Below are 115,343 nucleotides of genomic sequence, written 5' to 3' on the forward strand. Positions count from 1 at the left end.
CGGTTCTGATATCGAGAGTCTGAATTCGGCGGGTCGTGAGTTAATCCTCAATTTGCAGCAACAGAAGGGCTTGTTTGATATCTCGTCTTCCATCGATTCTGGTAGTCAGGAAGTGTTACTTTCGCTCGCACCAGTCGCATACGATCTAGGGTTAGATCTGTTCGATATCGCGACGCAGGTGGGTGGTAGTTTCTATGGTGGGGAAGCACAGCGAGTCTTACGCGATGGTGAAGAAATCAAAGTCATGGTTCGCTATCCGCAGTTAACCCGTGAGGCTTTCTCTTCATTGCGTTATGCAGTAATTACAACGCCTGAAGGCAAGAAAGTCATGTTAGGCGATGTGGTTGAGATTAACCAGAAACCAGGTGTGAGCAGTATTCGACGTGAAGGGGGCTATCGAAGTGTGTATGTCTATGGCTCGATTGATGAAGAACTTGTCGAACCGAACCAAATCGTCGAGCAAATCAATACCGAGGTGATCCCTGATATTTTGACTGCTTACCCAGGCGTTAAGAGCGAATTGGGCGGAACAATCGAAGAGCAGCAAGCTCAACAAGACGAGCAAATCATCCTCTTTATCGCAGGCATGATCATTGTGTACATACTGCTAGCCGTTCCACTAAAGAGTTACACTCAGCCATTAATCATCATGTCGGTGATTCCATTTAGCCTAACAGGTGCAATATGGGGTCACTATTGGTTTGGCTTAGATCTCAGCATGATGTCGACATTCGGCCTTATTGCGGCGGCAGGTGTTGTGGTTAACGACTCTTTGGTTATGACCGATTACGTCAACCAAGTAAGAGCGCGCGGTGTCGCAATTAAAGAGGCGGTCATCGAAGCAGGATGTGCTCGTTTCCGAGCGATTACGCTGACTTCAATCACTACCTTTGTTGGGGTACTGCCGATCATGTTTGAAACAAGTCTGCAGGCGAAGTTTGTTATCCCAATGGCAGTAGCACTTGGCTTTGCCGTCCTGTTTGCTACCTTGCTAACCCTGATACTAGTGCCATGTTTGTATCTCATGCTAGAGGATATCAAAGGGATATTTGCAAGACTAAAGAGGCTGATAACGCGAAACAAAAGCCAAGCTGAAATCTTGCCTTAATGTTAGAAGCGGGTCGAAGTGACCCGCTTTTTTGTACCTAAATTTCTTCGTGTTTATGAACCAATCCAAAATCTGCGAGGACGGCATAGGCGGCTGGAATCATAAACAGCACGAGTAAGGTTGAGGCGAAGATACCAAAGACAATCGAGATAACCAACGGCTGAATAACCTGAGCCTGCAAGCTAGTTTCCGTCAATAGCGGGAGCAAACCCGCAGCGGTTGTCATCGAGGTCAGGAAGACAGCTCTAAAACGTTCTCTACTCGCTTTAACCACAGAATCATGGACACTATCGCCCTCATCAACGTGATGGCGTATGTATTGAACGAGTAGAATAGAGTCGTTGACCACGATACCCGCCAAAGAGACAAAGCCCATCATACTTGGCATACTGAGTGAGTGACCTAAGAGAATATGCCCCCAAACCACGCCAATAAACGCTAGTGGTATGGCTAACATAACAACGACAGGTTCTAGGTAGCTACGGAACTGATAACTCAATATTGTGAATACACCAAATAGTCCCAATAGGAAGCCTTTACCCATTGATGCGCCTGTTTCGGCGGCATCTTTTGCTTCCCCTTCAAAGTCGAAACGTAGCCCCGGATACTTGGCTGTTAATTTAGGGGCTTCGTCACGTTGGAACTGAGCAATAATTGCCGTAGAGTTGGCTTTGGTATTGTCAACGTCACCAAACACGCTAATGGTTCTTAAACCGTCGATACGCTGAATTCGCACATAGTTACGCTGGAAGTCTAGTGTCGCGATGGTTGCAAGTGGGATTTGGCTACCATCAGACATAATAATTGGGAAATTAGCCAGTTGCTGGAGATCGCCGGCTTGCACTTTGTCTAAACGCACTTCGATAGAGATGTTTTCAACACCCACTTGAATCTCGTCTGCGGTTTGGCCAAAAAAGGCTGCGCGAAGTTGATTGGCGATCAGCTGTCCATTGATACCATAGGTTTCTGCACCCGGACGAAGCTTGACGAGTACTTCTTCTTTACCCATGCGCATATCATCGAGCACACCGTGTACACCATCAAACTCATTCAGGTACTGCTGAATATCAATGGAAGCGGCTTTCAATGCATCGAGGTCGTCGTGTTTAGCACGTATCTCAATCGCTCTTCCGCCCGGTCCCATTGTCGGTTGTTTAAAGACCAGAGAGATAGGATCTGCCAGTTCTCCGATATCTTGCCGCCAAGCCGCAATAAAGTCGTCAATTACTGTGTTTCGGCTTTCTGCACCGAGTAAATCGAGTCTTACCGTCGCAATGTGAGGGCCAGATTCGTTAGCATCCGCATTAGCATTGAACTGACTAGTAATGTGTTGAATGAGAGGAACCCCGTTTTCAACTTTCTCTGTCCATTCCTTATCTAGCTTTTGCGCAGATGCAACAATTCTATCCACCACGGCTTCGGTTTGAGCCAAAGATGAGCCGGGAGGAAGAATGATGCGAGCTTCTGCTATGTCTCCGTCTAACTCCGGGAAGGGTTGGAACTTAAGTAGTCCACCTGCAATTGTCGCGACCGAGACAAGAAGTAGTGCAACGACACCACCTAAGAAGGCAAATCTAAAATCAACAACTTTCTCTACCGCGTTAACTAGGGTGGTGTTTCTAAAGTTTTCAAATCTATCGAGCAGTTTCTTCTTAAACTTCGCTGGTGGCTTCTCTTTTTTCTCTTTGTGTAGAGAGTGGGAGAGGTGATTCGGTAGAATTAGGAAGGCTTCGACCAAGCTCAGCGTTAATACCAGAATTAGTACCTGAGGGACGGCTTTTAGCACGGCACCCATTTCGCCTTGCAAGAATAATAGACTGCCGAAGATACATACTGTGGTTAAGAAAGAAGAGATAACGCCCGGGAGCACTTTCTTAACGCCTTTAATCACCGCGTTGTCGACGTCTTCACCTCTGTCCAAGTGCGCTGCAATTGACTCCGCAATAACGATGGCATCATCCATCATAATACCGATTGCCATCAGCAGACCGACTAAAGACATGATATTGATGGAAAGACCTAACTGTGCCATCAGAAATAAGCCACCAAGGAAAGCGACAGGCAAGCCTGCAGCAACCCAGAAAGAGTAGCGCAAACTAAAGAATAGCCACATCGTTGCGAAGACAAGAATAATACCCTGCCAACCATTACTGACCATCATGGTTAAGCGATCCCAAAGCACAGAAGAGAGATCGTTGGTCAGCTCTAACTTGACACCATCCGGTGCGATAGCTTGTTGCTCTTCGACAAATTGAGCGACACGCTCTTTAATCCGTAACGCATCATCTTCTTTGTTTTTACTGACTTTAAGTAGGGCGGAAGGGTGCCCATCGAATAAGACTTTTTGTTCATCGAGCTCAAAACGGTCTGTGATGGTCGCAATATCTTTAAGGCGAATGAGCGAGCCGTTTGGACCAGAGCCAACGACAATACTTTCCAGTTGCTGCGGTGTAATGCGCCTTTCATCAAAGCGGATTAGAAAGTTCTTATCTGGCGTCTCAACATTACCGCTCGGTAGCTTGATGTTTTGGCGGCCTATTTGCGTCGCAATATCACCGACACTTAAGCCTAACTGACGCATTGCTTGAGAGTCTAACTCGACGCGAAATTGGTGATCAGAAAAACCAGCCACATCGACAAGAGATACGTCGTAGTCAAGCTTTAACGTTCGTTTAAGCTGTTCTGCATAGGCTTTAAGTTCAGGCCATGTGGTATCGGCTGTGATGGCGACATCTACAACAGGTTCATTCCAATCGAGTTCTTGGACAACTGGAGACTCGATTTCTTGTGGGAAGTCATTGATGGAGTTGATCTGCGTTTGTACATCAACCAGCATACGACCGATGTCTGCTTTCTCGTTCAGTTTAAGGATCAGTCTCGCAGAGCCTTCAATCGCCTCACATTGGGTCTCTTCAATATTGGCAAGACCATCTACCGCATCTTCCATTCGAACGCAGATGCTTTCTTCCACTTCTTGCGGTGAAGCGCCCGGGTAAACGACGCCCGCCATGATGTAGGGAGGATCAAACTCAGGGAAGGTTTCCCTTTTGATATTGGGCAGCGATGTAATACCCAAAACGAGCAAACCGAGCATCAGCAAGTTGGCTGCTGTGGGGTGTTTAGCGAAGAATCGAATCATTGTGCTGACTCCTCTTTAGTCACCGTTGCCTCTTTAAGCAGCATGCCGTTGATAGCAGGGAGTAGGTCATTGAGGATTAGCTTGTCACCTTGGCTCAGGTCTCCATCAATAATGACTTGATTGTCACGGCGATAAAGGACTGTTACAGGCTGGATTGTCAGCTTATTGGCTTCATCCATAAGGTAGATTTTGTCGCCATGAAGTGCACGCTCAGGAATCACCCAGCTTGGATTTGCTTGACCTTCGATAAACGCACGTACAAACATCCCATTCACGAGTGGGGGGACGCTGTTAGGGTTTAGATTGCGGTAGTCTTGCTGAATCTCCAATATAACCCCAGCCGTCGCTTGGTTAGGGTCGACGGTTTCACTGATTCGGCTAACCTTTGCAGGCCACGTTGCCTTCATATTACCGCTGCTCAGTTCAATACTGGCATTGATAAAGGTCATATCTGGTTGAGGAATACCAGACTCATCGCGATTGAACTCACCTAAGCTTGACGCAAGGGTGTGCATATCATGAATTGAAAGTTGGGCTTCTACTTCCATCACATCCATACCATGCGCTGTGACCATGGTTTGCTGTAGATTCACCACCTGATTTTGTTCAATATCAACGGCGGCAATGCGCAAGTCGTAAGGCAGCTTGATGATGGTTTTTTCTAATGAGCGGTGTGCCTCTTCAACCTTAGAGGTGTTGACCTTGACCAAGGCTTCAGCGACGCGCTTTTCATCGGGCATCAATCCGATTTGGTTTTCTATATCAAGCACCAGTTTACGTTGTGATAATGCACTTTGTTCTTGCTGATCAACATCAGATTGCGAAGTGAGCCCTTTTTTGCGCAGGTTCTGTTTACGCTCTAACTCTTTGTTCGCGATGACCAGACGATTGCTCTCAATTTTAAGCGTCTGTTTGAGGTTGTCTTCTTCTTGGTAAAGCTTAGCTAAAGAGGTTTGCGCAGATTTGAAGTCAGCTTGAGCTTGTACCAGTTTCAATTCGTAATCGAGTGGGTCGATACGCAGGATTTCTGTCCCTGCCTGAAGCACTTGTCCTTTCTCTAGCCTTGGGTGGCGATAAACGACTTTGCCCGTCACTTCTGCTATCGCTTTCCATTCGATTTTTGGTGCAACTTTACCAAAACCGATCGCTTTGGGTGCCATCGAACGCAACTCTAGAGGTGTTGTTTCGACTAAGCGCGCTCGGTCACCCGCAGGTTTAACTGGTAAATCCGGCTTCACTTTAATTGCCAAAACTAAAGCCATCACGCCAACGGCTAGCGCTGGAAAAAACAGTAGCTTCTTATTTATTTTCATCATTGTTGTTCCTGCTGGTCGTTGGAGGTAAGAAATCCATGTGTCATTAATTTGATATTGTGCTCAAACAGTTGGTTGAGAAACTCTTCATTTAACTCAATCCCGTGAACGGCGAGTAGGGCTGGGGGAGCAATAAAAGGAAAGACCATCAAGCTAATATAAGAGACTTTACATAGCTTGGGGTCTGCATCTGGCCTAAGCACCTTGCTATCTACAAGCTTTTCAAACATCACCAGTTGCATTGGCTGGCTGATGTCGAAAAAGACCTTTTCTAGTAGTTTCCTTTGTGTATCCGAGGCGTCCATATGCATAACTTGAGCAACTAAGCGGGGAAACTGAGGCACTTTGATCATTTCGCGATAATAGGTTCGCATAATATCGAGAAAGTTCTTTTGTGAGCTGTCTTTAACCAGAATGTCCATCTGCTGTTTCATTGGCGCGAGGGTTTCTCGCAACATGGTTTCGAACAGACCTTCTTTATTACCAAAGTAGTAACGGATCATTGCTACGTTAACGCCCGCTCGATTGGCAACAAGGCGCGTTGAAACCTTGTCATAAGGCATTACTGTGAAGAGTTCGCGAGCGTGATGAATCAAATTTTGCCGAGCGTCAATGCTGTCACTGGGACGACCCGCTTTTCTCGTTGTCGTAGCCACGCTTATTACCTCAAAAATTAAACATTCGATTAATTATAGAGTGCATGCTAAGTATTCGATATGACTTAAATTAATCAATATTTAAACAAGTGATTAATTAGTGGGCTTGTTGAGATAAGTAAAAATAGCGGACAGAAAAATGCCCGCATAGCAGCTACTAAGCGGGCGAAAAGTCAAAAATAGTTGTTGTATATTTGGAAGTTGTTGGTTCTATATCCATATCTGAGCTGTTATGAAGAATCTGTGGTTATTAGCAGTTCTTTATATCAGTGTAACCAATGCTGCTTAAGTTAACACTTTTGTCATGAACTGATAATTATTAAAAGTGCAAAGATAATTTTCAATTATGAAATGTACGGGCTACAGCTAGAAAGCCCCTTTTTGAAGTGATCTTCGTGCTATAGTGTTGGCAAATCAAGTAGTACAGGTATTGATGGCTATGCCTATTTTCAGAACCTTTTTTAAACGCAGAGCGCTACGGAAAATGATTGCTCAGATGACCCCAGCTTTAATTAAGGGGTATGGGTCGCGAGACTTTTACTCTGCTGGTCAAGTTTTACAGGCAGCAATTTCCGTTGGGACTTTCAAACGTTACTTTCACTATAACCTTGCGTTGTTTTGCAATGAGCTCACGAGCGAGCAAAGTGACAAGTTTGAACTTAGCCAATCTCAGCTAGACGCTTTACGTAAAGAACTAAGCCATAAAATCTTCGCTGGAGCGGAATATACGGCGATGGATGTACTCAAGCTAGCGAGCCCTTCTTCTTGGAAAGGAGGAAGCATAGAAGACAGTATGGCCAATCACTATGGAATGAATAGCCGTTACTAAGCAGTAAGCTTGACCGAAAAAGGATTAATACAGTGGTATTAATCCTTTTTTCGTTTTTATCTCGCTTCTAAAGGCTTCCACCTCATCGTTTTATTGCCTTCGAGCAAAGCCAATATAGACTGTGGCTCAAGCTTGTACTTTTCTAGTTCAACTTCTTTGTCTGAGAAGTTAGCGATTATCTTACTGCCATCAGAAAAGGTCGTTTGCTGTACCTTGCCATCTTCAGTTAACCACTCAAAACGGTTTAACTGCTTATCCCAAAGCGCCTGATGTAGAGGCTTAAAACCTGATTGGTAGTGTTTAAGCTGCACTAATCTCTTGCTGTTTGGTGACAAAACTTCGTCTCTACTGAGATGAACCATTGATGGAACATTGTAAAGCATAGCTGTTAGGTCACGCTCGATTTTTACATCGCTGAATTTTAAACTATCAGAGTGCCAATGGTGGCTGTTAATCACTTCATCGTGAAAGACGGCTTGGTAGAGCGGAATGCGATATTGAGGCGAAAAGAGTAAGGTTTTATAGGGCTCTTTAACTTTTGCAGACTTAAAAAAGAAATCCGGCTTGTGATCTGGATACCAACGACCCAGATAGTAGGGCGAGTGAGTATCGCGTTTCATCTCTTTATCACTCCAACCAAACCCAATCGTTTCTAAACCATGGGCAAAAGCAATGCCTGACGTGGTGAGTGCGTTACCATCTTCTGAACCGAGTACGACGTTGTTATTGTCGGCAATAGACCGCATTCGTGAATTAAAACCGCGTAGCATATCAGATTCGCTTGTCTTCAAGTTGTAGTCCTCACGTGCCATTGCAGTGGCATCGACATCAATGAACAAACTATCAAACTGACCAAAATGGAGTATGTCTGACACTCGTTTGATTACGTATTCTGTTTCACAAAGTGGGTTGAGGTAATAGCCGTTACCACGAAAGCCTTTCTTCTTTGAGCCGTCTGCAAGTTCGATAGCGCATGTGTTGCGAATTTGATCAGGGAGCTGCGCAGTAAGCCATCCATCATTGAGCCCAAGTGGTATCGCAGTATTGTATGAGTCATAAGTGCCAACCAAATACCCGGCTTGCTTGGCTTGTTTAATGACTTCTGGTTGGTAGAAGGCGGGCATCCAGTTATCAAAACCGAGCCATAAGTGGGTTAAACCTGACGCTTTAAGGTTTTTTACCATATCGGTTGAGATCGCTTGTCCCCATCGTTGTGGATCAATGAGGTATTGTCCAGCGTGATTGCTTAGCCATTGTTTCTTTTGCTGAGCGGCTTTAAATTGCGCTTCAATGGCATTGTCGACCATAGTTGGGGCTGGGGCGTTAAACTTTGTATTAAGGGCGAGGTTGATAGAGTCTACCAGCAACTGTTTGTGATAGTGACTCAGCCAATCCTTGCCTTTGACCAGACCTTGCAACTCTTTTCTGGGTGACTTTTCTATCGCAAGCTGAGCACGCTTAAACAACCACGAGTGTAAACCCCACCAATCAGTGACGTCTTGAACACTAATTCCATCAGAACCAAATAGATACACTTGGTTAGCGCCAATAAGCTTTTCGATGTTTGGGTTAGCTTGCTTTTTCTCGGCCAAAGTAGTGCTAAAGCCATTATTGACTCGCCACTGGCGATACTGCTTTGCTCCACTTAACCAATCACCACCAATGCTAACGGAGACAGTGAAAGGCAGTTTAGAATTGAGGGAGGTAAATTGATGCGCAGCTCTCATATCGAGTTTGTCATCGACTTGGTTAAAAGATAGCGAGTTATTGGTTGCTGTTACCATGTGCCAGCTAATGTATTGAGAGCCCTGCTGAGCTGTCCAAAAAGGCATTTTTAGGTCTTGAGTGGTGTTAGAACCATCACGGCTCTCAGATAGGTATTTGATCCATTCAGGGCTTGAGGTTGGAACCCGCATGCCTTCACTAAAAGGTAAATAGAGCTCCTGTGCATCTTCTTCCGCTAGGTTATACCAACTCAGGGTAATGGGTTCGTCACTTATCACTGTTTGATTTTCAGCAAGGCGGAAAGACAAGCTCAGAGTTGACGATAATTTTGCATCTACTCTGATGTTGCTCGGCTTTAAAGTCCATTGAAAGTGGGTGTTAGAAAGCTGATCTAGCTGCACGGCTTGCTGACTGACACCATCAATTTGTAGACCTGCTTGATTGATCGTTTGATTGTTCCACTTTATCGCCAGTGAGTTCGGGTTGATGTTCACTGATTGCGAGTCAGCTATGAGTGAGATGCTGCCAACTGACGTAGCCTGCGAAGCAGGAGATAACAATAGGCTAGCTATGGTTGATAGGATTAAGGTGGTTGGTTTATAAGGCATATTTTACGTCGTGTTGTTTTCAATATGCCTATTACACATTAGCGGGTGTTTAAATTTGTCACCTATTTGTCTCTATTAGAGAAGGGCAACGAGATTCGATGAATATACTCAACTTTTACTCCAGGCTGGTACTCAAAAATGAGTGTGGAGGCACTTAAGTGGCGAGCATTGGGTGGGGGTTGCAGTTGCTCTAGAGTTATCTTCGTGCTCGTGACTTCTAGTGCTTTTTTGTCCTTTACTTGATTGTACTCGGAATCAAACCATTGGAGATTCACAACGGGTTTCGCACAGCCGTTATTGAGTTGAGGAAGGCTCGCTTGAATCTGGGAACTATCCATTGTCGAACGATTAAGCCAGTGGTTGCTATCGTAACGAGAAACAACAACAGGCAACTCGTTGCGATTGTATTTTAAATAGTAGACTCCCGCCTCAGGAGAAGTAATGAGTTCGTCGGTTTCCCATTCCTGATAGTTCTTGTGAGGCTCAATCTCTCCAGACAATAGAGATATTCCTTGCGGAGTGATGAGCGAGAAATGACCACCTTGTTGTGTTTCTTCTGTCGATACCTTGATTTGGTAGCCGCTGCTAGAGAAACCGCTACGACTGATAAATGAGAGTGTTAACCGAGGAGGCATCGCAGACAAACTTGTATCAAGCTGATGACCGCAGTTTGATTGTGCCAATATGGCTTCTTTTACGGGTTGCCAATGTATGGGCTCAATTCGATTCTGACTCAGTGCTAGAGTAAGTTCTTGCCATGCTCGTCTCGGCTGCTTTTCGAGTAGAGCCTCCATGGTCGATTGCATTGGCGTATTGCGGAACCACGTAGCGTCGTTTGCCGAACAAAAAGGAGTAAAGAAAGCAATCAGCAGTGGTGTCACTATCCAAGTCTTATAACTCATGAGTTTTCCACCAATCTATATCCTACACCTCGATGTGTTTCTATCTCTAAACACGGTAAGGTATTACGTAGCTTTAAGATATGGTTGTCTACGGTTCGGGTTGTGGGAAAGGCTTGGTAACCCCAGATCTTATTAAGTAGCTCTTCACGATGGAAAACACGACCTTGATTTTGAATTAAGAGAACGAGAAGTTGAAACTCCTTCGGTTTCAGGGTGACTTGTTTATCTTGGTCGAGCACCTGTCGCATAGATACATCAATAGAAAGGGTTTTATAAGCGATCGTACTTGAGCCCAGAGGACGAAGTTGGGTAACGATACGGGCTAAGAGTTCTTCTTGTGCAAAGGGCTTAGTCATATAGTCTTTCGCACCACACATTAACCCTTCAACGCGTTGCTCTACCTCGATTTTGGCTGTTAGCACAATCACAGGCAGTGCTTTAGTTTGTAACCAAGTCGGTAAGTGATTAAGGCTATCGCCATCTTGAAGTTGGCGATCTAAAATCACGAGATCAGCTCTAAACCAATGTTTTTCGGCCTCTTTAGCGTTGGTAACCCAAGTACAATGATACCCATTAGATTGTAAGAAGGCTTGGACTCCTTGACCGAGTAGTTGATCATCCTCAACTAGCAGGATTGAATTCATAGAGGCAGCTCCAAAGTAATACGTGTTGGGTTTGTGTTGATGATGACTTTTCCACCGAGGTGTGACATCAGGTGGCGAACCAAACTCAGACCGATGCCCATATTGCTATCTTGATTGGTGTTTTGCTTCAGTCTTATACGGTTCCAATAGGAAGGAAATTGCCCAGCATCGGTAACGGTAATACAGAGCTTCTCATTGACAGAAACATGGATTTTAATCGGGGTCTTACCATGCTGTTTAGCATTCATTATCAGGTTGTTTAAACAGATGGTAAGCCAGTAGAAGGGAAGCGTGAGTTGCTTGTCTTCATCCAAATAGAAATCAACGTCCTGTCCAGAGCAAGTATGTTCTAACCATTCACTCAAATAGGCTTCCTGATTGGCATCGTTGTAGCTTTCTTTTGAACTCAAGTAACCTTTGCTGGCTTCGGTGAGTTGCGCTAGGCGTTGGTAGTCTTCCAATAAACGCCACATAGCCTGTTGTGAGTTATCATTCAGCGAATCAAACTCTTGGCGAAACAGGTCGACTGTCATGCCTAGGCTCGCAATGGGAGTACGTAGTTCATGCGTCAGTAGTTGTAATATAAAACGTTTGTTGCGATTTTGCTGACGTTTTAGATAAAGAGTGCGAGCTAATAATAAAGCCAATACTAAAGAGAAGATGGAAGCGAGTATCGCTGCAATATATCCATTGGATTGAGCTTTAGCGATACACAAGTTGCTGTAGCGAAAGTCACACTGGTTGCCATTAATCGTGATCGCTAACTGCTGTGCAACAGGCTGCCAATCTTTGTTTGGAATCTTTTTCCAACCTTGCTCTCCATTTAGCCATAGCGCATCGGGTTCTAGCCAAGCTCGGTAACCTTTTAGTAGTGCGTCTCTTCCAGAATCTGAAATCTGATTAAATACACTTCGTAGTGGGTGCGATGGATTATCACCGGATAACCACAGCACCAGTTGGTCGTTAACTGGCTTGATGCCTTCGAAGTAGCGATCGACAAAAGTGCCACCAGCAGGGTGGCGTTTCGGGTTTTCCTCAAACCACGAGTCAGGGATCGCTTTCTCGTTGCAAACATAAAGCTCAAACTCAACCGCGCTTTCTAGAGTTGGATTATAAGCAGAAGGTGTCTGGCACTGTTGTTTGATCGTTGAAAGCGTCTCAATGTCTGCCCACGAAAACTGGCTAAAATCAGGATATTGACTCTCTGATGTCAGTAGATCACTTGGATAACGCGATAGTTCTTCTTGCGGCAGAGTCAATTGAGCATTGGACCAACTACTTTGATAAAACTGCTGCCATGTTTGCTGCAAAGATGCCTTAGCATCGAAAGCAAACAAGACGAAGAAGAAAGTAGCGTATAAGCGTAGGGGCATTAAAAACCAGTAACCAAATGAAGGGGCTCCCACAAATGTTAGCGACTTTTTAGCGAGATTTGTAACCTCAGTGTCAACAAAATATACGCGGACTATAATTCAGCGTATTTTTCGGCTAATTGCGCAATAGGTATTGGCCTTTCGATTAGGTAACCTTGCAATACATCACATCCATAATCGATCAGTACCGTTTTTTGTGCTTCTGTCTCTACACCTTCGGCGACGACTCTCATACTTGCGGATTGCGCAATGGCGAGAATGGCTTTGACTAGGGAATCACTCTGCTCAGAGCTCAGCATCTTATCGACAAAGACACGGTCAATTTTGAGTTCGTCCAACGGTAGGTTACTCAAATAACTTAGCGATGAATAGCCGGTACCAAAGTCATCGAGAGAAATCGTAAAGCCAAGCTCTTTGATCTGGTTAATAATCGGTGTCACTTTTGGAAGGTCGCTAATCAAGACGTTTTCCGTTATCTCAAGTGTAATTCGGCTACTTGGTAAGTTGTTCTCTTCTATCGCTCTTTTCAGTTGGCTAATGAAAGCTTTATCCATCAACTGCATTGGGGAGATATTAATCGATAGGGTAGAGTTGTATTCGGGAGACGGAAAAACGCTGGCAAACTCTTCGCAGGCTTTATTGAGCACAAACTCTCCGATTTGACCGATGAGTCCAATCTCTTCGGCGAGGGAGATAAATTCCAATGGAGATACATTGCCTAGGTGAGGGTTGTGCCAACGTAGCAGACTTTCCACCCCATGCAGCTCACCTGTTTGGGCGGTGACTTGAGGTTGATAGCTTACAGTCAGCTCGTCACGTGCTATGGCGTCGCGTAATTCTCTCTCAAGCAAGAAATCGTACTGTACCTGTTTGTTGATTGAACTATCGAAGAATAGAACATCACCTTTTTGTCGCGCTTTAGATTTGTAGAGAACAATGTCGGCCTTTGATATTAACTCTTCAGGCTCGTCTCCATCAGACGGATACATGGAGACGCCAATAGAACAGCTCGCAAAAATAACCTTACCGTCGATAACAAATTGTTGTTTGAACACATTTTTTATCTTGTCGACTTTAGCTTCGGTCTCAGAAAGATTTTTTAGGTTGGAAAAACAAAAGATAAACTCATCACCACCAAAGCGAGCAACGAAATCATTTGGCCCTAAAAACTCATCAAATTTTTTACCGATCTCGCTGAGTAACTTGTCACCCGCACTGTGTCCGTATAAATCGTTTACTTTCTTAAAGTCATCGAGATCGACAAACATCACTGCCAATTGACAACACGCTGCTTCGGAAAGCTGGATTCCTTGTCGAATATTGTTGTGAAGCTGGGCTCGGTTAGGCAGTCCGGTTAGTTCGTCGTGACACGCCATGTATTCGAGTTTGTCCTTGGTATCTTGTAAATCATCAAAATCGCGGTTGATTCTTTTTTCAAATCGCTTGAATCGATTAGCGATAAGTCGGCTAAGCACTAAAGACAAAGCAGCGACAACGAATATCGTGAACCCACCAATTGCAAGCATCTGGTGTAGCGTCTCTTGTTGCTCTTGGTCTGCTTGTTGAGCACGGCTGGCTAAATATTGATTATTTAATTCGTTGTAGATGCCTGCGCCAATTGTCCACCCCCAGTTTTCATCTTTGACAACGTAACTGGTTTTAGAGTAGTTGGAGATATTAGAAGGCCCAACAGGCGCGATGTATTTCACAATGCCTTTGTTGGTTGCCATGATACGTTTCGCGCCTTCTTTGACTTCTTCACTACCAATATCAAAGATGCTTTTGCCAATTAACGACTGATCCAAATGAGAGAGAACTTGACCGCTCTCATCAACGACAAAGACATAGCCGTGGTCACCAAATCTTAAGTTTCTTAACCATTCGAGCGAAGTCGCTCTGATGTCATTTTCTACGTCGACAACATAGTCACCCGTGCCAATAAACCAATCATAGGGTGCAAAATATTTACCGAACCCAATTTTTTCAAACTCATGATTCTTGTTATTGGGTTTTACAAACCACCAGCGATAAAAGTCTTCGCCCTTAGCTTTAACTTGTTCGCCCATTTCACGGACAATGTAGCTACCGCGTACGTCTCTGAAATCCCATAAAGATGTCCCTTCAACTCTAGGGAGCAGAGGGTGCATCACATTGAGGCCTTCCGTTTTATAGATAAAGAAGTAACCGCGTCCGTTATTGAAGCGAATATCTCGCAAGGCGTCAGTGATGAGCTTGGTGACTTGTTTTTCTGGGAGTTGTTTGTTGTTTTCGTAAATACGAGTGGCGATAGCGTGCGCTTCGTAGATTCGTTCTTTAATCGTACTTTCTAGTTGTTGTTCTGTTTGGTCACGGGCGAACTCTATTTGTTCAAGGACATACTCTACACGGTTGGTCAATTCGACAAGCTGTCTTTGCTCGTAATCCTGTTGGAGTGAAGCGAGATCTTCTTGAGAGCTAAGGATGGTGTCTCTAACGGTAAACAAAACCCATAACAAGGTAAAAAAAGCAACGATAGTAGCGGGAGCATAGGTAATAAGATTGATCAGTTTTTTGTCCGTTAGCTTGCTCATATCACTCCTTGAAATGGTTCGCTCTGTTGAACAGTATAGCGTTAATGACTTTATAGTTTTATTTACATTTTGCAAAATTATTGATTGTTATCGAAATTTGAGAGTTAGCCATAACAAACTAGCTGCTTAAGATTAAGGCAATCTGGCGACTTTTACGTGATGTAGACCATACTTAATGAACCTTATCCTTTAGAGTGAGTCTCGGTGAAAAGAGCAGTTATTTGGTTTATCGTATTCATTCCAGCACTGGCTTGGGTGAGCCTGTCGTTCTATGAATCAACGTGGTGGATAGAAAACATCGTCGCATTCCCGGCGATTTTTCTGCTCGTCTATTGGGTGATGAGTATTGGCTTCTGTCTCGGAAAACACTGGCTGCAAGCGTGTGTTTGCTTGGTCGTTTCTGGCGTGTTCTTTTTGCTTACACCTAAGTCGAATCGTGTGCTCACTGCCAATTGCGTCAATCCAATCACTGTGACGCAATTTAATCTTTACTACGAGAACGACAATGTAAACGGGTTTATTAACTACTTGCTCGCCAACCCAAGTGATTTAGTGGTTCTACAAGAAGTTGCTCCGGAAATAGGCGAGAAACTTAAAACCCTTGATGACGTGTATCCCTATTACTACGGTGGTCAGGAGGGAATAGGGTATCCGTCAAGCCAAATGGTATTGAGCCGCTCACCATTGAAAGATATGTCGGTTTTTCTCACGCCCGATGAACAAGCGATTATCCGGGGTACATGGCATCCTAATAAACATGTTGATCTCACTCTGATGGTGGCTCATCCCACCTCACCGAGGACCAAAGAGCTATGGTATCGACGCAATGCCATTATTCGCACTATTGAGTCTTTAAATCAGCTCTATCCAAGTGATGAGGTGTTGGTTGTCGGAGACTTTAATCTCTCTTCGGCGAGCCTTCGGTTTGGTAAGATGTTTCCCAGTTTTCAAACTGCTCCTGTAGCGAGTTGGCCAAATTGGGTAATTCAGTTTCAAACTCCAGATTTTACGATGATTGCAATCGATCATTTATGGTTAAAGTCGAGTCAAACCGGCAGAAGAATTTGCGAGCGTAGAAGTGTCGAAAAGCCGAATGGCTCCGATCATAAGATGGTGTTGACGAAAATTGGTTATTGATATCGATTCTCACTTACAGACAGAGTATGCTTGCTCACCTAATTGTTTTTTGCCAAGGGAAAGGATGCTCACTATGAGTAATTTAGCCATCACAGAAATCAAGTCGTTTATTCCAAGTAAAGACTTCATTGAGTCACAACGATTTTATCAGGCTCTGGGCTTTGAGGTCGCCTCTGTCTTTGGTGATGTTGCTTACTTAAGGCGTGAAGGTCATGCTTTTCTGCTGCAAAACTACTATAACGTTGATCATGCAGAAAATACCATGATGCACTTACTGGTTGAAGATGCGAATAGTTGGTTTAACCATGTTAAAGATTCGCAGGTAGAGCAAAACTTTAGTTGTAAAGTGACTGAGTTGATTGAACAGCCGTGGGGAATGCTCGAGTTCTGCGTAATTGATCCATCTGGCGTGTTGTGGAGAATTGCGCAAAATATTCGCTAAATCTATATCAGTTGAAGTCGAGCAGAGCTAGCTATAGACTTGCCGCTCCTTTCACATCTCATTTGTTTGAGGACATATGAACAGTGCACAAGTTGCGGCGTCATTCTCGCAAGCAGCCGTTTCACCTAAGCGTGAAGTGATGCTAAGAGAGTTATTGGCGTTAGCAAAAATGGCATCGGCGATTGCCTTACCATTTTTGCTGTTGTCTCTGGCTTGGATATAGTCCAGAGCACACACAAGGATGTGTGCTTTCTGTTTTGACCGACCAAATACGCTATTCTGCGACACCACCTTTGGTCAACTTTGTTGGGTTCAACAAACGTTCTAGTGTTGCACGATCCAAATCGGTTTCACGTTCAGCAACATCAATAATCGCTTCACCTTCTTTATAGGCTTTCTTCGCAATGTCCGCTGCTTTCAGGTAGCCAATCACTGGGTTTAATGCTGTCACCAGAATTGGATTTTTTGCCAATGCGACTTCGAGGTTGTCTTCGCGGACTTTAAATGTGGCGATTGCCTTATCTGCTAATGCAGTCGCGCTGTTAGCAAGTAGCTCAATGCTTTCCAGTACGTTGTGAGCAATCACTGGCAGCATAACATTGAGCTGAAAGTTTCCTGACTGACCTGCAACCGTGATTGTCGTATCGTTACCTATCACTTGAGCTGCTGTCATTGCTGCCGCTTCTGGAATTACAGGGTTCACTTTTCCTGGCATGATAGATGAACCAGGCTGAAGACCTTGCAGTTCAATTTCACCCAAACCTGCTAGTGGGCCAGAGTTCATCCAGCGTAGATCGTTCGCGATCTTCATTGTTGCTACCGCGGCTGTTTTTAACTGACCGGAAAGTGCGACAATGGCATCTTGGCTGCTGAGGTTGTAAAAGAAATTCTCGCTAGAAGCAAAATCAATACGCGTTGCTTGGGCGAGATTGTCTGCAAATTTAGTCGCGAATCTAGGGTCAGCGTTAATGCCTGTGCCAACAGCCGTGCCACCTTGCGCTAAGGCTTTGACTGCAATCAGAGATTGTTCAATGCCAGTTTTCGCTTGTTCTATTTGGAACTGCCAGCCACCTAATTCTTGGTCAAATGTAATTGGCATCGCATCCATCAAATGCGTTCGGCCAGTTTTAACACTCTCGCCAACTTCAGCTCGCTTATCGCTTAGCACTTTAGATAGATGGTTTAACGCTGGGATAAGCTGCGTTTCTATCGCTAACACCGAGCTAATCTGTATTGCAGTAGGAACAACGTCGTTACTGCTTTGTCCCATGTTAACGTGGTCGTTAGGATTCACGTCGCCACCAAGTAATTGTGAGGCGAGCGTTGCTATCACTTCATTAGCATTCATGTTTGAACTGGTGCCAGACCCCGTCTGATAGACATCGATAGGGAAGTGCTCCATGTGCTCACCATCAATGATGGTTTGTGCTGCATCTGCGATAGCCTGTGCGATATCACCTTCTAGCAGTCCTAGTTGGGCATTGGTCAAAGCGGCGGTTTGCTTAATGTAGGCCAGCGCTTTAATAAAGCCTTCTGGCATCACATGTTTGCTGAAGTGAAAGTTATCGACAGCACGCTGAGTTTGAGCTTGGTATAGAGCATTAAGAGGTACTTTTACCTCTCCCATACTGTCTTTCTCGGTACGAAATTCTTGTGCAGTAGGGCGTTGAGTCATCATTGGGTCCTTTTGAATTAGTCTAATGGCGCTTGTATGCGCTGTAATTGTTGTTTTAGGTGTAAAAACTGAACGTCACCATCTTCCCATTGATAGTAGTAGCGCTTTAGGCACATCAATGGAGTATGGATAGAGTCTAGGCAGACTCGACGAAAAATTCGGCTGCGTATTGGATCTTGAATTGCATCAAGCAGGTGAAAATAGAGTTGGCGTAGGAAAAGCTCACACAGCAGTGGGTTTTCGTTGTTCGCTCCAGACTCGTATTGGGATGCCAACAACATACCCCAATGTATGTAGTCATGAATGACATCAGGTTCAAACCCACACTGAGTATAACGATCAAGAAATCGATCCTGAGATTTGTAGAATGCGTTATAAAGTAGCTGTTGATTATCCATATGCACCTCAACTTAATGTAATGATAATTATTATCAATTAAGTTTGTCGGATCAACCCTTAGTTTTTTGGTTGATTTCGATTGTGAGGGTTTGGGCTGAATAGTAAGGTCGCTATAAAATAAAAGCCCCGCTAAATATTTAGCAGGGCTTTATGGATTGTGTTGATTAGGGCTAAGGCTTTAGTGCCAGTACTTTATCAATATCTTCAGCACTGTGACGTTCAGGAACTTGTTCCCAATCTTCGCCCCAAGCTCGGTTAACAATGCGACCGCGCTGCACTGCTTCTCGGGCTTCAATTTGCTCTGCCCAGCGTTTCAAGTTTTTGTAGCTATCAACGTCTAGGAATTCTGCGGCATCATAGGTCTTACCTAACACTAGGTTGCCATACCAAGGCCAGATTGCGATATCTGCGATACTGTACTCTTCACCAGCAATAAAGGTGTTGTTTGCCAGTTGTTTATCAAGAACATCTAACTGACGTTTTGCTTCCATGGCAAAGCGATTGATCGGGTATTCGAACTTCTCTGGCGCGTAGGCATAGAAGTGACCAAATCCACCACCTAGATAAGGGGCAGAGCCTTGAAGCCAGAATAACCAGTTCATGACTTGAGTTTTAGCCGCAATATCAGTTGGCAGGAAGTGACCGAATTTCTCTGCGAGATAGAGCAAGATATTGCCTGATTCAAACACATTAATTGGTGCATCGCCCGATTGGTCAACTAATGCGGGAATTTTTGAGTTTGGGTTTATCTCTACAAAGCCAGAGCCAAACTGGTCGCCCTCGCCAATCTTAATTAAGTATGCATCGTACTCAGCCTCTGTCACGCCAAGTGCAAGCAACTCTTCGAGCATGATTGTGACTTTTTGACCATTCGGAGTACCCATAGAGTGGAGCTGGATAGGGTGCTGACCAACAGGTAACGCTTTCTCATGACGAGCACCAGAATCTGGACGGTTGATACTCGCCCATTGGCCGCCGTTCTCGTCATCCATTTTCCATACTTTTGGTGGTACGTATTGGTTTGTCATTGTTATTCCTTATTCAGATTGTTATCCGGCAATAATAAACATTGGGATACATAAATCGGATAAAAAGCCCTTAAGGAATTTTTTATTAGAACAACTGGTTATTGAAAATTGGGAAAGGATATAAGGAGTTCCTAATACACATGATTATACAGGCTTAGAAGGTCTAAGCCTGTATAGCGTTTAGTTGTTGGCGATTAGTGCTCTGCCTTTAAGTAAGCAAGGACATCGATTAAAGAAGGCAGAATATTATGACCTAATGCTTTGACCTCTTTACAAGGTTCAACAAGATCAGGAATTTGGAAAGTGGTCATATGAGCCGCAACAGCGCTTCGAACACCATTGTTAGAGTCTTCAAAAGCAAGGCAGTGTTCTGGCTGTACATTTAGGCGCTCTGCAGCAAGCAGGTAAATCTCTGGGTCAGGTTTGCCGTGCGTTACTTCGCAGCCGCAAGTAAGGCTATCAAAATATTTCGACAAGCCAGCAAGTTCGAGCTTAACCGTTGCAACTTCACGGTGAGTCGAAGTAGCCACTGCGGTTGGAATATGGTTGCTTTTCAGCCACTCCAATAATTCCACCACGCCCTCTTTTACCGGTATTGCCTGGTGTTTGACGATGGCATCATAGTTTGTGCGCCACTCGGCATGAAGCTTGTCTAAATCGTCACCATAGGCTTTTCGAAAGATGGTCTCTATCCCTGCCGAGTTCCTGCCAATAATCGACAGATAGACATCTTCATAGAAGGGTAGATTGACGTTTTCACATGCTTGCTTAAATACACGCATACAAACGCGCTCAGTGTCGAGTAATAGCCCATCCATATCAAAGATGGCTGCCTGAAATTTCATAGGTACGGCTTAATCCATAACAACGTGGTCGCACATTCTTGCATACAAATAATTATAGTAAAAGCCAAGGTTTAGGATAGTGAGTCTTAGGTGTCTAGAGGTTAAGTTCAAAGGCCTAAGCGATGCTAAGGCCTTTGAGATGATGTACTGCTACAGCTTCCACATCCTAGCGGTGCGTGCGGGAATAGTGAATTGGTGGTAACGTGAGTTAACGGTTATTGTATCTGAGCTTAGGACATCTTTATACGCAACGTGCCAGTTAAACTCATTGTGGTAGGTATCAACAGTGATTGTTTTACTTTCACCACATTTATTGATTCCGACAACTCCCTCTTTGCCACGCTTGAACAGCAAAGTACATTGATCACTGTGTAGCATTGTCATTGATTTTCCTTGCATTGCGTTGTGGAACTTCAACATATTGATCATGTTTGGGTTTTTCCAAACATCAGCCCAGCGACCATTATCTTTGTCTTCGCTGTCAGGTAGCTCATCACTGTAAACGAGAGGTGTACCGCCGTTCTTACCAAGGATGTACGCGTAAGCAAGTTTCTCGTCGGTAGGATCCATGATTTGGTAACGGAATCCGTCGTTGGTAGGAATGTCGTGGGTAATGGTGAAGGTAATAGCACGCGCATCTTCTAATGCTTGGCCGTAGGCTTGCGGATCATGCAGTTGGTTTAGCCCGCCACCAAAAGAGAAAGCACCTCGAATAGAAGCAAATAGTGGGAAATCGTATGCTGCGTGGTTGGTATTATTCAGGTAAGGTGCAAGGAAGGCTTCGTAGCCACTATTCCCTTTGCCGCCACTTGTAATGACTTCACCGAACACGTGCATACCCGATATGATGTCAGATGAGAAGATTTGATCGATCTGATATTGGCTCATATGCTTCACAGCATCAATACGGAAGCCTTTGATACCCATCGACTTTAGCGCTTTAAGGTAGCTCTTCTGTTGTGTTACAACCCAGTTGTTTGGATCTAGATCTGGAAGACCAGTATCACCATCTGCGCCGCATAGACGCCAGTACTGAACGTGACCTGGATCGTTCCAGTTAGTGATACATCCAGCCGGGTGAAAGTCTGAAGCCGAGAATAGGTTTTGGCTTAAATCACCAAACAGTTTTTGCTCAGCATAGTAGCTAGCACGAGAAGCGTAATCGTTTAGCACATCCGTTCCAGGATAGTTTAGGTCGCTACGTTTCCATGCTTCATTTGCCATGTGATTAAGAACGACGTCAGCATAGACATCAACCCCTTGAGCTTTAAGGGCTGCAATCATTGCCTCTAAGTCTTGCTTATTACCTAAAGGTGAGTCGATAACACGTAGATCTTGTGGTTGATAGCGTGCCCACCATTGAGTCCCACTTGACTTCATAGCCGGTGAAATCAACACTTTCTTATAACCATTGGCAGCAATTTGTTGTGCATTCTGCGTGACATCGGAGTATTTCCAATTGAATGCGTGAAGGATCGCATCTGCATGACTGAGTTGAGGTACAGATAGTGCAGCTGTGGCAGCGAGGATAGATGTTATTTTTTTCATAGGGTTTTCTCGTTATTTCTATTCATGGGGATGATATTTTGGCTGTTTCCTATGTGTAGTGAAGAAATGTCAACGCGGAATAGTGCTCACGCTATGTAGGGATCTAATTTATAAAATTAATGCAGAGCTAACATTTGGTTTGGTTGATTTGGATTCTTAGATTCATATTGCTTGCGACAAACCCATGTTGTTCGAGACAAACTTAGATTAGTGGTAAAACTTAGCGGCTTAGTTTAGTAGACTGTCTCCCTAACTATAAAATTCAAAAGGAGATAGGGATGAGTCAGCAGAAAGTAGCCTTTATTGGTTTAGGTGTGATGGGCTATCCAATAGCTGGGTTTTTAAGTAAAGCAGGCTATGAAACTAAGGTATTTAATCGTACTAAAACCAAAGCAGAGCAATGGGCTAATGATTACCAAGGCACTGCGTGTGAGACGCCAAAACAAGCCGCTCAGGATTGTGACATTGTATTCGTCTGCGTGGGTAACGATGATGACGTGCGCAGTGTTATCTACGGTGAAGATGGTGTACTTGCAGGGCTAAAGCAAGACGCAGTCTTAGTTGACCATACTACGACGTCCGCTGAATTAGCGGTGGAACTTGCCAAAGCGGCTCAAACCAATGGTAATCACTTTATAGATGCGCCAGTGTCGGGCGGCCAAGCAGGGGCTGAAAATGGGGTACTAACCATCATGTGTGGTGGTGCACAGGCTATATTTGATCAAGTTGCACCAGTCATGGATGTTTATGCCAAACAGATGACTTTGCTGGGTGAAAACGGTCAAGGCCAGCGTTGTAAAATGGTCAATCAGATTTGTATCGGTGGCATCTTGCAAGGTTTAAGTGAAGCGCTGTTACTTGCTCAGAAGTCAGACTTGGATATCGAGCAAGTCGTTGAAACATTAAAGCATGGTGCGGCAGGCTCGTGGCAGATGGAAAATCGAGCCGTGACAATGTCACAAGATAAGTTTGATTTTGGTTTTGCGATTGATTGGATGCGTAAAGACTTGGGCTTCTGTCTCAAAGAAGCAGAGCGCGTTGGGTTAGAGTTACCATTAACTAAAAAGGTGGACGAACAATACGCCGAACTGCAGCAAGATGGCTTCGGGCGTATGGATACGTCGGTACTGATGAAAGCGGTAGCGAAACATCAGTAATAGATGAATAGTTCTTTGGTATCAAACAATTTAAAGAAATCGAAGCCTTTCATAACCAACTCTCCTCACTGGTAACACTTACTTTATAGATTATGAGGCGTTATATGCGCCTCATTTCTTAATTTTGGTTACATCATTAAAACTAGTGCAACTTGGGCGATTTTTCCAAGCGATTAACCGCTTTCAATAGTTCGTTTATGCCTCCACTACTCGCTGAAGAGAGTGGAGGCGATTCAAGTTACTGTTTTAAATCGAAACGGTCTGCGTTCATGACCTTAGTCCAGACTTTGACAAAGTCTTGAACAAACTTCTCTTTGTTATCGTCTTGTGCGTAGACCTCCGCGTAAGCTCGCAGGATAGAGTTCGAACCAAATACCAAGTCAACGCGAGTTGCAGTCCACTTTTCTTCGCCGCTTGTACGTTCAATGATTGAGTACGAGTTGCGACCAGTCGGTTTCCACGTATAACGCATATCCGTCAAGTTGACGAAGAAGTCGTTGGTGAGGGCGCCAACGTTATCCGTGAACACACCATGTTGAGTGCCCGAATGGTTTGTGCCAAGTACTCGCATACCACCAATTAGCACAGTCATTTCAGGTGCGGTTAGGCCTAGCAATTGAGCATGGTCTAGCATCAGTTCTTCTGGGCTGACAGCATAGTGTTTCTTCTGCCAGTTTCTGAAGCCGTCAGCCACAGGCTCAAGAACCTCAAATGATTCGATATCGGTTTGTTCTGCTGTTGCGTCTCCACGACCCGCAGCGAATGGAACCGAAATATCTATGCCACCGGCTCTAGCCGCTTGCTCAATCCCGACATTGCCAGCTAAAACAATGGTATCTGCGACGCTAATACCGAACTCATTCGCGATACCTTCTACTATCGGTAACACTTTAGCCAACTTCTCCGGCTCGTTGCCTTGCCATTGGTTTTGAGGTGCGAGGCGAATACGTGCGCCGTTAGCACCGCCACGTTTATCCGAATTACGGAAGGTGCGAGCACTATCCCAAGCAGTAGAAACCATCTCGCTGATGCTTAAGCCACTTTGAGTGATTTTGGCTTTTACTGCCGCAACGTCATAGTCACTTTTTCCTACTGGAACAGGGTCTTGCCAGATTAACTCTTCAGCTGGAACGTCTGGGCCAAAGTAGCGAGATTTTGGTCCCATATCGCGGTGAGTCAACTTAAACCATGCACGGGCAAAGGTTTGTGAGAAGTACTCTGGATCCTTGTGGAAACGCTCGGAGATTTGACGATAGTCAGGATCAAATCGTAGAGCCATGTCCGCGTCAGTCATGATTGGGTTATGACGAATACTTGGATCTTCTACATCGACTGGCTTATCGTGCTCTTCAATATGGGTTGGTTCCCATTGCCAAGCGCCAGCAGGGCTCTTTTGTAGCCACCAATCGTAATTCAGCAGCAAGTGGAAGTAGCCATTGTCCCATTGTGTAGGATTGGTTGTCCAAGCGCCCTCGATACCGCTTGTCACCGTATCGCGACCAACACCGCGAGAAGTGTGGTTGTTCCAACCTAAGCCTTGTTCTTCAAGTTCTGCACGCTCAGGCTCCGCACCTAGTTTAGACGCATCGCCGTTACCGTGTGCTTTACCGACTGTATGTCCGCCCGCCGTAAGGGCAACGGTTTCTTCATCGTTCATTCCCATGCGTGCAAAGGTAACGCGCATGTCTTGGGCTGTTTTAAGTGGGTCTGGGTTGCCGTCGACACCTTCAGGATTGACATAGATAAGCCCCATCATCACTGCTGCTAGCGGATTCTCTAGATCGCGCTCACCAGAATAACGACTGTTATCTGATTCGCTGGTGGCTAGCCACTCTTGCTCTGCACCCCAGTAGATGTCCTTTTCTGGATGCCAGATATCTTCACGGCCGAAGGCAAAACCAAATGTCTCTAATCCCATTGATTCATAAGCCATGTTACCTGCAAGAATCATAAGATCAGCCCAGCTGATTTTGTTGCCATATTTTTGTTTGATTGGCCAAAGTAGGCGGCGAGCTTTATCAAGGTTACCGTTATCTGGCCAAGAGTTAAGAGGAGCAAAACGCTGATTACCTGTATCCGCGCCGCCGCGACCATCGCCAATGCGATAGGTACCTGCGGAGTGCCATGCCATACGAATCATCAAGCCGCCGTAGTGTCCCCAGTCTGCAGGCCACCAATCTTGGCTGTCCGTCATCAATGCTTTTAGATCGTTTTTAAGCGCATCTACATCGAGCTTTTTTAGTTGCTCTCGATAGTTAAAATCAGCGCCCAATGGGTTAGTTTTTTGGTCGTGTTGATGAAGGATGTCGAGGTTAAGCGCATTTGGCCACCAAGCGACATTGGATGAATTTGAAGAGGTTGCGCCGCCGTGCATTACTGGGCATTGACCACTATTGTTACCATTTTTGTGTTCCATGATTTTGCTCCTTAGTGTCGCGTACTTTCGGCTGTCTGGTTGATTCTTGTTTTGTCGGTGACAGTCGAATTGTTCATGTTTAACAAGTCTTGCAGGACCGTTTATCTACGACAGAGAATAGTAGGCAGGAGCTTAGATATAAAACTGATTGTAGCTATGTTATCGATAGATAATTTCTATCTTGAGGGATGCTAAGAGGATAGATAGAACATTAAAGGCTAGGTAATAAGCTGCCAAACTGAGTTTGGCAGCTTGAAAGCGAACAGGTTATGAGAACTTGAGTTCTAGTTGCTGCGCTATTTGCCATGTTTCATGGCTAGCGAGTTGCTCTGCATAGCGAGTGATATTGGAATAACGCTCTAGCAAACCAAAGTTGGTGAGAATATCGACGATGAAAGACATCATTATATCGGCACCAGTGAGCTTGTCAGCAACCAGATAGCGCTTGCCTTCAAGTCGTTGATCAACATAACTCATCACTTTATCCAGCTCGATTGCCGTGTAATCAGGCAAAAAGTTCATCGATGCGCCATCTTTTTCAACGAAAACCTTCAGTAACAACGGCAGAGCTGCGGAGCTCTCAGCAAAGTGAAGCCATTGTAAATAATCTAAGTGATCGTGGGTTCCTCTTGCTGGCGCCAGTGTGTCCGCCGCGTATTTGTCAATCAGATACTCGGTGATAGCACCCGACTCAGTGATCACGCTCCCTGCTTCTTCAATAACCGGAGATTTCCCTAGTGGGTGAATAGACTTGAGCTCAGGTGGTGCTAGAAATGTCACACTATCACGACGATAAGGAACGATCTCATAGTCTACGCCGAGCTCTTCAAGCAACCAGATAATACGCTTGGAACGAGATTGATTTAAATGGTGTAACTTAATCATGGTAGTTCCTTATAGTGCGTCGTTGGTCTTGATAACCAGTTTGCCAAAATTCTTACCTTCTAATAGGCCGATAAATGCTTCAGGAGCCTTATCAAAGCCTTCTACGAGGTGCTCGCGGTAATGAATTTTTCCTTCGGCGAGCCATTGACCCATATCTGCGGCAAACTCTCCGTAGCGGTGCCCATAGTCGTCAAAAATAATGAATCCCTGCATTTTGATTCGTTTGATCAAAAGCTGGGCCATCAGCATCGACATTCTGTCTGGACCTTCCGGTAAAGAAGTAGCGTTGTACTGAGAGATAAGGCCACAAAGAGGAACACGCGCTCCAGTGTTTAGTAAAGGCATAACAGCGTCGAACACCTTACCACCCACGTTCTCAAAATAGATATCGATGCCTTGATCACACGCTGCTGCTAATTGCTGTTCGAAGTCATCTGCTTTGTGATCGAGACAAAGATCAAAACCCAACTTTTCGACTGCGTAACGGCACTTTTCTTCACCGCCAGCCACACCAATAACGCGGCAGCCTTTTAGCTTACCAATTTGACCGACCATAGAGCCTACAGCCCCAGTTGCCGCAGCGACAACAAGAGTATCTTCGGCTTTAGGTTGGCCAATATCAAGCAGTCCCATGTAAGCGGTAAAACCAGGCATCCCCATCACGCCAAGCGCATAAGATGGGTGAGTCGGGTTCTTGCCCATTTTAATCAGCCCTTCACCGTCTGAGATACCGTAGTCTTGCCAACCAGTAAAGGCTAATACCCATTCACCAACTTCGTAATCTGGATGATTTGAAGCTTCAACTTGGCAAACGGTCCCTCCCACCATCACTTCATCTAGGGCAACAGGATCAGCGTAGGATTTAGCATCGCTCATACGACCACGCATATAAGGATCCAGAGATAGATAGACGCTACGAAGTAACATTTCGCCTTGCTGTGGCTGTGGCTTCTCTGACTCTTCTAGGCGGAAGTTTTCAGCTACAGGGGCACCTATAGGGCGAGAGGCGAGCACAATACGTCGGTTTATGTTATTAGTCATTGAGTGATTTTCCTATTATTAGACCAGTCGTCTAGTTATTGTTTCAAAAAATTCCCGTAGGACATTTCAACTACGGGAATTCTGTAATTAAGTGTTGAGTAATGCCTTGGTTGTTTCTAGGCTGTGCTCCAGATGGGTATGATCTTGAACCAGCTTGTTAAGTAAACTTGCGCCAAGCCACTGTTGATAAAGCTGTGTCGCTGTCGCATGAGGATTTACCGTCGATATCGAGCCATCTTTAATACCGGCTTGAATGCATTGAGCGATCGATTCAATGATTCGCTCTGCGCCAGCTGCTAAAACGACGCGCATAGTCTCAGACAAATCCGAAACCTCAGCACTGAGCTTTACGACTAAGCAGCGATTGGCATTACATACGCCGTTTTCCACTTCAAGCCAGCGTGAGAAATAACCCATCAATCGTTCGTTAGCATTACCTTCTTCAGAGTTAAAAAATGCGTTAAGTCGCGCAAGATAGGTTCTGAAGTAATCTTCGATTAAGGCTTCACCAAATTGCTCCTTAGACTTGAAGTAGTGATAAAAAGAGCCTTTGGGTACATCCGCGGCTTTTAATAGTTGCGACAAACCAACAGCCGTAAAGCCTTTGGTCACCACTAATTCGTAGCCCACATCGAGTATATGTTGGCGAGTATCGTTCGTTTTTTCGTTCATGGTCTGAACTATAAATGAAAATAGACCAGTCGTCTAGTGGGCGTCGATAGCTAATTTAAGCTGTAATTATAGGTGCAGGAGAGCGTGGTAAATAAATTGGTAAAGCATCGCTCATAATCTGAGCTAACAGACTACGAGCGATGAATGTGTGGTTAAGGTTTTCGAGGCAGTATATCTGTGATGGTTGCCGTAGGCGCTTTCTCGACATTGGCATGAGTGTGGATAGCCTGGCTACGTCCTTGCTCTTTAGCTTGATAAAGCGCGGTGTCCGCCGCTTTGACCAAGTCAGCGGTGGGTGCATTTAGCTCTGGGAATGTGGTCACACCGATGGAAACGCCGAGCTGCCCTAATGAGAGACCTTTCATGTCCAAGTGCAGTTCTCGCACTGATTCGACGATGAGGTTAGCTAGCTTAAGCGCTTCTTCTTTGCCCGTCTCAGGACAAATAATCGCAAGCTCTTCACCGCCAAGTCGACAAGCGACCTGATTCTCTTCGATAGAACGATTGAGCAGGGCTGATACCTCTTTTAGTACGTAATCTCCCGCATCGTGACCAAAGTTATCGTTAAAGCGTTTAAAATGATCAAGGTCGAGCATCAGCAGTGATAGTTCAGCATGATCTTGTTCCGCTTTGGACCATTCTTTGTCAAAAACTTCTTCAAAGTAGCGTCGATTGAACAAGCCAGTAAGTGGATCTCGCATTGCTTGCGAGCGCAACTTCTCCTGCAAGCTTAAGTTTGCTAATGCCAAGCCAAGGTGCTCAGCGAGCGTAAAGGCTAATTGTTTGGTCTCTTCGCTGACTTGCTCAGATTGAACACCGAAATAGAGGTGGAACATACCAACCGTATTACCATGCGCGGTTAGAGGGATGCATAGTGTTGTTCCATCTTCATCCAAGCCATTCATATGACTGCAGACTAAGTTGTGATGCTTTTCATGAGATAGATGAAATTTACCTTTTCTAAGCGCCCAGCAATCATTTGGCGCGTACACTTTACTTGCAGGCCATTCGCCACCCCAGTCAAGCTTTACTTCGAGTTGGTTACGTGACTCGCGCATGATCGACACGCAGCCATTAATGTCGCCGAGTAGCCTAGGGATGATATCTGCGACAACAACTTGCGCTTCTTTAATGCTATTACATGCTGCAAGCATATTGGCAAGTTGATGCAATAATTCAATCTCACGGGTACTCTTTGCAATCCGCATTTCCTGTTGCTGACGCTCGTGGTTGACCACGGCAAAGATTCTTCGATGACTAAACCAAGAAGAGGCGATGAGTACGATAAAGGAAGCGGCCATTAAAGCATCGACAATTAATTCGAGATCCACGGTCATTGCTGTAAGCGCAGTGAGTGGCATGGCGAGGCGGATAACATAGATTGTGTCATGGCCGTGATCATCGGGTGGAAGCTCAAGAGTTTTGGCGACATAAAGTAAATCTTGGTTGATTGATTCGCTGTACCTTTTGGATATTCCCAGTTTGCCAGCGAGTGCTTCAACGACTTCAGGGCGATCACTATGGTCATCCAGTGCGTTAATTTCTCGATTTGAAAGCTGCGAGTCGCCAAGTACCTTACCGCTGCTATGTATGATGGTAAAACGTTGTCCAAAACGTGATTGGGATAGATTATCGATAAAGACGTCGATTTCTGGCTGCTCCATATCATAGAGATCTAGTTTCTTTTCGTGGATTTGATGCGCCACGTCATCAAGCAAGCCAGACATGTAGCCACTTACGATACGTTTCGTCCAGTCGGCTAGCGTAGTATGGAAAAAGTAGCCACCCACAATCATGGAAATAGCGAGCGCTACGATGGGTAAATATTGAAATCTATGTAGAGAAGATACTGACATTGATACCACACACAATATAAGGTTATTGATTCAATTGAATATTTTGCCTATATATCAGTTTAGCTGCATATCTGAGAAACGTGTGGGAAGTAAAGGATTTGGAAGAAAGATCAAGTTTTTAAATACCCGCTGACGCAGAAAGTGTCTGCGGGTATTTGGTTTAAACTAGCTCGTAGCTAATTTCGAACAAGGTGTCCGTGTTAGGGTAGATTTCTCGAATTAACTTTTTCAGCTTAGGCAGCTCTATGTACTCTTGCTGCGCATGAAACTCGTTAATATCATCATAGTGCAGCGGTTTCACAGATAAGATTTTCACCTCACACACTTTTTCATCAGTCTCTAGGGTGAAAACTTCAACCGTGGTGCCTGGTACGTAGTGAGACTCTGATTCATCGCGAATCGTAATTGTCTTCTTACCGGAGGCGACTAGCGGAGTCAGAAACTCGAAGAAGGTGATTTTTGTTGGGGCAGTCATTTAATCTTCCTTTTGCTGACGCTTGTGCTTAGGTACATAATTCAAAATTGAAATGGGTACAGGTTTTCGTGGGGCGAATCCTTCAACTTCACGGCGTTCAATGAGATGGCCCAAGCGTGATTCGATCATGCAAAGGTTTTTGAAGTTGTCTTTGGATACGAAAGAAATCGCTTCACCTTGAGCATCTGCGCGACCGGTACGCCCGATGCGGTGTACATACTCATCGGCAGGGAACGGCAAATCATAGTTAATCACACGGGTTAGACCTTCAATGTCGATACCGCGAGCGCCAACCCCTGTTGCGATCATGTACTTAATCTTGCCTGCTTTAAAGTCTTCCAACAGTTGTGAGCGAACCGCTTGGCTACGACCACTGTGGAAAGCTTCGGCCATAATGCCACGTTTTTCGAGTTGAGAGGCGAGCTTAGCAGCACCATGTTTTGTTTCAATAAATATCAGGGCTTGGTCCCAATCATTCTCATTGATTAGATGACTCAGCAGGGCAGATTTCTTGTCTTTATCAACGGTAATCAACCATTGCTCGATGTTCTTTTTCGAGGCTTGGTTTGCTGCAATGGAGATCTCATAAGGGTCGTGTACGGCTGTTTTTGCTAGATCTCGAACCTTGTTTGAAAGTGTGGCAGAGAACAGAAGGTTCTGAATATCTGTTGGTAAGCGATCAAGGATTTTGTTGATGTCATCAATAAAGCCCATATCCAGCATACGGTCTGCTTCATCAAGCACCAAGACTTCGACTTCTTCAAAATGTACCGCGCGTTTGCCGTACATATCAATCAGACGCCCCGGCGTTGCAACGAGAATATCGACACCTTCGATTAAAGCTTGCTTCTGGGCTTGCTCATCAACACCACCGTACATAGCGAGAGAGGTCAGAGGCAGGTGCTGACTGTAATCTTGAATCTTCTGTTCAACTTGAACCGCTAGTTCACGAGTCGGGGTCAGAATGAGAGCTCGAATGCGCTTTTTACGTTGTGTTGCACCTTGGCTAAGCTTCTCCAAAATAGGTAACACAAAGCTTGCGGTTTTACCTGTACCAGTTTGTGCAGCGGCGATGAGATCTTCTCCGCGGAGAATGACAGGAATCGCTTTAGTTTGGATATTGGTGGGTTTTTGATAGCCAAGTTGAGAAATAGCATCAGTGATAGGTTGGCTTAAGCCGAGTTTCGAGAAAGACATGCTTACACTCTGAATCTAGATTAAATCAGGGGGAGAGCCCCATAGTTGCAGCAGAGTGTAGCATGAAGAGGGGGATGACAATTAGCTTTGTTTTTCCAGATACCAATTGCCTTTGCAGATGCCGTTTTTCAAATGCCACTCACCGGAGATTCGATAGCCGCTCGCCTTGCCAGTAAAACGGTAATCCCACTGATCATTGGTAGCGTAGAGAACAAGTCCACCTTCGCTTGATTCAATCCAACCTTTTAATGGTGTGCCATTGTACGTCAAGGTGAACTGAGCAAAACCGTCGGTAACGCTACCAGTGATGGTGGTCTTTGAGCACATATTGTTGCCGCTCACGTCGACTCTTCTACCTATCCATTGGCCATCAAATTCGTGTGACACAGTGAAATCTGGTTGTGAAGGTAATTTAGGGAAAGTATCAGGATTGTTTGAACCGAAAAGCTGTGACTGCTGACCAACTACAACAAAGATACCGAAGCCGACAAAGGTTGCGATAAGAAATAGTTTCTTCATTAGTAGCCCATTTGAATAATTTCGGTAGTAATATCTGTTTTGACAGAGTTCGCGATAAAGCAGTGTTGGTGCGCCAAATGGTGTAGCTTTTCAAGTTGTTCCAAGGAGGGTTGCTTTTCACCTTTGAATTCGATCTTTGGGCGAAGTATGACTCGTGTGACGGAACTTCTACCTGATGAGTCTTCATCAAGGAAGCCTACGGCCTCATCAGTATAGCTGTCTATGATGTAGCGGCGTTTCGCAGCAATGCCAAGAAAGGTCAGCATATGACAACTTGAAATGGAGGCAATAAAGGCTTCTTCCGGGTCGACGTTTTCTTCTACTGAGAGAGGGAGTGGAATGACATGGGGCGATGATGAAGCTGGAACAGTGATTCCACCATCAAAATACCATGTATGGGCGCGACTATATTGGTTGTCGTTAAAGGCTTCACTTGGGCCTCGTTGCCACTTTACCGCTGCGCTAAACTTGGACATCGCTATCATTCCTTTTGTTCGCTCGTTCGCTAATTGGTTTGTCTAACATGATTGAATGATTAGGTAGAAGCGTTGCGACTTAAAATTTAAGCGTGCCTCACAGGAATATGAGTCAAAACTAAACCTGTCTCGTTTCTCCAACCAATTCTTTAAACGTTTGACCGGAAAGAATGATATTTTTGGTAAAGGTTAGTTTCGCTTTGTGTAGATGTGCATGAAACGAGCGGGTGTTCTCTTGATGTACATAGGTATAAACAAAACGATACTTAGAGCTAACGTTGCTTAATGCATATTGATAGAGGTTTTCGAATACACCGCGTCCTCGACTATTTTGGTCGATACAAACAGGCCCCCAGAAGAACGAATTCTCTGTAGACAATGTTTCGTTGTTAAAAGGGACACTCTGCAAGTCATGCGACAGCTCAGTTAACACAGTTGAGCAGCGCCAAAACTGCCAAGAGGCGCAAACGGCTAACCCAATAATGGACTCTTCATGCTCGGCGACAAAGATTCCTTGTTCTGACTCGATGATTTGAGTGAGTTGCTCAGCAGTCAACATCGTATTTAGGAATCCATCTTTCTTATCTTTCTCAGTCAGAGAATCAATATGACATCGTTTTTGTAGAGCGACTAATTGCGCGACATCACTTATTTGGGCTGACCTAAATAACATGTTCACTCGTTATATATAGTTTGTCGTACTATAAATTAATTTATTGGCTAGAGTTATGTTATGTATTGATATTGTTTTAAAATTTAATCGATGAATCACGAAACTTATAACGCAGGAAAGGAATCAATGGGTAAGAGCCACAATCAGTTTTATCTAGAAGTGGTATGCAAACAGTTATTTGTTTTGGTCATAGCTGCACCATTAATGTATGAGCTGACGTTTGAAGCGATGCAGGAAATGGAAAAGGGTAATCAGTCTGCGATATTGGCTGTAATTGGTTTATTGATGGCGGCAGCGATTGTCGGGGTTTTTGAAGCAACCTACCAAAAGACTCAGTTGGCTTTTCCAGTTCATCGCTACTTGGTTCATTTGACTAAAGCGCTACTCTTTATCGGTATAACAGAGCTCATGTTGTTAGCCGTCGCTGCGATAGGAACCACTTTTCATGTTTTTGATGATCCACTGCTTTGGGCTCTTATTCCTATCTATCTCGCGTTGTATCTATATGACTGGTGGGACGCAATTGCGGCTCAATCTCGTGACAATGTTCGATAATCAGCAGCTAATGACGAGAAGCTCTAGATGATACTAGAGCTTCTCTTTTATTGGCGTAGGTGTTGATTACTGTTTGTATTTGCCTTCAATTGAAGCTTGTCTGTATTGCTCAAGTTTACCTTCGGCTTCTAATTTAGCTAATCCGCGATTAAAGGCGTCTAACATCTCTTGGCTTCGCGGTGAATTTTTTGAAATGATCACGAAGTAGTCACGCTCAGTAAGCATCTTTGCATTCGGCTCAATCGCGCCAGTAAGACCAAGCTTAGTCACTGTTTCCATACCGACATCCATATCTTCCAAAACCACATCTAAACGACCTGCCTTGAGCTTTTTGTAGTTGTTTTCGGCGCTTGCGATACGTTGGATATTAACAGTTCCAGCTTTTTCTAAATCTTCAATGCCATAGGCATAGCCAGTGACGCCCCCGATTTTTAGAGACGACAGGTCTTCTCGGTTACTCCAAGTGACAGGTTTGCTTGTTTGCTGAAATAGGGCGGTACTCAAAGTAATAACAGGATTGGAATAGAGGAAGTGTTGTTCACGGTCTGGGTTTTTACTCCAGATAAGAGAGCCGTCATAGTTACCCGCTTTTGCTTCTTCAAAACCACGTTTCCAAGGCATGTAGTCAAACTCTACGGTGTAACCTTCAGCCTCGAAAGCTTCGCGTACAATTTGAGTGATAAATCCCCCTTCTTTGAGAGATTTCGATTGATAAGGTGCCCACTCGCCATTAGCAAGCTTAACCGTATTTGCATAAGAGATGTGAGAGACAGAAAGGGCAAAGATTAAAGCGATGAGCTTGAAGCTTTGTTTGAGCATGGTGCAATCCTCTAGAGAATGTCAGTATCTAAAGAATAGTTGCTGATATTCATATCACCAACGTAAGGTTGATGATATGAATAAACGAAAGTTTAGAAGCTCTCTGGTGCTTCGAAGGTCATAGGTTGCTTCGAGTAAGGGTGTTCCAGCTCCAATCGCTCGGCATGTAAATGCAATCGGTCTGCTTTTTCGCCATATAAAGTATCGCCAACCATAGGCAGGTTAAGGCCTAAGTGGTGAGCGCAATGGACGCGAAGTTGATGAGTACGACCGGTTTTAGGGTACATGTAGAGTTTGCTTTTACCATTGACGGTAGAAATTTCTTCCCAGTAGGTTTGCGCGGGCTTTCCATGCTCAAAACAGACCAATTGGCGAGGACGATCGACCGGGTCTCCACGCATTGGTAGATTTATTTCACCGTTAGATTCAGAGACTTTACCCTCAAGTAGTGTAACGTAACGCTTTTGCACGCTGCGAGAAATAAACTGCTTTTGTAGACTCTTATTGGCACGCTTGGTTAAGGCAAACACCAATAAACCAGATGTTGCCATATCAAGTCTATGGATGACGAAAGGCCCTTCGACATCAGGGTAACGCTCTTGAAGTCGGGTGTAGGCCGAATCTGTGATGGTCTTTCCCGGTACAGATAGCAACCCAGAAGGCTTATTGACGACAACCATCGCGTCATCTTCAAATAAGATCTCTAGCTCTTTATCTTCTGCCCAATTTTCTTCGAGTGGATTGTCGTCAACCAACATCCCTTCAAGCATATGTCCAAGGATTGGTTGGCATTTACTGTTACACGAAGGATAGAACTTAGTGTGCTGACGAATTTCAGATTTGGGTGAAACGCCCCACCAAAACTCAGCCAGTGCTAGCGGCTTAAAGCCATGCTTAAAGGCGTAGTGGAGTAGCTTAGGCGCTGCACATTCACCTGCTCCTGCTGGTGGAACTGGAGAGGTAGTGGGTGCAAAGATTGATTTTAGGGACCGTTCTTCAGCGCGAATGTTTAAGAAGCGGTATTGCTCAAAAAGCTTGTTCTGCAAAGCATTAGAGAGTTGTTTACGTTTTTCTTTTAAGGCGTTGAGTGACGTTGTCAGTTCATTCAGTTGTAAGCTGACGCCAGCGATTTTCTCTTCCCACTCTAATTTTAAGTACTTAAGGACGTTTTTCTCAGCCACGCTTTGTTTACTCAATTCAACGAGCAGGGCATCAAGTTGTCTAGAGTCGAGGTTGGCTTCGCCTTGTTTTCTCTGTTCTTTTCGCTTAGCGCGCCCTTTAATAATCGCGTCACGTTGCTCTTGCTCTGCCTCTGCATAACCTTGTTCCAGCTGACTTAATGCCTCTTTAAGCTGCAAAAGTTCTGGATTGGATTGTTCTGTTTTAACTGCTTGATTGATCTGAGTAATCTCAGCGAGATCGGAACGAAAGAAGCTCTCTTCCGCTAGCATATCAAACACGGGTGGAACAAAGCTGGGCAATAAGTTTTGATCAGCGATTTTGCCAGAGAACGCAGAGAAATAGCCTATCTCACCTTCAGGAGACTGAACAAGAAGCACACCGAACATCTTACCTGTGCCATCTGGGCTACCATCAATACCAAAGTCATGATGCCAAGCCTGTTGCTCAGTAAGGTGGCGTTGCAGCTGCTGCGCAGCTAGGACACACAGTGGGTGAGGCTGGTAGTAAAAAGGAAAGGTAAACTTCTCGGGTAGTGGATACGATTGGATATCACTATCGAAACGAGTGAAAAGCTGGTCTGGGTGGTGCATTAAAGTATTCACTACAGGTAAAATCAATTGGGCGTGATTTTACCTGTTTGTGAGCATATTTCTAGTTTAGAAAACTAGCGAACGTAATTGATTTGTGCCGAAATAAACCAGTGCTGAACTGTGCCATCCGCTCTTTCAACCCAAAGGTCATTGTCTAACTGCTTCACACGGCCATTAATCGTGATTGAAAGCTTGTTCTCATCCGTTTGGTTTACTTTGATGAAAGGATCTGAAGTAATCAGGAACGGGGTCGCATCTTTTACCGAACTGTTTTCATCGATTAGAAAGAAGTGATTCAGTTTACCATCTTCGGGCTTGGTCGAGATTGCCTTGTGACCGATGAGCTTGAACCCTTCACCAACGGGTTGATTAAGAATTTCGCTACTGAGCCTGACATGGGTAGGGATAAAAACCCAAGCGAGAACAAGGGCAACAGTGACCAAAGCAGCGCCTAGAGAGATTTTGAATTTCGACATGCTGTGTTATTGAGATGTTTGGAACAGAGGCACATATTAGCACAGTTCTATACTGCAATTCGCGCTAGGCTTGACGATTTGCTAAGTGGTATTACTGTTACAGGTTTGCAATAATGACAGTAGTTTAATAAGACAATATTACAGAAATCACTATGGCAAATTGGGAAGGAGTGAGCGAGTTTGTCGCAGTCGCAGAAACTCAATCTTTCACCTCTGCAGCAAAGAAGCTCGATACATCGGTCGCGCAAATAAGCCGTAAAGTCGCTCTGTTAGAAGAAAGACTGGCCGTTAAGCTGTTCAATCGCACCACACGTAGAGTCTCGGTAACCGAAGCTGGGCAACTCTATTATCAGCAGTGTAAGCATCTCGTCGAAGGTCTAGAACTGGCTGAACTGGCAGTCACTCAAATGCAGTCGACACCTAAAGGTTTGCTAAAGGTGACCGCTCCCGTCACTTTCGGTGAACAAAACCTCGCGCCATTATTACACCAATTCTTAGAACTTTACCCACAAGTCGACTTAGAGCTCATGCTGACTAACCAAAAGCTTGATTTGATCGAGGTAGGCGTTGATGTCGCGATTCGTTTGGGAAAATTGCAGGATTCGAGCTTAATTGCCAAGCGATTATCGAGTCGGCAGCTGTATGTGTGTGCAAGTCCTAACTATCTAGAAAGGTATGGCGAGCCACATACTTTATCCGAACTCAACCATCATCAGTGTCTTGTTGGGTCAGTTGATTACTGGCGTTTTCGTGATTCTAAAAGTGAAAAATCGATACGGGTTTCGGGAAGAATACATTGTAACTCGGGCTACGCACTGCTTGATGCAGCAAAACGGGGGCTTGGATTAGTGCAGCTCCCGGATCACTATGTGAAAGAAGCGCTAGAGGCCGGAGAGTTAGTCGAGGTGCTTTCAGAGTATCGTGATGAGCGAGAGGGGATCTGGGCACTTTACCCGCAAAATCGAAATCTCTCACCAAAAGTACGCTTACTGATCGACTTCTTGGCGGAGAACTTTGATTAAGACCAAGAGAAGGCTCCTCTTGGTCTTATCGCACAGTAAAACTTGAGTTAAGCTTCTTGCTCTTCAGCGTCTTGGCGTTTAATCACCTTGTGACCGTCTTCTGAAACACCTTGTTTCCAGTAGCTGCTAATGTAGATGTTTTCGCGCTCGACTTCTTTCTCGTTGCGGAAGTACTGACGCAGCGCGCGCATTGAATCGAACTCACAAGCACACCAAACGGACGCTTTACCAGCTAGCCAAGGTAGAGCGCAAACCGCTTTTGCCAAGTCATCATTCTCAAAGATCCATTGGACTTCAAAATTTTCTGGGGCTTCGATGGGTTGAATATCTTGCTCAGAGATAACTTTAATCACAGCGTAGCCTTTTGCATCAGCCGGGAGGCGTCGAATCTTAGCCGATAGGGCAGGTAGGGCTGTCATGTCTGCGGTCATGAAGAACCAATCCGCGTCTGTGCTCATATCTTGTATCGTGCCAGGGCCGGCAATATGAATGGAATCACCAACCTGAGCCTTCATCGCCCAGCGCGCAGCAAAACCGCATTTAAGGTCATGAGTAATGTGTTTAACAAAGTCGACCTCGATGGTTCCCGCTTGCTCGTCAAACTTACGAATGGTGTAAGTACGCATCACTGGGCGCTCATCGCCCGATAACTGCTGTGGGTCAGTGTCACCAGAAGGCGTAAACAATAGCTTGATGTAGCCACCCTCACAGTTGTTTGGAAACTCTTTTAGCGCATCACTTTGAAAGGTAATGCGCTGCATGTTTGGCGTGACAGATTCGGTTGAAGATATGGTAACGTGCTTTGGTGATGGCTTTTTCATGTGCTAACCCGAGAATTGTTCTTGTTCTCATCTAGGTTAACAGCACACAACAGAGTTAGATAGTATCTTTAACCAAATTTACATTCCTGACATCTATATCATCGGCAGGGTGGAGCCAACTAATAAGACGGCCATCAGAATATTGAAGCTTCGGATACGTAAAGCGCTAGTTAGCCAACGTTGAAGCTCTCGACCTGCCAAAATCCAAAATGAACCTGATGGGAAGTTGACCAATAAAAAGGTCGCCGAAATGATCAGTAGTTCGATCCATCCGCCACCATTGCTATATAGAGTGACGGAACTTAGCGCCATAGACCAACCTTTTGGGTTTACCCACTGAAAACTGGCTGCCCCTAGGAATGTCATAGGGCGAAAATTATCGACGTCTTTTGCGCGTCCACTTAACGCGATTTTCACTGCTAAATAGGCAAGATAAGCCAAACTCACATACTTCAAGACAAGGTGGGCGATTGGGTAGGCTTCAAACACCGCTGACAAGCCAAGCCCAACAAGCAAAACCATAAATGCAAAACCAAATGCAATTCCGCACATGTGAGGTAACGTACGCATATAGCCAACATTGGCGCCTGAAGTCATCAGCATTAAGTTATTTGGCCCCGGTGTAAAGGTCGAGACAAAGGCAAATATCACAAGAGCAGTGAGTTGTTCGAATTCCATGAGATGTCCTATTTCTATCGTGAAAGCAATAATATTGCGTAGTAACGCTTGTCTTGACCGGTCAACCACTATATTAGGTGGAATAGTGCGCAATTATGTGTTTTTATTCGAATGACTAGGACTAATTGCGCAATAAAGGTAATAAATGGATAAGTTCGACGAAAGAATATTGCAAGAACTCAAAAGAGACGGAAGAATCTCCAATGTCGAGTTAGCAGAGCGTATAGGTTTATCAGCTTCAGCCACGCTTAGGCGCGTCCAAGATCTTGAAAAACGCGAGGTGATTAAAGGCTATCGAGTCATGCTTGATAATAGCCAACTTGGTGTCGGCTTTGTCGCCTATGTCTCTATCGGCCTTGCCAGTCATCGAAAACAAGCCCAGCTGGAGTTCGAAGAACACGTCAGATTTGTTGATGAAGTCGTTGAGTGTCACAACATCACAGGCGCCAACGAGTATTTACTTCGAGTTGAGACCAAAGACTTGCCAAGCTACAAGAAGTTTCATGCCGACGTATTAGGTGAGTGCGCTCAAGTACAGTCTATTACTACCATGGTGGTCATGGATTCACCCAAAGACGAGCGTTAAGTTTGTTACCATCACAATTCTATTGCGTCTGTATTAAAATTAACTGATTGATTTTGTTTATTTTACTGTCATCAATCATAAATATAATCGACATTTAATCGTAATAGATTAGCAATCGAAACGTCATCCTGCCCATCTAATTTATCTCGCATCAACAGTTCGAGCATAGAAGCTCATTCTATATGTAAAGGGTAAATAAGATGAAAAAAGCAGTGGCAGCGTCTGCAGTATTTGCAGCACTTGTATCGGGTTCTTCTCTTGCAGCGACAGTATACAAAGCTGATGGTACTGAGCTTAAAGTCGGTGGTCGCGTAGAGTTTCGTGGTGACTTTATTGGCACAAGCAAAGGTGCAGAGATTAAAGGCACGATGGACGATAGCACTCGTGCACGTCTAAACCTGAAAGGCAAATCTGAGATTACTGAGGGTATGTCAGCGTTTGGTGTCTATGAAGCTGAGCAAGATACAGGTAAAGATGAGTTTGAAAACCGTTACATGTATGCAGGTCTAGACTTTGATGGTCATGCACTGTCGTTTGGTCGTCAAGACATGGCTGCCGTTATCGTATCGGATCTGACAGATATCTCAGAGTTCTCTGGTGTTCAGCAGGTGATTAACTCCGCAAGCGACAAAGAAGACAGCGTGTTTGCTTACCGCGGTGCATTCGATGCGTTTCAACTTCAAGCCACTTACCAAGCAAATAGCGATGAAGACACTGACGGTTACAGCATCTCAGGTCTTTATTCAGCGCCGTTTGGCTTAGATGTTGGTCTAGCGTTCTCAGGGGCTGATTTAGGCAAAGGTAACGGTAGCCAAAATCAAATTCTTGGTGGTCTAGGTTATACACTAGACGGACTTTATCTAGGCGCGACTTACTCAGTAGGCGACCTAGATGACAAAGCAACAGGCACAAGCGACAAAGAGTTCAAAGCGCTTGAGGTTGCAGCGAAATACAAATTTACCAAACAACTATCAGCAGCAGTTGTTTACACTAATCAAGAAAACGAAGCGGCGAATGGCACTAAAGCGGATGCGACGGATGGTGTAGAAGTCGTGGGCTACTACAAATTCAACGGTAACTTCCGTACTTATGTTTCATACTTCTCCAACGGTATTAAGTCGACAGATGCTGACGCAGACGGCTTTAAAGACACGGGTGAAGATACACTTCGTTTAGGTGTACGTTACGATTTCTAAATACAGAGTTGCCTGAAATTCTGTCCCATTGGCCAAGCATTAGCTTGGCCTTTTTTGTTCTATATCAAAGAGGTTGCTATTCAGTTAATTTATAAATCAATTGCATATGGAAAATAAGTGTCTGTTGTAAAACAGAAACTTACACGATAATTCAACGCGAACTAAGCAGAAATCAAATGTGACTTTGATCACGCTCTGTGCTAGAGTTCGCGCACTTTATCTATGGGAATCTTCCCACTTCAAGGATGAGTCCAACGACTTGAATGAGAAAAATAATGCAATTGTCCCTTAAAAATTTGTCTATTCGAACACAGGTATTGGTACCTGTTATCTTCACAACGTTCGCGCTATTTATCGCATTGTGGATCACCAAAAGTAATCTAGAGGCAGAGCAAGAAATTATTAGCTCTAACACAGATTCTCTTGTGTATTACAAAGACACCTTGGCAAAAATTGATGATCAGGTTTATCCGTTACGTATTAGTGCGGTGTATGCTATCTACGATGATTCTCGCCGCCAAGTGTTTTTAAACGAACTTAAAACAGGCTTAAAAGAGATTCAAAAAGATCTCGATTTGATGGCTAGTCGCGACACATTCAGAGATGAAGTACGAGTGGTGCGCCGCGCTATTGAAGATTACGTACAATACTCTCACCGTGCAGTAGAGCTGTTTTCACAAAGAGACAGCGGCCAAGTGAGTCTGCAAGAGTACAACAGCTTTATCGCAAAATATCGTGACTCTGGCAATCAAATGGTAGGCGCCATCAATACCTTGTCTGCACAAGTTAATGAGTTCGCGACCGATGCCATGGAACATAGCGCTGAGCAGAATACAAAAGTTAAAAACATGGCAATGTACATGGTACTTACTGTTCTTGTTGCCTCTTTAGCTGTCGCTTGGGTACTTTCAGGCATGATTGTAAAACCAATCCTTCAACTGCAGAAAGTGATGCGTAAGCTAGCACATGGTGATCTTTCTGTTCGTGCCGAGGTCGATGGTGATAATGAAGTCTCTCAACTGAGTACTGATGTGAACCAAACCGCTGAGCAACTTCACAGCACGGTAGAAGAGTTAAGCCGCATTAGTGAGGAAGTCGCTTCCGCTTCTACTGAGTTAGCTGCCGTGATGACGCAAGCGCAAGCCAATGCCCAGCAAGAACTGGCTGAGATTGAGCAAGTCGCTTCTGCAGTCAACGAGCTTTCTAGCACCGCAGATAACGTCAGTGATAACGCTCAGATGGCAGATTCAACAGCACGTGAAGCCGATCAATTGGCTAAATCTGGCTTGGATATCTTTGAAGAGAGTAGTCAAGCAAGTGCTCAAATGGGTAATGCACTAAACGAAGCGGCGCAAGTTGTTCTAACTCTTAAAGAGCAGTCTGAACAAATCAATGATGTGATTGAAGTTATTCGCGGTGTTTCAGAGCAGACTAACCTTCTAGCACTAAACGCAGCCATTGAAGCAGCGCGTGCGGGCGAATCTGGTCGTGGTTTTGCAGTGGTTGCGGATGAAGTTCGAATGCTGGCAGCAAGAACTCAAGAATCAACGGGCGAAATCCAAGCCATCATTGAAGAGCTACAGAAGCAGTCTGGTCTTGCTAACGATAGCATGCAGCTCAGCCTCGAAATGCTGGAGAAAAACAATGAGCTATCATTGCAAGCTAACAGCGCGCTACAGGGTATTACAGAGTCTGTAACGAATATCAATGATGCCAATACCCAAGTTGCAACCGCAGCAGAGCAGCAATCTCAGGTAACGCAAGACATTAACCGCAACGTCGTGAACATGTCTGAGCTGGTTAATCAAAACGTATCTGGTATATGTCAGAGTGCAAGTGCGAGTAACGAGCTGTCTACATTAGCAGAAAAGCAGAAAGCTCAGCTTTCATTCTTTAAGCTATAAACCGAAGCAATAACCTCAAGAAGCAGCCATTTTCGGCTGCTTTTTTTGTATTTGCGTAAAATTTTTTGAAAACTTCAGTGCTTCAAAAGGGCAAAAATGAGAGTTCGAAGCTGATTATTGGTAGGTGAATTAGCCAATCGTTCAGAAGTTGGACAGTGCAAAGACGAAAAGGATTGCGCAAACGGTTAGCATGCTTTGAGTTAAGTGATTGTTTTTAAGGGAGAAGACCGAATAATTGCTGAGAAAGGAGTTACTTAGGTATGCAACTTAACCGAACTGTATCACAAAAAAATTGGAAATATCAGTCTTGCGGGAAATAAATCACGACCTATAATGCTGAAAACCGGAGCGTCTGCCAACGCTCCGGTTTTTTTGTGTCCGAAACTCAGTAAAGCGTCTGCCAACGTTTACCGAAAACGCACGACACGTAAATTTGCTTATAGGAAAATTTATCATGCGTATCGAACAAGAACTTAAGTTAGGCTTTAAAGATGTACTATTCCGCCCGAAGCGTTCTACTCTTAAAAGTCGTTCTCAAGTTGAATTAACCCGCGATTTTACATTCAAGCATAGTGGTCGTCAATGGTCTGGCACACCAGTAATTGCAGCAAACATGGATTCAGTCGGTAGCTTCGAAATGGCGAAGGCTCTAGCGGAACATGGCGTGATGACTGCAATTCACAAACATTACACCGTAGAGCAATGGGCTGACTTCGTGAAATCAGCGGATCAAAAAACACTAAACAACGTGTTTGTTTCTACGGGTACTTCAGATGCTGATTTCGAAAAAACAAAAGAAATCATGGCGCTATCTGAAGAACTTATCTTCATCTGTATTGATATCGCGAACGGTTACTCTGAGCATTTAGTCGAGTACGTAGAGAAGGTACGTGCCGCATTCCCTAACAAAGTTATCTCTGCGGGTAACGTTGTAACTGGCGATATGTGTGAAGAGCTTATTCTAGCAGGTGCAGACATCGTGAAAGTGGGTATCGGCCCAGGCTCTGTATGTACAACTCGCGTTAAGACAGGTGTTGGTTACCCTCAGCTTTCTGCAATCATCGAATGTGGTGATGCTGCGCACGGCCTTGGTGGCATGATCATCGGTGACGGTGGTTGTTCATGTGCAGGTGATGTAGCAAAAGCCTTCGGCGGCGGCGCTGATTTCGTTATGCTAGGCGGTATGCTAGCAGGTCACGAAGAGTCAGGCGGCGAAGTGATCGAGCAAGACGGCAAAACTTTCATGAAGTTCTACGGCATGTCTTCTCAGTCTGCTATGGATAAGCACTCAGGTGGTGTTGCTAAGTACCGCGCTGCTGAAGGAAAAACCGTACTATTGCCATACCGCGGCTCTGTTCACGGCACTATCTCTGACATCCTTGGTGGTGTACGTTCAACTTGTACCTACGTAGGCGCAGCAAAGCTTAAAGAGCTAACTAAGCGTACAACCTTCATCCGTGTACAAGAGCAAGAGAACAACGTGTTTGGTAAAGAGTAATTTTACGGATTACTAAAGACATAAATGATAAGAGCCGCGATTGCGGCTCTTTTTTTGGGGAATGTCCCTTTAAACACTTTTAGGTGTTAGCAGCGGCAGGACTGGCGCTTCCATCAAGGTTCAGCATAAAGTGGAATCTACGAACTGTTTTATTTATTGCACTGCAGCTGAAAATACAAATAACGTTATGCAAGAATTCGAAAGTGCAGATTTATGTGTTGAAATTACTGCACCGGATAAGTTTTATTTCTTCAAAACTGACAAACTTAAGGCAGGATAAAGTAGCACGAATAGAGTCATTGGTGTGGTTTGTAAGCACTCTGTAAGCTGGTAGCTCGTTCCTCAAGTTTTCTTAGAACTTTGCTCTGTTCACCTGCAAAAACATAATTTTCCCTCAAGTCTTTCAGTGCAAATGCCATATCTGCTAAACTACGGTGTATATTGTAAGAATCTGAAGATAGTAGGTTTTTCATTTTGTGCTCATTAGTGAAAAGGCTTACAAGGTACGAATAGCGTGTATCTATAGGTATTTCTGAAAGCGAACGATAGTAAGAAAGAGCAGTTTTTATATCATTTAGCAGATAGATAACACTCCCTTTACCATTGGTTTCAAATCTATACCCTCTTAGGTTTGTGTGTTTGAAAGCAAACTTCTGAATGATCTCAAATAGAAATGAAGTTTCCTTGTGCGAGAGTGTAACCACCTCACCTTGATTTCCTGTGAATGAACAAATGCGTTTGAGTACATTCTCTAGGATGACAGCGGTTCGCAATGGAGAAAAGACGTTAAGTAAAAAAAGACGATCTTTCTCTCCAAGATCAGCATACATACCACCGTATTTACTGTTTGGTTTAAAGCTTACGTGTAAAATCGATGATAAGGAAAGTAGGTTTCCCAAGTAACTATGTGCATGGTTGTAATATTGAACGCTAGACTTATGGCAGTCATCCAAGTTTTTATTGAGAAAAGTGTAGGCATCTAAGGCATCTTTCAGAGAGCCTGCACGGTTTTCTGATTCGGAACCAAGATAAATTTTTGGCTGGCAACACAGAAAACTGTTTGCTGGGAAAAGTTTTTCGTACAATCCGTCGATATCATAAAAAGAAAACTCACCTTCGAACTTTTTTTCTAGTTCTTTGAGCATCCCATTAAACATCGTTTTATGAGTTTGAAATTTTTCAAATGAAAGACGCTCTTTTTGCTCCACCCACATTTCTAGCTGTTTCTTTTCGTGAGCTTCTCGTTCTTCTCTCTCTTTTTTTTGCTCTTCACGAAGTTGAGAGTGTTGGTTTATCAAGAATCCAAGCGTACAAATAGTGCCAAAAGCAGCCGCCCACGTTGCCATATCTCCGGTTTCTAGCTCACCAGAATAGAACTTGTCCAGCATCAGTCCGAGGAAAAGCCCTCCGAACAAAACACCAACAATGCCAGTTAAGAAAAGCCAAACAGCCTGTGAAAACTTCATTTAGTGCCAATAAGTCTTTGTTTGAGGGTAACAATTCTACACCATATGCAGCGATATTAAATGTTAGACACCGATCTTCTACATCGTCAGCCTGGAGTGAATAGAGGGTCAGGTCTTCACTTTTGACTTTGTTGGTTCAACTGCTTTACAAAGTTGGAGCCGAGTACCTTGACCAGCCTCACACATGAACTATCAAGAAATTTGATATCCAAGCGCTTTGATTACGCGGTGCAGCTCACTCGCAACTTTCTTTAGCCGTTCTATGCTTTGATTGCTTTAAAATATAAGGAGCGTCAGATGGCTAATAAATTCGGAATACTCACTCTTCACGGGATGGGAAACCAAAAAGACACTTACCACGTGAAATTTATCTCTAGAGTAGCGAAAGAGCTAGGGGTAGATAAAGAATCAATCCCCGTTGAGTCAGTCTATTACCACACTCAGATGCAAGAGAACCAAGTAGCGATGTGGAAGCGAATGACTAAGGATCACGATTTAGATGTTCGAAAGACCCGTCAATTTATGTTGTTCTCATTTAGTGATGCGGCAAACATTCAAGACTATAGTACACCAGAAAGCCTCGGTTCTGTCGTGACCAGATGTGTTCATGACAAGTTCAATACTTTGCTAGAGGAGATTGACTCAGATGGTGTTGTTGTCATTGTGGCTCAGTCTTTAGGCAATCAGGTATTTTCGAACTATGTCTGGGATATTCAAAACAAGAAAGGCATCTTTAGCCCTGGTGGTGAAGATGCGGAGGCGGCACGCGAAAAGCTTAAACGCGTTCGTATTTGGTTTAGCACGGGTAATAACATGCCTTTGTTTGTGTCAGGATTGCACGAAGAGAGTATTAAGGCGATTGAAAAGCCAAGTGACGACTTTGAATGGTGGAATTTCTTCGATGTAGACGATGCGCTTGGTTGGCCTCTCAAGCCAATGGGGCGAGGGTATACGAATGCCCTTAATATCACGGACTTTGAAATCAATACGGGGATGACATTATTGTCTCACAAGTATTATTGGAAAGACCGAGATTTCATTGAGCCGCTTTGTGACAAGCTAAGAACGTTATAGGAAGCGCACTAGCGGAAGATGGTCGGGCTGACCATTTCTTTTTGCAACACCAAGAGCTGCAATCGCGGCTCTTTTTATATCCTTTCAAAGTGCCCTTAAGTTAGGATCTCTAGGCTAATCTCCCCCTCAATTGATGCAGCTCAAATCTTAACCTCTTTGGCTATGAAATAAGTCACATTAAAGTGGGGTTATTTGATGCATGCTAAAACCATCTTCATTGAAAGCTGAAGTTGGTCTTTATGCAGAGAGTGATCCGCAAAATGACATGGAAGACGAGTAGGCGGTAAGCCCGCCACTCTAGTGCTTACTACGCTCCGAAACTCATTTTGCAAGGAGGCTCTATGCCTATCAATAAGATTCGAAATATCGCATTTGTTGGTCAAACGGGTACTGGCAAAACCACTTTAATCGAAAAGCTTCTCCATACCTGTCAAGCAACAAGAACCCTAGGAAAGGTTGAAAAAGGCGATACCATTACCGACTTCGATGCCCAGTCGATTCAGTATCAACATAGTATCGAAGCCACCCCTGTGACTATGCGCTATGACAATCATCGACTGAACATCATTGACACTCCGGGGCAAAATGAATTGCTTGGTCGGGCGTTAAGTGTCTTTCCCGCGGTAGAAACCTCAGCGCTTATCATCGACCCTCAACAGCCTATCACTCAAACCTCTCAACGTTTATTTGCCTTTGCCCAAGAGCAGAAGAAATGCCAAATGATCATCATCAATAAGCTTGATGTTGCGGCGAGTCAGCTCTCTCAGCTACTGGATGAAATCAGCGCTAAATTTGGTGACTACTGCTTGCCGATTAACTTGCCTACCAGTGATGGAAAAGCGGTGGTTGATTGTTTCTTTGAACCAAACATGAATGCAGAAACGCTGATCAATGATGTTGAAGCGGCTCATGAAACACTTATCGATCAAGTCATTGAGGTTGATGAAGAGTTAATGGAACTCTATTTAGAGCAAGGTTCGGAGCTGACGCCGCAACAACTGCATGACCCGTTTGAAGAGGCGTTAAGAACCGGGCATATCATCCCAATTTGCTTTGTCTCAGCCGAGACAGGCGCAGGAGTGGATCTACTCCTAAAAACGCTATCTGAAATTATGCCAATGCCAAATGAAGGCAATCCACCTTTGCTAGAGAAAAACGGTAATAAAGTAAAAGTGAACTGCGAAACATTAGAGCACACCGTCGCGCACGTTTATAAGGTCAGCGTTGATCCTTATATGGGCAAACTTGCCTACGTTCGCGTTTTCCAAGGTGAGATCAATGCAGGCAGCCAGCTCTATGTCGGGGAGAGTAATAAAGCCTTTAAAGTGGGTCATTTATACCAGCTGCAAGGTAAAGAACGAACTGAGATCCACCAAGCATTAGCAGGCGACTTTTGCGTACTAGCGAAAGTGGATGAGCTAGAGTTTGACTCGATCTTGCATGACTCACACGACGAAGATGATGTCGAGCTTAAAACACTTAATTTCCCACAGCCGATGTATTCACTGTGTTTGAAGCCGATCAAACGCGGAGACGAACAAAAGCTTAGTGATGTGCTGAATAAGATCGCGAGTGAAGATCCTTCATTGAGAATTGAACACAGAGCGCGTACCAATGAAACCATCATCAGTGGGCAAGGGGAGTTCCACCTTAAGGTGGCGTTAGAGAAGATGCAATCGGTCTACAAACTTGAAGTTGAAACCAGTCAGCCTAGTGTCGAGTATTACGAAACCATTACTAAACCCGCTGAAGCTCAGTACCGTCACAAAAAGCAAAGCGGCGGCGCAGGGCAATTTGGAGAGGTACATTTAAAAGTTGCGCCACTAGAGCGAGGCTCAGGCTTTAAGTTCATTAACAAAGTCGTTGGTGGTGCGATTCCTACCGCGCTTATTCCAGCCGTTGAAAAGGGAATTAAGCAAGCGTTAGAAGAAGGTGCGATTTCAGGTAATCCGATCAAAGATATCGAGGTGACGGTGTTTGACGGCAAGTACCATTCGGTTGATTCAAAAGAAATCGCTTTTGTGATTGCAGGTAAGAAAGCCTTCTTGAAAGCAGTACAAGAAGCGGGGCCGATTGTACTAGAGCCGATTGTGCAGATGGAACTGGCGATCCCAACCCAATATGTCGGTGATGTCTCGGGAGATTTGTCGGGTAATCGCGGCTTAATTGAGGGCACAGAGCAGATTGACGCGAACTATACTTTGCTGCAAGCCATGTCTCCTATTAATGAACTGCAAGATTACGCAAGGCGATTACGCTCTATAACAGGAGGTGAGGGCAGCTTTAACATGAGCTTAAGCCACTATGAGCCAGCACCACCTAGTGTACAAAAGCAGGTTTGTGCAGAAGCTTAGCAAATAAGGATTAACAATCACCCATAAAGATAAAAAGCCGCATTTGCGGCTTTTTTGATCGTTAAGTAAGGCTCTATTGAACCGTATTAATCAAGCGATAATCTGGGCCTGCGGTTTCAGCCGTCACTACGGTGAGTTTGCTTGTATCTGCACCAACCCCTTTATACTGGGTAAACCCATTGACTTGTGTCGATGATGGCAGTTCGACGGAGTAAGAGGTGATTTGCTCTGCATTGGTTATTGCGCCAAGGTAGGTCTCGTTGTGGTAGGTGGCATTAACTAAAGGCAGCTCTGGTGTGGCGCGCACGCTGACGAACTTCTCGTGCTGGTGGTTATCGACCATATTGCTATCGAAATGTACGTCGACACCGGCAAAGATATTCTTCACTTCGCTATTGTTAAACAGGCTGACACGGTGAGTCTGGTTGCCATAAACAATTCCCCACTCGGTATCAACAAGGGTATTGTTGCGAATGGTAATGTTCTTTGGTGTCCATTGTTTATTCAGCTCTTTGCCTTTGACGGCTTGATCAAGGGTTTCTCCGTTAGCAACATCAATGATGCCCGTATTAATAACAATACCGCCGCGCAAGTCCGCATTGCCTTCTATTTTTCCATCACGGCCGCGTGTTCCTGCAATGTAATTGTTCTCGATAACATGGTCTTCGTCGTAGATACGCATACCACCTGTTAGCAGTTTTTCATTGCCGAGAATCACATTATCTTTAACTACGTTGGCCTTGCCGTGACGAAGAGAGATGAGTGAGGCACTTTCGAAAATCGTATTGCCCGAAATTTCATTGCCACCCGACTTAATCGAAATCAGTTCGCGTTCGCCATCCATGTCGATCAATAGGTTATTGGTGAATTTAGAGTTAGATGGCCATTGTGAAGATTTAGAATCGCCAATGCGGATCGCTTCCCAACTATTGCCGTTGTAGCGAATAGCTTCCTTGATGTCGAACTCATTAAACTGGTTTGGTTTTTGGTCTAAGAAAATATTATTGGCGATGAGATGGTTGTCTTGCGAGTCATCTTTTTGAACGCCAATTAAAGTGCCGCGTTTCTGTTTACCTTCAAAGCGGTTGTTAATGACTTTGCCATTTTTGCCCCAAAGGGAAACCCAAAGGTATTTAGGGTACTCAGAACGACGTTCATCTGGTTGGTATTTATAGGCATGGTTAAAGTAGTAGAAAGTAGAGTTTTGCAGCGTATTGTTGTTGCCCATCATACGCACGCCACCAAAACGCTCAGCAGGGCCACCTTGCGTAAAAACTAAGCCGTCAACGGTGATACCATCACCTTCAAGTCTTAGCTGAACTAGGCCTGTTAACCAAGTACCGCCAGCCTTTTCGGATTTAATCGTTACGTTATCAGCTTTTATCGTTACGATCCCAAGGTCCGCGTATTTGCCCAAAGGTATGGTTATGGTTGAGCCATCTTGAGCGTTTTCTAACTGCTGTTTGAGCGAGTCAACAGCGTCTGTAGATTGCGTCGTAATGTCAGTTCCGTCGACGGTCGCTAAGCGATCTGTATTAAGAAGAGCATCACGCGTGATTTCAGCTACCGTTGTTTCAGAAACGATAGGAGACAATTGAGTTTGAGGCTCGGTCGTGCTGCAACCTACGAGAGCCATTGTCGAAACTGACGTGGCGACAACGAGAGCGATAGTGGTTTTTTTCATAGTCATAGTTCTTATTAATTGGATTAGAAAGCGGCCGGGTTACGGCCGCTGCTTTAAAGGAAGAAATTAGCTTTCGGTGATAGGTTGTGAAGCCTTTTCGACTTTGTCATCAACGGCTTTGACAAGTAAAAGACCGACAGCCATGACGATGGCACCACATAGAATGAAGATCATACGTCCCCATAGTGGGTTAGGTAGAAGGAACATTGCCATAATGCCGACACCCGCGACTGCGATGAGTGTTCCGAGCATCTTACGTTGCTTATTATCAAGCTTCTTCTGTTCAGTAGATTCAGACACTAGTGGCGTATCTAGGTTGTTGAAGAACTTGTCTACGTCAGCTTGACGTTCATCAGATAGTGGTTTGTAGAACAATGTTGTTAGGCAGAAGAAACCTGCTGTAAACACTAGGTGACCGACTAGGCCGATAGCCACTTTAAGATCTGACCACTCTCGACCGGTTAGTGGCTCTAGGTTGAACCAATTCGCGACCATCTCGGCATTGATTACGAAACCTACGTAATATGAAACGATACCACCTACAACTAGTGTACCCCAGCCAGCCCAGTCAGGGGTTTTCTTAATAAAGAAACCACAGAAAGCAGGGATAGTCATTGGGAAACCAATCAAAGCACCCACGTACATCATGGTGTCGAAAAGGCTTAACCCTTTCAGTGAGTTAATGAACAGTGCAACCAAGATGATGGCAAGACCAAAGAAGGTTGATGTCAGTTTAGATACGACCACTAGCTCTTTCTCAGTGGCTTGCGGGCGAAGAATAGGTTCGTAAAAGTTCTTAACGAAAATACCAGAGTTACGGTTGAGGCCAGAATCCATTGAAGACATGGTTGCCGCAAACATGGCTGCGATCAATAGACCTACCATACCTGCTGGCATGTACTCTTGCACAAAGTATAGGTAAGCAAAGTCGCCCGCTTTAGAGCCTGCATCTGGGTATTGAGTCGCAAGGTCGACACCTTGACCTGCAATGAACCATGAAGGCATGAACCAGATTAGCGGCCCCATTGTCATTAAGATGCACGCGAGTAGAGCGGCTTTCTTAGCATTCTTTGAATCTTTAGCCGCTAAGTAACGGTATGAGTTCAACATGTTATTAGTAATACTGAACTGCTTAACGAAGATAAAGAATGCCCAAATGCCAAAGATACTTAGGTAATTGAGGTTGTTACCAGAGACAAACGAAGCGCCTTCTTGAGTCGGGAAGTTATTGACAATTTCACTCACGCCGCCACCTTGGATAATAGCGACCACAGCACAGGTCACCGTTACCGCCATGATGATGACCATCTGCATAAAGTCTGAGGCGATAACCGCCCAAGAGCCCCCCGTTACGGACATCACTAGTACAACAAGACCGGTAAGGATAATTGTAGTTGTCATGTCGAATCCGAAGATGCCAGATGCGATGATAGCTAATCCGTTCAGCCAGATACCCGCTGAAATGACGCTGTTTGGCATGCCTGACCATGTAAATACTTGTTCGTTGAACTTACCAAATCGCATTCGAATTGCTTGGATAACCGTAACAACACGAAGTTGGCGAAATTTAGGTGCAAAATAAAGGTAGTTCATTAGGTAACCAAAGGCATTGGCGAGGAAGATAACCGCAACGGCAAAACCGTCTGCATAGGCTTTACCTGCTGCACCAGTAAACGTCCAAGCACTAAACTGTGTCATAAAAGCGGTTGCCCCGACCATCCACCAAAGCATGCTACCACCACCTCGGAAGTAGTCACTGGTGGTACTTGTAAAAGTTCTGAACATCCAACCTATTGCAATTAGAAATAGGAAATAGATGCCAACAATAAGGGTATTGAGTTCCATCTTTTGACCTTTTTGATTGTTATTAAATGACCTAATGCAATACTAACTATCAATATCTTTATTTGTACTACAATAACTCATATTCGTGATGGCGATATGTGAAATGGGTTTTTAAATAATCATACAAGTGATCGAGATCGAATAATGATAATGAGGTCAGAAGTGCAAAGAGGTTTGTGCATAACTAATGCATAGTCAGTGAGGCTAGTACGCTTTTAACGCGTTTGAATATGACTCAGACAAGGTACATATCGTCATTCTTTATCATTTAATTGTATGACTTGATTGTAGGCTTGCCTGATCCGGAAGTGGTTCTGTTGGTGGGGTAAAGGCTGGTCTAATGAGAGAGTTAACCAATTGCCACCGCGAATAGAGTGACGACAGTGGGAAGCAGTAATAGGGAGGTTATTGCTAGAAGAACTCTCGGAATCACCTTAAATACACTAATAAACAACGTCTTGAATTTATTACTAAGCGGGCCGTTAGCGATGGTGCCAGGGCTGCGTGTTTGATTTGAAGTATTGGTGTCCATATCAAGTAGAAAGCTAAGTACGAAGAACAAAGTTGTTGGGTAAACTACAATAGCTAGTTTTGTATTACAAGTTGATTGATTTGTGGCGAGAAAAGTTTGACTATGTGCACATTTCTTTCGAACAGTCCTATGAGAGTTAGAGGTTCTGATTTGTGATTATTCTTTATTATACAATTAGATAGTTACAGGTTCTAAAATTAGCCTTAATGTTTGATTTGATAATAAATCATACAATTAGATCGATTTCACAGTTCTTATTCTGTTTGGTGGTTACTATATTTGTATTATTTATTGTTGCTAAATATGCAGATCGTAGATTTTAGCTCTTGTTAAAAGAGCCTTTAACCAAGATAGAAGTGGAACAAATACCATGAATAAGATTAAAACTATTGTGATTGCTGTGGGAACTGTAATGGCCTGCGGAGCTGTATCTGCAGCATCACTTGATGTGCGTCATGAGTACAAACATAGCTCTGAGCAGCATGCGACTCGTGTGAAAATGGGTGACAGCATTGATAATTTTTACTACAGCGGTGAGCTCAAGTTTAAAGGTGCTGATGGAACTAAGTTCCTACAAGATTTGAAGAATAACGGCTGGGAACTAGATTTAGGTTACCGTTTCAAGCTAAACGATAACTGGACAATTCAACCGGGTATGCCAATTGAGGGGCGAGAGTCCGGCATGACTTACAAGCCGCAAATCCGTGCAACATACGCGCTTGATAGTGTTGAAGGTCTGAGTATCAGTGCTCGTTACCGTTATGATATTCGCCAAAATATCGATGATGATAACCAACGCCGTCATCGTCTAACGGGTAACATTAATTATAGCTTCGAAGAGTGGAGATTTGGTTTAGAAGCGAACTACTACAAAGCAGATGGCTACGACCTATATAAAGACAAAGATACGAACTACGAGTTTAACTCTACAATTCGCCGTAGCTTCGGTCAGTGGGCACCGTATGCGGAGTTTGGTTATGCTCCATACCAAAAAGATGGTGGATATGACAACAATGGAACTACCACAAATAATGACTATGAACTGCGTAGCCGTATAGGTATTACTTACAGTTTCTAAGTTGCATAACTGATTAACAAAGACCAGCGATGTGAAGTGACCCCCAATAGTTGGACAACAATTATTGGGGGTCTTTTTGTATCTAGCTAGAAGTGAATACTAGCTGCTTAAACGGTAGAGTGTACCTAGGCTTGTTTTCCCTTGTGGGGTGATACGAGCTTGTTGGGCGAGAAAGAGTTCTGCTGTGGCGACCGCATCGGCAAGGGCATTGTGACCGTTATATTCTGGTAGGCCGTAGCGAGCACGTGTGTTAGCTAGGGTCACATCAATTTCGTCACGTGGGTTAATCGCTTTTTGTAGGTGTTTTTCAATGCACATGGTATCGAGCCAAATCAGAGGAGGCTCATCGAGACCAAACACGCGAGACAAATATTGATTAATGAAATTGGCTTCGACGATACATGCGTGCGCGACTAAGATCTTACCCTGAGCCGCAGTGAAAAGTGCGTCCATGGCATCATGGATAGAGACGCCTTGGGACAGCATTTGCGGGGTAATGTGATTGATCACTGCGGTTTCAGGTTTGATTTGGGAATCACTGTTAATGTACATATGCTGGCTTGTAGCGAGGTCAGCCTTGCCATTAACAATCTCCAACCAACCCATCGACAAGATCAGATCTTCTTCGCTGTCTAATCCGGTTGTTTCCAAATCCAACACTATGTATTGCGCGTCGTGTGCTAACTGTGTCGCATCTAAATGAGGGGTTTGAACAAGCGCCTTAATAGGCTCTGGCAGTGTAGTTTGTTTGGCGTACTGCTCGCGCTTACGATTTATTTGCGAACAGGGATGAAAGTATTCAAGAATCCGCTTCATTAGCGACTCCCAAAGCGTACTTTTACCGCTTCTTGTAAATCAGCAATAATGCGGAACGCGTCCTTTAAATGTTGACGTTCAAAACTGCCAAAGGTATTTGGATCGATGTGATTGTTTGGTTCTTGACCGTTTTTTAATGCTTCTAACTGATGACCGAATCGAAAGGAAAGAATGTACTTGTAGGCGTTAAGAATGTTTTTGTACGCATCTTCACTGAGTACACCCTTATTTTTAGCTGCTTTAAAACGTTCGTCGGTGGCAGATAGGTCACACTCAACCGCCAAACCATAGATTCGCGCTAAATCAATGATCAAATTGATGGCGTATTTTTTCACATCTAGGGTCTTTTTGTTCTCACCAGATTTTTCTAAGACTAAGCTGTTAAAAATGCCGAGTGGTGGGTTGGTGTTGATGGCATCTTTCACTAGCATGGGCAGAAATTCGCGATTGTTACGAATATTGCTATGGAGTTCGTCTCGAAGCATCTTTTCAAACTCCTTGTTGCCGTAAATGGTGCGAATCTCTAAGAACACACTGATGTTGAGCAGGCGTTCATACTCTGGACTCGCTACCCACTTTTTATAGTACTTTTTCCATACGCTTAAAGGCTGGCACCATTTCGGTGTGGCTGCCATGTATTTACCCGGACACAATGGGTAATCGCAACTGGCGAGCCCATTAGAAACGATCATAGCAAGGTGTTTGAAATAGATGCGATCATTCTCTGTCGCGTTATCGGCAAGAACAATTGCGCTGTCTTGGTCAGAGAGCATGTGGACTTCATTACGCGCATGTGAACCTGCGACAATCCAAGAAAAGTCACAGGGCGGGGGACCAAGTTTATCTACCGCAATCTGTATGAGTCGACGGGTATAGGCGTCCATGAGCATTGTCATCACTTTACCGATCACTTCAGGTGAGACATGCCCATCGACCAAGGCTTCGAATATCGCTTGGCGTTCTGGTGTAAAGCTAGATAAGGATTTAACGCTACCGGCGTACTTAATTTTTTCGATAAGGAAGATAGCTTGTACGCGGTGATTTTGAACTAGGTGAGTGGTGGTAAGTACACCAACCACCTTATTGTCTTCAACTAAGGGTAGGTTGCGAACATTATGTTGCATCATGATCGACGCTGCATGGAGAACGAGGTCATCTGGTTTAATTGTCTGAGGATCATGGGTCATTACTTCTGCAATAGGGCGATCGGTACTTACCCCTTGAGCAATGACGCGCTTGGTCATATCTCGATCAGTAATCAATCCAACAATCTTACTGTTTTCATACACCACTGCGCACGGTGAGCACATGGTTAGCATCTCATTAGCCACAGTTTGAATCGATTGGTCAGCGGTGACGACAGCGATTCGGCCGCTAGCTACTTCATCCACACGTTTAATGAATAAGCCTTTCTCTTTGTTCGACCAAACGACATCTAACGCTGACTTAAGCCGTATTTGTGCTTGAGAAGCGAAATGTTCAGCGCAATCAGGGTGAGCCTGAAACAATTTTTTGAGCGCGGAGTTAGGGATGATGTAGACCAAAGAATTCTCAATGGCGATAGCGCGATAACCTTTACTGCTATCAATTTCGCTGCCAAGAAACGTGAAGCCGAAAATGTCTTCTGGCCCTAATTTCGCGCGCAGTACGCCATCAGACTTACGTTGCTCCATCGAGCCTGTTCGAACTATGTAGAGAGATTTCTCTTGACCAGTAGCACACTGGTCAATGACTTCACCTTTACCTAAATAGGCAATTTGAACCTGAGAAGCAAGCTCGCGCAGTGCGGGTTTAGGAAGCTTATCAAATGGGTCTATTTGCCCAAGAAATTGCAAGATATTTGGCAGTAAAGATTCAGACATCATATCGCTCTAATATGGATTAATTGTATTACAATATATCTAATTTAAAGTTAAGTGTCACTGATTAGCAATGTTTATGTCGAAGGTAGGGGATTGGCGATTAAGTGAAAAGGGGTTTAGGCACAAAAAAGCACGCGATGAACGCGTGCTTTACAGTATTTTTAGAGAGAACTGACTTAGTCTACAGCAGTCAGGCGGTGCTTGGAGTCTAGTAGGTGGTTAGCCGATGCTTGACGTGCTTTATCTGCATTGCCTGCCATGATGGCATCATAGATTTGTCGGTGTTCTTTAATACAGGTACTGCCTTCTTCTGAAGAGTGGGCAATAAAGTTAACGAACATCGTGGTTAAAATGTTGCCGAATGGTAGATAGAAATCATTACCTGTCGCGTTGAAGATTAGGCTATGAAAACGAGTATCGACTTCCATCCAGCGCGCGTGGTCGAACTCTTCTGCTTCGGCAACTTCAACCATTTGCTGGAAAGTTTCTGATAGCTCAATACGTTGCTCGGCAGTGGCGTGAATCGCTGCTAGAGCACAGGCTTCAGGCTCGATAGCTCGGCGAAGGCCAAGAAACTGACCGCAGAACTGATCGGTATCGGCAAGACCATCCATCCATTCAATGAGCTGCGGGTCTAAGAAGTTCCAATAAGCGCGATTGATAACGCGTGTACCGACTTTAGGGCGGGATTCGAGTAGACCTTTAGATGTGAGCAGCTTCACCGCTTCACGTAGAGCTGTGCGGCTTATACCAAATTGCTCACAAAGAACCATTTCGCCAGGAAGAATCGAACCTTGAGGGATTTTTCCAGACAAAATACCACGTGCGATTTCACGTGCTACCTGCACATGAAGGCTTCGTTTAGAGCCTGAGATAGAATGAAATTCACCAGACATAATCTTCACTTATTGCTAAATATGTATTATTTAAGCCGTACTATATCACTCCCATAACCATGCACCAAGCAGATGTTGACGTAATATAAGAGGGCTCACAGAACCCAATAGACAGTGCTCTGCAATCATTGTTTACGTTGACTTGTTGTCGTTAACGATATCGCTCATCTTTTTAACTACTGCAGATTTATTCATACAAATAATAGTCCATATAAGTGATGGTTGTGACATAAGCCACAGTTACTAATCAAAACAGACCAAAACTCGCCTTAATTGCTTAAATGATCGATGACTCGTCTTGTCGAATAAATATAATATTGTATTATTATTTAATAAAGATAGCTAAGGTAAACCGTCATGTTTAACGATTTGAAAGGTAAACGCGTACTTATTACTGGCTCAACAGCAGGGATGGGCCTCGCTGCGGCGCGGGTGTTTGCGAAATATGGAGCGAAGATCGGCATCAATGGTCGCCAAAGTACGCCAGAAGCAGAGGCCGTTGTCGCTGAGCTGATTGCCCTAGGAGGAGACGCACAGTTTTTCCAAGCAAACCTGATGGTTACATCTGATTGTGAAAGGTTGGTGAAAGAGTTTACGGATCACTTTGGTGGCATGGATGTGCTTATCAATAATGCTGGTGGCTTAGGCGGACGTGAAAATTTAGAAAACATTGACGACGCGTTTTTTGACCGAGTTATGGACTTAAATGCCCGCTCGGCCCTGATGATGACGAAATATTCTATCCCTCATCTTCGAAGCTCTGCTGCCAAATCGGGTGAAACATCGTGTGTGATCAGTACGGGGTCTATTGCAGCCCGTGAAGGGGGCGGCATTGGTGCAGGCGTTTATGCAGCGTCGAAAGCTTGGTTGCACGATATCCATCGTAACTGGGTAAAAGAGTTCACCAAGGACAATATCCGTTTCAATATAGTTTCTCCTGGAACTATCGACACAGCATTCCATGAGGATAAATCTGACCAATTGAAATCGACCATCGCAGACAGCATCCCTATGGGGCGTTTCGGTCGCGTCGAAGAAGTTGCTCCGACATTTGCCTTTTTCGCTTCACATGCGTGTTCAGGCTACATCACAGGTCAAGTGATGGACGTCAATGGTGGTCAGATGGCGCCATAAGCTGCGCTGATCTTTGTTCGAGACGAATACACTGACCTCAAAAAGCCAGCGTCGTCTGGCTTTTTTTGATCAATAACCGAGTGCCAATCAGTGCACTGAAACCCAATAATAAGGAGCATCAAGTGGCAAAATTTTCTCTAGTGGAAGATTCTCAGCGCAAGATACATGTGCAAGTTGCCCGACAGATTGCCCGTAAAATACTGTCAGGTGAGCTTAAGCAAACGGAAAAATTGCCCAATGAAATTGAGCTTTGTAACGCATTTGGTGTGAGCCGTACGGCTTTACGCGAGTCAACTAAACTCTTGTCTGCTAAGGGGTTGATTGAATCAAAACCAAAAGTAGGCACGACTATACGCCCTCGCCACAATTGGCATTTTCTTGATCCTCAGCTGTTAGAGTGGATTCAAGACTTGGAAGATACCAAACCTTTCCTTTCCCAATTTTTGGGCTTACGTAAAGCGATAGAGCCCGAAGCGTGTGCGTTAGCTGCCAGTCAAGCGACTGTAGAGCAGCGTAAAGAGTTGTCGGTGATATTTCAACGCATGACGATGGCGGCGAATAGCTTTGATTATGAGGATTGGACGGTCAACGACCATCTGTTCCATCAGACTATTTTTCTGTCGACCGGAAATCAGTTTTACATTCCGTTTAGCAACATTTTATCGACGATTTTTAAGCTGTTCATCGATCATTCCGCTGAAGGGGGGCGATTCTGTTTAGAAGAGCATCGCGCCATTTATGATGCCATTATGGCAGGGAATGGGAACCAAGCGCGTCTTGCTTCACACACTCTACTTAATGATGAAAACCAAAGACTCTCTCAGGTGGTCAATGGTTGAAGAACCACAAAGTGACTCGCCTTGCTCTATCCGTTAATAGATAGGGCAGACAAGAGTTTTGTTTACGACTGCAACCTACGCAAACAATAGTGAAAGGCTCACCCATGTCTTCCAATCTCTACATTAGAAAAAACTTATCTTTAGCTTGGCCATTGGCTTTAAATGCTCTGCTGATGCAGTCGATGTTAATGATCGACACTTTCTTGGTTTCGCCGTTGGGTGAAGTCTCCTTAGCTGCGATGGGGATTGCTACCACGATTGTCTCATTTGTGTTGGGGATTCAAATGGCTTTGGCGAATGGCTCTCAATTGGTGCTGAGCAGGGCTGTTGGTTCAGGGCAAAGCCAAACACTTAATAAAGGTTTTTGGGCAGGGCTAATCATTAATGTGTTCGTCGCGGTTGTGTTTTGGTCTTTGATTTCGGCTTGTGACAAAATCTTAATCAGTAAATTAACTGATAACGTCGCCCTTCATGCTGAAACCGAGCGCTACCTCTCCGTTGCAAAATTTATCATCATATTTAACGCCATTACTCAGGTGATGATCGCCTTGTTTAATGCACTAGGCCGCACCAAAGTTCCGTTTAAAGGTTATTTAATAGAGTTACCTGTAAACATGGCAATGTCCTATGTGTTAATTCATGGCATCTCAGGATTTGAAGGTATCGGGGTCCAAGGGGCCGCCGCGGGGAGCTTAATCGCGATCACCGTGCGTTTTGTCTATTTAAGCTTGTGCGTTAAATTAGATGACTCTAGCGATTTGTCGATTAAAGCGCTGGATTCTTCGTTAAAAGCCAATACGTGGAACCACTTTAAAGAGATCTTCCCTGTAGCAGCGAATGTTACCATGTTGCAAACCGGGGCCACCATTTATATGTTGCTGTACTCGCAGTTGACTTTGAACGCTTACGTTGCGATGACCATAGTGATGCCTTGGATCAAAGCAGGGACTCAGTTTATCACCGCCTGGGCGCATTCTTCGGCCATTACCATCAGCCAAGCCATTGGATCTCGACAGTTGGACGAGCTGAGAAAAAATGTTGATACCAGCATAGATATGGCCGTGTGGATATCATTTGCTTCGGCTGCTTTCTTCCTTGCGCTAAGCTTTGTGTTGCCAGATTTGTACCCCGATTTAGATTCAAGTACTTACATTGCATTGGCGTCGATCGCGCCGCTCTATATTCTCTTGCCCATTGTTCGTGGCTATAACACAGTGCATGGTCATGTCCTGCGCGCGCTCGGTAAGACGACGGAAGTGTTCAAGATTAACTTCACCGGGCAATGGATTGTATCGATACCGCTGTGTGCGTTGATCATCTTACATTGGGATCTCTCGTTCTTTTGGGCATTTGCTGTCATGCCGTTTGAAGAAATCGTCAAAGCGTTACCATTTAGGCATTTAGCCCGAAAATCACTGGATGAATTTGATCTCAAGAAAGCTGAGAAGCTAATGTACGACTAACCATGTCGCTACTTTTAAAGATTAAGCCCTCAACGTGAGGGCTTTTTCATGCGTGCTTCCAACGGCTTGTTCGAGTGAGATCCATTGATTGTAAAAGTGAGTAAAAACCAGAAGGAGGCTCGGTAAGCGGATTGACTCTTGTCGCTAAGCAGATTAGTTTCGAGCTCAATGGACTTTGACTCAGGTATATTTGAATACAGATGGACTCAATCACTCAAGCTGCTTTAGGTGCGACCGTCGCGGGTGCCATTGCAGGTAAGCGATGCAATGCTAAGGTACTCTTAACGGGCGCGGCTCTTGGCACGTTACCCGATCTCGATGTGGTTCTCGATTATGGCGACGCGGTGCAAAATACAATTAAGCACCGAGGTTTTAGTCATTCGCTTCTTGTACTTCCTCCGTTTGCACTTTTCATATCATGGTTATATTGCCTTTGGCGACCAGATACCTTTTGGACTTTGACGCGTACTTTTTTCCTAACCGTGAGTGTTCTAGTGACACATGCACTGTTGGATGCGATGACAACCTACGGAACTCAGCTGATATGGCCGTTTGAAGGTTATTATTCGCTGCGCAATATATTTATCATTGACCCGCTCTATACAGTTCCTTTGCTTATTGCGATTGGCTCCAGTTTGTTCGTCAAGAAATGGGGTGGTCGTTTGTGCCAGGCGGTTGTGTTGATCTCGACGCTCTACTTAGGTTGGGGCTATGTTTCTCAACAATGGGTCGCTTCTCGGGTTGAACAGAATCTACTGGCTCAGAACTTGCCAAATCAGCAAGTGCTAATTACCCCAACACCGTTTAACACGCTTTTGTGGCGAGTGGTCGTTATGGATGATGGCAAGTATTGGGAAGGTCTCGCATCGGTATTAGACAGTGACCAACGTATCGATTTTATCTCCCATTCACTAGGTCAGTGGCCGCTAGAAGAAGAGCCAGAAACGTTACGAGGACTGCAAGCTTTTTCACATAACTACCTTAACTATCGCGTGGAAGAGGGGGAGCTGATTGTCTCTGACCTGCGATTAGGTATGGCTAACAATTTAGCTTTTGAGTTTATCTTTGCCCAGAAGAGCACAACAGGAGAGTGGCAGTTGTTGGATTCGACGCAGCGATACCCTAGCCAGAGGAGCTTAGATCAGCTAGGTCAGCTATGGCAAAGACTTAAAGGGGATCAAAGTATCGACGCCAATTTAGAAAAAGTCGGTCGTAATACTCACTCTTAAACAAAAAAGCCGAGCATCAAGCTCGGCTTTGACTTAGTTCCCGATTTTTACATTAATTACTACAGATTAAAGTAGCGCGAACGCACCTTCCCATGAGTAACGTTCTTCACCAAACTCGACGCTATGAGTCGCGTTTTGCTGGCTTTCATCTAAGTTACAAATACCGACGTGGTATGTGTTACCAGAAGTGGTTTTAATGCAAACGACTGTGCCAACCTCGTTGTTGCCGACAACCGCCACAGACTCAACCAGACCACGAGCGCCAACCGATGCTTCGATAGACTCGTTGAAGTAACCGTGTGTTTCCAGTACAGAAGCAAACACATGGTTCTGACCAGACTGACGTAGAATCAGTGCAGGTTCACTCTTGAGGTTGAAGTCAGGATCGTTAGCGCCAGTGCGAGCAAAGTAAACTTCGCTCTCTTTGGTTACGCTCGTTACCAGAGAGTAGTAACTGCTGTCGTGTAGCCAGCTTACTAGAGAGCTCGTTCTTTCTGATGAGTAAGGGACTTTACCTGAACCTACATTCCATAGGTGTTGGTAACCGTTGTCTGCGCCAAGAGGACGTAGCGTGCTTTCAACTTGGTAGTCGAAGTCAGTACGAATGATTTGACCAGAGTAGTGGACTGGCAAGTCATATTGGTGCTCTTGGTCAGCTTCGATACGGTATACGTCAATCACAAGCGGCTTTTCGAATTCTGGTAATTCAGCCAGAATGATGCTGCGCTGCATATCGACGCCGTCGTAGTAACCTGAGATACGACCGCTCATACCTTGCAGTTTCTCATCATCAGCTTTAAAGAAGTGCTTAGAGCCGTAACGTGATTCTGCTAGTGCGGTATCGAAGTTGTTCTGGGTCTTTTGGTCAACCGTTACCGTGTTGTGACATACCGTCTGCTTACAGTAAGACTTGTTCTCTGGAATGTAACGGCCACCAAATTTAGGCTCTACATTTACCCAACGACCAAAGCCGTAATCGTGCAGCACTTCGTGACCACGGTTAAACACGCTTAGGTGTAGACCGTCGTAGTGACCGTGATCCAGTGCTGAATGGTACTGGTGGTCTGAGCCGTGTTGACCAAACCAAATCAGCGCCATTGTGTCGTCGTTTTGCTCATCACGGTGACGTAGGATGCTCACGCCGCCTTTTTCACCTTCAGGGCCGTCAGTAACGAATAGGCTACCCCAGTTGAACGGTTTGATTTCGTCTGCTGCGTTTACAGCATCAGAGAGTGTTTTACCTGAGATATGAACCCACACGTCCTGCTGGTGGTCTGCCATGCCAAGCAGCGTTTCAGATTGCTCGTAACGGTGGAAACATACCGATGTTGCCATGATTACGCCTTCATCGTTGATTGAAATCGTTTTAGACGAATCGTTCAACGCAGGCAGTGTACCGTCTGGGAATGCGGTCTTAAATACAGCGTAAGACGTTGTTTTGATGACTGAGTCGTTGAATTCGTAAATACCAAGCTCAGGCTGACGACGTTCAATCGCTTCTGCGAACAGGTAGATTGGACGTAGCGAGAAACGGTGGTAGTAAGGACCTTCCATGTAGTAGCCATCTGGCGAGAACAGTTGGTCTAGCTGAGCTAGGAAACCGCCGCTGACTTTGTCCAGTTTCAAGCCGTAAAGCGCTTTGTCTACCGCTTCTTGATCGTTAATAGCGTAACCACAGATACCTACTGCTGCTACTGCCCACAGACCGTGGTTGTGTACGATGTCGAAGTCGTGGCCGTAAGTGACAACGAACAGCTCAATCATTTGTTTGAACAGGTCGTTTTCAATCAGTGTTTTTTGCTCTTCTTCCAACGTATGGTAAATGCAGCTGTACGCACAAGACGCGTATAGCATCCACATGTTCTCGTTAAGAGTTTGGTGGAAGATCTTACCTGGAGGGTTGGAGTCGCGGCTAGTGTTGCTTTCTAGCGTCGGGTAAACCTTCGCGTAGGCTGTTAGCATGTCCACGATGTAATCGCGGTACTTCTGTTCCCCAGTGATAAGGAATAGGCGACCCGCTAAGTCAATGTGGATGTAGTTTTGCTTGTGGCGGTTATGTTCGTAACCGCCGCCTTCGCCGTGACCTGGGACTTCAATACCAACCTCGGCCATGTAAGCGTCAGTTTGTTTGATGTCTCGTGCTAATGCTTTTCCTAATAGGCTATCCGTGCCAAGTGACTTTTTAAGCTCCGCTGCTTCGTCAAAGTTGAGTAGAAGTGGTTGATAGCTCATTGTTATTTCTCCTGCTCGAATGCTTCAGTAACCTCTAGCGAGTAGAAGCCATTCCAGCTATACGTTTTGCCATTAATCTCGACGTTGTGTTCTGTTTGGTCGTCAGCGCCTAGCACATTGCTGATCATGACAGTTACCAGTGACTTGTCAGTAGTGATTTCTACGACGCTGCCAACGGCGTTGTAACCCACGACGCGGATATCTTTCACCTGACCACGTGCATTCACAGACTGCTCAAACTCTTCGTTGAAGTAGCCGTGCGTTTCTAGCACAGAAGCAAACAGTATTGATTCGCCTTTGCTGCGTAAGATGAATGCCGGTTCGCTACGTAGGTTAAAGCTTGGGTCATTGGCGCCCGTGCGAGTGAAGATCACTTCATTATCGCCGTTCTGCTTCGCGCTACTGCTTGTGCCTAACCAAGTGTAGTAGGTGTTGTTTTGTAGCCAGCTAACCAGCGCCGTATCTTGCACCTTGCCGCTCGCGACTTTCCAAAGGTGTTGGTAACCGAAGTTTTCACCAAGCGTGTTCAGTTCACCAAAACTTTGGTAATCGAAGTTAGTACGTACGATTTGACCATCGTATTGATGAGAGTAGTCGTACTGATGCTCGCCTTCACCTTCGATGCGGTAAAGGTCTAGCAATAGCGGAGCTTCTAGTTCATCTAGGCTGAGCATGAACACGCTGCGCTGCATGTCAGTATTAGGGTAGTGGTCGTTGGCAAATGCACTCATACCATTGATTTTAGTGCCTTCTACTTTGAAGAAGTGAGGCAAACCGTGTACTGAATCTGCGCGTTCGACATCGAAGCCATTCTGACATTGTTCATCAATGGTTATTGCGTTGTGTGCGATAGTTTGACGTGCATACGATTTGTTTTCGTCTAGGTAACGACCACCGAATTTAGGCTCTACGTTGACCCAGCGACAGAAGCCGTATTCGCGCAGTACTTCTTGACCACGATTGAAGAAGGTAATGCCAAGCGTATCGAAGTTACCATGACCCATGCCGTGTTGGCCGTAGTTCATCACAAGCTGTGACACGTCACCGGTTTTATCTTGCATACGGATAAAACCTTGCGCACCGTTGTTGCCGTCTGGGCCTTCGTTAAGCTCAACACTAGGCCAGAAAGGCATACCGATATCACGGTCAGCAGTTGCTTCATCATAAGCTTGAGAAAGCTTTAAACCACAAGGGTGCATCCAAACTGCATTTTGGATTTTCGCCATGCCCAGAATGTTGTCATCCAAACCATAGTGTTTGCTGTAAACGCTCACTGCAACTTGAACGCCCATGTCAGTTATGCTCATGGTACGAGATGCGTCGTTTAGGGCAGGGAATTCACCATTCGGGTACGCCGTTGCCAGCATCGCTTGTACTGTGTTGCCAATCACTTTGTCTTTGTAGTTGTAGATGTCTACTTCAGGCATGTGACGGTGAATAACCTCAGCAAAGACACAAGTAGGGCGAATGGCGTAACGGTGGTAGTACGGACCTTCCATGTAGTAGCCAGAAGGAGCGAACAACTGTGAGATTTGCGCTAGGAAACCACCAGTGTCATTGCGATCTTGACCGTATACCGACATCTCTAGATATTCAGGTTTACCAATAGCAAGACCACACACGCCAACAGCGGCAACGGCCCAAATGCCGTGGTTGTGAATACGGTCGAAATCGTGAGCGTATTTCACTGTGAACATGTCTAACATTGGTTCAAAGATACGTTCAACAACCGCAGCGCGCTCTTGCTCTGTCATCACTGATGCCACGCAAGAGTAGGCTAAGCTAGTAAACATTAACCAACAGTGTTCATTTAGGATCTGGTGGAAAAGACGGCCTGTTGGGTTGGTGTTTTTCTGTACGTGGAAATCAAAAGTTAGGTATTTCTCTGCGTAGATCGCGAGAAGATCTTTAACAAACTGTGCGTACTTTTGTTCTTGAGTAATCAAGAACAAACGACCCGCTAAGTTCATGTAAGTGTAGTTTTGTTTATGGCGGTTGTGCTCGTAGCCACCAGCTTCGCCGTGACCTGGTACGTCTAGAGGCAGACGCATGAATGCTTCAAGTTCCTTGCGATTCGCTTCGATGGACTTACCCATCAAGCTCGGCTTTCCGACTTCCTTTCTTAATAGTTCGACTTCTGCTTCAGTCAACAAAATCGGTTGTGTAGTCATTTTTTCCCACCCTCGGATGAAGTGTGTTGTTTTCGTAAGCTTTCTATAAAGTAATACAATATTAGGTTTGATTGTAGTTTTTGTGGCAAAAAGAGAGATTGAAGTCACGTGAAATGTCTTAAGTGGCTGATTTTTAATAATTGAAAATTGTTCTTAATCACGTATTACTCCATTGTGACCATTGCTATCTAGCCTTTTGGCTGCGATCGGATTTGATGGATATCACATAAATTTAGATATATTGTATGACAAATGATTTAAATCGGATATGCTCGTTACCAATTCGATAGGCAACCCTTTCGCTTCTGTTTTTTCTTTCATCAGTCGGGCATATTTCCGCTGAGATTGTTAGAAAGGAACGCAATTGAGGTCGCTTCAATAGAAATCTTTTAGGAGTATGACGATGAATTCTTTCTTTGTATTAGATGAGAACCCGTGGGAAGAGCTAGGCGGCGGTATCAAACGTAAAATTGTTGCTTACACAGATGACCTAATGGCGGTTCACCTATGCTTTGACAAAGGTGCGGTAGGTGCTCCACATACACATGAGATTCACGATCAAATTGGTTACGTTGTGCGTGGCAGCTTTGAAGCAGAAATCGAAGGTGAAAAGAAAGTACTGAAAGAGGGCGATGCTTACTTTGCTCGTAAACATATGATGCACGGCGCTGTTGCACTAGAGCAAGACAGCATCCTCCTCGATATCTTCAATCCAGCTCGTGAAGATTTCTTAAAATAATGGTTAGCGCAACCTCAGTTGCTAAGGTGACAGTATGAAATCATTAAATATCGCGATCATTGGCGAATGTATGGTTGAGCTACAGAAAAAGGAAGGTCAGCTGCGTCAGTCATTCGGAGGTGACACGTTGAATACCGCTCTTTACCTATCCCGTTTGACCAAAGCTCATGATATCAAAACCAGCTATGTAACGGCTCTGGGGAACGATCCTTTTAGTCAAGAAATGCTTTCAGCATGGCAAGAAGAGGGCATCGATACTAGCTTAGTTCTGACAGCTGAAGGTAAACAACCGGGTATTTACTACATCGAAACTGATGAGACAGGCGAGCGTTACTTCCATTACTGGCGCAATGAGTCGGCGGCGAAGTTCTTGTTTGAGCAAAATGACTCACCGGCATTAGTTGATAAGCTCTACTCCTACGATGCGGTCTACCTCAGTGGTATTACCCTAGCAATACTGACTGAAGAGGGTAAGTCACAGCTGTTCGGATTTTTAGACCGTTTCAAAGCTCAAGGTGGTAAGGTTATATTCGATAACAATTACCGTCCTAAGTTATGGAGTAACAGCGACAATGCTCAGTCATGGTATCTCAAAGTCCTCAAACGTACGGATATTGCCCTTCTTACTTTTGAAGATGAGCAGCTATTGTTTGGTGACCAACACTTAGAGCAATGCGTGGAAAGAACGTCATCTCAAGGTGTTGAAGAGATCATCATTAAGCGTGGTAGTAAAGAGTGCTTAGTTGTTGCTCACGGTGACGCTCAGTATGTCGCACCCGATCACGTAGATAATGTAGTAGACACAACGGCAGCTGGAGACTCTTTTAGCGCAGGTTTCTTGGCAAAGCGCTTGACTGGCGGCAATGCAGTGGAATCTGCTTACACAGGTCACTGCATGGCAGGTTCAGTAATACAGCATAAGGGGGCGATCATCCCTCGCGATGTGATGCCGGATCTCCCTCTATAACTCTTGTATGGCCTATCAGATTTGTTCTAATAGGCCATAGTTACTCATTTAACTTAAGTTAATTACGACGAGCATACTTTATGACGACATTAAACGAACAATTAGCAAACCTAAAAGTCATTCCGGTTATTGCAATCAACAAAGCTGAAGATGCAATCCCTCTAGGCCGCACTTTGGTAGAAAATGGTATGCCTTGTGCAGAAATTACCTTCCGCACAGAGTGTGCTGCAGAAGCGATTCGTGCAATGCGCGACGAGTTCCCTGATATGCTGATTGGTGCAGGTACTATCTTGACTAATGAGCAAGTAGATCAAGCCATTGAAGCGGGTGTCGACTTTATCGTAAGCCCTGGCTTTAACCCACGCACGGTGCAGTATTGTCTAGACAAAAATGTACCAATCGTACCTGGTGTAAACAATCCAAGCCTTGTCGAGCAAGCGATGGAAATGGGTCTGCGTACACTTAAGTTTTTCCCTGCTGAACCGTCGGGCGGAGTCGGCATGCTTAAAGCTCTAACAGCGGTTTACCCAGTTAAGTTTATGCCAACGGGTGGTGTGAGCTTAGGTAACGTTGACGAGTATCTATCTATTCCTTCAGTGCTGGCATGTGGAGGTACTTGGATGGTGCCAACTAAACTTATCGATGATGGTAAGTGGGACGAGCTAGGTAAGCTTGTTCGCGATGCCGTGGCACATGTAGCCTAAGTACCAAAAACTCAAACAAAGCGATTATACAATGATTAGAGCGAGCCCAGTGGCTCGCTTTTTCTGTTTTAATAGAGGTGAGTTGCGACTAGTTGCGCACAGCCAAGAAAATTATCCCATAATCTAATGGATTTTTAATATATTATTTGTATTACAATAGTGTGGGGTGTTAAGTGTGTGAATCATCCCGTGTAAGTTCAACAATGCAAGATTAGTAAAGGATTAGAGCTGTTTTTTAAGTAGAATAACTTATGTTTTAGATCACAGTAAAAGCATATTGTAGTACAAATAAAATGTTAATCGGAGTAATCTAGGCAGTAGAAAATGATCAAACTCGAAAGGCTGAAAAAATGACTATTGATACTTTTGTTGTTCTTGCCTACTTCTTCTTTTTAGTAGCGATTGGTTGGATGTTCCGTAAGTTCACAACGTCAACCAGTGACTACTTCCGAGGGGGCGGTAAGATGTTATGGTGGATGGTAGGTGCTACCGCCTTCATGACGCAATTTTCAGCATGGACGTTTACAGGTGCCGCAGGACGCGCGTTCAACGACGGTTTCGTTGTTGTAATCCTATTCTTAGCCAACGCATTTGGCTACTTCTTAAACTACCTCTACTTTGCTCCAAAATTCCGCCAGCTACGTGTCGTTACGGCTATTGAAGCTATTCGCCAGCGTTTTGGTAAAACATCAGAGCAATTCTTCACTTGGGCTGGTATGCCCGATAGCTTAATCTCTGCGGGCATCTGGCTCAACGGCTTAGCTATCTTCGTTGCGGCGGTGTTCAATATTCCAATGGAAGCGACCATCATCGTAACAGGTTTGGTTCTGATGCTAATGGCTGTAACAGGCGGCTCTTGGGCGGTAGTGGCTTCTGACTTCATGCAGATGCTGGTTATCATGGCGGTCACCATTACTTGTGCGGTCGCGGCTTACTTCCACGGTGGTGGTATCGGCAACATAGTGTCGAACTTCCATGGCGATTTCGTGCTTGGTAACAATCTGAACTATATCAGCATCTTTGTACTGTGGGTCGTGTTCATCTTTGTTAAGCAATTTGGTGTAATGAACAACAGCATTAACGCTTACCGTTACCTATGTGCAAAAGACAGTGAAAACGCGCGTAAAGCTGCGGGTCTTGCTTGTGTACTAATGATTATTGGCCCTATCATTTGGTTCCTACCACCTTGGTACGTGGCGGCATTTATGCCAGATTTTGCCGAGCAGTATGGCTCAGTAGGTGGTGATGCGGCTTACCTAGCATTCGTACAAAACGTTATGCCAGCGGGTATGGTTGGTCTTCTGATGTCAGCGATGTTTGCGGCAACGATGTCATCGATGGACTCTGGCCTAAACCGTAATGCGGGCATCTTCGTGATGAACTTCTACAGCCCAATTGTACGACCTCAAGCGTCGCAGAAAGAGTTGGTCATCATCAGTAAACTGACCACGATCATGATGGGTTTCATTATTATCGGTATTGGTCTGTTTATTAACTCTCTACGTCACTTGAGCTTGTTCGATATCGTCCTTAATGTCGGCGCGTTAATTGGTTTCCCGATGTTGATTCCTGTACTACTTGGTATGTGGATTCGTAGAACACCAGACTGGGCTGGTTGGGCAACACTGATTGTTGGTGGTTTGGTTTCTTACATCTTTGGTATCTCTCTACAAGCAGAAGACGTAGAGCGTATCTTCGGACTAGAGCAATCTTTAACAGGACGTGAGTGGGCGGATCTGAAAGTTGGTCTAAGCTTGGCAGCGCATGTTGTCTTCACCGGTGGTTTCTTCCTGCTAACAACACGTTTCTATAAAGGTTTAACGCCAGAGCGTGAGAAAGAAGTCGACCAACTGTTCGAGAACTGGAATACGCCACTAGTGGCTGACAGTGAAGAGCAACAAAACCTAGATACAAAACAGCGTAGCATGCTTGGTAAGCTTATTAGTGTTGCTGGCTTCGGTATCCTAGCGATGGCTCTGATTCCAAATGAGCCGACAGGTCGATTACTGTTTATCCTGTGTGGTGCGATTGTTCTTTCGGTTGGCGTTCTATTGGTGAACGCAGCACGAGGACCTAAAAGCCCAAAGTTGGCTAACGCGAAAAGCTAACATCTGATACGAATTATAACCCCTGCCTAAATTAAATCCCACGGTCTCACCACCGTGGGATTTTTCTATGTGCCTATCTTATACCGACCTAAGCAAGTCTCTTGCTGCTGAGTTATCTAAGCAGTGATAGAGCCAGATTGGTATCAATGCAGTTCGTTGACTGATTTCTATCGCTCAAGCGTTAGGCTTAAACCTTAGCTAGTGCAGCCACTCGTAGAGTCCCAAACCTTCTAAAGCTGGAAACCCATTAATGACTGCAAAGTCACATTCATCAACAGGCTAGATTTCGTAAGGTTGCATGGATGTATAGCCTTGTTTTAGTCACAACACGTCAGTGACAGCGCAATAGAATGTGCTATGGTTTACGGCTTGGGTAGGGCTGGCAAAGTAACCTAACCTTGTAGAAGTGGCTTGGTTTGCAGATTCTCTACATAGTGTTACGAGCTAATTTCAAGGTATTGCGTTAGGTAGATGAGACTAGGTTAGCGAGTCGCCCATTGTTGATGTTGCTTGGGGGAAACCTTGTCGCTATGGTGCAAAGAATGGAAGTTACTAGCTACTATGGGCAAGGATAAGCTTGTGGGCGAAAGGTGCGACTTTCACGCTAATACCCGCCTGTAGGTAGTCAAACGTCTTTGGGTACTCTACCAGTCACTCGCTTTCAGCGTGTGCCTGTATAGGTCGATGTTGAGTGAGGTAGTTAGTGTAGGGAACAGAAAGAGAGATAAGCAGAGACAGCGGGAAATAAAAAAGCCTTGTTAGTCGTAACAAGGCTTGATTGAAGAGCTTAAGCGAGGATTATGCTTGTAGCTCTGCGAAGTAGTCAAAGATCACTGGTACGTCGTTGTTACCTAGGCCTTTTTCAACCGCAGCTTGAAGGCTCTTAGAAGTACCTTGAGCGATTAAAGATTCAGTACCTAGCTCTTCACAAAGTGCTAGGAAGTAACCTAGATCTTTGTTTGCGTTGTTGATAGAGAAACCTAGCTTCTCTTCACCGTCTACAGCGTAAAACTTACAGAACTGCATGAATGGAGAGTTAGAAGGTCCTGCAGACATAATGTCGAACAGTTGCTGACCATCAACGCCCGCTTGCTTAGCGACAGCGAATGCTTGAGACATAGTGGCTACAGTCGTCATGCCCATAAAGTTGTTTACTAGCTTAGTCACGTGACCAGAGCCAAGAGCACCAAGGTGGAACACGTTTTCGCCTTGCTCGTCGAGTACTGGTTTCACTTTGTTGAAAGTGTCGATGTCGCCAGCAGCCATGATGTTTAGTAGACCATCTTTAGCGTGTGCAGGAGTACGACCAAGCGGTGCGTCGATCATGCCAGCGCCTTTTTCAGCAAGCGCAGCACCGATCTTCTTAGTTGATGCAGGGATTGAAGTACCAAAATCAATCAGTGTCGCGCCTGGTTTAATACCCGCAAGGATACCTTGTTCGCCGTACACAACTTCCTCAACAACTTCAGATGTTGTTAGGCATAGCATTACGATGTCTGAATTTTCTGCAAGTTCCTTTGCTGTTGTTGGGGCTTTCGCACCACGAGCGACACAAGCGGCAACTGCTTCTGCGTTAAGATCCATTACATTTAGCTCGTAACCGCGATTTTGTAGGTTTTCAACCATGTTGCCACCCATTAGGCCTAGGCCGATGAATCCAATAACAGGTTTAGTCATGTCTTGCTCCAAATATCTTATTGTATGATTAATTGGCATCATCATAATAACCCACTCCCGAATTTGCAATGGTAAAAATCAAAGAAACAATCTTCATACTTGGATTTGAGAGGTTGGTAGTGTTTTTGGCCGAGAAGTATAGGCACTAGTGGTGCTGAACAAGATCGCGTAGGGAGAGAGTTCGGCGCTTTATTTCTGAACTTTTATTGGATACTTATCAAAATGCAATGCCTTATAAGTAATACAATATTGCTGTGTTTTGAAATGATGGCTTCGACGGTTTGCGAACGTAAACAACCAAGTATCTTGTTCAAACTTACGTTTAGCTTGCGGTGGTAATCTGGACTCTAGTCGTTGTGGCGTGACATTTTATTTGTCGGGTACGACTCGCCCTAAGTCACATAAATGCAAATGAAAATGGTTTGCATTTATAAAGTTGCTGTTATATAAATTCCGCCTTGTTAATCAATCGTGTTCTATTGATTAACCGTATGTAATCAAGAAAGTTCAAGGGATAAGATATGCTCGAAGCGAGAAACCTGGCCTTTAGCGTTGGTGACAGAGCGTTGCTGGTGGATTTTGATATGAGTTTTGAACCGGGCAAGATATACGCACTTGTCGGCCATAATGGCTCAGGTAAATCGACGCTACTTAAACTCCTTGCCCAACAACAAAAATCAACCGATGGGGATGTCGTGTTGCAGGGAAAATCCGTCTCTCAATGGTCTGATAAAAAATTCGCTCAGCAAATTGCTTATCTTCCCCAACATCTACCGCCAACAGACAGTTTATCGGGCAAAGATCTAGTCAGTTTTGGTCGCTACCCATGGCACGGCTTACTTGGGCGTTTAACTCGCCAAGACAAGCAGCATATAGAACAAGCCATGCAAATGACCGATACCACCAAGTATGCAGATCGCCTTGTGGATACCTTGTCGGGGGGTGAACGGCAGCGAGTTTGGTTAGCCATGCTATTGGCGCAAAGAACACAATATTTACTCCTTGATGAACCTTTGTCAGCGCTAGATATCGCTCATCAAGTTGAAATGCTCGAACTGATAAAAAAGCTCGCGACTGAGCTTGAGTTGGGCGTATTAATCGTGATTCACGATATTAATATGGCGGCGCGCTTTTGCGATCATATTGTCGCGCTGCATAGCGGAAAGATGATTGCGCAAGGTTCGGTATCGGAAGTTTTCACTGAACCTCAATTGCACGATATCTACGGAATCAAAATGCAGATCACCGATCATGCGGCAGGTTATCCGGTGGCAATGCCATGTTAGGTTTTAAATTAATGGCTTCTCTTTGCTTGCTAGCGCTCTCGGTGGCATCACCTACATTGGCGGAAGATAAGCATTCAGATACCCAGTTGCGCGTTATGTCGATTGACTGGTCTCAAACGGAAACCATGATTGCTCTAGGTATCACGCCAGTTGCGTCTGCACAGCAATCTGATTACAACGATTGGGTCAGAAGCCCTAAGATTCCTGCTGAAACGGTCGATGTAGGCCTGAGAACTCAGCCTAATCTTGAAAGGCTTTCAGAATTAGAGCTAGACACAATTTTCCTTTCTCCGAGATTCTCTTCTCTCGAAACTCAACTTTCTCGCATTGCACCAGTAAAAATTCTTGGCTTATACAAGGTCGGAGAGGTGAACTGGGATGCCGTAACCGACTTTACTCGTCGTATGGCAAAACAAGTGAAGGCAGAGAGCCAAGCCGAACAGTTGATCGCCGATAGTGAGCAAGAGTTAAATACACTTAAGGGTAAACTACCCGCTGAGCTTGCTCCGGTGTTACTTGTTCAGTTTATGGATACCAAACATGTACGCGTGTTTGGAGAGAACAGCATTTACAAAGTGGCGTTGAATCAACTTGGCATTCAAAACGCTTGGGACAAAGAAACCAATGCGTGGGGCTTCAATTTAACGGGCATTGATAAGTTACAGGGTATCGCAGGGCAGATTGTGGTTATCGAGCCGTTGCCTGCAGGCGTTAAAGAGCATCTAGCACAAGATCAATACTGGCAATATTTGGTTAAGCAAACCGGTTACCCTTCATTATTGGTAGAGCCGACTTGGAGCTTTGGCGGTTTACCTTCAGCGCTTCGCTTTGCCAATCTGATAACCGCAGCATTGACTGAAGAGGAAACACAATGAGAATTCTGTCCCTAAGTCTTGTTGCGATACTTGCGGCATTTATGCTGACAATCGTTGGATTCCAATTAAACGCATCAGGCAATTTTTCTGCGGGTATTAGCAGTTTGTTTCAAGCGGATTGGATGTCGCCAGAATCCGTTAAGCTTCACCTAACCTGGTGGCCTAGATTCTTTACTACATTAATTTCTGGCGCTGCATTAGCCGCGGCTGGGGTTTTGATGCAACAGGTACTGCGCAACCCACTTGCCTCTCCTTCAACGTTAGGCGTTGCGAGTGGCGCAAGTTTTGCGCTGATGCTGGCAACCTTGTATGCCCCATGGTTGCTGACTTTTTCCAAGTCTCTTATCGCACTGGTTGGTGGTGTCGGTACGATGGCCTTGGTGTTTGCACTATCTTGGCGTCGTGCTTTATCGCCCACCGTCGTCGTTGTTTCAGGCCTAGTCATCAATCTCTATTTTGGAGCGGTTAGTACCGTTCTTCTGATGATGAACCAAGACAAGCTAGCGGGTTTAATGATTTGGGGGGCGGGGTCGCTTGTCCAGACTGGATGGGCAGATATCGCCTACCTTGCGCCAAGATTAGCGTTGGTGATCGGCATCTCTTTCTTATTCGTTAAGCCGTTAACTCTTTTGGAGCTATCTGAAGAGGGCGCTAAGAGTCTAGGTGTTTCCTTGGCGAAATTGCGGGTTATTTGTCTTGGCTTAGCTGTACTACTCACTTCTTGGGTGGTCGCAAAGGTTGGTGTAATAGGTTTTGTTGGATTGGCGGCACCGGCTATTACTCGTGCAACCGGTGTCCATCGCTTAGTACCCAAACTTATCGTTTCTATGCTGCTAGGTGGTTTACTACTGACATTAACCGATTTACTTATTCAGCAGCTTCCGGGCATCGCCGCAATGATTATTCCGACTGGTGCAGCCACAGCAGCACTTGGTGCCCCTTTATTGCTTTGGCTGTTGCCTAGGTTATCAATGCGCAGTCAAACCCAGACGCAAACAGTGATGACGCGCCATAGTGCGCAAGTAAAATCACTTAATCGTAATGCGATTGCCTTGGTCGCGATTCTACTGCCGATCGCTTTGTTTGTTTTTAGTACCACTTCGATTCAGAGTACAGGTTGGCAATGGTTAGTCTCCTCTGGTGAGTGGAACTTATTAGAATGGCGATGGACGAGATTAGTCGCTGCAGCGTTAGCTGGGGTTATGCTGGCTTGCGCGGGAACGGTAATCCAAAGGTTAAGCGGTAACCCAATGGCAAGTCCTGAAGTGATAGGTATCAGTTCTGGTACGGCTTTGGGATTAATCATCGCAATGTTCTCTGGTATTGGCGTGAGCTTAATCGGGCTGTACATAGGTGGTTTGTTAGGCGCTTTGGCCTCTCTGTCTGTGATTGTTTTGCTTAACCGCAAGTCGGGCTTTCAGCCTGAGCGTGTTTTGCTGACAGGTGTTGCTATTACTGCGCTTATGAATGCCGTGCAAAGCTTTGTTTTGGCGGGGGGAGATCCTCGCAGCTATCAAGTATTAGCGTGGCTTTCTGGCTCAACCTATTACGTTACTGAAGCAACACTTATTCCATTGGCTGTCGCCGCTATTGTGCTAGTCGGATTGAGTTTTGTCACTGCTCGATGGTTAGATGTTCTCCCACTGGGTGAGGCTAGTTCACGTGCGCTCGGAGTTAAGGTAGGGCAGGCAAGAGGCTTATTATTACTGCTTGTTGCCTTATTGACAGTGAGTGCGACTTTGGTGGTTGGCCCTCTGAGTTTCATTGGCTTGATGGCTCCTCATTTAGCGCGTCTGTTCGGGTTTAGTCGAGCCCGTGAACATCTTATCTGTTCGGCACTTGTCGGCATGGGCTTAATGCTACTTGCGGATTGGCTAGGTCGTCAGATGTTATATCCACAAGAAATTCCCGCAGGCTTAGTGGCATCGCTGATTGGTGGTATGTACCTGATGTGGGGACTTCGTAGACTCTAAAATCGATTTGGGGGAATGATGCTCATCTTCCCCTCTATTTCAATATTCATTGATAATGATAATCACAATAAAACACATAAATGTTTAGGAGAAAGATATGAAGCCGCAGTTTATGCTGAGCCCAGCTTGCTTAGCAGTCACGCTTGCCTTGTCTGTTGGAGTCGCTAATGCAGCGGAAGACGAAACGGTAGTGGTTGTTGGTCAGCAACATGAAAGCTCGGTAGGGCCCGATTTCAGTTATCTAGGACAAAAGAGTCGTACCGCGACCAAAACAGATTTAGCTATTCATGAAACACCTCGCGCAGTTTCTGTTGTCACACGAGAGCAAATGGATGACCGAGCGTCTATCAGTATCTCGGATGCACTTCAGTACACTCCAGGTATTCAAACTAACCATTACGGTGATGACAACAAACAAGATTGGTTTGTTGTGCGAGGTTTCGCCCAAGCGGGGACGGGTCTTTATCAAGATGGTACACGCCTTTACTCTGCTGGCTTTTACAGTTGGCAAATTGACCCGTTTGGTTTAGAGCGAGTTGAAATTCTGCGTGGCCCAGCCTCAGTACTCTATGGACAAAACCCACCAGGCGGTTTGATCAATACGGTAAGTAAACGCCCGCAGTTTGACGGTGGCTCTGGTCAGGTCGCGTTAGAGTATGGCTCGTTTGATAGAAAGCAAATTAGCCTAGATGTAAACCGAGAGATCAATGAAGACGTTGCGTTTCGCTTGGTTGCCATGGGACGTAAGAACGGTACAAAAGTCGACAATGTTGATGCAGAGCGCATTTTAATTGCCCCTTCTTTAGCATGGAACATTAGCGACAAGACGAACATTACCTTGTTAACCAGTTATCAGAAAGATGATTCAAAGCCGTATTTGCAATTCTTGCCTGTTGAAGGCACGTTGACGCCTAATAAAAATGGTCAGATTCCTGATAATTTAGCTATCGGCAATCCGGATTGGGAAAAATTTGAACGTGAACAACTCTCAGTGGGCTATGAGTTTGAACATCAATTCAATGACTCTTTAAGCTTTGGTCAATCAACGCGCTATAGCCGTATGGATATTGATTTACGCCAGATGTACTTCTCAATGTATGCTGCTGATGCGCCTACCATACAAACTCAGATGGGTCCGGTTAACTTAGGGCAAGTCTTAGATCCAACAAGCTCGCGACAAACGATTGTGAGAAATGCGACGACGGATAAAGGTCACTCAGATGCGTTCAATATTGATAACCGTCTTGTGTATAAATTCCGTACGGGCGCCGTGCAACACAAGCTCTTAACAGGTATCGATTACCAACAAATCAAGATTGATAGCCAAGATTATTCAGCTGATCCGACTGTAGCTGATGGAAATGGCACAACGGCTTTAGGTACCGCGGATCCGACGTTCAACATGTTTAATCCGACGTACACAAATAACGTAGTACTGCTGCATCCGAAAACACTCCAGCCGTTAACGGATGCTGATCTAGAAACGACGATTACCAAAAACCGTCAAGTTGGTTTTTATCTGCAAGATCAAATGCGAGTTAATGATTGGGTCGTGCAAGCCGGCGTGCGTTACGATGATACATCTAATGAGCAACGTAACCAGACAACTGGTACAGCGTATGAAGCTGATTACCAAGAATGGACTTCAAGTGCTGGTGTCGCGTATGTCATGAGCAATGGCTTTACGCCTTATGCTAACTACGCGCAATCTTTTGAACCACAAATCCGTTCTGTAACCAATCAACCAGCGAAGCCAGAGCGTGGGGAGTCGTTTGAAATTGGTTTGAAGTATCAGCCTAGAAGCTTTGATGGTTACTTTAATCTGTCTGTTTATGACGCCGCTAAGACGGATGTGGTTCAAGTCGATGGTTCAGATATTAAGCAAGTGGGTGAGATCCGTAACCGAGGTATTGAACTTGAAGCCGTTGCCAATGTCACTCAATCTCTAACTCTGATCGGTAACATCACTCATCTTGATTCTGAAATCAAAGATGACAAAGACAAGTCGCTTGTTGGTAAAACGCCGCAGCAAGTAGCGGACACGCTAGCCTCGGCTTGGGCTAAGTACCAGTTCTTTGGTGGCGCCCTTAACGGTCTAAGTGTTGGCGGTGGTGTTCGTTATACAGGTGATACTTATGCGGGCAACGACAATAGCAAAAAAGTCTCCGCTTATACGCTTTATGATGCGACGGTGAGTTACCGTTTCCAAGACTATAAGTTCCAAGTGGCAGCGAAAAACATCTTTGACAAACAGTACATCTCAACATGTACAAGCAATCACTGGTGCTACTATGGCGATCGCCGCAACGTTATTGCTAGCTTAAGTTACGATTGGTAACGACGGCTACTCAACACCTCACTCATTAGAGTGAGGTGTTGTTTTTTGGTTAACTACTGAGCAAACGACTCTGGTTGGCAGTCCGCTAGAAATTCTTTTACTATGATTCACAGAGGTCAATGTTAACTATGTGAACCGTCGTAAAAGGAAGTGCTAATGAGTTACCTAGTAGAAGGCTCTTGTCAGTGTGGACAAGTGTCATACAAATTAAACCAACCACCTAAAATGGTCATTGCGTGCCATTGTATAGAATGCCAAAAGCTATCAACGGCTCCATTCAGTGTTACTGCGGTAGTCGGTACCGAAGATATTGAATTTGATGGTGAACTAAAAGAGTGGCAGCGTCTGGCGGAGAGTGGCAACAAAAACTACGCCAAATTTTGCCCTGAATGTGGCAACAGAGTCTATCATTTCAACCCTGACGATCAGTCAACCCTTAAGCTTAAGCTAAAAGCCAGTACACCAACCAATCATGATGTTTTTGAACCAACGGTACATGTTTGGGTGAGTGAGAAACAAGACTGGTATCAGTTGCCAGACGGTGTGAAAGCTTTCGATAAACAGCCTTAATGATATAAGAGCTACGGCTTTAAGTAACCTTTAAGGGCTTTGCATTATAGCTGGGTCGGTGGGCTAGCGATAATATCGCGTTCAAGCAGATACAATCGTAGCCTTTCGGCCTCATCTTTACTCTGATTGAGACTTTCGGACAGCTCAGTCCAATTCTTCTGTATTGCTGTTTTACAAATGACATCAAATGTGTCGGCTAAGTTTGTTGCTCCAGCCGATTGTGCAGAGCCCTTAGCGGCATGAGCGATTTGTTGTAAGTTGAGTTCGTCTTTTTCCGTTAAAGCGCGTTCTGCTGAACTCAAGTCTTCTGCTACCGATTGCCAATAACCTTTTAAAATAGGAGCGATGATACTGGAATCGGTTGTACCAAGAATGACTTTTAAAGACTGCATGCAAATTGGGGAACTGGCTAACTCTTCTTGAGCTGCGAGTCTATTCGCCTCTTCAACAGCAGTAGAAAGTTTGAGCCACTTATCGATCGATAAACCAAGCTTTTTAAGTTCGACCGGTTTAGTTAGGTATTCATCCATGCCGCAAGTAATACATTGTTCCGACACTTCCTTCATCGCATTGGCTGTAATGGCGACGATAGGGATATGCCCACGCGTTTTATCCAATGCCTCTTGCTGGCGAATCTGACGGGTCAGCTCGTATCCATCCATTACTGGCATGTGGCAGTCGGTGATCACGAGTTGATACTGGTGGCTATTCCACATTTGCAGCGCTTCTTGACCGTTGTTAGCTAGGTGGCAGTCAAATCCAAGATGCTTGAGTTGACGTTGTAATACCTCGCGATTGGTCTCTTGATCGTCAACGACAAGAATCAGTTCACTGCGCTCATCATAAGTGGGTAACGCATCACAAGAGTTATCGGCTAGTTTTGCATCAGGGCTGATCAGTCCTTTGACTACTGCAATCGCAGTGGTTAACTCGCTAGGTTTAAAGGGACTGCAATTCATTACGTAGGTGCTGTTGTTGACGAACTCCGTTTTTACCTTTGGATCTGAGGTAAATAGGATCAGTTTATTGCTGTCTATTTGTTCTTGTTCTACCGATGACAGCTTACCGTCTATGTAGCTTTGGTAAATATCTGGCCCAAAGATCACTACATCGACTTTGATTTCCGTTTTCTGGGCGTGATTGAGTACGGTAATGGCGCGTTGGACTGATGAGACAAAGTGGACTTTGCAATTGTAGTTCGACAGGTTGATGTCGCAAAACGTGATGACATCTTGTTCGCCTGAAACCAGAAGAACGCGCGTTCCTTGAATGTAGTCAGCGGTTGGGTCTTGTGGAGGTGACTCTACTTGAATAAAAGGCAGTTCTAGGGTGAATCTGCTGCCAACTCCTAGCTGGCTTTCAACATTAATGCAGCCGCCCATCAAGTCTAGTAACGACTGAGTGATAGAGAGGCCGAGTCCGGTGCCGCCATATAAACGAGTCGTACTAGTATCACCTTGAGTAAAGGCTTTAAATAGTCCTTTTTGTTGTTCTTCACTCATCCCAATACCGTTATCTTCAATCATGAGGTCGATACAAGGAGCAATGCCGTTAGAGCCAAGTGAAGCAGACAACCACACCTTACCTTTTTGTCCGGAGGTGGTGTCAGTAAATTTGATGGCGTTAGAAAGCAAGTTAAGCACGACTTGATTAACGCGAACACTGTCGCTCATGATCACTTTTGGCAACTGTGGATCATAGGTCAAATAGAGTTCAATGTTCTTGTTGTGCGCTTGCAAATGTAATACATCTAGCGAGCGTTCTAGTAAGTTTTGCAACTCGACTGGGGCACTTTCAAGCGACATTTGCCCAGCTTCAATTTTTGAGAAGTCCAAAATGTCATTAATGATGTGAAGCAACGTTAAAGCCGACTCGTGGATCGTTGAAACCATAGACCGCTGTTCACCATCAAGTTCACTTTCATTGAGTAAGCCGAGCATGCCAACAACGCCGTTCATTGGGGTTCTGATTTCATGGCTCATGGTGGCTAGAAACATCGATTTTGCTGCGTTGGCTTCTTGAGCAATCTCAGTTTCACGTTGCAATATGGCTTGGGCGTTTTTTTCTTTGCTGATATCTATATTGACACCACTCATGCCAACGGGGTGGTTATCTTGTTCAGAGAAAATCACATCTGCGGTCGCTTTTATCCATCGTATTTCGTCATCGGGCAACAAAATACGAAACTCTGCGTCGAACTGGCTTAAGTTGTCTTTTGCAGATGTGAGAGCTTGTTCAGCGATGTCGACATCATCGGGGTGAACCCTTTCTTGCCACATCGCATAGTTATTCTGGCAAGACTCTTTATCAACCCCATAGATATCATACATTCGAGCATCCCAGGTGACTTCGTTAGTGGCGAAGTCCCAGCTCCAAATGCCGATTCCGCCAGCCTGAGTGGCTAAGTTTAAGCTTTGAATGGCTTTCTCAGCTTTAGATTCGCTGCGCTTAAGCTCCTTCTTGGCATCATGCTCGGAGCTGCGGTCACGTAGCGTAAATAGAATATACTTGCACTCTTTGATCGAGATATATCGGGTTGTCGCAGATAGGGAGAGGACTTCATTCTCACGGTGAACATAGAAGAATCGGTTAAGTGAGACTTCTTGATAGACTGGAACCGTATTGAGCTGCTCTTCAATGAGTCCTAGCTTTGCCTCACCGATTAATCCTGTCACTTCAAGCCCGATCAGATCTTCCTTTTGATGGCAGAATAGACTTAAAGCCGAGTCGTTAGCATTGACGATCTGGCCTTTATGGTCGAGTAGCAATATAGGGTCGACGGCCTGATCGAAAATAACGCCCATTTGCAGCTCATGTTCGTTGATCCGCTGTTTCTGATTCTCCACCATCTCTTGTAATTGGCGATTGCTCGTGCGAAGTGCAGCTTTTGCCAACTGTACTTCTGATATATCGGTATTGGTAATCACTAAATAATTAAGGGTGCCATCTGCTCTCAGCATTGGCTGAACATCGACTTTAACCCATGTCATTGAGTTGCCTGGTCGAATGATAAAGCTCGAACTTTCTTCGTTATCAGCTCCAAGCATGAGTTTGTGTAAATCAGAACTGGAAAGGAAAGGAGAGAAGAATTGTTTGATGCTCTGACCAACAACAGAACTTGGCTTGCAGTTATACAACTCACCAAAGGCGGGATTGGCATAAAAGATAGAATGAGAGCCCCGTACACCGTCACAGATGAATATTCCTTCCGGCAAGACATCTAACACGCTCTTTTTTATTTCGTCGGCAGCAGGTCCTTGTTGCTCCCTTTTGTTCAGGAGTGAGGAAAACGGATTCTTCATGGGGCCAACCTTGGTCTCTTAATTCTCGTCCATGAGCTGATATTTTTATGTGCTCTATTTCATAATATAGATGCCGTTAAGCGCTTGAGCAAACGGTAATAACCGGTGATCTTGATGATTTGACTTAGTGAAGGTGGAAGTATTTTGTGACTCTATCAGTGTTGAAACGGCATTGTGATTTTGGATACTTGACTAAATATTTAGTGTTCGAAATAAAATGTCACGTCTGAGTTTTTAAGTGGTAGGTTTTACGTGCTAGCTTCGCGTATTTTTCTGTAGCGTGATATCAATGTGCTGAAATGATTATTAAGTAAGCTATTGAATTATAGTGGTTATAATTGATTGTCAACATGCATTTCTGAGAACAATAGCTTGCATTGCTTGGGCTCTATTTAAATTTGAGTTCGTAGTGTTATGGCTTAAGTTTTCATTTCTAACAGCACAATTTATAAAAAAACAATTTGAGTACGAATGAAAAATCAGGCATTTTATATTTAATTGATCGTTCAATTAAAAAAGGAGTAATGAAATGCCGAAGGTTGGTATGCCTGATATTCGTAAGCCTCAGCTTGTACAAGCAACGATGGCTGTGATCGATCGTGTGGGATTACAATCGGCAAGTATTTCTCTGATCAGCAAAGAGGCTGGCGTCTCATCTGGGATCATTAATCATTACTTTGGTGGTAAGCATGGATTGCTTGAAGAAACGATGCGCGAGATTTTGCGTCAGCTTTCCTCAACCGTAACGCAAAAGCTCAACCAGCTGCCAAAAGAAGCTCACCAACAACGTATTAACGCCATCATTGATGGCAATTTTGTCGGTTATCAAGCAGAAAACAAAGTTGCCAAAACTTGGTTGGCTTTCTGGTCTTACTCAGTCCATGACCCTGAGCTGAAACGTCTTCAAAGGGTCAATGAAAAACGTTTGCGTCCCATTTAAAAATTGAATTAAAGAATTTGTTTGAAAAGGATCAGGCAGAGATCATTGCTCATGGTATTGCTGCTCTGATAGATGGCATCTGGCTGCGTGGGACGCTCAATCCGCAAGGTATTGATGCCGAGAAAGCAAGATTAATCATCAATGATTACCTAGATAAACAGCTCACTTTCTACTCTCAAAAATAATCATAAAAGTCAGATCTTCACATGGAAATGAAATCACTATTCATCGATGGCAAAGCCTGCCATGCAACCTCTAACGAGACCTTTACTACCTGCAACCCAGCCAATGGAGAGCCTTTAGCGAAAGTCGGACAAGCAAGTGAACAAGATCTTGCGCTGGCAATCGACTCTGCTAAACGTGGTTTTAAAGTTTGGTCTGCGATGTCACCGACAGAGCGTAGCCGTATCTTATTAAAAGCCGTAGCCCTATTACGTGAACGCAACGATGAGCTTGCCGCTCTAGAAGTTGCTGATACAGGTAAGCCTTTGCAAGAAGCCATTGCGGTAGACATTGAAACGGGTGCAGATGTTATCGAATACTTCGCTGGTTTAGCGCCGGCTATGCAAGGCGAGCAGCAACCTTTAAGTGAAACACAGTTTTTTTACACGCGCCGCGAACCTTTAGGTATCTGTGCAGGGATAGGGGCGTGGAATTACCCGATTCAAATTGCAATGTGGAAATCAGCACCTGCATTGGCTGCGGGTAATGCGATGATTTTTAAGCCTTCTGAGGAAACGCCGCTATCGGCTCTTAAGCTTGCTGAAATATTTACACAAGCGGGTCTACCGGATGGTGTGTTTAATGTTCTGCAAGGGGATCACAGAGTAGGGCAGATGCTGACGGCTCATCCTGATATCGCCAAAGTGTCATTTACGGGCGAGTCAGGCACGGGCAAGTTGGTCATGGCAGACAGTGCAAAGACTTTAAAACAGGTCACTATGGAGCTAGGTGGTAAGTCGCCGATGATCGTGTTTGATGACGCCAAGCTCGATGATGCTGTCTCTGCAGCCATGGTGGCGAACTTCTATACCCAAGGTGAAGTTTGTACGCATGGCACGCGCGTCTTTGTCCATGAAGCCTTGCATGATGAATTTGTCGCACAGCTAAAAGCGCGTACTGAAAAGCTTATCGTCGGTAACCCAATGGAGATAGATACACAGATTGGGGCACTAATATCACGTGAGCATCTAAGCAAAGTACTTAGCGCTATCGAAAGTGCTAAATCAAGCAAGGCAACACTCCTCACTGGTGGTTATCAGGTGAAGGAAAATGGGCTCGACAAGGGTAACTTTGTTGCACCAACCGTGTTTACTGATTGTGATGATGACATGGAACACGTTAAAGGCGAGATTTTTGGCCCTGTCATGTCTGTTCTGAAATTTAGCCAAGAGTCTGAAGTGATTCAAAGAGCGAACAACACGGACTATGGACTAGCCGCTGGGGTATTTACGCAAAATCTCTCACGCGCACATAGAGTTATTCATCAGCTTCAAGCGGGTATTTGTTGGGTCAACACCTGGGGTGATTCGCCTGCGGAAATGCCAGTAGGCGGTTATAAGCACTCTGGTATTGGGCGTGAAAATGGCCCAGAGACACTGCGTCATTACACACAGACGAAAAGTGTCTTGATTGAGCTTGGTGGCTACGAAAGCCCTTACGAGTAACTTGCGCGAATACGGAGATTCAAAATGAAGCAAGATTACGATTATATCATCGTAGGAGCAGGCTCAGCGGGTTGTGTGTTGGCTGACAGACTGAGTGAGAGCGGTGAGCACAGAGTATTGCTGCTTGAAGCGGGTGGGACCGACAAGAGTATCTTTATCCAGATGCCTACTGCCTTGTCCTATCCAATGAATACAGAGAAATACGCTTGGCAGTTTGAAACGCAGCAAGAATCTGGTTTGGATGGCCGTAAGCTACATTGCCCGCGAGGCAAAGTGTTAGGTGGGAGCTCGTCAATTAATGGAATGGTCTATGTCCGTGGCCATGCATGTGACTTTGATGAATGGGAGCAGAATGGCGCTAAGGGCTGGAACTACCAGTCATGTTTACCTTATTTCAAGCGTGCAGAGTCATGGACAGGCGGTGGTGATGAGTATCGCGGTAACGAAGGGCCTCTAGGGACTTGTGCTGGTAATGACATGCAGCTTAATCCTCTTTATCATGCATTTATTGATGCAGGTAAAGATGCTGGTTACCCGGTAACGCAGGACTACAATGGCTACCAGCAAGAAGGTTTTGGTGCCATGCACATGACGGTGGATAAAGGGGTACGTGCATCCACGTCTAACGCTTACCTAAGGCGCGCACTAAAGCGAACAAACCTTACGTTAGTTAAGGGTGTTGTCGTTCGCAAAGTGATTATTCAACAAGGTAAAGCAATTGGCGTTGAATTTGAAAAGTCTGAAAAGATTATTCAGACGCTGGCACAAAAGGAAGTGATCTCAAGTGCGGGTTCTATCGGTTCTCCTCAGCTTCTGCAATTGTCTGGCATCGGCCCTAAATCGGTGTTGGATAAGGCGGGTGTACAAGTCGAACTTGATTTACCCGGGGTTGGGCAAAACCTTCAAGACCATTTAGAAGTTTACTTCCAGTATCACTGTAATCAACCTATCACGCTTAATAGTAAATTAGGCTTAATGAGCAAAGCGAAAATTGGAACGGAATGGATCCTGACACGTAAAGGATTGGGAGCGACAAACCATTTTGAATCCTGCGCATTCATTCGCTCGCGCAAAGGTCTTAAATGGCCGAATATCCAGTACCATTTTTTACCTGCAGCAATGCGTTACGATGGCCAAGCGGCGTTTGATGGACATGGATTCCAAGTTCATGTCGGGCCAAACAAGCCCGAAAGTCGCGGCTCAGTCGAAATCATTTCTTCAAACCCAAGTGATAAACCCCGCATTGAGTTTAACTACATCTCGACGCAACAAGATCGTCAAGATTGGCGGGATTGTATTCGTTTGACGAGAGAGATCCTGCAGCAACCTGCAATGGATGCTTACCGTGGTGATGAGATTCAGCCGGGACTCAAGGTTACGAGCGATGAGGCGATTGATGAATGGGTTAAGCAAAATGTCGAGAGCGCTTACCACCCTTCGTGTAGCTGTAAAATGGGCGCTGATGATGACCCGCTAGCCGTACTCGATGAAGAGTGTCGAGTCCGTGGTATTGAAGGTTTACGAGTGGTTGATTCATCAATATTCCCAACCATCCCTAATGGCAATTTGAACGCTCCGACCATCATGGTTGCTGAGCGTGCAGCAGACATGATCTTAGCCAAACCGCTACTTGAATCAGCCAACTTGCCTGTGTGGTTAGCCCCAGAGTGGGAGCACAAACAGAGAATTAATAAACCTAAAAGAGCTGTGGAATCAGCTCAATAAAGTCAGTAATCATTACAAGGAACACATTATGTCTATGATGACAAAAACATTTACCTCCCTAGCGTTGAGTGCGCTTGCCGCCAACGCGTATGCCAATCAATGCGAAACTGTGCGTTTTGCCGATGTTGGTTGGACGGACATTACTGCAACGACAGCAGTGACGTCTGAACTACTGAAAGGTATGGGCTATAAAACGAAAACCGATTTGCTGTCTGTGCCAGTGACATACTCGTCAATGGCGAACGGTGATATCGATATCTTCCTTGGCAACTGGATGCCAACAATGTAGGGAGATATCGCTAAATACCGTGAGGCAGGTAGTGTTGAAACGGTTCGCGCCAATCTTGAAGGTGCGAAATACACCTTGGCAGTACCTAAGTATGTTTACGACGCAGGGGTGAAAAGCTTTGCTGATCTCGCAACACATGCCGATAAGTTTAGAGACAAAATCTACGGGATAGAGCCAGGTAATGACGGTAACCGACTGATTCAGTCAATGATTGATAGCGATGCCTTTGGCCTTAAAGACTTTAGTCTTGTTGAGTCGAGTGAAGCGGGAATGGTTTCTCAGGTTGCACGCGCAGTGCGTCGAAATCAATGGATTGTGTATTTAGGTTGGGCGCCGCACCCAATGAATAGCAACATTGAGATGGCTTACCTTGATGGTGGCGACGATTTCTTTGGTCCGAACTATGGCGGGGCGAACGTCTACACCAACGTACGAGCTAACTACCTTTCTGAATGTAAAAACGTAGGTCAAATGCTGAAAAACCTAACGTTTAGTTTGGAGATGGAGAACGAGTTGATGGAAGCGATTCTTAACCAAAACGTAAAACCTTCCAAGGCAGCGCAGCAGTGGTTGAAACAAAACCCACAGCAAGTTGAAGCATGGCTAGAAGGTGTTAAAACCCTGAGTGGCGATGACGCAGCAGCAGCCGTTAACAGCTATATCAAGTCAAATGCATAATAAAAAATGGTGAGGGAGCAGGGCTGTTGCCTCACCAAATAATAAAGGTTATATCGTGAATTTTATTACAAACAACAAAATCCCTGTGGGTGAGTGGATGGAAACCGGCGTAGATTGGCTGACGCTGAATGCGGCAGGGTTCTTCGACGCGATCTCTATCTTTCTTGAAACCGTTATTCTTTTTGTTGTCGATATTTTTAAATGGATGCCGCCCGCGTTCCCGATTGTGTTAACGGCAGCCATAGCTTGGTACTTGCATCGTAGTATCCCATTAGTGCTGTTTGTTGTGGGTGCTCTGCTGACAATTCTTAATCTTGGCTATTGGCAAGAAATGCTGGAAACCTTTGTTCTTGTTTTTGCAGCGACAACGATTTCCGTATTAATTGGTGTTCCAATCGGCATAATGGCAGCGCACCGCCCATGGTTATATACCTTGCTCCGTCCTGTGCTTGACTTGATGCAAACTGTACCGACGTTTGTCTACTTAATTCCCACGCTAGTTTTGTTCGGTCTTGGCATTGTACCCGGGTTGATTTCAACAATAATCTTTGCCATCGCAGCGCCTATCCGTTTGACTTATCTCGGGATTACCAAAGTTCCAGAGGAGCTTATCGAAGCTGGGAAAGCCTTTGGTGCAAGTCGAATGAAACTTTTGTTTAAAGTCGAATTACCTGCTGCGATGCCGAGTATTATGGCGGGCGTAACTCAGTGCATTATGTTGTCACTCTCCATGGTGGTCATTGCTGCTTTAGTCGGTGCCGATGGTTTAGGTAAACCAGTGGTTCGAGCGCTGAATACGGTCAACATTTCACAAGGATTTGAAGCTGGGTTAGCTATCGTACTCGTTGCGATCATTCTCGATCGTTTGTGCAAGACACCTAATCAAAAAGAGGCATAGTCATGGATGCAATCACAATTAAAAATTTGGATGTGGTGTTTGGTGATAAACAACAGCAGGCGTTAACCCTTCTAGACCAAGGTTTATCTCGCCAAGAAATCATTGATCAAACAGGACAAGTAGTTGGCGTTGACAACGTTTCCTTTTCAATTCAAGAAGGTGAAATTTGTGTGCTGATGGGCTTGTCAGGGTCGGGGAAATCGAGTTTATTACGTGCTGTGAATGGTTTGAATGAAATCAGCCGTGGCTCGCTGGAGATTAAAGATGGTCAGCAGGTCGTTGATTTAGCCAATTGCAGCGAAGAAACATTGCGTCATTTACGTACCCACCGTGTCTCCATGGTGTTTCAGAAATTTGCCCTAATGCCTTGGCTAACAGTGCTAGACAACGTTGCGTTTGGCTTAGAAATGCAAGGTATGAGTAAAAAAGAGCGACGAGAAAAAGCGCGCGCGCAGCTAGAAATGGTCGGACTAGCAGATTGGGAAAGCAAATATCCACATGAGCTATCCGGAGGTATGCAGCAACGGGTAGGGTTAGCAAGAGCATTTGCAATGGACACCGATATTCTACTGATGGACGAACCTTTTTCGGCACTCGACCCGTTGATTCGTACTCAGCTACGAGACGAACTCATTCAACTGCAAAGTAAGCTGAACAAAACAATCTTATTTGTCAGTCACGATTTGGACGAGGCACTTAAGATAGGAAACAACATTGCGATTATGGAATCAGGCAAGCTCATTCAGCATGGTAAGCCTGAACAAATCATTCTGGCACCGGAAACGGATTACGTTAAGGACTTTGTCGCTCATACCAATCCTCTTAACGTGCTCAAAGGACGCTCATTGATGCAGTCCCGTGAAGAGTTAGCAAGACGCAATGATCAGTGGGAGATTTGTTCATCAAACGAGCTTTGGGTTGAGCAACTTCCCCAAGGTTTGAGTTTGGTTGATTCGAACAAAACGCTGGTGGATTGGAATGACGATTCTCTCGAAATAGCTGACATCAACAGCTCTATGGTGGTTCAGGCCAGCCCGGATATAGGAATGCGCGAGGCGATTGAGCTCAAACAGCGCAGCAATCAGCCTATTTTGTTGGTCGAGGAAGATGAACTTGTCGGAGTCCTCACGGACAATGAACTTTATGATGCCTTGCTGGGTAACTTTAAAACTAAGCAGGTTGCTTAACCAGAATGCCCAGCCTGTTAGGTTGGGCAATTTTTCATTAACAAATCTTAATCTACACTCAACTCTGCCTTAATCTCACTCTTAGTACTCTTTGGGAATAACGAAAACCAAAGGGGACAAAAAGGTGAATATACTAGGATATCTACAAAAAGTCGGTAAGGCGCTGATGGTGCCTATCGCAGTTCTGCCAGCGGGTGGTTTAATGCTCGGATTTGGCTATGCGCTTGACCCGACATGGGGTTCGGGTGGAAGCGCGTTGGCGAGCTTTCTTATTTACGCAGGTAAAGCGATCATGGATAACCAAGCCTGGTTGTTTGCTGTTGGTGTCGCATTTGGCATGGCAAAAGACAATAACGGTGCAGCGGCACTGGCAGGTTTGATAGGTTTGTTCATTGTGCAAACTCTGGTCTCAGATCCTGCTGTCATTTCCATGCTAACCGGAACGCCTGTTGCGGATATGAGCAAGGAATCTGTCATTGCGTATGGGGCTGTCGTCAACGCCTTTACGGGAATTCTAACAGGTATTATTGCAGGAGAGCTCTACAACCGCTTCCATAATATTCAACTGCCGTCGGTATTGGCATTCTTTGGTGGACGCCGCTTTGTGCCGATTATTACCTCGGCAGTAATGTGTGTTGTGGCTTACATTCTGATTGTAGTTTGGCCTGTGGTCTATGTTGCACTGGTTAACTTTGGTAAGAGCTTTATTGACCTCGGTCCGGTTGGCGCTGGCCTGTATGGTTTCTTTAACCGTCTGTTGATTCCACTTGGCCTTCACCATGCTCTGAACCAAGTATTCTGGGCTGACCTTGCCGGTATAAACGATATCTTCAACTTTTGGAACAACACTGGTGAGCTTGGTATTACAGGTCGTTATATGGCTGGCTTCTTCCCTGTCATGGGCTATGGTCTGCCGGCAGCTGGCCTAGCAATTTACCACTGTGCTAAGCCAGAGAACAAAGCTAAAGTTGGCTCAATTATGTTGGCGGCAGGTACGACTGCAATTGTAACTGGTGTGACTGAGCCGCTTGAGTTCGCGTTTATGTTTGTTGCGCCAGTACTGTTTGTGATTCATGCCGCATTGACTGCAGCTTCAATGACGATTGCAGCTACCTTCCAGTGGACAGCAGGCTTTACATTCAGTGGTGGTCTGATCGACTTTTTGCTATCTATGAACCTGCCACTGGCGAACAAACCATACATGCTCGTGGTTCAAGGGCTCTGTTTTGCAGCTTTGTACTATGTAGTGTTCCGATTTGCCATCACGAAATTTGACCTTAAAACACCGGGTCGTGAAGATGAGTCAGAAGTCAGTGCAGTTGCAGCGTCGACGGACAAAGCAAAACTGGCTGCTCAGTACACTGAAGCTTTAGGTGGTAAATCTAACTTAGAGAGTATTGATGCCTGTATCACTCGCCTTCGCTTGGCAGTGCATGACATGAGTAAAGTTGATGAAGCTGCGCTGAAAGAGTTGGGCGCAATGGGAGTAGTAAAACTGAACGAGCATAATGTTCAGGTCATACTGGGCCCTGAAGCTGAGTTAGTGGCTGGAGAGATGAAAGCTCTACCTGCCTAGTCAGTGAGGTTAAGCTCTCAAAACCCATGGTAGAAAGGCAGCTTGATTCAAAGCTGCCTTTTTCTATGCTAGTGAGTGAAATAGAGCCTCACTCTTAACCCTGGTTTGTTATCGCGCAGTATTAAGCGTGCGTTGTGCTTGCTAAGTACCGCATCAACAAGAGAAAGTCCTAGCCCATTACCTTGTTCGGTTCTGCTTTTGTCCGCCCGATACATAGGGCGACACACGTAGAGTTTATCTTGATCTGAAATACCGATCCCTGAATCGGCAACCATAACGCCAAAGTGATCGACAATAACTTCAACCTTGCCATCTGTTGGCGTGTATTTCACCGCGTTTTCAATCACATTAAAAACTGCGCGAAAAAGTAACGAACGATCGCCTAAAATGGTGCAGCTTTGGTCTTGTCGATAGGTAATACTTTGACGCTTTTGCTCAGCGAGAGGCGTAATGAACTCGATAGCATCGCTGACGATACTGCCGAGCTCAACTTTCTCTGTTGCGAGACTGATTTGTCCGCTATTGATTTTGGCAATTTCGAGCATACTGTTAAAAAGCGATAAGATTAGTTCAAGTTCATCATGACAGGCTGAAAATTCCTCTTGTTGAGACTCTGAAAGATCTTTACTCGATAGAACCTCTTCCAGACGCAGTTTTAATCTAGCCATTGGTGTACGCATGTCATGCGCAAGACCAACAGTTAAAGACTTTAACGTCGTTTCATTTTTTGCCATTTGTTCAATCATATAGTTAAGATGAATCGCTAAGATATCGAATTCATCATCTTTTTCTGAGACGGAAAGTTTAACCTCTCGCTCACCACACAATACGCGGTTCATAGCGCGATTCACTTTCTCTAACCGTTTTAAGATCAGCAATGAAAAGAATAGGGCGGTGCTAAGCATCACCGCGACAGGCATAATGATGCCAGAAAATACAATTGGCGCGAGAGACTCTCGGTGGGCTTCAACGACACTTGGGTTAACCCCGATTTCTAATCGAAAATCATCACCAAGCAAGATGTTAGTCTTCTCACTAGGTAAGGCGGCAATGGGATAGTATTGGGTGTTTAATATCGGCTCCATCGGCTCGACAAGTCGATAGTAAAAAGGCGTCTGAGAGGCTTGCTTAGCTTCTAAAAGGCTTTCAACGTTTGATTTACCTTGAGTGGCGGCAAAACTGAACTCCTGAATTTCATCGTTGAGTTGCTTGGTTAACTGTTGGCGGTGAAAGGCGTCTGAATCGACATAAAGCTGCCGTATAACTACAGTGTTTGCGGCGGCAACGAGCACAAATAAGCCCATTAAGGTTTTAAAGACGGAAGAGCGGGTGAGGGTGTAGTTATCGACGAAGGACATAACCTGCCCCTCTTACGGTATGAAGTAACCCAGTACAACCTGCCTCTTCGAGCTTACGTCTTAGATTGGCTACGTGGACATCGATAACGTTGGTCTTAGGATCAAAATGATAGCTCCAGATACTTTCAAACAAACGCATACGTGACACAACTTGTTCGTGGTGTTCAATAAAATGTTGAATGAGCTGGAACTCTTTAGGTTGAAGGAGCAGCTCTTGATTGTTGCAGGTAAATTTGTGTGCTTTCAGGTCGATTTTTAAGCAGTCGTAACTAAGAGTATGAGAAGGAGTTGATGCGCGATGTGCTCGATTGATGATGATATCGACCCGGGCGATAAGTTCAGCGAGTGCGAACGGCTTAATAAGATAGTCATCACTGCCTGCTTGCAGCCCATCAACGCGATCTTCGATGCTGTCCATCGCACTCAGAATCAGAACGGGAATGTTGTTATCGGTTGCTCTAATCGCCGACAGTACTTTCATTCCATCTAGGTAGGGTAGCATTCGGTCAAGAATGATCAGTTGATAGTCGCTACTTAGCGCCATCATCAAACCTTTTTTTCCATCCTCTGCCTGATCAACCGCATAACCATGCTCTTGCAATCCTTTGGATACAAATTCTCGAGTGGTTTGGTCGTCTTCAATGATTAATATTTTCACAATAACCCTCTTTTCCATAGCTAGGGGTTATCATAACGAATAAGGTTCTGATTTTAAGAAGAAAAAATAAGGCTCGCGTGACTAATGCGAGCCATATCGGTTTAGGGGGTAAACCGAAAAACGTTTTAGATTAAGGATTTACAGATTAACTCAGCACTTATTTAGTGAGCCTTAACGAAACATTAAGATTTGTTAATCTGGTCATTCCAACTAAACGTTTGATTATCCGCGCATCATTGCGCATGCGTATGCTGTGGTAAATGCTTGCTCTTGATACTGTTTTAAACCGGTATCTTTAAATTGAATGCCCAGCGGGTTGCGTTTAAGGCTCTCTTTGATAGCCGTTGGCGCCACAACTTCTACTTTTAAATCGTCGATAAGCTGAATGGCAGCTTCTAATTTAAAACCTACCGCGCCGCCTGCGAACTTGCCTTTTGTTTGACGCTGGCGAATGACGACTTTTTCGATTTTGTAGTCTTCTATCAACTTGGCAAAAGAGAATTGGAATTTCTTCATCTCTTGTGTGTCGTTGGCATTACCAATGCTTAGTTTTGCTACGCGGCAGTCTGGTAAGTGAACGACCCCATTCTCATGCGAAAGAAGACAGATTACCGCATCGTTACCTTTTAGCTCTACACCACAAATTTTCATGTTTTCACCTAGTTGTTTGTTAGCGGCGTCATTATATCGACCATTTGTGACTTATCGAGCTTTTTATACAGTGATTGTTGGGAATAGGGTGAGAAAAGACAAAGGAGTTCAGTAAAAGTAGAACTCCATATATATAGTTTGAAGCAGGGTGTTATGGGCAGATCTTACCGAGGGTAGGTTGTTGAGTGATCGAGTACTCATCGTCAAGAGATTGGTAAACAATCGCGTTCCAAACCTCACCATTTTCAAGCTCAAATTCCACAGCGTAGTTCATTCCAGCAACAACTTGAGTGCGCACATCAGTGATCTGCTTTAACGGAGACTGAGAAGCGATTTGGTTGAGGACAAGGTCAACGGCTTTCTCGGCTTCAGGTGTCACTTCACCCGGAGGGTAGAAGCCTCCTGGCATCGCTTCGCTGTTACACATAGGGTCGTGTGGCATAGTTGAAATGTACTCTTGGTTTGTTGAAGTCGCTTGGTTACAACCCGCTAGTATAGCGACAGAGACGACTGACAGTAGGATAACTTTTTTCATGCTTACTCCATGACTGAATCATTAATGAGTATATTTTGATTCGTTAGTTCAATTTAACTCAAGATTTAAATGAAATTTAACTCATAAATGGTTGTGTTAAGTCAGGAAAATGCAATAAAAAAGCCGCTTTAGATAAAGCGGCAAGGCAGGTGGAACGATAAACGGTTAGCTGTTGCCACTTTCACGGTATTTGTATTGATAATCTACATCGAGCACGGCTTTGTACTGAATATTACCTGGTGCGTTTGCAAATTCTTCAATCTGTACTGTCATGTCATTGAGTTTCACACTTGGGTAAACGACGTTACTCTGTGAAATATGCAGCTTGTTCTTAAGTTGCGCTGGGTTCATTGTTTTCATCTCATCCATGAGGTCAAACGCGGCATCATAGGCTTGTTGCTTAGTTGAGTATGCGTCAGTGGTAAAGCTTGTGTTTGATGACGTGGCATTGGTTGATGCAAATACAGACGCACTCATTACCAACGAAGCTAATAGAATCACTTTTTTCATAATCTTTTCTCCTGATGGGTGACCTTCGAGAGAAATATTACGCCTAAGGACGTAAGGAGTCTGTCAGGCTATGTAAGATTACTACTAGGTTTTGTAAAGCTTACCTTTTAGTTTGTAACCTGTTCATGACTAAGTCAATTTGCTGTCAGCGAATAGCGTGTTTAGTGAAGTGGGAGTCAGAGGTGAGGCGTTGCCGCCCTATAGTTTTTAAAACCTAGTTGATCTAATTACGATCGCGGCTAACCGTTTGTTTAAGCGATGAACATTAAAAAAGAGAGCGGATCTGGTATCGAAGTTGCTTGTGTTGTTGATACAGACACAAGAGCGTAAAGTGTCTATGTTAAGAATAATGGTGTCAGCAGTGAATTGCGCAGGATGAAGCAATGAAAAAACTAGGAATACTGTTTGCTGTCTGTTTGGCTCTGGCTGGATGTAGTACCAAGTTTGTCTATAACAATATGGACTGGCTGTTACTGGAGTATCTTGATGACTATGTTGAGCTCAATGATTCTCAAGAAGAGATTGTTAGTCAAAAGGTAGCCGTTCTGAGTGAGTGGCATCGTACACAAGAAATCCCCCATTATGTTGAACATCTTGATGAGCTAATGGCAATCGAACCTAACACGTTCACAATGGATCAGCTTAAAGAGCAGGAAGCTAAATTTCAGCAGCATTCACAGCGCCTTGTGGCGAGAGTTGCACCCGAACTTTATTCCATTGCTAGAGAGTTATCTAACGAGCAAGTAGAAGAGTTGATGAACAGTATTCGTGTTCGTCACACCAAATACAAAAGAAAATACCAAAAACTTTCCGACTCAGAAATCAAAGAGCGTTATAAAGAGCGCATTGAAGAGAATCTAGAAACTTGGCTTGGCCGTCTAACCAAGCAACAACAAGCGTTATTGGATGATTGGGTAGCGGATCTTTATGTCACTTCTCATGATTGGATTAACCACCAAACAAAAATGCGTATTGAAGTGAATACCTTATTATCGAATCGTCTCGATATGGCTAAGTTCCAGCCTGAATTTCAACAGCTAATGTTTAACCCAAACAGCTTCTATGCGCCGGAACTTGAGCAAAAAATCGATCACAATAAACAAGTCGCAAATCAGTATCTGGTAAAAGTCATTAACTCTATGACCACTAAGCAGACGAAGCACTATCGTGAAGAACTGCAAGACTGGAAAGAACTTGCACTAGATATTCAGTAACTTACGCCACAAAACCGGCAAAATGAGGTTTGTTTAATAGTTTGAGCAAGCTAGAGTAAGAGATTCCTTACACAACCTTGCGATAACTATGGAATGGATTCTGTTATTTGGCGCGGGCGTTTTGGGAGGGATACTCAATAGCATTGCTGGTGGCGGGAGTTTTATCACTTTTCCAGCGCTTATGTTTGTGGGCGTACCTCCTGTCGTTGCGAATGCCACAAATACTTTTGCCGCGTGTGCTGGCTATATCAGCGGCACCTATGGGTTTAGGCACGATATCGCTGAGTCCACTGGTTCTATGAAGCGAATCATTGTTCTTAGTCTTGTTGGTGGCGCACTCGGTGCTTATTTGCTCCTTAGTGTTTCAGAACACCAGTTTTTAACCGCAATTCCTTGGTTACTCCTGTTTGCAACTTTACTATTTTTGTTTGGTAACCAAATCAACCACTGGACTGCCAAGCTTTCTCGTTCGGCTTCACTTCACCCGCTGTGGGCGGTACTTTCTGCCTCGATGCTGCTTATTATCGTTTCTGCGTATGGTGGTTTCTTTAATGCAGGGTTAGGAGTTGTAGTGCTGAGTTATTTGGTGCTAGCGGGTCACAGTGACATCAACCAAATGAATGGCCTAAAGCTGTTAATCTCTTCTTGTGTCTCTCTTATCGCCATAGTGGTGTTCGTTATTGATGGTTCAATAGACTGGTGGCGAGGCGGTGCAGTGATGCTGGGAACGCTATCGGGAGGCTATGTCGCCGCAAGAGTCTCGCGAAAAATAGAGCAACATTACGTTAAAGGCTTTGTCGCCTTATCTAGCGTTGCAATGACTGTGTACTTTTTCTTAGATGTCTATATCTAAAGACGCTTGCCTACCTTGAGTGCTATCACACTCATATCTATTTTGATGTCAATTTAGGTTAATTTAGCTTTCCAAAAGGCATAATAAAAGTGGTCAAGAAAAGGCCATTTATTTGTCTTTCAAGGCCTTTTCGATTTGCGATTAGGAGGCTTTATGAGTAGAAAACTAGGCAGAGTCATGTCAAGTAGCCGCATGATTACCTTCGTTGCATTTCTAGCTGCAACATTTGCTTGGATATTAAAGATGCCGGCGCTGTTTACTGTTTCGTTGATTGCGCTTGTAGCTAGTGGTGGTCTCTATCTAAACGATAAGTATAAGCACCGTAAAGAAGAAAAGAGCGCCTGATGGCGCTCTGAGATGTGTCTTAGAAGAATCCTAATGGGTTAACATCGTAACTGATCAGTAGGTTCTTGGTGTTTTGGTAATGATCGAGCATCATTTTGTGTGTCTCTCGGCCAATACCTGACTTCTTATAACCACCAAATGCAGCGTGAGCAGGGTAAGCGTGGTAACAGTTGACCCAGATTCGTCCCGCTTCGATGTTGCGACCCATTCGATACGCTAGGTTGGCATCGCGAGTCCACACGCCAGCACCAAGACCGTACTCGGTATCATTAGCAATCGCGAGTGCTTCTGCTTCATCTTTGAAACTGGTCACCGCAATCACAGGGCCAAAAATCTCTTCTTGGAAAACACGCATCTTATTGTTGCCTTCAAGCAAAGTAGGCTGAATGTAGTAACCTGATTCAATGGCGTCAGTTTGCTGAGCAATCTCACCACCAAACACCACTTTCGCACCTTCTTGGCGGCCGATTTCTAGGTAACTTAAAATCTTATCAAATTGTTCCTGAGAAGCCTGCGCGCCAACCTGAGTCTCAGTGTCGAGTGGGTTGCCTTGTTTAATAGTCTTCGCTCTTTCGGCCACTTTAGCGATGAACTTATCGTAGACAGATTCGTGGACTAAGACACGTGATGGACAGGTACAGACTTCACCTTGGTTAAAGAACGCGAGCAAAGTCCCTTCGATACATTTATCTAGGTATTCATCTTCATGGTCAAAGATATCTGGGAAGTAGATGTTAGGTGATTTGCCACCTAGTTCAACCGTCGATGGAATGAGGCTTTCGGCGGCGCACTTAAGAATATGGTTACCAATTTCTGTTGAGCCCGTAAACGCGAGTTTGGCAATACGGTTGCTGGTTGCGAGTGCTTGGCCTGCTTCGCTACCGAAGCCGTTGACCACATTAACCACCCCGGCAGGAATAAGGTCACCGATTTTTTCCATCAATAGTAGGATTGAAGTAGGTGTCTGCTCTGCGGGTTTTAAGACGACACAACACCCTGCTGCAAGTGCAGGCGCTAGCTTCCATGCCGCCATTAGCATTGGGAAGTTCCAAGGGATGATTTGTCCAACCACACCAATCGGCTCAGGGAAGTGGTAGCTTGCGGTATTAACATCGAGCTCAGCGGCACTGCCTTCTTGAGCGCGAATACAGCCTGCAAAGTAACGGAAATGATCGACAACAAGCGGTAAATCCGCGGCTAGTGTTTCACGAACAGGCTTTCCGTTTTCCCATGTCTCTGCGACAGCAAGCTCTTCTAAGTTCTGCTCAATTCGATCCGCGATTTTAAGCAGAATATTTGAACGTTCAGTTACGCTTGTCGCTGCCCAACTCGCTCGTACACTATGCGCCGCATCAAGGGCGAGGTTAATATCCTCCTCACCAGAACGCGCAACTTTACAATAAGCTTGACCATTAACAGGCGAGGTGTTGTCAAAGTATTCACCTGACACAGGCTTAACCCATTCGCCCCCAATGAAATTGTCATAGTGGGTTTTGAAACTAACAACGGAACCTTGACTGCCTGGCTGTGCGTAAATCATATAAATATCCTTTTTATTTTCTCATTCAAGTATGTCTGAAGGACTCACACTCGGGTGAACACTTCTAATGGCACAGGTTAGTTAACGCAAATCACAGACCAAATGTTAAAAACTTGTTGTAATTATTTTCTGGCGCTAGAGTATTCAAGGCTTAAAGAAAGATGTTTTAAACACAAAGTAGAGGAACGAGTTGTTAACAAATTGTTCAACTGTTCCAAATTGGTACAACTCAAGTGTTCAAAGTTGGAACAGGTATGGAACTACAGACAACACAATCTGGTGACTGGCTCGCCTCTTCATGGCAAAGAAGCTCGAATGCAGGTTTAAGACAAATTAAAAAACCGGATGACATTAATGTTTCAAACGTTTTGCTCAAGGAGCGACGTTACAACGCCCAAGGAGTCATTCAAGCGGTCAAACAATGTGCATTGCCTCTGTTCAATCAAGTTATGTCTCGTAGCGAAAGCCGCTTGATATTAACCGACTCTGAAGGTGTGATACTTGCCAGTTGGGGGCAGGAGAAGTTTCGAGAGAAATTGATGTCAATCGCCCTCGAATCGGGCACATGTTGGCAAGAAAAATGGAAAGGCACTAATGCGATCGGAACCGCTCTTTTTGAACAAAAAGCGGTTTCCGTTATCGGTGAACAGCACTTTATCAAACAGCACAGGTTTATCAGTTGCTCTGCTAGTCCTCTGTTCAACCATCTAGGCGAACTGGTTGGGATTCTTGATATTACGAGCGAGCAAGCCAAACATGATGTGACAACGCAACTTTTAGTGCAAAACATGGTTCAGTTGGTTGAAAACTACATGCTAACCCAAATTCCAGAAGGATCGCTGCAAATTAACTTGGCCCATAACGAATCGGTGTTAAAAAGCGGCTGGCAAGGGATAGTGATTGCGGATGAGAATGGTCATGTTGTGGCTCACAATCAAGTGGCCACCCAATTAATTGATCAGGCTTCTTTGCTGGGCGAGCATTTCGAGAATCTACTCCGACAATCGCTACAAAATCAGTTCGTTTTTGAAAAGAAAAGCATTGGCAAAACACCTTCCGCTAAGAAATGGATCAGCGCAGCCAGCGACCTGCATTACGGAGACGATAAGGTGGAGCAGGCTTGGCAACAGGCCAACAAGGTCATGGGTTGCGATATCAGTCTGTTGATCTTAGGTGAAACCGGGGTGGGAAAAGGTGAGTTTGTTAAAGCACTGCACAAGCACAGCAGTCGTCGCAGTGAACCCTTGGTTACCGTAAACTGTGGTGCATTGCCGAAAGATTTAATCGAGTCGGAGTTGTTTGGTCATGCACCAGGTGCATTTACTGGTGCTAACAAGCAAGGCTACAGTGGGCGCATAAGACAAGCCGATAAGGGTATCTTGTTCCTTGATGAAATAGGGGAGATGCCGCTTGAGGCACAGTGTCGCTTGCTATCGGTATTGCAAGATAAAGTCGTGATGCCGGTGGGATCTGCTCAATCTCACCATGTTGATATTCAGGTCATCGCGGCAACGCATCAAGATCTAAATCTTTTGGTTTCTCAAGGTAAGTTCAGGCAAGACTTATATTATCGACTCAATGGATTGGTGGTGGCGTTACCGTCTTTGTATGAACGCCAAGATAAGCTCGCCTTGATTCACGCTATTCACAACAAGTATCAGCAGAATAATCAAATGCTTTCGAATGAGCTGACAAGCGCACTGATGAATTATCGTTGGCCAGGTAATCTCAGAGAACTCGACAACCTAGTCAAAGTCGCGAGCTTAATTGCCCGTGATACCCACGAAATAGGCATAGAACATCTGCCTGCTCACTTTTCACAGCCTTTGCAAGGTTTTCAGCCCAGTGCAAAAGATGATGAAGAGGTATCTGATCTAAAGTCTACGCTTAACGCCACTTTAATCGATACCTATCACACTCACAATGGCAATGTCAGCAAAGTCTCTCGCGCGCTTGGCATTAGCCGTAACACGGTATATCGCAAACTCAAAGCCTTGGGGTTAATGAAAGCTAAATGATATTTTGGTGCGAGATATCTGGATGATATAGCGGTTGAATAACATGGCCTTCAGGATCTTTGCAGTGAAAGCTCCGAGCGCCATCACTATGATCGTGAGGCTCATCCAAGACTGGCACTCCTTTATCTAACATAAACTCGTACCAATGATGGAGTTCATCCTTGGTTCTGACGATAAAACCAAAATGATCGACGCTTATCGGTGAGCAAACTCGTTGAGACTGCGCTCGTCCAAGCGACAAGTTATCACAACCATTGGTCAGATAAACGAGGTTATCATTGGCTCTTCTTAGGATACTCATCCCCATAATTTCTGTGTAAAAAGCTTCACACTCCTCATATTTTTGAACAACTAGTGCGATATGTCTAATGCCACTGAATGGTGTTGGTCTATCCATACTTTATCCCTTTGTACAATATCCCTATCCATATTGTATACAATAAAGTTGTTGTGGTACAACTATAAGTAGAACCAAACTCAAGGAGGGTAAACTATTATGTACTGCATTATTGTGAGCAATCGAGTCAAGCAGGGATGCGAAGAAGACTATATATCCATTATGGGTAAAAATGCTCGTTGTTCAGTGGAGAATGAAGAAGGTTGTATACAATTTGATGTGGTGAAGGATATCAATGATCCTCAGCTGTTTCATTTGTACGAGATTTATCAAAACCAACAAGCGCTGGCGATACATAAGCAAACCCAGCACTACTTATTAAGTCGAGAGCAACTCGCTGATATAGTCATAGAGCAATCTGTACTGCGCGCTGATGTGTTAGCGACAAATGCTAAGAAAAGCTAGAAGGGAGTAATCAAATGATTTGGAAAGTTTACCTAAGTGGGGAAATACACACCGATTGGCGTGAACGCATAGTTGAAGGAGCAAGGAAGTTGGAACTCAATATAGAGTTCTACTCAGCGAATACAGACCATGAGTCAAGCGATGCGGCTGGAGATATGTTACGACAGAACGAATCAGGCTTTTGGCGTGATCATCAGTCTTCTAAGGTCAATGCTATTCGAACGTCCACTTTGATCAAGCAATGTGATATTGGCGTAGTACGTTTTGGCGAAAAGTATCGCCAATGGAATGCCGCGTTCGATGCGGGCATGCTATCGGCACTCGATAAGCCTTACATTACTCTTCATGATGAGTCACTGATTCACCCTCTTAAAGAAGTCGACGCGGCCGCAATGGCATGGGCAGAATCCCCAGAGCAGGTTGTTGAGCTGCTAAAGTACGTTGTTCAATCCAACTAGTGATAGATTAGCCATCTCGCAAACAGCACCACCTAAAAGGTGGTGTTTTTTTATGAAAAAACGAAATTTATAAAACTAAATAAAGTCGAGGAATCTCAATCTAAACATTGAGACCAAGTCAAATTTATTCTTTTAAACTGAAAGTTATCACTAGCGTTGTCTTAAATGTAATAATCTCGTGTCTCATGTCTAATATATGAGAATGCTTCATTACTTCTATTTCTTGCCTCAAAAGTGCGACTCACGACGAATTAACTAGTGGCTGTAATAATAAAAACATAATATTTATTGAGTGTATTTTATACAGTTTTATAACTTATTTTGTTTCTCAGTTTTGAGACTTTACTTTTTATGCAGATCTAATTAAAAATAAACCCGCTTTTATTTATGATGCAAAAGTTATACGTAGAGAATAACTGTTTAACAACTCAATAGCCCTTAAGGTCTACGCCTTGGGAGTAGTAGCGTACCGAAATATGGATATGACCACGCAAAGAAAAGTTAAATTCGGAGAGGAAGAGTCTAATGCCCTCTATCGAATAATTGATGGATTTGTAATTATATTTTTACTCCTTGTAGTATCCACAATTTATTTAGGTGATTTTTCGAAGATTTATACTATTTCAGGCTTAGTCTCAGCTTTGCTTTTTGTGTTTTTTGCCGAACAATCTGGCTTGTACCGATATAATGGTGTATTTGTTCAGCGTCATGAATTTAAGAATATTATCGGTGCATGGCTGCAAACACTACTTGTACTGTTGTTGTTTGCATTCTTTACTAAATGGACAGAAGTCCATTCTAGAGTAGTTATCACCACTTGGATGCTTGCCACACCCGCGCTGCTGATTTCCAGTCGACTTATTGGAAACTCTCTAATCCGTGCGCACTACAAAAAACACCAATATAAGCAAAAAGCGATAATTGTCGGTGTCTCAAATGCAGGCATTCGCTTGGCGCATGATATGGCAAATGACAAATCATCTAACCTTGATTTCGTAGGTTTCTATGATGATAGAGAGCCAAGCCGTCTTGCGAAGGATGGCCTCAGTAAGCCAATCTTGGGATCGATTAAAGACTCAGTCGAGAAAGCAAAAAAACGCGAGATACGCCATGTTTACATTGCATTACCAATGGGTGAAGTTCAGCGCGTAAAAGACGTCGTGAAAATGTTTTCTGATACCACGGCACGTGTTTATCTGATACCCGACATTTATACCTATGAGCTTATGCAGGCACGTTGGCGCACGATTGGCAACAGTCCAACAATTAGTGTTCAAGATACTCCATTTTACGGTTTAGCCAGTGTTGTAAAACGCGCAGAAGATATTTTATTAGCGAGCATTATTACTTTTCTAATTAGCCCAGTTTTATTGATGGTTGCAATTGGCGTTAAGTTGTCTGGTCCAGGTCCAATTATTTTTAAGCAAATGCGTTATGGGTTAGATGGGGCGGCTATTAAGGTTTGGAAGTTTCGTTCGATGAGTACTACGGATAATGGCAACGTTGTAAAGCAAGCAACGAAAAATGATCCAAGAGTCACTAAGTTTGGAGCATTTATTCGAAAAACGTCTCTCGATGAGTTACCTCAATTTATTAATGTTATTCAAGGTCGAATGTCAATTGTTGGTCCAAGACCACACGCCGTTGCACATAACGAAGAATATCGACAAATAGTCGATAAATATATGCTTCGACACAAGGTAAAACCGGGAATTACAGGTTTGGCTCAGATCAGTGGTTATCGAGGCGAAACCGATACGTTAGAGAAAATGGAAAAGCGAGTTGAGTATGATCTTAAATACATCCAAAACTGGAGCTTATCACTCGATCTCAAAATTATATTCATGACTATTTTTAAAGGCTTTGTGGGTAAAACTGCCTACTAGAGGATTAATGATGAACACAGTAAAGAAAGCATTGTCCGCTTTGGCGCTTACTCTAACAGCATCCCAAGTGTATGCCCAATTTGAGGGTAATGGCTATGTTACGCAATCAGGTTTAAAAATACTGCCTATTTTAGACAGTAGAATCGAACATAACGACAATGTTGGAAGATACTCTGATGCAGAGTCTCCGGAGTCTTCAACAGTATTTGTCATTGAACCTGGGATTGCTTTTCAATCAGATCGGGGAGGAAATAGCTACCAGATCGCTTATCAGATTTCTTCTGGTCTCTATACCGACAGCAGTGATGACAATTATGTAGACCATAAGCTATCTACCAATAATTCTATTATTCTTAACAGCCGAAATGCACTTTCTCTAAATTATGCCTACCTATTTCTTCATGAAGAGCGTGGTACTGGAATTCTTGCGGGTGACTCACTGTCTACAATTGCTTCTGGGCCAGTCGAATATGCTGTTAATGATGCAAGCATTGTACATGCATTTGGTTCTGATGAAGCTAAAGGAAGAATTGAAACTACACTTCGCCTTCAGGATAGGAAGTACCATAACTATCGGGATATTCAGGACCCACGCTTTAGTCAAGTTAGCACTCGTTTCAAGGACTACTTCGAGTATGGTGGCGGTGTAGCGTTTTATTGGCGTGCTTTTCCCGCAACGAGTTTACTATTTGAAATCGATGCGTCTAAACGCGCTTATGATCTAAATGATCCTGTGACCAATAACTCTCAGGATAGTGTGGATATATTTTACCTAACTGGTGCGACGTGGGATATCACAGGTAAAACAACAGGTAAGCTAAGGTTTGGTTTACAAGACAAGTCGTATGATGATGTGACTAAGGATGATTTTAGTGGCTTTAGCTGGGATCTAGAACTTGTTTGGGAGCCACTTAATTATTCAAAAGTTACTGTATCTGCTGCTCAGAGGGCAAGAGATCCTGATCAAGGTTCAAATTATGTCGATGAGACGAGTTTTGATGGTGCTTGGAAGCATTATTGGCTGAGCCATTTATTTACTCAAACGTCACTTAGATTCATTTTGGATGATTATTCTGAATCTTCGAGAACCGATGACTTGTACAAAGTAGACCTGTCCATAGGCTACGAAATTAGAGATCACGTAGAGATTAATGCTGGCTGGCGACTAGAAGACAACGACTCTTCTGTTGTTGGTAATAGTTACGATCAAAATGTTTTATATTTTTCTGCCAACATGTTGTTTTAGTTGAGGAGTTTTGATGTTTAACGTTATTAAAGCTGGCCTATTATTTTTTGCTTCTTTGTCAATCGCTCAAGCTAAATCATTTGAAGATACTTATGTTATTGGCGCTGGCGACAAAATTCAGATTTCAGTTTACGGTGAGTCAGACTTATCGATTGACGAACTATACATAAGCAACAGTGGCAAATTTGAATACCCTTACTTAGGTCAGTTAAGCGCGCTCAATAAAACTCCTGAAAGTCTTAAAAATGAAATTATCAACGGCTTAAAAGGCGATTACTTGATCTCGCCAAAAGTGAGAGTGAGTGTAGTAGGGTTTCGCAGTATTTACGTAAATGGTGAAGTAAAAAAACCCGGTGGATATGAGTATCAACCAGGACTAACAGTTGATAAAGCGATTGCGTTAGCTGGAGGTTTTACAGATCGAGCTGCCAAAGACAAAGTGTACATTACTCAATCAGGGTCTGAAGAGATAAAAAACAAAGTCAGACTATCAAAAAAGATCATGCCTGGCGACATCATCGTTATTGAACAGAGCTTCTTTTAACCCTAAGCCCATCACTCTTCATATTCGGACTACAATACAATATGTTAAGCCCTTCTCAATCTAGCACTTACGAACAAGAACATTTGATCGATCTTGGTTATTTCTTCCATTTAATCAAAAAGCGGTGGCTTTCTATTTCCCTGTTTACGTTGCTGTGTACGGCAATTTCTGCCTTGGTGGCATTATCGATTAACCCAACTTACAAGGCTACTGCAACGTTACTTATAGAGTCAGCACCCAAGAATGCTATTTCCATTGAAGAGGTGGTCGGTATTGATACTAGAGCGGCAGAATATTACCTGACTCAATTTGAAATCCTCAAATCAAATCAAGTCGCGCAACGTGTTATCGACAAGTTACAGTTAGCGCAAGTGGCAGAGTTTAACCCAAGCATCCTTCCATCAGAGCCTAGCTTTTTTGACGGAATCGTTGACGACATAAAAAAACACCCCCTAATCTTCCCATACTTTGCTAGTCACGAATCGCAAGCCATTGAATTATCATTGGCTGAAGACGCGATTAACCGTAACGTCCTCAAAGCGTTTAAAGAGAAGCTATCAATATCTCCGATTCGAAAAACTCAGTTGGTTAATATCTCATTTGAATCGCAAGATCCTAAACTTGCCGCTCAAATTGCGAACGAAGTTGGACAAGCTTTTATCGAAAACAATCTAGAATCGAAACTACTCGCGACTGAGCAAGCGACTGGTTGGATCAATGTTCGATTGGCTGAACTAAAACAGAAACTGGATGAGTCTGAACAAGCATTGCTAAGCTTTTTGCAGCAACAAGAGCTGATTGATAACAGCGGTATCGTGTCGCTCACCAGTTCGGAGCTATCTAACCTTACCGATAGAATCTCTAAAGCAACAGAGAGACGCATAGAAACCCAAGCAATTTACAACTCGCTGAAAGATAACACAAAGGCTGATGCAATTACCCTCGCATCTATTTCACTTATCTCCAATCATCCACAAATTCGTGATATTCGACTTGCAGAGTCGAATGCAGAAAAGCAAGTCAGCGAACTGGCAAAACGCTATGGCCCAAAGCATGACAAAATGATCCAAGCTAACGCGCAGTTGAAATCAGTTCAGCAAAGCGCCAATCGTTTGACTCAAAAGCTTGTGAATGGAATTGAGAAGGAACTCACCAGTGCTAAGCAGCAAGAATTCTTGCTTAAACAAGAGCTACTAGATAAAAAAGAAGAGTTTCAGGCCCTAAGCGTCGTTAAACGTGAATACGACACACTGAAACGTGATGTTGACACCAATGCTAAGCTGTACGATCTATTCCTCACTCGCCAAAAAGAAACCTCCGCCACGAGTGACTTTAGCGCAGCTAACGCCCGTTTTAGTGACTACGCATTAACTCCTGAGTTTCCGCACAAACCGAATCGCAAGTTAATCGTTGCTTTAGCGCTAGTTGCGAGTGCAGGTTTTGCTGTTGTCTTAGTTATCCTGCTTGATGCATTCAACAATACGATTGAATCTGCACGCGATTTTGAAAACAAACTCGGTCTTTTACCAACTGGTACTCTGCCTTTCATAAAAGATCGTCGCTACAAAAAGGCACCATTTGATGCGAAGGTATTCGATGATGAGAAGTTCCGAATCTATCAAGAATCGGTTGATTCAGTAAGGACTTCACTAAATTTAAGCCTGTTCAATAAACAGCGTAAACTCTTGGCAGTATCATCCGCGGTGCCGGGAGAAGGTAAAACGACCACTGCTGTAAACTTAGCCAACTCATTTGCAAAGTTAGAAAAAGTACTGTTGATTGATTGTGACTTGAGAAAACCTTCAGTTGCGCAACGCTTCGGTTTTTCTCCAAGCCAACCGGGTTTATCCAATATTTTACTGATGAACACTCCTATTGAAGAGTGTATTCATGGTGTCGAGGGTAGAAGCTTAGATATTTTGACTGCGGGGATGTTGGCACCAAATTCTCAAGAATTATTGAGCAGCGATGCGTTTGAGAAACTAGTTACTCATCTAGCTAGTAAGTATGACCGCATCATCTTCGATACACCACCAATTTTGCCGGTTAAAGATGCATTTATTGTGGGCAAGCTAACGAAAGGAATTTTGTTAGTACTTAAAGCAAACAGTACCAGTAAATCTGTCTACAAACACACCATGACGCTATTTACCAAGCACGAAATTGCCATTGATGGAGTGGTGTTGAATCAGGTGCCCGCGCCGAAAAAAGGGGCTCATACTTATTCGGAATATGCACAACAAAGATAAACACACCCTAATAATTTTCATTTACAATTAATCTGAGTTAGACGATGAATAATATAAATAGAGATCTTAAACTGGCCATTATCGGTCTCGGTTATGTTGGCCTACCTTTAGCGGTAGAGTTTGGTAAAAAGCGTGACGTGATAGGTTTTGACATTAACCAACCACGTATTGACGAGTTGAATACTGGGGTCGACAGTACGTTAGAAGTTGAGGCTGAGTTATTAGCTGAAGCACAAGGCTTAGTATTCACTTGTGATGTCCAGAAGCTAAAAGAAGCTAATACTTATTTAGTAACTGTACCAACACCAATCGATGACGCGAAAAAGCCAGATCTTACGCCTTTGATCAAAGCCAGCGAAATGATAGGAAAGGTATTGAAAAAAGGCGATATCGTCATTTATGAATCAACAGTGTACCCAGGCGCAACCGAAGAAATTTGTGTACCTGTGCTAGAAGCGGAATCTGGTTTGATTTTTAACCAAGATTTTTTTGCAGGTTACAGCCCTGAGCGTATTAACCCTGGTGATAAAGAGCACCGCGTCACCAGTATCCTTAAGGTAACCTCAGGTTCAAACTCTGAGATTGCAGCTATTGTTGATAGTTTATACAACGAGGTAATTGAAGCGGGTACGCACAAGGCAAGCTCAATTCGCGTCGCAGAGGCGGCGAAGGTCATTGAAAATACGCAGCGTGACGTAAACATCGCGTTGATTAATGAATTATCACTGATTTTTAATAAGATGGATATTGATACCCTTGAAGTATTGGAAGCTGCTGGTACCAAATGGAACTTCTTACCTTTCCGTCCAGGCTTGGTTGGCGGCCACTGTATTGGCGTTGACCCGTACTACTTGACTCACAAAGCAGAGTCTATCGGTTATCACCCAGAAATGATCCTAGCGGGTCGTCGCTTGAATGATAACATGGGCCGCTACGTGGTGAGCCAGTTGGTGAAAGCGATGCTAGGCAAAAAAATTCACGTAAATGATGCGAACGTGTTACTGATGGGCTTAACTTTTAAAGAGAACTGTCCAGACCTACGTAATACAAAAGTGGTTGATATTATCAGCGAGTTGGCAGAATACGGCATCAACGTAGACGTGTATGATCCTTGGGTATCGGCTGAAGAAGCGGAGCACGAGTACGGCATTACGCCAATCAAAGAGCCTGTGGCAGGTAAATACGACGGTGTGATTGTAGCGGTGGCTCACAATGAGTTTAAAGACATGAGTGAGGAAGAGTTGAAAGCGTTACAAAAGGAAAGCGCGGTAATTTACGACCTTAAGTACGTATTACCAAAAGCCCTAACGGACTTAAGACTGTAATATGAATCTGCGTCGTTTACCTGAGCTAGATGCTCTTAGAGGAATCGCGGCTTTAATGGTGGTGTTATACCACTTTTTAATCCGTTACGAACAAATATACCCAACCGGTAATACTCCCCTTACTTTTTTTGAAGTAGGAGAGTATGGCGTTCATGTTTTCTTTGGCATCAGTGGTTTTGTTATTGCCTGGAGCTTGGTCAGGATAAACGACGCAACAGACTTTTGTATTGCAAGAGCAGCAAGGCTTTATCCGCCTTATGCTGTCGCTGTTCTAGTTACTTTTTCGGCTGTGAGCCTATTCGGGCTACCAGGTCGTGAAGTATCTATTTTAGATGCGCTACTCAACTTAACTTTGTTTCATCAATACTGGTCGATACCCTCTGTAGATGGGGTATATTGGACCTTGCTCATTGAAGCTCAGTTTTATTTTTGGGTTACAATGATTTTGCTTGTCAATAAAAATTTGAACCTATTTCGTTGTTTTAGCTTGATCTTTATTCTCGGTGCAGCACTAAATTTGGCTCTGCCAGAGTTCATTGTTTCTAAGATAATTAGCAAGTTATTTTTTATTTCTTATCTAGCCTATTTCTTAGTTGGCATGTTCTTTTTTGATATCTATAAGTCTAAAAAGCTTAATACGGCTAACCTCACTCTTTTAGTGGCCTGTGCGGGGTTGCAAGCTCTATTACATGAAATAGCTGTGTTTATGTTCGTTTCTTTTGTCTTTCTACTCCTAGTTTTTGATAAGTTGAAAGTAGTCAATCAAGGTATCTTTCTCTGGTTAGGCAGTATTTCATACTCTCTTTACCTTACCCATCAAAACCTTGGCTATATCATTATTAATAAGCTAATAGTTGTTGGTTTAAACTACTACCTTACAGTAGCCTTCGCTATTTTTTTGACGCTAATAGTAGCCCACGTTTTGTATAAGTGTATTGAAGGGCCTGGGAGAACACTGATGAAGTCCGCATTGGAGCAAGCGCAAGCTAACCTAAGGCTTAAGTCCGGCAGAGAAGCCTCATGCCAAAAGTGAATTCTATGTATGTTAAACTAGCCAAGTTATTTGGCGGTGTAGCAATTGCTCAAGCTATTGTGTTTTTAGCAACTCCTTTTCTAGCTAAATTATATGGGCCGGAAAGTTTTGGCCTTTTCGGCACCTTTTTTACCATCTCGTCTCTACTTGCAATTATTTTTTCACTTCGAGTAGACTTAGTTATTTCGAAATCTCAAGATAGTTGCGATGTGGAGCAAGCCCTGTCAATATTCCTTCTTGGCTTAGTATTTTTCCTACCAGCTTGCTTATTGATAGCACAATTTTATAGCTACTTTATTTCTCCAATTTCACTATCTCTTGTATTATATTGTGTTGTTGGCGGAATAGTTCTTGCATTCTTTAACTTGTCATATGCGTTTCTGGTTTATCAAGAATGTTACACTGCTATCGCAAAACAAAAAGTTACGCGAGCGCTTATTACTGTTGCTATACAGTTTACTCTTGTGGCTTACCTTCAGGAAGGTTTGATTGTCGGTACCTTGGTGAGTTACCTCGTTACATCCTTGATTTTTTGGAATGTTAAGCCTTATTTATGTAAGCTTGAATTTACGGTTCAACAAATAAGTTTAGCGTATAAAAATCACAAAGAAATTATAAAGTTCAACACCTTGAGTGATGTTGCTAATTTTGTTTCCCAGCAACTGCCGATGTTTATAGCAATGACCTTAGGCAGTAGCGTCGTTGCGCCATATTTTTTGGCTGAAAGGCTAGTCAGAACTCCTATTTACCTTATTGCTCAGTCTGTGCGCCCCATGATCATGAGGCAGTTGGTAGCCGCGAGCAATATTTCTCAATCTTACTTTAGAATTGTCGCAAAGCTCGTTTTATTAGCTATATTGTTAACTGTCATTGCTTATGTCGCCATCTACCTTCTATTTAAATATTTTAACTTCCCAGGGTGGCAATACTTAGATTTGTACTTATACCTAATTACTGCTTGGGCAATGGCTTCACTAGTTAATACAGCCACAACTCCTTTTTTAACAATTATAAAGGAATCTTCTGTCTTATTTAAGCTAGAAGTTTCAGCCTTAACCATTAAGGCCGGGGGCGTCTTCTTGTTCTATTTTTATGATTTTACCTTCGTTCAATTCATTTTTTTATTTAGTGGCTTCAGTGTTTTTTGGTACTGTGTAATTTTTGTTGTTTGCTTTTCTAAGGGAAGAGCTATACCGAATATTAAAGTAGAAGAGGCAGTATGATGGAGGTTAAGAAAAGTTGGCTCATATATACATTTTTTATATTTAGCTCCCTATTTCTTTCTCGCAGTTTTACATTCATGTTTGAGAGAGAGGAAGGTATAGGGTCTAGTTCATCTTTTCAGCTTATTGCTTTGCTGGTATACATACTTTCAAGTTATATCTTAATTAATAATGCTCGTATCCAACAGTTTATTTATGAGTCTCGTTATATACTTGGCTTGATTACCCTTATGTTCCTATCGGTACTTTGGTCCGATTTGCCGAATAAGACACTTTCTCGAAGTATTGCTATGTTAGGAACTTTGATCTTTTCTTACGCAATTTATAAAACCCTTTCAGTAAAGCAATTCGTAAATTTACTTCTTGTCGTATTCGGTGTCGGAGCATTTATATCTCTCTTTTTAGCTTTATTTGTTCCAGCTTTAGGTATTCACGCAGGCGAAACCTCAATTGACCATATTGGCCTATGGAAGGGTGTTTATGGTTTTAAAAATCACTTGGGACGCTTTATGGTGATTTTAATTTTTTGTGTTTTGTCTTTGTTTTTAATTAATAAGCGATTGACTCTAGTTCAGGTAATTATCTTTCTAGCCGCTTTTGTTTGTACTGTAAAAGCAGGTTCGTCTACAGCGTTTATGCTATTAGTGCTATGCCCGTTTATTTTGTTTTTTAGCCTTTTTGTTAAAAATAGAAGTGTTAAAAGTGGACTGAAGGTTGTTGCTATTTTACTCTTCTTTATGGGCCTGGTCTTCGCCATTTTTGTATTACCTTGGATTGTAACTGAAGTTTTTCAAAAAGATATGACTGGTTCTGGTAGAACGTTAGTTTGGGAAGCTTTATTAAATGCATCTCAAAGACCCTGGATTGGTCATGGTTTTGGTGGGGTTTTCTGGGGTGAGTATAATAGTGCTTATTATCTTTTGGATGAGGACTATTACAATTTAGGGCACGCTCATAATGGCATTGTCGATATTTGGCTAGAGCTCGGCTATATCGGTACTTCCTTTTACTTGTTTCTTAATTTTAAAGTTATCTATCAAGGCTTCAAAAGAACGGTGCTTGAAGGGGACGAATTTTCCTCTCTCTTCTTTATTACTACTTTATTTATTGTGCTCTATACCTTAAGTGGCGGCGGCTTTGTAAAACAAAATAATATGATGTGGGTGTTGTTTTGTGTTAGCTGGTTTTACTTACATAGCGAAAGGAATCAAACGTGAAAATAGCTTTTTTGCTTAATAGTTTGGCGATTGGCGGAAGTGAAAAAAAAGTTGTCAATTTGGCTAATCGGATATCCGAAAAAGGTTGGGATGTCAGTATAATGTATGTTTCTGGTTCGAATGAATTGGAAGCGAATCTTGATGACTCGATTACAGTAATAAAACTACGTGAGGTTAATGATAGCTTCTACTCAGGCATTAACTCGGCTTGTGATTTCCTAATAGATAAAGGTATTGAAACAGTATTTACCGTTAATATGTACCCTTTGTTATACGCTATCAAAGCCAAGGTAAAACGAGGTAAGAATCTGCGTTTTGTTTCTCTTACAAATACGACGCAGTTTGAAACAGTGAAAAAAGAGTTACAGATGTTGGTTTATCGCAGCGCTCTCTTTTTTGCTGATCACATTGCCTTTGGTGCGGAAGCGCAAAAGCTGCTTTGGCAGAAAAAGTATAAGCTTGGCAAAATGCCAGCGAGCATTTTGTACAACGGCGTTGATACCGAAAAATTTTGCCGCAACTTTTCGCTCGAACAACATGCTTCTTTGTTACAGGAGGAGCTGCAATTAGCAAAATTCGATTTCGTTTTTTGTACAGTAGCCCAGCTACGAATAGAAAAGCGGCATCAAGATATCATCGAAGCTTGTGCGAAATTGAAATCTCACGATATTAATGTAGCGTGTATGTTTGTAGGAGCAGGAACCCCTAGCTACCAACAAACCCTTCGCGCTTTGGCAGAGCAGCATGACGTAACCGAAAACATTATATTTATTGGCCAAGTTGATGATTGTCGTCCCTATTTGGTAGCGAGCGATGCTTTTCTGCTAGCCTCGGAAAGTGAAACCTTTTCCAATGCAGCGCTAGAGGCT

93 protein-coding genes and 2 pseudogenes (2 of these 95 only partly in view) are annotated in these 115,343 nt (G+C 44.2%); 50 read left to right on the plus strand and 45 right to left on the minus strand.

Going from position 1 to position 115,343, the window contains the following annotated elements; genetic code table 11:
- A protein-coding gene (locus tag LYZ37_RS17960) for an efflux RND transporter permease subunit (RefSeq protein WP_272788201.1) crosses the window boundary here: on the plus strand, window positions 1-1,108 show its final stretch. It extends 2,018 nt beyond the left edge of the window; 1,108 of the gene's 3,126 nt are visible here — the last part of the coding sequence; the start codon falls outside the window, past its left edge; the stop codon is at window positions 1,106-1,108.
- A gap of 37 nt (window positions 1,109-1,145) precedes the next feature.
- On the opposite strand, the gene LYZ37_RS17965 is transcribed toward LYZ37_RS17960, so the two are convergent.
- The 3 genes from LYZ37_RS17965 to LYZ37_RS17975 are packed head-to-tail and all read right to left on the minus strand — an operon-like array spanning window position 1,146 to window position 6,216.
- Complete coding sequence (locus LYZ37_RS17965; RefSeq protein WP_272788202.1) at window positions 1,146-4,247, minus strand: efflux RND transporter permease subunit; 3,102 nt, start codon at window positions 4,245-4,247, stop codon at window positions 1,146-1,148.
- Entirely contained in the window at window positions 4,244-5,560 is a 1,317-nt protein-coding gene (locus tag LYZ37_RS17970; RefSeq protein WP_272788384.1) for an efflux RND transporter periplasmic adaptor subunit, read from the minus strand. The genes LYZ37_RS17965 and LYZ37_RS17970 overlap by 4 nt, the downstream gene beginning before the upstream one ends.
- A complete protein-coding gene (locus tag LYZ37_RS17975; RefSeq protein ID WP_272788203.1) occupies window positions 5,560-6,216 on the minus strand; it encodes a TetR/AcrR family transcriptional regulator in 657 nt (218 codons plus the stop codon). The genes LYZ37_RS17970 and LYZ37_RS17975 overlap by 1 nt, the downstream gene beginning before the upstream one ends.
- Before the next feature lie 439 nt (window positions 6,217-6,655).
- Here LYZ37_RS17975 and LYZ37_RS17980 point away from each other — a divergent pair, with 439 nt between their 5' ends.
- The gene (locus LYZ37_RS17980; protein ID WP_336314498.1) at window positions 6,656-7,045 is read left to right on the plus strand and encodes a DUF6559 family protein; all 390 of its coding nucleotides are present in this window, start codon (window positions 6,656-6,658) and stop codon (window positions 7,043-7,045) included.
- A gap of 56 nt (window positions 7,046-7,101) precedes the next feature.
- Here LYZ37_RS17980 and LYZ37_RS17985 read toward each other — a convergent pair whose 3' ends face one another.
- From LYZ37_RS17985 to LYZ37_RS18005, 5 genes are all read right to left on the minus strand, one after another.
- Complete coding sequence (locus LYZ37_RS17985; protein ID WP_272788205.1) at window positions 7,102-9,378, minus strand: glycoside hydrolase; 2,277 nt, start codon at window positions 9,376-9,378, stop codon at window positions 7,102-7,104.
- Between the two features lie 62 nt (window positions 9,379-9,440).
- Window positions 9,441-10,280, minus strand: a complete 840-nt coding sequence (locus LYZ37_RS17990) for a DUF2861 family protein (RefSeq protein ID WP_272788206.1) — start codon at window positions 10,278-10,280, stop codon at window positions 9,441-9,443.
- Window positions 10,277-10,924, minus strand: coding sequence for a response regulator transcription factor (locus LYZ37_RS17995; RefSeq protein WP_272788207.1), 648 nt, complete (start codon window positions 10,922-10,924; stop codon window positions 10,277-10,279). Before LYZ37_RS17995 ends, LYZ37_RS17990 begins: the two co-directional genes overlap by 4 nt.
- Window positions 10,921-12,297, minus strand: coding sequence for an ATP-binding protein (locus LYZ37_RS18000; protein WP_272788208.1), 1,377 nt, complete (start codon window positions 12,295-12,297; stop codon window positions 10,921-10,923). Before LYZ37_RS18000 ends, LYZ37_RS17995 begins: the two co-directional genes overlap by 4 nt.
- 92 nt (window positions 12,298-12,389) lie before the next feature.
- Window positions 12,390-14,867 (minus strand): bifunctional diguanylate cyclase/phosphodiesterase, encoded by a 2,478-nt coding sequence (locus tag LYZ37_RS18005; protein ID WP_272788209.1) that lies wholly within the window; start codon window positions 14,865-14,867, stop codon window positions 12,390-12,392.
- 204 nt (window positions 14,868-15,071) lie between these two features.
- Between LYZ37_RS18005 and LYZ37_RS18010 the strand changes: the two genes are divergently transcribed.
- The 3 genes from LYZ37_RS18010 to LYZ37_RS18020 all read left to right on the plus strand — a co-directional run bounded on the left by LYZ37_RS18010 (window position 15,072) and on the right by LYZ37_RS18020 (window position 16,669).
- A complete protein-coding gene (locus LYZ37_RS18010; protein WP_272788210.1) occupies window positions 15,072-16,004 on the plus strand; it encodes an endonuclease/exonuclease/phosphatase family protein in 933 nt (310 codons plus the stop codon).
- Between the two features lie 73 nt (window positions 16,005-16,077).
- The gene (locus tag LYZ37_RS18015; RefSeq protein WP_272788211.1) at window positions 16,078-16,446 is read left to right on the plus strand and encodes a VOC family protein; all 369 of its coding nucleotides are present in this window, start codon (window positions 16,078-16,080) and stop codon (window positions 16,444-16,446) included.
- 76 nt (window positions 16,447-16,522) lie between these two features.
- On the plus strand, window positions 16,523-16,669 hold the full coding sequence (locus LYZ37_RS18020; protein WP_272788212.1) for a hypothetical protein: 147 nt from the start codon (window positions 16,523-16,525) through the stop codon (window positions 16,667-16,669).
- 51 nt (window positions 16,670-16,720) lie between these two features.
- Here LYZ37_RS18020 and LYZ37_RS18025 read toward each other — a convergent pair whose 3' ends face one another.
- From LYZ37_RS18025 to LYZ37_RS18045, 5 genes are all read right to left on the minus strand, one after another.
- On the minus strand, window positions 16,721-18,121 hold the full coding sequence (locus LYZ37_RS18025; RefSeq protein WP_272788213.1) for a class II fumarate hydratase: 1,401 nt from the start codon (window positions 18,119-18,121) through the stop codon (window positions 16,721-16,723).
- Between the two features lie 17 nt (window positions 18,122-18,138).
- Entirely contained in the window at window positions 18,139-18,519 is a 381-nt protein-coding gene (locus tag LYZ37_RS18030) for a hypothetical protein (RefSeq protein ID WP_171320846.1), read from the minus strand.
- Window positions 18,520-18,690: 171 nt separating this feature from the next.
- Window positions 18,691-19,548, minus strand: a complete 858-nt coding sequence (gene yghU, locus LYZ37_RS18035) for a glutathione-dependent disulfide-bond oxidoreductase (protein WP_272788214.1) — start codon at window positions 19,546-19,548, stop codon at window positions 18,691-18,693.
- A 194-nt stretch (window positions 19,549-19,742) separates the two neighbouring features.
- Window positions 19,743-20,393: an HAD family hydrolase gene (locus tag LYZ37_RS18040; protein WP_272788215.1), complete on the minus strand. Its 651-nt coding sequence runs from the start codon at window positions 20,391-20,393 to the stop codon at window positions 19,743-19,745.
- Between the two features lie 150 nt (window positions 20,394-20,543).
- A complete protein-coding gene (locus LYZ37_RS18045; RefSeq protein WP_272788216.1) occupies window positions 20,544-21,941 on the minus strand; it encodes an alpha-amylase family protein in 1,398 nt (465 codons plus the stop codon).
- A gap of 278 nt (window positions 21,942-22,219) precedes the next feature.
- Between LYZ37_RS18045 and LYZ37_RS18050 the strand changes: the two genes are divergently transcribed.
- Complete coding sequence (locus LYZ37_RS18050) at window positions 22,220-23,098, plus strand: NAD(P)-dependent oxidoreductase (protein WP_272788217.1); 879 nt, start codon at window positions 22,220-22,222, stop codon at window positions 23,096-23,098.
- A gap of 238 nt (window positions 23,099-23,336) precedes the next feature.
- Here LYZ37_RS18050 and katG read toward each other — a convergent pair whose 3' ends face one another.
- The 10 genes from katG to LYZ37_RS18100 all read right to left on the minus strand — a co-directional run bounded on the left by katG (window position 23,337) and on the right by LYZ37_RS18100 (window position 33,308).
- The gene (gene katG / locus LYZ37_RS18055; RefSeq protein ID WP_272788218.1) at window positions 23,337-25,514 is read right to left on the minus strand and encodes a catalase/peroxidase HPI; all 2,178 of its coding nucleotides are present in this window, start codon (window positions 25,512-25,514) and stop codon (window positions 23,337-23,339) included.
- 267 nt (window positions 25,515-25,781) lie between these two features.
- Window positions 25,782-26,399 (minus strand): glutathione S-transferase family protein, encoded by a 618-nt coding sequence (locus tag LYZ37_RS18060; RefSeq protein WP_272788219.1) that lies wholly within the window; start codon window positions 26,397-26,399, stop codon window positions 25,782-25,784.
- Window positions 26,400-26,408: 9 nt separating this feature from the next.
- Window positions 26,409-27,440, minus strand: coding sequence for an NADP-dependent oxidoreductase (locus LYZ37_RS18065; protein ID WP_272788220.1), 1,032 nt, complete (start codon window positions 27,438-27,440; stop codon window positions 26,409-26,411).
- Window positions 27,441-27,527: 87 nt separating this feature from the next.
- Window positions 27,528-28,112, minus strand: coding sequence for a TetR/AcrR family transcriptional regulator (locus LYZ37_RS18070; RefSeq protein WP_272788221.1), 585 nt, complete (start codon window positions 28,110-28,112; stop codon window positions 27,528-27,530).
- A gap of 152 nt (window positions 28,113-28,264) precedes the next feature.
- Window positions 28,265-29,968, minus strand: a complete 1,704-nt coding sequence (locus LYZ37_RS18075) for a diguanylate cyclase (RefSeq protein WP_272788222.1) — start codon at window positions 29,966-29,968, stop codon at window positions 28,265-28,267.
- Between the two features lie 160 nt (window positions 29,969-30,128).
- On the minus strand, window positions 30,129-30,443 hold the full coding sequence (yqfB, locus tag LYZ37_RS18080; protein WP_272788223.1) for a N(4)-acetylcytidine aminohydrolase: 315 nt from the start codon (window positions 30,441-30,443) through the stop codon (window positions 30,129-30,131).
- The gene (locus LYZ37_RS18085) at window positions 30,444-31,640 is read right to left on the minus strand and encodes a DEAD/DEAH box helicase (protein WP_272788224.1); all 1,197 of its coding nucleotides are present in this window, start codon (window positions 31,638-31,640) and stop codon (window positions 30,444-30,446) included.
- Window positions 31,641-31,721: 81 nt separating this feature from the next.
- Window positions 31,722-32,159: a hypothetical protein gene (locus LYZ37_RS18090; RefSeq protein WP_272788225.1), complete on the minus strand. Its 438-nt coding sequence runs from the start codon at window positions 32,157-32,159 to the stop codon at window positions 31,722-31,724.
- Window positions 32,159-32,635 (minus strand): OsmC family protein, encoded by a 477-nt coding sequence (locus LYZ37_RS18095; RefSeq protein ID WP_272788226.1) that lies wholly within the window; start codon window positions 32,633-32,635, stop codon window positions 32,159-32,161. Before LYZ37_RS18095 ends, LYZ37_RS18090 begins: the two co-directional genes overlap by 1 nt.
- Window positions 32,636-32,753: 118 nt before the next feature.
- The gene (locus LYZ37_RS18100) at window positions 32,754-33,308 is read right to left on the minus strand and encodes a GNAT family N-acetyltransferase (RefSeq protein WP_272788227.1); all 555 of its coding nucleotides are present in this window, start codon (window positions 33,306-33,308) and stop codon (window positions 32,754-32,756) included.
- 126 nt (window positions 33,309-33,434) lie between these two features.
- Between LYZ37_RS18100 and LYZ37_RS18105 the strand changes: the two genes are divergently transcribed.
- Window positions 33,435-33,863, plus strand: coding sequence for a hypothetical protein (locus LYZ37_RS18105; RefSeq protein WP_171320862.1), 429 nt, complete (start codon window positions 33,435-33,437; stop codon window positions 33,861-33,863).
- A 66-nt stretch (window positions 33,864-33,929) separates the two neighbouring features.
- On the opposite strand, the gene LYZ37_RS18110 is transcribed toward LYZ37_RS18105, so the two are convergent.
- The 3 genes from LYZ37_RS18110 to LYZ37_RS18120 form a co-directional block, all read right to left on the minus strand.
- A complete protein-coding gene (locus LYZ37_RS18110; protein ID WP_272788228.1) occupies window positions 33,930-34,682 on the minus strand; it encodes a substrate-binding periplasmic protein in 753 nt (250 codons plus the stop codon).
- A gap of 92 nt (window positions 34,683-34,774) precedes the next feature.
- Entirely contained in the window at window positions 34,775-36,454 is a 1,680-nt protein-coding gene (locus LYZ37_RS18115; RefSeq protein WP_272788229.1) for an RluA family pseudouridine synthase, read from the minus strand.
- Between the two features lie 74 nt (window positions 36,455-36,528).
- Window positions 36,529-36,930, minus strand: coding sequence for a hypothetical protein (locus tag LYZ37_RS18120; RefSeq protein WP_272788230.1), 402 nt, complete (start codon window positions 36,928-36,930; stop codon window positions 36,529-36,531).
- Between the two features lie 152 nt (window positions 36,931-37,082).
- On the opposite strand from LYZ37_RS18120, the gene LYZ37_RS18125 reads away from it, so the two are divergent.
- Complete coding sequence (locus LYZ37_RS18125) at window positions 37,083-37,952, plus strand: LysR family transcriptional regulator (RefSeq protein ID WP_272788231.1); 870 nt, start codon at window positions 37,083-37,085, stop codon at window positions 37,950-37,952.
- Between the two features lie 47 nt (window positions 37,953-37,999).
- On the opposite strand, the gene LYZ37_RS18130 is transcribed toward LYZ37_RS18125, so the two are convergent.
- Complete coding sequence (locus LYZ37_RS18130; protein WP_272788232.1) at window positions 38,000-38,773, minus strand: siderophore-interacting protein; 774 nt, start codon at window positions 38,771-38,773, stop codon at window positions 38,000-38,002.
- Between the two features lie 93 nt (window positions 38,774-38,866).
- Complete coding sequence (locus tag LYZ37_RS18135) at window positions 38,867-39,451, minus strand: LysE family translocator (RefSeq protein WP_004746944.1); 585 nt, start codon at window positions 39,449-39,451, stop codon at window positions 38,867-38,869.
- 145 nt (window positions 39,452-39,596) lie between these two features.
- Between LYZ37_RS18135 and LYZ37_RS18140 the strand changes: the two genes are divergently transcribed.
- The 4 genes from LYZ37_RS18140 to LYZ37_RS18155 all read left to right on the plus strand — a co-directional run bounded on the left by LYZ37_RS18140 (window position 39,597) and on the right by LYZ37_RS18155 (window position 44,635).
- Window positions 39,597-40,037 carry an Lrp/AsnC family transcriptional regulator gene (locus LYZ37_RS18140; protein WP_004746945.1) on the plus strand — a complete coding sequence of 147 codons (441 nt, stop codon included), beginning with the start codon at window positions 39,597-39,599 and terminating at the stop codon, window positions 40,035-40,037.
- A 200-nt stretch (window positions 40,038-40,237) separates the two neighbouring features.
- Entirely contained in the window at window positions 40,238-41,233 is a 996-nt protein-coding gene (locus LYZ37_RS18145; protein WP_272788233.1) for a porin, read from the plus strand.
- Between the two features lie 275 nt (window positions 41,234-41,508).
- The gene (locus LYZ37_RS18150) at window positions 41,509-43,137 is read left to right on the plus strand and encodes a methyl-accepting chemotaxis protein (protein WP_272788234.1); all 1,629 of its coding nucleotides are present in this window, start codon (window positions 41,509-41,511) and stop codon (window positions 43,135-43,137) included.
- A gap of 454 nt (window positions 43,138-43,591) precedes the next feature.
- The gene (locus LYZ37_RS18155) at window positions 43,592-44,635 is read left to right on the plus strand and encodes a GMP reductase (RefSeq protein WP_004746952.1); all 1,044 of its coding nucleotides are present in this window, start codon (window positions 43,592-43,594) and stop codon (window positions 44,633-44,635) included.
- A gap of 296 nt (window positions 44,636-44,931) precedes the next feature.
- Here LYZ37_RS18155 and LYZ37_RS18160 read toward each other — a convergent pair whose 3' ends face one another.
- Window positions 44,932-46,101 carry a hypothetical protein gene (locus tag LYZ37_RS18160; RefSeq protein WP_272788235.1) on the minus strand — a complete coding sequence of 390 codons (1,170 nt, stop codon included), beginning with the start codon at window positions 46,099-46,101 and terminating at the stop codon, window positions 44,932-44,934.
- A 297-nt stretch (window positions 46,102-46,398) separates the two neighbouring features.
- On the opposite strand from LYZ37_RS18160, the gene LYZ37_RS18165 reads away from it, so the two are divergent.
- On the plus strand, window positions 46,399-47,175 hold the full coding sequence (locus tag LYZ37_RS18165) for a hypothetical protein (RefSeq protein WP_272788236.1): 777 nt from the start codon (window positions 46,399-46,401) through the stop codon (window positions 47,173-47,175).
- Between the two features lie 341 nt (window positions 47,176-47,516).
- The gene (gene fusA / locus LYZ37_RS18170) at window positions 47,517-49,529 is read left to right on the plus strand and encodes an elongation factor G (RefSeq protein WP_272788237.1); all 2,013 of its coding nucleotides are present in this window, start codon (window positions 47,517-47,519) and stop codon (window positions 49,527-49,529) included.
- 73 nt (window positions 49,530-49,602) lie between these two features.
- On the opposite strand, the gene LYZ37_RS18175 is transcribed toward fusA, so the two are convergent.
- Entirely contained in the window at window positions 49,603-51,213 is a 1,611-nt protein-coding gene (locus LYZ37_RS18175; RefSeq protein WP_272788238.1) for a polysaccharide lyase 6 family protein, read from the minus strand.
- Window positions 51,214-51,279: 66 nt separating this feature from the next.
- On the minus strand, window positions 51,280-53,058 hold the full coding sequence (locus tag LYZ37_RS18180; RefSeq protein WP_272788239.1) for a sodium:solute symporter family protein: 1,779 nt from the start codon (window positions 53,056-53,058) through the stop codon (window positions 51,280-51,282).
- Window positions 53,059-53,960: 902 nt separating this feature from the next.
- On the opposite strand from LYZ37_RS18180, the gene LYZ37_RS18185 reads away from it, so the two are divergent.
- Window positions 53,961-54,668 carry an oligogalacturonate-specific porin KdgM family protein gene (locus tag LYZ37_RS18185; RefSeq protein WP_272788240.1) on the plus strand — a complete coding sequence of 236 codons (708 nt, stop codon included), beginning with the start codon at window positions 53,961-53,963 and terminating at the stop codon, window positions 54,666-54,668.
- A 99-nt stretch (window positions 54,669-54,767) separates the two neighbouring features.
- Here LYZ37_RS18185 and LYZ37_RS18190 read toward each other — a convergent pair whose 3' ends face one another.
- From LYZ37_RS18190 to LYZ37_RS18200, 3 genes are all read right to left on the minus strand, one after another.
- Window positions 54,768-55,484, minus strand: coding sequence for a 3'-5' exonuclease (locus LYZ37_RS18190; RefSeq protein ID WP_272788241.1), 717 nt, complete (start codon window positions 55,482-55,484; stop codon window positions 54,768-54,770).
- Window positions 55,484-57,346, minus strand: a complete 1,863-nt coding sequence (locus tag LYZ37_RS18195) for a DUF294 nucleotidyltransferase-like domain-containing protein (RefSeq protein WP_272788242.1) — start codon at window positions 57,344-57,346, stop codon at window positions 55,484-55,486. Before LYZ37_RS18195 ends, LYZ37_RS18190 begins: the two co-directional genes overlap by 1 nt.
- A gap of 176 nt (window positions 57,347-57,522) precedes the next feature.
- Window positions 57,523-58,242 carry a FadR/GntR family transcriptional regulator gene (locus LYZ37_RS18200; RefSeq protein WP_272788243.1) on the minus strand — a complete coding sequence of 240 codons (720 nt, stop codon included), beginning with the start codon at window positions 58,240-58,242 and terminating at the stop codon, window positions 57,523-57,525.
- Between the two features lie 357 nt (window positions 58,243-58,599).
- On the opposite strand from LYZ37_RS18200, the gene LYZ37_RS18205 reads away from it, so the two are divergent.
- The 4 genes from LYZ37_RS18205 to LYZ37_RS18220 all read left to right on the plus strand — a co-directional run bounded on the left by LYZ37_RS18205 (window position 58,600) and on the right by LYZ37_RS18220 (window position 62,907).
- The gene (locus tag LYZ37_RS18205; protein WP_272788244.1) at window positions 58,600-59,376 is read left to right on the plus strand and encodes an SDR family NAD(P)-dependent oxidoreductase; all 777 of its coding nucleotides are present in this window, start codon (window positions 58,600-58,602) and stop codon (window positions 59,374-59,376) included.
- A 122-nt stretch (window positions 59,377-59,498) separates the two neighbouring features.
- Window positions 59,499-60,215 (plus strand): FadR/GntR family transcriptional regulator, encoded by a 717-nt coding sequence (locus LYZ37_RS18210; RefSeq protein WP_272788245.1) that lies wholly within the window; start codon window positions 59,499-59,501, stop codon window positions 60,213-60,215.
- 173 nt (window positions 60,216-60,388) lie between these two features.
- The gene (locus LYZ37_RS18215; RefSeq protein ID WP_420794640.1) at window positions 60,389-61,678 is read left to right on the plus strand and encodes an MATE family efflux transporter; all 1,290 of its coding nucleotides are present in this window, start codon (window positions 60,389-60,391) and stop codon (window positions 61,676-61,678) included.
- Window positions 61,679-61,878: 200 nt separating this feature from the next.
- Window positions 61,879-62,907 (plus strand): metal-dependent hydrolase, encoded by a 1,029-nt coding sequence (locus tag LYZ37_RS18220; protein WP_272788247.1) that lies wholly within the window; start codon window positions 61,879-61,881, stop codon window positions 62,905-62,907.
- 66 nt (window positions 62,908-62,973) lie between these two features.
- Here the strand turns inward: LYZ37_RS18220 and LYZ37_RS18225 are convergent, their stop codons facing one another.
- Together LYZ37_RS18225 and LYZ37_RS18230 are read right to left on the minus strand one after the other, a co-directional pair.
- A complete protein-coding gene (locus LYZ37_RS18225; protein WP_272788248.1) occupies window positions 62,974-65,139 on the minus strand; it encodes a heparinase II/III domain-containing protein in 2,166 nt (721 codons plus the stop codon).
- 2 nt (window positions 65,140-65,141) lie between these two features.
- Window positions 65,142-67,310, minus strand: coding sequence for a heparinase II/III domain-containing protein (locus tag LYZ37_RS18230; RefSeq protein ID WP_272788249.1), 2,169 nt, complete (start codon window positions 67,308-67,310; stop codon window positions 65,142-65,144).
- Between the two features lie 403 nt (window positions 67,311-67,713).
- Between LYZ37_RS18230 and LYZ37_RS18235 the strand changes: the two genes are divergently transcribed.
- The 4 genes from LYZ37_RS18235 (at window position 67,714) to LYZ37_RS18250 (ending at window position 71,828) form a co-directional block, all read left to right on the plus strand.
- Complete coding sequence (locus tag LYZ37_RS18235) at window positions 67,714-68,049, plus strand: cupin domain-containing protein (protein ID WP_272788250.1); 336 nt, start codon at window positions 67,714-67,716, stop codon at window positions 68,047-68,049.
- 34 nt (window positions 68,050-68,083) lie between these two features.
- Window positions 68,084-69,016: a sugar kinase gene (locus LYZ37_RS18240; RefSeq protein WP_272788251.1), complete on the plus strand. Its 933-nt coding sequence runs from the start codon at window positions 68,084-68,086 to the stop codon at window positions 69,014-69,016.
- Between the two features lie 80 nt (window positions 69,017-69,096).
- Window positions 69,097-69,720 (plus strand): bifunctional 4-hydroxy-2-oxoglutarate aldolase/2-dehydro-3-deoxy-phosphogluconate aldolase, encoded by a 624-nt coding sequence (locus LYZ37_RS18245; RefSeq protein WP_272788252.1) that lies wholly within the window; start codon window positions 69,097-69,099, stop codon window positions 69,718-69,720.
- A gap of 350 nt (window positions 69,721-70,070) precedes the next feature.
- Window positions 70,071-71,828 (plus strand): sodium:solute symporter family transporter, encoded by a 1,758-nt coding sequence (locus LYZ37_RS18250; RefSeq protein ID WP_272788253.1) that lies wholly within the window; start codon window positions 70,071-70,073, stop codon window positions 71,826-71,828.
- A gap of 798 nt (window positions 71,829-72,626) precedes the next feature.
- Here the strand turns inward: LYZ37_RS18250 and LYZ37_RS18255 are convergent.
- Window positions 72,627-73,544 carry an NAD(P)-dependent oxidoreductase gene (locus tag LYZ37_RS18255; protein ID WP_272788385.1) on the minus strand — a complete coding sequence of 306 codons (918 nt, stop codon included), beginning with the start codon at window positions 73,542-73,544 and terminating at the stop codon, window positions 72,627-72,629.
- Between the two features lie 482 nt (window positions 73,545-74,026).
- Between LYZ37_RS18255 and LYZ37_RS18260 the strand changes: the two genes are divergently transcribed.
- From LYZ37_RS18260 to LYZ37_RS18280, 5 genes are all read left to right on the plus strand, one after another.
- Window positions 74,027-74,791, plus strand: coding sequence for an ABC transporter ATP-binding protein (locus LYZ37_RS18260; RefSeq protein WP_272788254.1), 765 nt, complete (start codon window positions 74,027-74,029; stop codon window positions 74,789-74,791).
- On the plus strand, window positions 74,785-75,666 hold the full coding sequence (locus tag LYZ37_RS18265; RefSeq protein ID WP_272788255.1) for an ABC transporter substrate-binding protein: 882 nt from the start codon (window positions 74,785-74,787) through the stop codon (window positions 75,664-75,666). Before LYZ37_RS18260 ends, LYZ37_RS18265 begins: the two co-directional genes overlap by 7 nt.
- Window positions 75,663-77,639, plus strand: coding sequence for a Fe(3+)-hydroxamate ABC transporter permease FhuB (gene fhuB / locus LYZ37_RS18270; RefSeq protein ID WP_272788256.1), 1,977 nt, complete (start codon window positions 75,663-75,665; stop codon window positions 77,637-77,639). Before LYZ37_RS18265 ends, fhuB begins: the two co-directional genes overlap by 4 nt.
- Window positions 77,640-77,736: 97 nt before the next feature.
- Window positions 77,737-79,977, plus strand: coding sequence for a TonB-dependent siderophore receptor (locus LYZ37_RS18275; RefSeq protein WP_272788257.1), 2,241 nt, complete (start codon window positions 77,737-77,739; stop codon window positions 79,975-79,977).
- Between the two features lie 156 nt (window positions 79,978-80,133).
- Window positions 80,134-80,547 (plus strand): GFA family protein, encoded by a 414-nt coding sequence (locus LYZ37_RS18280; protein ID WP_272788258.1) that lies wholly within the window; start codon window positions 80,134-80,136, stop codon window positions 80,545-80,547.
- 44 nt (window positions 80,548-80,591) lie between these two features.
- On the opposite strand, the gene LYZ37_RS18285 is transcribed toward LYZ37_RS18280, so the two are convergent.
- On the minus strand, window positions 80,592-83,849 hold the full coding sequence (locus tag LYZ37_RS18285; RefSeq protein WP_272788259.1) for a response regulator: 3,258 nt from the start codon (window positions 83,847-83,849) through the stop codon (window positions 80,592-80,594).
- Window positions 83,850-84,378: 529 nt separating this feature from the next.
- On the opposite strand from LYZ37_RS18285, the pseudogene betI reads away from it, so the two are divergent.
- From betI to nagE, 7 genes and pseudogenes are all read left to right on the plus strand, one after another.
- Window positions 84,379-84,974, plus strand: a pseudogene (betI, locus tag LYZ37_RS18290) (transcriptional regulator BetI).
- Window positions 84,975-84,995: 21 nt separating this feature from the next.
- Window positions 84,996-86,456 carry a betaine-aldehyde dehydrogenase gene (betB, locus tag LYZ37_RS18295; protein WP_272788260.1) on the plus strand — a complete coding sequence of 487 codons (1,461 nt, stop codon included), beginning with the start codon at window positions 84,996-84,998 and terminating at the stop codon, window positions 86,454-86,456.
- 24 nt (window positions 86,457-86,480) lie between these two features.
- Window positions 86,481-88,181, plus strand: coding sequence for a choline dehydrogenase (gene betA, locus LYZ37_RS18300; RefSeq protein WP_272788261.1), 1,701 nt, complete (start codon window positions 86,481-86,483; stop codon window positions 88,179-88,181).
- Between the two features lie 28 nt (window positions 88,182-88,209).
- Window positions 88,210-89,148: pseudogene (locus tag LYZ37_RS18305) on the plus strand (choline ABC transporter substrate-binding protein).
- Window positions 89,149-89,203: 55 nt separating this feature from the next.
- On the plus strand, window positions 89,204-90,046 hold the full coding sequence (gene choW / locus LYZ37_RS18310) for a choline ABC transporter permease subunit (protein ID WP_171381433.1): 843 nt from the start codon (window positions 89,204-89,206) through the stop codon (window positions 90,044-90,046).
- Window positions 90,047-90,048: 2 nt separating this feature from the next.
- Entirely contained in the window at window positions 90,049-91,233 is a 1,185-nt protein-coding gene (choV, locus tag LYZ37_RS18315) for a choline ABC transporter ATP-binding protein (RefSeq protein ID WP_272788262.1), read from the plus strand.
- A 124-nt stretch (window positions 91,234-91,357) separates the two neighbouring features.
- On the plus strand, window positions 91,358-92,809 hold the full coding sequence (nagE, locus tag LYZ37_RS18320; RefSeq protein WP_272788263.1) for an N-acetylglucosamine-specific PTS transporter subunit IIBC: 1,452 nt from the start codon (window positions 91,358-91,360) through the stop codon (window positions 92,807-92,809).
- Window positions 92,810-92,877: 68 nt separating this feature from the next.
- Here nagE and LYZ37_RS18325 read toward each other — a convergent pair whose 3' ends face one another.
- From LYZ37_RS18325 to LYZ37_RS18345, 5 genes are all read right to left on the minus strand, one after another.
- Window positions 92,878-94,167 carry a sensor histidine kinase gene (locus LYZ37_RS18325; protein ID WP_272788264.1) on the minus strand — a complete coding sequence of 430 codons (1,290 nt, stop codon included), beginning with the start codon at window positions 94,165-94,167 and terminating at the stop codon, window positions 92,878-92,880.
- Window positions 94,151-94,825 carry a response regulator transcription factor gene (locus tag LYZ37_RS18330; RefSeq protein ID WP_004749422.1) on the minus strand — a complete coding sequence of 225 codons (675 nt, stop codon included), beginning with the start codon at window positions 94,823-94,825 and terminating at the stop codon, window positions 94,151-94,153. Before LYZ37_RS18330 ends, LYZ37_RS18325 begins: the two co-directional genes overlap by 17 nt.
- Before the next feature lie 222 nt (window positions 94,826-95,047).
- The gene (locus tag LYZ37_RS18335) at window positions 95,048-95,476 is read right to left on the minus strand and encodes a DUF3010 family protein (RefSeq protein ID WP_171320892.1); all 429 of its coding nucleotides are present in this window, start codon (window positions 95,474-95,476) and stop codon (window positions 95,048-95,050) included.
- A 151-nt stretch (window positions 95,477-95,627) separates the two neighbouring features.
- A complete protein-coding gene (locus LYZ37_RS18340; protein ID WP_171320893.1) occupies window positions 95,628-96,011 on the minus strand; it encodes a cystatin domain-containing protein in 384 nt (127 codons plus the stop codon).
- 165 nt (window positions 96,012-96,176) lie between these two features.
- Window positions 96,177-96,521: a DUF3316 domain-containing protein gene (locus LYZ37_RS18345; protein ID WP_272788265.1), complete on the minus strand. Its 345-nt coding sequence runs from the start codon at window positions 96,519-96,521 to the stop codon at window positions 96,177-96,179.
- A 383-nt stretch (window positions 96,522-96,904) separates the two neighbouring features.
- On the opposite strand from LYZ37_RS18345, the gene LYZ37_RS18350 reads away from it, so the two are divergent.
- The 3 genes from LYZ37_RS18350 to LYZ37_RS18360 all read left to right on the plus strand — a co-directional run bounded on the left by LYZ37_RS18350 (window position 96,905) and on the right by LYZ37_RS18360 (window position 98,933).
- On the plus strand, window positions 96,905-97,735 hold the full coding sequence (locus LYZ37_RS18350; RefSeq protein WP_272788266.1) for a DUF6279 family lipoprotein: 831 nt from the start codon (window positions 96,905-96,907) through the stop codon (window positions 97,733-97,735).
- 88 nt (window positions 97,736-97,823) lie between these two features.
- The gene (locus LYZ37_RS18355; RefSeq protein ID WP_272788267.1) at window positions 97,824-98,588 is read left to right on the plus strand and encodes a sulfite exporter TauE/SafE family protein; all 765 of its coding nucleotides are present in this window, start codon (window positions 97,824-97,826) and stop codon (window positions 98,586-98,588) included.
- 153 nt (window positions 98,589-98,741) lie between these two features.
- Window positions 98,742-98,933, plus strand: a complete 192-nt coding sequence (locus LYZ37_RS18360) for a hypothetical protein (protein WP_004748196.1) — start codon at window positions 98,742-98,744, stop codon at window positions 98,931-98,933.
- Window positions 98,934-98,952: 19 nt separating this feature from the next.
- Here LYZ37_RS18360 and exaC read toward each other — a convergent pair whose 3' ends face one another.
- Window positions 98,953-100,473 carry an acetaldehyde dehydrogenase ExaC gene (gene exaC / locus LYZ37_RS18365; protein WP_272788268.1) on the minus strand — a complete coding sequence of 507 codons (1,521 nt, stop codon included), beginning with the start codon at window positions 100,471-100,473 and terminating at the stop codon, window positions 98,953-98,955.
- 254 nt (window positions 100,474-100,727) lie between these two features.
- Here exaC and LYZ37_RS18370 point away from each other — a divergent pair, with 254 nt between their 5' ends.
- Window positions 100,728-102,491, plus strand: a complete 1,764-nt coding sequence (locus tag LYZ37_RS18370; RefSeq protein WP_272788269.1) for a sigma-54-dependent Fis family transcriptional regulator — start codon at window positions 100,728-100,730, stop codon at window positions 102,489-102,491.
- Here the strand turns inward: LYZ37_RS18370 and LYZ37_RS18375 are convergent.
- Window positions 102,484-102,888, minus strand: a complete 405-nt coding sequence (locus tag LYZ37_RS18375; RefSeq protein WP_171383128.1) for a VOC family protein — start codon at window positions 102,886-102,888, stop codon at window positions 102,484-102,486. The two genes, LYZ37_RS18370 and LYZ37_RS18375, sit on opposite strands and share 8 nt — an antisense overlap.
- 99 nt (window positions 102,889-102,987) lie before the next feature.
- Here LYZ37_RS18375 and LYZ37_RS18380 point away from each other — a divergent pair, with 99 nt between their 5' ends.
- The 11 genes from LYZ37_RS18380 to LYZ37_RS18430 form a co-directional block, all read left to right on the plus strand.
- A complete protein-coding gene (locus LYZ37_RS18380; RefSeq protein WP_272788270.1) occupies window positions 102,988-103,293 on the plus strand; it encodes a putative quinol monooxygenase in 306 nt (101 codons plus the stop codon).
- Between the two features lie 14 nt (window positions 103,294-103,307).
- Complete coding sequence (locus LYZ37_RS18385) at window positions 103,308-103,751, plus strand: YtoQ family protein (protein ID WP_272788271.1); 444 nt, start codon at window positions 103,308-103,310, stop codon at window positions 103,749-103,751.
- Window positions 103,752-104,227: 476 nt separating this feature from the next.
- On the plus strand, window positions 104,228-105,637 hold the full coding sequence (locus LYZ37_RS18390; RefSeq protein ID WP_272788272.1) for an undecaprenyl-phosphate glucose phosphotransferase: 1,410 nt from the start codon (window positions 104,228-104,230) through the stop codon (window positions 105,635-105,637).
- A gap of 10 nt (window positions 105,638-105,647) precedes the next feature.
- Entirely contained in the window at window positions 105,648-106,883 is a 1,236-nt protein-coding gene (locus LYZ37_RS18395; RefSeq protein WP_272788273.1) for an outer membrane beta-barrel protein, read from the plus strand.
- A gap of 13 nt (window positions 106,884-106,896) precedes the next feature.
- Window positions 106,897-107,427, plus strand: a complete 531-nt coding sequence (locus LYZ37_RS18400) for a polysaccharide biosynthesis/export family protein (protein ID WP_272788274.1) — start codon at window positions 106,897-106,899, stop codon at window positions 107,425-107,427.
- Between the two features lie 41 nt (window positions 107,428-107,468).
- Window positions 107,469-109,676 (plus strand): GumC family protein, encoded by a 2,208-nt coding sequence (locus LYZ37_RS18405; protein WP_272788275.1) that lies wholly within the window; start codon window positions 107,469-107,471, stop codon window positions 109,674-109,676.
- A gap of 44 nt (window positions 109,677-109,720) precedes the next feature.
- The gene (gene tviB / locus LYZ37_RS18410) at window positions 109,721-111,001 is read left to right on the plus strand and encodes a Vi polysaccharide biosynthesis UDP-N-acetylglucosamine C-6 dehydrogenase TviB (RefSeq protein WP_272788276.1); all 1,281 of its coding nucleotides are present in this window, start codon (window positions 109,721-109,723) and stop codon (window positions 110,999-111,001) included.
- A gap of 1 nt (window position 111,002) precedes the next feature.
- On the plus strand, window positions 111,003-112,034 hold the full coding sequence (locus LYZ37_RS18415) for an acyltransferase family protein (RefSeq protein ID WP_272788277.1): 1,032 nt from the start codon (window positions 111,003-111,005) through the stop codon (window positions 112,032-112,034).
- Window positions 112,022-113,257 carry a hypothetical protein gene (locus LYZ37_RS18420; protein WP_272788278.1) on the plus strand — a complete coding sequence of 412 codons (1,236 nt, stop codon included), beginning with the start codon at window positions 112,022-112,024 and terminating at the stop codon, window positions 113,255-113,257. The genes LYZ37_RS18415 and LYZ37_RS18420 overlap by 13 nt, the downstream gene beginning before the upstream one ends.
- Window positions 113,254-114,474 (plus strand): O-antigen ligase family protein, encoded by a 1,221-nt coding sequence (locus LYZ37_RS18425; protein WP_272788279.1) that lies wholly within the window; start codon window positions 113,254-113,256, stop codon window positions 114,472-114,474. Before LYZ37_RS18420 ends, LYZ37_RS18425 begins: the two co-directional genes overlap by 4 nt.
- Window positions 114,471-115,343: the 5' portion of a glycosyltransferase family 4 protein gene (locus LYZ37_RS18430; RefSeq protein WP_272788280.1), read on the plus strand. It continues 243 nt past the right edge of the window; 873 of the gene's 1,116 nt are visible here — the first part of the coding sequence; the start codon lies at window positions 114,471-114,473; its stop codon lies off the right edge, out of view. Before LYZ37_RS18425 ends, LYZ37_RS18430 begins: the two co-directional genes overlap by 4 nt.

The sequence above is a fragment of the Vibrio tubiashii genome (assembly GCF_028551255.1).
GTDB classification, from domain to species: Bacteria; Pseudomonadota; Gammaproteobacteria; order Enterobacterales; family Vibrionaceae; genus Vibrio; species Vibrio tubiashii_B.

Excerpts from the sequence above, each read along its gene's own strand:
- LYZ37_RS18260 (WP_272788254.1), top strand. The coding sequence starts at position 74,027 with ATGCTCGAAGCGAGAAACCTGGCCTTTAGCGTTGGTGACAGAGCGTTG.
- LYZ37_RS18335 (WP_171320892.1), bottom strand. The coding sequence starts at position 95,476 with ATGAAAATTTGTGGTGTAGAGCTAAAAGGTAACGATGCGGTAATCTGT.
- LYZ37_RS18380 (WP_272788270.1), top strand. The coding sequence starts at position 102,988 with ATGTACTGCATTATTGTGAGCAATCGAGTCAAGCAGGGATGCGAAGAA.
- yghU (WP_272788214.1), bottom strand. The coding sequence starts at position 19,548 with ATGACAAACCAATACGTACCACCAAAAGTATGGAAAATGGATGACGAG.
- LYZ37_RS18415 (WP_272788277.1), top strand. The coding sequence starts at position 111,003 with ATGAATCTGCGTCGTTTACCTGAGCTAGATGCTCTTAGAGGAATCGCG.
- LYZ37_RS18135 (WP_004746944.1), bottom strand. The coding sequence starts at position 39,451 with ATGGAATTCGAACAACTCACTGCTCTTGTGATATTTGCCTTTGTCTCG.
- choV (WP_272788262.1), top strand. The coding sequence starts at position 90,049 with ATGGATGCAATCACAATTAAAAATTTGGATGTGGTGTTTGGTGATAAA.
- LYZ37_RS17980 (WP_336314498.1), top strand. The coding sequence starts at position 6,656 with ATGCCTATTTTCAGAACCTTTTTTAAACGCAGAGCGCTACGGAAAATG.
- LYZ37_RS18225 (WP_272788248.1), bottom strand. The coding sequence starts at position 65,139 with ATGAGCTATCAACCACTTCTACTCAACTTTGACGAAGCAGCGGAGCTT.
- exaC (WP_272788268.1), bottom strand. The coding sequence starts at position 100,473 with ATGATTTACGCACAGCCAGGCAGTCAAGGTTCCGTTGTTAGTTTCAAA.
- LYZ37_RS18085 (WP_272788224.1), bottom strand. The coding sequence starts at position 31,640 with ATGTCTTTCTCGAAACTCGGCTTAAGCCAACCTATCACTGATGCTATT.
- LYZ37_RS18060 (WP_272788219.1), bottom strand. The coding sequence starts at position 26,399 with ATGATTAAGTTACACCATTTAAATCAATCTCGTTCCAAGCGTATTATC.
- LYZ37_RS18425 (WP_272788279.1), top strand. The coding sequence starts at position 113,254 with ATGATGGAGGTTAAGAAAAGTTGGCTCATATATACATTTTTTATATTT.
- LYZ37_RS18125 (WP_272788231.1), top strand. The coding sequence starts at position 37,083 with ATGGCAAATTGGGAAGGAGTGAGCGAGTTTGTCGCAGTCGCAGAAACT.
- LYZ37_RS18275 (WP_272788257.1), top strand. The coding sequence starts at position 77,737 with ATGAAGCCGCAGTTTATGCTGAGCCCAGCTTGCTTAGCAGTCACGCTT.
- fusA (WP_272788237.1), top strand. The coding sequence starts at position 47,517 with ATGCCTATCAATAAGATTCGAAATATCGCATTTGTTGGTCAAACGGGT.
- LYZ37_RS18245 (WP_272788252.1), top strand. The coding sequence starts at position 69,097 with ATGACGACATTAAACGAACAATTAGCAAACCTAAAAGTCATTCCGGTT.
- LYZ37_RS18355 (WP_272788267.1), top strand. The coding sequence starts at position 97,824 with ATGGAATGGATTCTGTTATTTGGCGCGGGCGTTTTGGGAGGGATACTC.
- LYZ37_RS18110 (WP_272788228.1), bottom strand. The coding sequence starts at position 34,682 with ATGCTCAAACAAAGCTTCAAGCTCATCGCTTTAATCTTTGCCCTTTCT.
- LYZ37_RS18220 (WP_272788247.1), top strand. The coding sequence starts at position 61,879 with ATGGACTCAATCACTCAAGCTGCTTTAGGTGCGACCGTCGCGGGTGCC.
- LYZ37_RS18390 (WP_272788272.1), top strand. The coding sequence starts at position 104,228 with ATGGATATGACCACGCAAAGAAAAGTTAAATTCGGAGAGGAAGAGTCT.
- LYZ37_RS18100 (WP_272788227.1), bottom strand. The coding sequence starts at position 33,308 with ATGTTATTTAGGTCAGCCCAAATAAGTGATGTCGCGCAATTAGTCGCT.
- LYZ37_RS18020 (WP_272788212.1), top strand. The coding sequence starts at position 16,523 with ATGAACAGTGCACAAGTTGCGGCGTCATTCTCGCAAGCAGCCGTTTCA.
- LYZ37_RS17985 (WP_272788205.1), bottom strand. The coding sequence starts at position 9,378 with ATGCCTTATAAACCAACCACCTTAATCCTATCAACCATAGCTAGCCTA.
- LYZ37_RS18115 (WP_272788229.1), bottom strand. The coding sequence starts at position 36,454 with ATGCACCACCCAGACCAGCTTTTCACTCGTTTCGATAGTGATATCCAA.
- LYZ37_RS18265 (WP_272788255.1), top strand. The coding sequence starts at position 74,785 with ATGTTAGGTTTTAAATTAATGGCTTCTCTTTGCTTGCTAGCGCTCTCG.
- LYZ37_RS17995 (WP_272788207.1), bottom strand. The coding sequence starts at position 10,924 with ATGAATTCAATCCTGCTAGTTGAGGATGATCAACTACTCGGTCAAGGA.
- LYZ37_RS18360 (WP_004748196.1), top strand. The coding sequence starts at position 98,742 with ATGAGTAGAAAACTAGGCAGAGTCATGTCAAGTAGCCGCATGATTACC.
- LYZ37_RS18420 (WP_272788278.1), top strand. The coding sequence starts at position 112,022 with ATGCCAAAAGTGAATTCTATGTATGTTAAACTAGCCAAGTTATTTGGC.
- yqfB (WP_272788223.1), bottom strand. The coding sequence starts at position 30,443 with ATGACTGCCCCAACAAAAATCACCTTCTTCGAGTTTCTGACTCCGCTA.
- LYZ37_RS18155 (WP_004746952.1), top strand. The coding sequence starts at position 43,592 with ATGCGTATCGAACAAGAACTTAAGTTAGGCTTTAAAGATGTACTATTC.
- LYZ37_RS18120 (WP_272788230.1), bottom strand. The coding sequence starts at position 36,930 with ATGTCGAAATTCAAAATCTCTCTAGGCGCTGCTTTGGTCACTGTTGCC.
- LYZ37_RS18180 (WP_272788239.1), bottom strand. The coding sequence starts at position 53,058 with ATGGAACTCAATACCCTTATTGTTGGCATCTATTTCCTATTTCTAATT.
- LYZ37_RS18165 (WP_272788236.1), top strand. The coding sequence starts at position 46,399 with ATGGCTAATAAATTCGGAATACTCACTCTTCACGGGATGGGAAACCAA.
- LYZ37_RS18235 (WP_272788250.1), top strand. The coding sequence starts at position 67,714 with ATGAATTCTTTCTTTGTATTAGATGAGAACCCGTGGGAAGAGCTAGGC.
- LYZ37_RS18040 (WP_272788215.1), bottom strand. The coding sequence starts at position 20,393 with ATGAAATTTCAGGCAGCCATCTTTGATATGGATGGGCTATTACTCGAC.
- LYZ37_RS18030 (WP_171320846.1), bottom strand. The coding sequence starts at position 18,519 with ATGGATAATCAACAGCTACTTTATAACGCATTCTACAAATCTCAGGAT.
- betB (WP_272788260.1), top strand. The coding sequence starts at position 84,996 with ATGGAAATGAAATCACTATTCATCGATGGCAAAGCCTGCCATGCAACC.
- LYZ37_RS18405 (WP_272788275.1), top strand. The coding sequence starts at position 107,469 with ATGTTAAGCCCTTCTCAATCTAGCACTTACGAACAAGAACATTTGATC.
- LYZ37_RS18325 (WP_272788264.1), bottom strand. The coding sequence starts at position 94,167 with ATGTCCTTCGTCGATAACTACACCCTCACCCGCTCTTCCGTCTTTAAA.
- LYZ37_RS18250 (WP_272788253.1), top strand. The coding sequence starts at position 70,071 with ATGACTATTGATACTTTTGTTGTTCTTGCCTACTTCTTCTTTTTAGTA.
- LYZ37_RS18280 (WP_272788258.1), top strand. The coding sequence starts at position 80,134 with ATGAGTTACCTAGTAGAAGGCTCTTGTCAGTGTGGACAAGTGTCATAC.
- LYZ37_RS18000 (WP_272788208.1), bottom strand. The coding sequence starts at position 12,297 with ATGCCCCTACGCTTATACGCTACTTTCTTCTTCGTCTTGTTTGCTTTC.
- fhuB (WP_272788256.1), top strand. The coding sequence starts at position 75,663 with ATGAGAATTCTGTCCCTAAGTCTTGTTGCGATACTTGCGGCATTTATG.
- LYZ37_RS18400 (WP_272788274.1), top strand. The coding sequence starts at position 106,897 with ATGTTTAACGTTATTAAAGCTGGCCTATTATTTTTTGCTTCTTTGTCA.
- LYZ37_RS18150 (WP_272788234.1), top strand. The coding sequence starts at position 41,509 with ATGCAATTGTCCCTTAAAAATTTGTCTATTCGAACACAGGTATTGGTA.
- LYZ37_RS18090 (WP_272788225.1), bottom strand. The coding sequence starts at position 32,159 with ATGAAGAAACTATTTCTTATCGCAACCTTTGTCGGCTTCGGTATCTTT.
- LYZ37_RS17965 (WP_272788202.1), bottom strand. The coding sequence starts at position 4,247 with ATGATTCGATTCTTCGCTAAACACCCCACAGCAGCCAACTTGCTGATG.
- LYZ37_RS18285 (WP_272788259.1), bottom strand. The coding sequence starts at position 83,849 with ATGAAGAATCCGTTTTCCTCACTCCTGAACAAAAGGGAGCAACAAGGA.
- LYZ37_RS18070 (WP_272788221.1), bottom strand. The coding sequence starts at position 28,112 with ATGAACGAAAAAACGAACGATACTCGCCAACATATACTCGATGTGGGC.
- katG (WP_272788218.1), bottom strand. The coding sequence starts at position 25,514 with ATGGAACACAAAAATGGTAACAATAGTGGTCAATGCCCAGTAATGCAC.
- LYZ37_RS18050 (WP_272788217.1), top strand. The coding sequence starts at position 22,220 with ATGAGTCAGCAGAAAGTAGCCTTTATTGGTTTAGGTGTGATGGGCTAT.
- LYZ37_RS18130 (WP_272788232.1), bottom strand. The coding sequence starts at position 38,773 with ATGAAAAAGCCATCACCAAAGCACGTTACCATATCTTCAACCGAATCT.
- LYZ37_RS18185 (WP_272788240.1), top strand. The coding sequence starts at position 53,961 with ATGAATAAGATTAAAACTATTGTGATTGCTGTGGGAACTGTAATGGCC.
- LYZ37_RS18045 (WP_272788216.1), bottom strand. The coding sequence starts at position 21,941 with ATGAAAAAAATAACATCTATCCTCGCTGCCACAGCTGCACTATCTGTA.
- LYZ37_RS18240 (WP_272788251.1), top strand. The coding sequence starts at position 68,084 with ATGAAATCATTAAATATCGCGATCATTGGCGAATGTATGGTTGAGCTA.
- LYZ37_RS18175 (WP_272788238.1), bottom strand. The coding sequence starts at position 51,213 with ATGAAAAAAACCACTATCGCTCTCGTTGTCGCCACGTCAGTTTCGACA.
- LYZ37_RS18105 (WP_171320862.1), top strand. The coding sequence starts at position 33,435 with ATGGGTAAGAGCCACAATCAGTTTTATCTAGAAGTGGTATGCAAACAG.
- tviB (WP_272788276.1), top strand. The coding sequence starts at position 109,721 with ATGAATAATATAAATAGAGATCTTAAACTGGCCATTATCGGTCTCGGT.
- LYZ37_RS18385 (WP_272788271.1), top strand. The coding sequence starts at position 103,308 with ATGATTTGGAAAGTTTACCTAAGTGGGGAAATACACACCGATTGGCGT.
- LYZ37_RS18370 (WP_272788269.1), top strand. The coding sequence starts at position 100,728 with ATGGAACTACAGACAACACAATCTGGTGACTGGCTCGCCTCTTCATGG.
- LYZ37_RS18205 (WP_272788244.1), top strand. The coding sequence starts at position 58,600 with ATGTTTAACGATTTGAAAGGTAAACGCGTACTTATTACTGGCTCAACA.
- LYZ37_RS18200 (WP_272788243.1), bottom strand. The coding sequence starts at position 58,242 with ATGTCTGGTGAATTTCATTCTATCTCAGGCTCTAAACGAAGCCTTCAT.
- LYZ37_RS18160 (WP_272788235.1), bottom strand. The coding sequence starts at position 46,101 with ATGAAGTTTTCACAGGCTGTTTGGCTTTTCTTAACTGGCATTGTTGGT.
- LYZ37_RS18350 (WP_272788266.1), top strand. The coding sequence starts at position 96,905 with ATGAAAAAACTAGGAATACTGTTTGCTGTCTGTTTGGCTCTGGCTGGA.
- LYZ37_RS18230 (WP_272788249.1), bottom strand. The coding sequence starts at position 67,310 with ATGACTACACAACCGATTTTGTTGACTGAAGCAGAAGTCGAACTATTA.
- LYZ37_RS18025 (WP_272788213.1), bottom strand. The coding sequence starts at position 18,121 with ATGACTCAACGCCCTACTGCACAAGAATTTCGTACCGAGAAAGACAGT.
- LYZ37_RS18255 (WP_272788385.1), bottom strand. The coding sequence starts at position 73,544 with ATGCCAATTAATCATACAATAAGATATTTGGAGCAAGACATGACTAAA.
- LYZ37_RS18075 (WP_272788222.1), bottom strand. The coding sequence starts at position 29,968 with ATGTCAGTATCTTCTCTACATAGATTTCAATATTTACCCATCGTAGCG.
- LYZ37_RS18095 (WP_272788226.1), bottom strand. The coding sequence starts at position 32,635 with ATGTCCAAGTTTAGCGCAGCGGTAAAGTGGCAACGAGGCCCAAGTGAA.
- LYZ37_RS18375 (WP_171383128.1), bottom strand. The coding sequence starts at position 102,888 with ATGGATAGACCAACACCATTCAGTGGCATTAGACATATCGCACTAGTT.
- LYZ37_RS18140 (WP_004746945.1), top strand. The coding sequence starts at position 39,597 with ATGGATAAGTTCGACGAAAGAATATTGCAAGAACTCAAAAGAGACGGA.
- LYZ37_RS18065 (WP_272788220.1), bottom strand. The coding sequence starts at position 27,440 with ATGACTAATAACATAAACCGACGTATTGTGCTCGCCTCTCGCCCTATA.
- LYZ37_RS18195 (WP_272788242.1), bottom strand. The coding sequence starts at position 57,346 with ATGTCTGAATCTTTACTGCCAAATATCTTGCAATTTCTTGGGCAAATA.
- LYZ37_RS17990 (WP_272788206.1), bottom strand. The coding sequence starts at position 10,280 with ATGAGTTATAAGACTTGGATAGTGACACCACTGCTGATTGCTTTCTTT.
- betA (WP_272788261.1), top strand. The coding sequence starts at position 86,481 with ATGAAGCAAGATTACGATTATATCATCGTAGGAGCAGGCTCAGCGGGT.
- LYZ37_RS17970 (WP_272788384.1), bottom strand. The coding sequence starts at position 5,560 with ATGAAAATAAATAAGAAGCTACTGTTTTTTCCAGCGCTAGCCGTTGGC.
- LYZ37_RS18005 (WP_272788209.1), bottom strand. The coding sequence starts at position 14,867 with ATGAGCAAGCTAACGGACAAAAAACTGATCAATCTTATTACCTATGCT.
- LYZ37_RS18345 (WP_272788265.1), bottom strand. The coding sequence starts at position 96,521 with ATGAAAAAAGTGATTCTATTAGCTTCGTTGGTAATGAGTGCGTCTGTA.
- LYZ37_RS18215 (WP_420794640.1), top strand. The coding sequence starts at position 60,389 with ATGCAGTCGATGTTAATGATCGACACTTTCTTGGTTTCGCCGTTGGGT.
- LYZ37_RS18015 (WP_272788211.1), top strand. The coding sequence starts at position 16,078 with ATGAGTAATTTAGCCATCACAGAAATCAAGTCGTTTATTCCAAGTAAA.
- LYZ37_RS18145 (WP_272788233.1), top strand. The coding sequence starts at position 40,238 with ATGAAAAAAGCAGTGGCAGCGTCTGCAGTATTTGCAGCACTTGTATCG.
- LYZ37_RS18190 (WP_272788241.1), bottom strand. The coding sequence starts at position 55,484 with ATGAAGCGGATTCTTGAATACTTTCATCCCTGTTCGCAAATAAATCGT.
- LYZ37_RS18340 (WP_171320893.1), bottom strand. The coding sequence starts at position 96,011 with ATGAAAAAAGTTATCCTACTGTCAGTCGTCTCTGTCGCTATACTAGCG.
- LYZ37_RS18395 (WP_272788273.1), top strand. The coding sequence starts at position 105,648 with ATGAACACAGTAAAGAAAGCATTGTCCGCTTTGGCGCTTACTCTAACA.